This is a genomic window from Arthrobacter sp. K410C, assembly GCF_059090105.1.
Genome location: NZ_JBNHFJ010000008.1, coordinates 1 through 110,299 on the forward strand (window position 1 = coordinate 1; position 110,299 = coordinate 110,299).

General features: G+C 66.6%; 110 protein-coding genes, 1 tRNA gene and 1 pseudogene (1 of these 112 cut by a window edge). 73 read left to right on the top strand and 39 right to left on the bottom strand.

Annotated features, from left to right (window positions below):
• The first annotated feature begins 132 nt into the window (after positions 1 to 132).
• The 4 genes from AC5RU7_RS12635 to AC5RU7_RS12650 all read left to right on the top strand — a co-directional run bounded on the left by AC5RU7_RS12635 (position 133) and on the right by AC5RU7_RS12650 (position 3,096).
• Positions 133 to 813, top strand: coding sequence for a GntR family transcriptional regulator (locus AC5RU7_RS12635; RefSeq protein WP_494011918.1), 681 nt, complete (start codon positions 133 to 135; stop codon positions 811 to 813).
• Between the two features lie 170 nt (positions 814 to 983).
• Positions 984 to 1,250 carry a hypothetical protein gene (locus AC5RU7_RS12640; RefSeq protein ID WP_494011917.1) on the top strand — a complete coding sequence of 89 codons (267 nt, stop codon included), beginning with the start codon at positions 984 to 986 and terminating at the stop codon, positions 1,248 to 1,250.
• Positions 1,251 to 1,372: 122 nt separating this feature from the next.
• Positions 1,373 to 2,260: a GAF domain-containing protein gene (locus AC5RU7_RS12645; protein WP_494011916.1), complete on the top strand. Its 888-nt coding sequence runs from the start codon at positions 1,373 to 1,375 to the stop codon at positions 2,258 to 2,260.
• Positions 2,257 to 3,096: an SGNH/GDSL hydrolase family protein gene (locus tag AC5RU7_RS12650; protein WP_494052522.1), complete on the top strand. Its 840-nt coding sequence runs from the start codon at positions 2,257 to 2,259 to the stop codon at positions 3,094 to 3,096. The genes AC5RU7_RS12645 and AC5RU7_RS12650 overlap by 4 nt, the downstream gene beginning before the upstream one ends.
• Positions 3,097 to 3,099: 3 nt before the next feature.
• On the opposite strand, the gene AC5RU7_RS12655 is transcribed toward AC5RU7_RS12650, so the two are convergent.
• A complete protein-coding gene (locus AC5RU7_RS12655; protein WP_494052523.1) occupies positions 3,100 to 4,440 on the bottom strand; it encodes a uracil-xanthine permease family protein in 1,341 nt (446 codons plus the stop codon).
• Between the two features lie 195 nt (positions 4,441 to 4,635).
• Here AC5RU7_RS12655 and AC5RU7_RS12660 point away from each other — a divergent pair, with 195 nt between their 5' ends.
• On the top strand, positions 4,636 to 5,241 hold the full coding sequence (locus tag AC5RU7_RS12660; protein WP_494052524.1) for a malonic semialdehyde reductase: 606 nt from the start codon (positions 4,636 to 4,638) through the stop codon (positions 5,239 to 5,241).
• Between the two features lie 175 nt (positions 5,242 to 5,416).
• Positions 5,417 to 5,935, top strand: a complete 519-nt coding sequence (locus AC5RU7_RS12665; RefSeq protein WP_494052660.1) for a 2'-5' RNA ligase family protein — start codon at positions 5,417 to 5,419, stop codon at positions 5,933 to 5,935.
• Here AC5RU7_RS12665 and pgm read toward each other — a convergent pair.
• Positions 5,932 to 7,584, bottom strand: coding sequence for a phosphoglucomutase (alpha-D-glucose-1,6-bisphosphate-dependent) (gene pgm, locus AC5RU7_RS12670; protein ID WP_494052525.1), 1,653 nt, complete (start codon positions 7,582 to 7,584; stop codon positions 5,932 to 5,934). The two genes, AC5RU7_RS12665 and pgm, sit on opposite strands and share 4 nt — an antisense overlap.
• Before the next feature lie 247 nt (positions 7,585 to 7,831).
• On the opposite strand from pgm, the gene AC5RU7_RS12675 reads away from it, so the two are divergent.
• Positions 7,832 to 8,806: a nuclease-related domain-containing protein gene (locus AC5RU7_RS12675; RefSeq protein WP_494052526.1), complete on the top strand. Its 975-nt coding sequence runs from the start codon at positions 7,832 to 7,834 to the stop codon at positions 8,804 to 8,806.
• Here AC5RU7_RS12675 and AC5RU7_RS12680 read toward each other — a convergent pair.
• Positions 8,766 to 9,707 (bottom strand): LysR family transcriptional regulator ArgP, encoded by a 942-nt coding sequence (locus AC5RU7_RS12680; protein WP_494052527.1) that lies wholly within the window; start codon positions 9,705 to 9,707, stop codon positions 8,766 to 8,768. The two genes, AC5RU7_RS12675 and AC5RU7_RS12680, sit on opposite strands and share 41 nt — an antisense overlap.
• 69 nt (positions 9,708 to 9,776) lie before the next feature.
• Between AC5RU7_RS12680 and AC5RU7_RS12685 the strand changes: the two genes are divergently transcribed.
• Complete coding sequence (locus AC5RU7_RS12685) at positions 9,777 to 10,373, top strand: LysE/ArgO family amino acid transporter (protein ID WP_494052528.1); 597 nt, start codon at positions 9,777 to 9,779, stop codon at positions 10,371 to 10,373.
• 57 nt (positions 10,374 to 10,430) lie between these two features.
• Positions 10,431 to 10,997 (top strand): DUF4190 domain-containing protein, encoded by a 567-nt coding sequence (locus AC5RU7_RS12690; RefSeq protein WP_494052529.1) that lies wholly within the window; start codon positions 10,431 to 10,433, stop codon positions 10,995 to 10,997.
• 32 nt (positions 10,998 to 11,029) lie between these two features.
• Here the strand turns inward: AC5RU7_RS12690 and AC5RU7_RS12695 are convergent, their stop codons facing one another.
• From AC5RU7_RS12695 to AC5RU7_RS12715, 5 genes are all read right to left on the bottom strand, one after another.
• The gene (locus tag AC5RU7_RS12695) at positions 11,030 to 11,467 is read right to left on the bottom strand and encodes a lipopolysaccharide assembly protein LapA domain-containing protein (protein WP_494052530.1); all 438 of its coding nucleotides are present in this window, start codon (positions 11,465 to 11,467) and stop codon (positions 11,030 to 11,032) included.
• Positions 11,468 to 11,542: 75 nt separating this feature from the next.
• Entirely contained in the window at positions 11,543 to 11,902 is a 360-nt protein-coding gene (locus AC5RU7_RS12700) for a hypothetical protein (RefSeq protein ID WP_494052531.1), read from the bottom strand.
• A 110-nt stretch (positions 11,903 to 12,012) separates the two neighbouring features.
• On the bottom strand, positions 12,013 to 12,216 hold the full coding sequence (locus AC5RU7_RS12705) for a hypothetical protein (RefSeq protein ID WP_494011905.1): 204 nt from the start codon (positions 12,214 to 12,216) through the stop codon (positions 12,013 to 12,015).
• A gap of 100 nt (positions 12,217 to 12,316) precedes the next feature.
• Positions 12,317 to 12,544, bottom strand: coding sequence for a hypothetical protein (locus AC5RU7_RS12710; protein WP_494052532.1), 228 nt, complete (start codon positions 12,542 to 12,544; stop codon positions 12,317 to 12,319).
• A 128-nt stretch (positions 12,545 to 12,672) separates the two neighbouring features.
• Entirely contained in the window at positions 12,673 to 14,079 is a 1,407-nt protein-coding gene (locus AC5RU7_RS12715; RefSeq protein ID WP_494052533.1) for an amidase, read from the bottom strand.
• Between the two features lie 196 nt (positions 14,080 to 14,275).
• On the opposite strand from AC5RU7_RS12715, the gene AC5RU7_RS12720 reads away from it, so the two are divergent.
• From AC5RU7_RS12720 to AC5RU7_RS12730, 3 genes are all read left to right on the top strand, one after another.
• Positions 14,276 to 14,602, top strand: coding sequence for a rhodanese-like domain-containing protein (locus AC5RU7_RS12720; protein WP_407710365.1), 327 nt, complete (start codon positions 14,276 to 14,278; stop codon positions 14,600 to 14,602).
• A complete protein-coding gene (pheA, locus tag AC5RU7_RS12725) occupies positions 14,602 to 15,582 on the top strand; it encodes a prephenate dehydratase (protein ID WP_494052534.1) in 981 nt (326 codons plus the stop codon). Before AC5RU7_RS12720 ends, pheA begins: the two co-directional genes overlap by 1 nt.
• Before the next feature lie 91 nt (positions 15,583 to 15,673).
• A complete protein-coding gene (locus AC5RU7_RS12730; RefSeq protein WP_494052535.1) occupies positions 15,674 to 15,880 on the top strand; it encodes a hypothetical protein in 207 nt (68 codons plus the stop codon).
• 89 nt (positions 15,881 to 15,969) lie between these two features.
• Here AC5RU7_RS12730 and AC5RU7_RS12735 read toward each other — a convergent pair whose 3' ends face one another.
• Positions 15,970 to 17,025, bottom strand: a complete 1,056-nt coding sequence (locus AC5RU7_RS12735; RefSeq protein WP_494052536.1) for a diacylglycerol/lipid kinase family protein — start codon at positions 17,023 to 17,025, stop codon at positions 15,970 to 15,972.
• A 92-nt stretch (positions 17,026 to 17,117) separates the two neighbouring features.
• Here AC5RU7_RS12735 and serS point away from each other — a divergent pair, with 92 nt between their 5' ends.
• The 4 genes from serS (at position 17,118) to AC5RU7_RS12755 (ending at position 21,237) form a co-directional block, all read left to right on the top strand.
• The gene (serS, locus tag AC5RU7_RS12740) at positions 17,118 to 18,398 is read left to right on the top strand and encodes a serine--tRNA ligase (RefSeq protein ID WP_494052661.1); all 1,281 of its coding nucleotides are present in this window, start codon (positions 17,118 to 17,120) and stop codon (positions 18,396 to 18,398) included.
• Between the two features lie 174 nt (positions 18,399 to 18,572).
• Positions 18,573 to 19,586 (top strand): hypothetical protein, encoded by a 1,014-nt coding sequence (locus tag AC5RU7_RS12745; RefSeq protein ID WP_494052537.1) that lies wholly within the window; start codon positions 18,573 to 18,575, stop codon positions 19,584 to 19,586.
• 128 nt (positions 19,587 to 19,714) lie between these two features.
• Complete coding sequence (locus AC5RU7_RS12750; RefSeq protein WP_494052538.1) at positions 19,715 to 20,584, top strand: HAD family hydrolase; 870 nt, start codon at positions 19,715 to 19,717, stop codon at positions 20,582 to 20,584.
• A gap of 68 nt (positions 20,585 to 20,652) precedes the next feature.
• On the top strand, positions 20,653 to 21,237 hold the full coding sequence (locus tag AC5RU7_RS12755; protein ID WP_494052539.1) for a histidine phosphatase family protein: 585 nt from the start codon (positions 20,653 to 20,655) through the stop codon (positions 21,235 to 21,237).
• A gap of 35 nt (positions 21,238 to 21,272) precedes the next feature.
• Here the strand turns inward: AC5RU7_RS12755 and AC5RU7_RS12760 are convergent, their stop codons facing one another.
• A complete protein-coding gene (locus AC5RU7_RS12760) occupies positions 21,273 to 21,872 on the bottom strand; it encodes a hypothetical protein (protein ID WP_494052540.1) in 600 nt (199 codons plus the stop codon).
• A gap of 167 nt (positions 21,873 to 22,039) precedes the next feature.
• Between AC5RU7_RS12760 and AC5RU7_RS12765 the strand changes: the two genes are divergently transcribed.
• On the top strand, positions 22,040 to 24,466 hold the full coding sequence (locus AC5RU7_RS12765; protein ID WP_494052541.1) for a phosphoketolase family protein: 2,427 nt from the start codon (positions 22,040 to 22,042) through the stop codon (positions 24,464 to 24,466).
• Here the strand turns inward: AC5RU7_RS12765 and AC5RU7_RS12770 are convergent.
• From AC5RU7_RS12770 to AC5RU7_RS12780, 3 genes are all read right to left on the bottom strand, one after another.
• Complete coding sequence (locus tag AC5RU7_RS12770) at positions 24,463 to 25,215, bottom strand: DUF429 domain-containing protein (RefSeq protein WP_494052542.1); 753 nt, start codon at positions 25,213 to 25,215, stop codon at positions 24,463 to 24,465. The genes AC5RU7_RS12765 and AC5RU7_RS12770 overlap by 4 nt on opposite strands.
• 13 nt (positions 25,216 to 25,228) lie before the next feature.
• Positions 25,229 to 26,554 (bottom strand): carboxylesterase family protein, encoded by a 1,326-nt coding sequence (locus AC5RU7_RS12775; RefSeq protein ID WP_494052543.1) that lies wholly within the window; start codon positions 26,552 to 26,554, stop codon positions 25,229 to 25,231.
• Between the two features lie 113 nt (positions 26,555 to 26,667).
• Positions 26,668 to 27,156 carry an inorganic diphosphatase gene (locus AC5RU7_RS12780; protein ID WP_013599443.1) on the bottom strand — a complete coding sequence of 163 codons (489 nt, stop codon included), beginning with the start codon at positions 27,154 to 27,156 and terminating at the stop codon, positions 26,668 to 26,670.
• A gap of 155 nt (positions 27,157 to 27,311) precedes the next feature.
• Here AC5RU7_RS12780 and dacB point away from each other — a divergent pair, with 155 nt between their 5' ends.
• The 15 genes from dacB to AC5RU7_RS12855 all read left to right on the top strand — a co-directional run bounded on the left by dacB (position 27,312) and on the right by AC5RU7_RS12855 (position 41,594).
• Entirely contained in the window at positions 27,312 to 28,820 is a 1,509-nt protein-coding gene (gene dacB, locus AC5RU7_RS12785) for a D-alanyl-D-alanine carboxypeptidase/D-alanyl-D-alanine endopeptidase (RefSeq protein WP_494052544.1), read from the top strand.
• 126 nt (positions 28,821 to 28,946) lie between these two features.
• On the top strand, positions 28,947 to 30,149 hold the full coding sequence (locus tag AC5RU7_RS12790; RefSeq protein ID WP_494052545.1) for a zinc-dependent metalloprotease: 1,203 nt from the start codon (positions 28,947 to 28,949) through the stop codon (positions 30,147 to 30,149).
• 111 nt (positions 30,150 to 30,260) lie between these two features.
• Entirely contained in the window at positions 30,261 to 31,337 is a 1,077-nt protein-coding gene (tilS, locus tag AC5RU7_RS12795; RefSeq protein WP_494052662.1) for a tRNA lysidine(34) synthetase TilS, read from the top strand.
• 30 nt (positions 31,338 to 31,367) lie between these two features.
• Positions 31,368 to 31,919 (top strand): hypoxanthine phosphoribosyltransferase, encoded by a 552-nt coding sequence (gene hpt, locus AC5RU7_RS12800; RefSeq protein WP_009358389.1) that lies wholly within the window; start codon positions 31,368 to 31,370, stop codon positions 31,917 to 31,919.
• Positions 31,920 to 31,921: 2 nt separating this feature from the next.
• Positions 31,922 to 32,293 (top strand): VOC family protein, encoded by a 372-nt coding sequence (locus tag AC5RU7_RS12805; RefSeq protein ID WP_494052546.1) that lies wholly within the window; start codon positions 31,922 to 31,924, stop codon positions 32,291 to 32,293.
• A 188-nt stretch (positions 32,294 to 32,481) separates the two neighbouring features.
• Complete coding sequence (ftsH, locus tag AC5RU7_RS12810) at positions 32,482 to 34,545, top strand: ATP-dependent zinc metalloprotease FtsH (RefSeq protein ID WP_494052547.1); 2,064 nt, start codon at positions 32,482 to 32,484, stop codon at positions 34,543 to 34,545.
• Between the two features lie 9 nt (positions 34,546 to 34,554).
• Entirely contained in the window at positions 34,555 to 35,199 is a 645-nt protein-coding gene (gene folE, locus AC5RU7_RS12815) for a GTP cyclohydrolase I FolE (RefSeq protein WP_494052548.1), read from the top strand.
• An 11-nt stretch (positions 35,200 to 35,210) separates the two neighbouring features.
• A complete protein-coding gene (gene folP, locus AC5RU7_RS12820; protein WP_494052549.1) occupies positions 35,211 to 36,131 on the top strand; it encodes a dihydropteroate synthase in 921 nt (306 codons plus the stop codon).
• 14 nt (positions 36,132 to 36,145) lie between these two features.
• Positions 36,146 to 36,577, top strand: a complete 432-nt coding sequence (folB, locus tag AC5RU7_RS12825; RefSeq protein WP_494011884.1) for a dihydroneopterin aldolase — start codon at positions 36,146 to 36,148, stop codon at positions 36,575 to 36,577.
• Entirely contained in the window at positions 36,574 to 37,119 is a 546-nt protein-coding gene (folK, locus tag AC5RU7_RS12830) for a 2-amino-4-hydroxy-6-hydroxymethyldihydropteridine diphosphokinase (RefSeq protein ID WP_133349599.1), read from the top strand. Before folB ends, folK begins: the two co-directional genes overlap by 4 nt.
• On the top strand, positions 37,116 to 37,661 hold the full coding sequence (locus AC5RU7_RS12835) for a DUF3180 domain-containing protein (protein WP_494052550.1): 546 nt from the start codon (positions 37,116 to 37,118) through the stop codon (positions 37,659 to 37,661). The genes folK and AC5RU7_RS12835 overlap by 4 nt, the downstream gene beginning before the upstream one ends.
• A complete protein-coding gene (locus AC5RU7_RS12840; RefSeq protein WP_494052551.1) occupies positions 37,642 to 38,154 on the top strand; it encodes a PH domain-containing protein in 513 nt (170 codons plus the stop codon). The genes AC5RU7_RS12835 and AC5RU7_RS12840 overlap by 20 nt, the downstream gene beginning before the upstream one ends.
• A complete protein-coding gene (locus AC5RU7_RS12845; protein WP_494052552.1) occupies positions 38,151 to 39,773 on the top strand; it encodes a PH domain-containing protein in 1,623 nt (540 codons plus the stop codon). The genes AC5RU7_RS12840 and AC5RU7_RS12845 overlap by 4 nt, the downstream gene beginning before the upstream one ends.
• On the top strand, positions 39,766 to 40,659 hold the full coding sequence (locus AC5RU7_RS12850) for a Rossmann-like and DUF2520 domain-containing protein (RefSeq protein WP_494052553.1): 894 nt from the start codon (positions 39,766 to 39,768) through the stop codon (positions 40,657 to 40,659). Before AC5RU7_RS12845 ends, AC5RU7_RS12850 begins: the two co-directional genes overlap by 8 nt.
• Before the next feature lie 2 nt (positions 40,660 to 40,661).
• Complete coding sequence (locus tag AC5RU7_RS12855) at positions 40,662 to 41,594, top strand: 4-phosphopantoate--beta-alanine ligase (protein WP_494052554.1); 933 nt, start codon at positions 40,662 to 40,664, stop codon at positions 41,592 to 41,594.
• 46 nt (positions 41,595 to 41,640) lie between these two features.
• On the opposite strand, the gene AC5RU7_RS12860 is transcribed toward AC5RU7_RS12855, so the two are convergent.
• Positions 41,641 to 41,907, bottom strand: coding sequence for a hypothetical protein (locus tag AC5RU7_RS12860; RefSeq protein WP_494052555.1), 267 nt, complete (start codon positions 41,905 to 41,907; stop codon positions 41,641 to 41,643).
• A 129-nt stretch (positions 41,908 to 42,036) separates the two neighbouring features.
• Between AC5RU7_RS12860 and AC5RU7_RS12865 the strand changes: the two genes are divergently transcribed.
• Entirely contained in the window at positions 42,037 to 42,663 is a 627-nt protein-coding gene (locus AC5RU7_RS12865; RefSeq protein ID WP_494052556.1) for a TetR/AcrR family transcriptional regulator, read from the top strand.
• 63 nt (positions 42,664 to 42,726) lie between these two features.
• Here AC5RU7_RS12865 and AC5RU7_RS12870 read toward each other — a convergent pair whose 3' ends face one another.
• Positions 42,727 to 44,595, bottom strand: a complete 1,869-nt coding sequence (locus AC5RU7_RS12870) for an HNH endonuclease signature motif containing protein (protein ID WP_494052557.1) — start codon at positions 44,593 to 44,595, stop codon at positions 42,727 to 42,729.
• A gap of 231 nt (positions 44,596 to 44,826) precedes the next feature.
• On the opposite strand from AC5RU7_RS12870, the gene AC5RU7_RS12875 reads away from it, so the two are divergent.
• Together AC5RU7_RS12875 and AC5RU7_RS12880 are read left to right on the top strand one after the other, a co-directional pair.
• Entirely contained in the window at positions 44,827 to 45,393 is a 567-nt protein-coding gene (locus AC5RU7_RS12875) for a type 1 glutamine amidotransferase domain-containing protein (RefSeq protein ID WP_494052558.1), read from the top strand.
• A 127-nt stretch (positions 45,394 to 45,520) separates the two neighbouring features.
• The gene (locus AC5RU7_RS12880; protein WP_494052559.1) at positions 45,521 to 46,999 is read left to right on the top strand and encodes a DHA2 family efflux MFS transporter permease subunit; all 1,479 of its coding nucleotides are present in this window, start codon (positions 45,521 to 45,523) and stop codon (positions 46,997 to 46,999) included.
• A 56-nt stretch (positions 47,000 to 47,055) separates the two neighbouring features.
• Here the strand turns inward: AC5RU7_RS12880 and AC5RU7_RS12885 are convergent, their stop codons facing one another.
• Both AC5RU7_RS12885 and AC5RU7_RS12890 read right to left on the bottom strand, forming a co-directional pair.
• On the bottom strand, positions 47,056 to 47,892 hold the full coding sequence (locus AC5RU7_RS12885; protein WP_494052560.1) for an alpha/beta fold hydrolase: 837 nt from the start codon (positions 47,890 to 47,892) through the stop codon (positions 47,056 to 47,058).
• Positions 47,893 to 48,046: 154 nt separating this feature from the next.
• Positions 48,047 to 48,901, bottom strand: coding sequence for an alpha/beta fold hydrolase (locus AC5RU7_RS12890; protein ID WP_494052561.1), 855 nt, complete (start codon positions 48,899 to 48,901; stop codon positions 48,047 to 48,049).
• A gap of 48 nt (positions 48,902 to 48,949) precedes the next feature.
• Here AC5RU7_RS12890 and lysS point away from each other — a divergent pair, with 48 nt between their 5' ends.
• The 6 genes and pseudogenes from lysS to AC5RU7_RS12920 all read left to right on the top strand — a co-directional run bounded on the left by lysS (position 48,950) and on the right by AC5RU7_RS12920 (position 57,522).
• Positions 48,950 to 50,488 carry a lysine--tRNA ligase gene (gene lysS / locus AC5RU7_RS12895; protein WP_494011870.1) on the top strand — a complete coding sequence of 513 codons (1,539 nt, stop codon included), beginning with the start codon at positions 48,950 to 48,952 and terminating at the stop codon, positions 50,486 to 50,488.
• A gap of 2 nt (positions 50,489 to 50,490) precedes the next feature.
• Complete coding sequence (locus AC5RU7_RS12900; protein WP_494052562.1) at positions 50,491 to 50,697, top strand: hypothetical protein; 207 nt, start codon at positions 50,491 to 50,493, stop codon at positions 50,695 to 50,697.
• 134 nt (positions 50,698 to 50,831) lie between these two features.
• The gene (locus tag AC5RU7_RS12905; protein ID WP_494011868.1) at positions 50,832 to 51,167 is read left to right on the top strand and encodes a histone-like nucleoid-structuring protein Lsr2; all 336 of its coding nucleotides are present in this window, start codon (positions 50,832 to 50,834) and stop codon (positions 51,165 to 51,167) included.
• Positions 51,168 to 51,519: 352 nt separating this feature from the next.
• Positions 51,520 to 54,012 carry an ATP-dependent Clp protease ATP-binding subunit gene (locus AC5RU7_RS12910; RefSeq protein WP_494011867.1) on the top strand — a complete coding sequence of 831 codons (2,493 nt, stop codon included), beginning with the start codon at positions 51,520 to 51,522 and terminating at the stop codon, positions 54,010 to 54,012.
• Positions 54,013 to 54,185: 173 nt separating this feature from the next.
• A pseudogene (locus AC5RU7_RS12915) lies at positions 54,186 to 55,344 on the top strand (IS30 family transposase).
• Positions 55,345 to 55,401: 57 nt separating this feature from the next.
• Positions 55,402 to 57,522, top strand: a complete 2,121-nt coding sequence (locus AC5RU7_RS12920; RefSeq protein WP_494052563.1) for a S9 family peptidase — start codon at positions 55,402 to 55,404, stop codon at positions 57,520 to 57,522.
• A 151-nt stretch (positions 57,523 to 57,673) separates the two neighbouring features.
• On the opposite strand, the gene AC5RU7_RS12925 is transcribed toward AC5RU7_RS12920, so the two are convergent.
• Positions 57,674 to 59,107, bottom strand: coding sequence for an amino acid permease (locus AC5RU7_RS12925; RefSeq protein ID WP_494052564.1), 1,434 nt, complete (start codon positions 59,105 to 59,107; stop codon positions 57,674 to 57,676).
• Between the two features lie 270 nt (positions 59,108 to 59,377).
• On the opposite strand from AC5RU7_RS12925, the gene AC5RU7_RS12930 reads away from it, so the two are divergent.
• The 6 genes from AC5RU7_RS12930 (at position 59,378) to AC5RU7_RS12955 (ending at position 64,222) form a co-directional block, all read left to right on the top strand.
• Positions 59,378 to 59,887, top strand: coding sequence for an amino-acid N-acetyltransferase (locus AC5RU7_RS12930; RefSeq protein WP_494052565.1), 510 nt, complete (start codon positions 59,378 to 59,380; stop codon positions 59,885 to 59,887).
• A gap of 148 nt (positions 59,888 to 60,035) precedes the next feature.
• The gene (locus AC5RU7_RS12935) at positions 60,036 to 61,454 is read left to right on the top strand and encodes an FAD-binding oxidoreductase (protein WP_494052566.1); all 1,419 of its coding nucleotides are present in this window, start codon (positions 60,036 to 60,038) and stop codon (positions 61,452 to 61,454) included.
• Positions 61,455 to 61,654: 200 nt separating this feature from the next.
• The gene (gene dhaK, locus AC5RU7_RS12940) at positions 61,655 to 62,656 is read left to right on the top strand and encodes a dihydroxyacetone kinase subunit DhaK (RefSeq protein WP_494052567.1); all 1,002 of its coding nucleotides are present in this window, start codon (positions 61,655 to 61,657) and stop codon (positions 62,654 to 62,656) included.
• Between the two features lie 2 nt (positions 62,657 to 62,658).
• Entirely contained in the window at positions 62,659 to 63,291 is a 633-nt protein-coding gene (gene dhaL, locus AC5RU7_RS12945; RefSeq protein ID WP_494052663.1) for a dihydroxyacetone kinase subunit DhaL, read from the top strand.
• Complete coding sequence (gene dhaM, locus AC5RU7_RS12950) at positions 63,288 to 63,983, top strand: dihydroxyacetone kinase phosphoryl donor subunit DhaM (RefSeq protein WP_494052568.1); 696 nt, start codon at positions 63,288 to 63,290, stop codon at positions 63,981 to 63,983. The genes dhaL and dhaM overlap by 4 nt, the downstream gene beginning before the upstream one ends.
• A 77-nt stretch (positions 63,984 to 64,060) precedes the next feature.
• Complete coding sequence (locus AC5RU7_RS12955) at positions 64,061 to 64,222, top strand: hypothetical protein (RefSeq protein WP_494052569.1); 162 nt, start codon at positions 64,061 to 64,063, stop codon at positions 64,220 to 64,222.
• Positions 64,223 to 64,238: 16 nt separating this feature from the next.
• Here AC5RU7_RS12955 and AC5RU7_RS12960 read toward each other — a convergent pair whose 3' ends face one another.
• From AC5RU7_RS12960 to AC5RU7_RS12970, 3 genes are all read right to left on the bottom strand, one after another.
• Positions 64,239 to 64,724, bottom strand: coding sequence for a hypothetical protein (locus AC5RU7_RS12960; protein ID WP_494052570.1), 486 nt, complete (start codon positions 64,722 to 64,724; stop codon positions 64,239 to 64,241).
• Positions 64,725 to 64,834: 110 nt separating this feature from the next.
• Positions 64,835 to 65,266, bottom strand: coding sequence for a DUF3592 domain-containing protein (locus AC5RU7_RS12965; protein ID WP_494052571.1), 432 nt, complete (start codon positions 65,264 to 65,266; stop codon positions 64,835 to 64,837).
• Between the two features lie 73 nt (positions 65,267 to 65,339).
• Positions 65,340 to 66,158 carry an A/G-specific adenine glycosylase gene (locus AC5RU7_RS12970; protein ID WP_494052572.1) on the bottom strand — a complete coding sequence of 273 codons (819 nt, stop codon included), beginning with the start codon at positions 66,156 to 66,158 and terminating at the stop codon, positions 65,340 to 65,342.
• A 283-nt stretch (positions 66,159 to 66,441) separates the two neighbouring features.
• On the opposite strand from AC5RU7_RS12970, the gene AC5RU7_RS12975 reads away from it, so the two are divergent.
• On the top strand, positions 66,442 to 67,131 hold the full coding sequence (locus AC5RU7_RS12975; RefSeq protein ID WP_494052573.1) for a hypothetical protein: 690 nt from the start codon (positions 66,442 to 66,444) through the stop codon (positions 67,129 to 67,131).
• 15 nt (positions 67,132 to 67,146) lie between these two features.
• Here the strand turns inward: AC5RU7_RS12975 and disA are convergent, their stop codons facing one another.
• From disA to AC5RU7_RS12990, 3 genes are all read right to left on the bottom strand, one after another.
• Positions 67,147 to 68,223: a DNA integrity scanning diadenylate cyclase DisA gene (gene disA, locus AC5RU7_RS12980; protein ID WP_009357808.1), complete on the bottom strand. Its 1,077-nt coding sequence runs from the start codon at positions 68,221 to 68,223 to the stop codon at positions 67,147 to 67,149.
• A 220-nt stretch (positions 68,224 to 68,443) separates the two neighbouring features.
• Positions 68,444 to 68,974 (bottom strand): 2'-5' RNA ligase family protein, encoded by a 531-nt coding sequence (locus AC5RU7_RS12985; protein WP_494052574.1) that lies wholly within the window; start codon positions 68,972 to 68,974, stop codon positions 68,444 to 68,446.
• A gap of 26 nt (positions 68,975 to 69,000) precedes the next feature.
• Entirely contained in the window at positions 69,001 to 69,207 is a 207-nt protein-coding gene (locus AC5RU7_RS12990) for a hypothetical protein (protein WP_494052575.1), read from the bottom strand.
• 232 nt (positions 69,208 to 69,439) lie between these two features.
• Between AC5RU7_RS12990 and AC5RU7_RS12995 the strand changes: the two genes are divergently transcribed.
• Together AC5RU7_RS12995 and AC5RU7_RS13000 are read left to right on the top strand one after the other, a co-directional pair.
• Positions 69,440 to 71,053: a peptide chain release factor 3 gene (locus AC5RU7_RS12995; protein WP_494052664.1), complete on the top strand. Its 1,614-nt coding sequence runs from the start codon at positions 69,440 to 69,442 to the stop codon at positions 71,051 to 71,053.
• Positions 71,054 to 71,059: 6 nt separating this feature from the next.
• Positions 71,060 to 72,295 (top strand): beta-ketoacyl-[acyl-carrier-protein] synthase family protein, encoded by a 1,236-nt coding sequence (locus AC5RU7_RS13000; protein WP_494052576.1) that lies wholly within the window; start codon positions 71,060 to 71,062, stop codon positions 72,293 to 72,295.
• A 97-nt stretch (positions 72,296 to 72,392) separates the two neighbouring features.
• On the opposite strand, the gene AC5RU7_RS13005 is transcribed toward AC5RU7_RS13000, so the two are convergent.
• From AC5RU7_RS13005 to AC5RU7_RS13025, 5 genes are all read right to left on the bottom strand, one after another.
• A complete protein-coding gene (locus AC5RU7_RS13005) occupies positions 72,393 to 73,745 on the bottom strand; it encodes an MFS transporter (RefSeq protein WP_494052577.1) in 1,353 nt (450 codons plus the stop codon).
• A gap of 479 nt (positions 73,746 to 74,224) precedes the next feature.
• On the bottom strand, positions 74,225 to 75,553 hold the full coding sequence (locus AC5RU7_RS13010; protein WP_494052578.1) for an enolase C-terminal domain-like protein: 1,329 nt from the start codon (positions 75,551 to 75,553) through the stop codon (positions 74,225 to 74,227).
• A complete protein-coding gene (locus AC5RU7_RS13015; protein WP_494052579.1) occupies positions 75,550 to 77,154 on the bottom strand; it encodes an aldehyde dehydrogenase (NADP(+)) in 1,605 nt (534 codons plus the stop codon). The genes AC5RU7_RS13010 and AC5RU7_RS13015 overlap by 4 nt, the downstream gene beginning before the upstream one ends.
• Positions 77,155 to 77,190: 36 nt before the next feature.
• Positions 77,191 to 78,105 (bottom strand): 5-dehydro-4-deoxyglucarate dehydratase, encoded by a 915-nt coding sequence (gene kdgD, locus AC5RU7_RS13020; protein WP_494052580.1) that lies wholly within the window; start codon positions 78,103 to 78,105, stop codon positions 77,191 to 77,193.
• A 141-nt stretch (positions 78,106 to 78,246) separates the two neighbouring features.
• Positions 78,247 to 79,131: a LysR family transcriptional regulator gene (locus AC5RU7_RS13025; RefSeq protein WP_494052581.1), complete on the bottom strand. Its 885-nt coding sequence runs from the start codon at positions 79,129 to 79,131 to the stop codon at positions 78,247 to 78,249.
• A 139-nt stretch (positions 79,132 to 79,270) separates the two neighbouring features.
• Here AC5RU7_RS13025 and AC5RU7_RS13030 point away from each other — a divergent pair, with 139 nt between their 5' ends.
• The 5 genes from AC5RU7_RS13030 to AC5RU7_RS13050 are packed head-to-tail and all read left to right on the top strand — an operon-like array spanning position 79,271 to position 83,078.
• Entirely contained in the window at positions 79,271 to 80,275 is a 1,005-nt protein-coding gene (locus AC5RU7_RS13030; protein ID WP_494052582.1) for a Bug family tripartite tricarboxylate transporter substrate binding protein, read from the top strand.
• A gap of 5 nt (positions 80,276 to 80,280) precedes the next feature.
• Entirely contained in the window at positions 80,281 to 80,856 is a 576-nt protein-coding gene (locus AC5RU7_RS13035) for a tripartite tricarboxylate transporter TctB family protein (RefSeq protein WP_494052583.1), read from the top strand.
• A 9-nt stretch (positions 80,857 to 80,865) separates the two neighbouring features.
• Positions 80,866 to 82,395, top strand: coding sequence for a tripartite tricarboxylate transporter permease (locus AC5RU7_RS13040; RefSeq protein ID WP_494052584.1), 1,530 nt, complete (start codon positions 80,866 to 80,868; stop codon positions 82,393 to 82,395).
• Complete coding sequence (locus tag AC5RU7_RS13045) at positions 82,392 to 82,796, top strand: universal stress protein (protein ID WP_494052585.1); 405 nt, start codon at positions 82,392 to 82,394, stop codon at positions 82,794 to 82,796. The genes AC5RU7_RS13040 and AC5RU7_RS13045 overlap by 4 nt, the downstream gene beginning before the upstream one ends.
• A 21-nt stretch (positions 82,797 to 82,817) precedes the next feature.
• The gene (locus AC5RU7_RS13050; RefSeq protein ID WP_494052586.1) at positions 82,818 to 83,078 is read left to right on the top strand and encodes a hypothetical protein; all 261 of its coding nucleotides are present in this window, start codon (positions 82,818 to 82,820) and stop codon (positions 83,076 to 83,078) included.
• A gap of 50 nt (positions 83,079 to 83,128) precedes the next feature.
• Here the strand turns inward: AC5RU7_RS13050 and AC5RU7_RS13055 are convergent, their stop codons facing one another.
• Positions 83,129 to 83,608, bottom strand: coding sequence for an NUDIX hydrolase (locus tag AC5RU7_RS13055; RefSeq protein WP_494052587.1), 480 nt, complete (start codon positions 83,606 to 83,608; stop codon positions 83,129 to 83,131).
• A 126-nt stretch (positions 83,609 to 83,734) separates the two neighbouring features.
• Here AC5RU7_RS13055 and AC5RU7_RS13060 point away from each other — a divergent pair, with 126 nt between their 5' ends.
• Positions 83,735 to 84,001, top strand: coding sequence for a hypothetical protein (locus tag AC5RU7_RS13060; protein ID WP_494052588.1), 267 nt, complete (start codon positions 83,735 to 83,737; stop codon positions 83,999 to 84,001).
• A gap of 32 nt (positions 84,002 to 84,033) precedes the next feature.
• Here AC5RU7_RS13060 and AC5RU7_RS13065 read toward each other — a convergent pair whose 3' ends face one another.
• From AC5RU7_RS13065 to AC5RU7_RS13075, 3 genes are all read right to left on the bottom strand, one after another.
• The gene (locus AC5RU7_RS13065) at positions 84,034 to 85,710 is read right to left on the bottom strand and encodes an ATP-binding protein (RefSeq protein WP_494052589.1); all 1,677 of its coding nucleotides are present in this window, start codon (positions 85,708 to 85,710) and stop codon (positions 84,034 to 84,036) included.
• A gap of 182 nt (positions 85,711 to 85,892) precedes the next feature.
• Positions 85,893 to 87,266 carry a DNA repair protein RadA gene (gene radA, locus AC5RU7_RS13070; RefSeq protein WP_494011838.1) on the bottom strand — a complete coding sequence of 458 codons (1,374 nt, stop codon included), beginning with the start codon at positions 87,264 to 87,266 and terminating at the stop codon, positions 85,893 to 85,895.
• Between the two features lie 94 nt (positions 87,267 to 87,360).
• Positions 87,361 to 88,488, bottom strand: a complete 1,128-nt coding sequence (locus AC5RU7_RS13075) for an FUSC family protein (RefSeq protein WP_494011837.1) — start codon at positions 88,486 to 88,488, stop codon at positions 87,361 to 87,363.
• A 255-nt stretch (positions 88,489 to 88,743) separates the two neighbouring features.
• Between AC5RU7_RS13075 and pstS the strand changes: the two genes are divergently transcribed.
• The 5 genes from pstS (at position 88,744) to AC5RU7_RS13100 (ending at position 93,407) form a co-directional block, all read left to right on the top strand.
• A complete protein-coding gene (gene pstS / locus AC5RU7_RS13080) occupies positions 88,744 to 89,862 on the top strand; it encodes a phosphate ABC transporter substrate-binding protein PstS (protein ID WP_494011836.1) in 1,119 nt (372 codons plus the stop codon).
• 106 nt (positions 89,863 to 89,968) lie between these two features.
• Complete coding sequence (gene pstC, locus AC5RU7_RS13085) at positions 89,969 to 90,901, top strand: phosphate ABC transporter permease subunit PstC (protein ID WP_494011835.1); 933 nt, start codon at positions 89,969 to 89,971, stop codon at positions 90,899 to 90,901.
• Positions 90,902 to 92,014 (top strand): phosphate ABC transporter permease PstA, encoded by a 1,113-nt coding sequence (gene pstA / locus AC5RU7_RS13090; RefSeq protein ID WP_494011834.1) that lies wholly within the window; start codon positions 90,902 to 90,904, stop codon positions 92,012 to 92,014. It begins immediately after the preceding gene.
• An 82-nt stretch (positions 92,015 to 92,096) separates the two neighbouring features.
• Complete coding sequence (gene pstB, locus AC5RU7_RS13095; RefSeq protein ID WP_494011833.1) at positions 92,097 to 92,876, top strand: phosphate ABC transporter ATP-binding protein PstB; 780 nt, start codon at positions 92,097 to 92,099, stop codon at positions 92,874 to 92,876.
• A 135-nt stretch (positions 92,877 to 93,011) separates the two neighbouring features.
• Positions 93,012 to 93,407: a hypothetical protein gene (locus AC5RU7_RS13100; protein ID WP_494052590.1), complete on the top strand. Its 396-nt coding sequence runs from the start codon at positions 93,012 to 93,014 to the stop codon at positions 93,405 to 93,407.
• Positions 93,408 to 93,430: 23 nt separating this feature from the next.
• Here AC5RU7_RS13100 and AC5RU7_RS13105 read toward each other — a convergent pair whose 3' ends face one another.
• From AC5RU7_RS13105 to AC5RU7_RS13120, 4 genes are all read right to left on the bottom strand, one after another.
• The gene (locus AC5RU7_RS13105; protein WP_494011831.1) at positions 93,431 to 93,838 is read right to left on the bottom strand and encodes a hypothetical protein; all 408 of its coding nucleotides are present in this window, start codon (positions 93,836 to 93,838) and stop codon (positions 93,431 to 93,433) included.
• A gap of 188 nt (positions 93,839 to 94,026) precedes the next feature.
• Positions 94,027 to 95,040, bottom strand: coding sequence for an inorganic phosphate transporter (locus tag AC5RU7_RS13110; RefSeq protein WP_494052591.1), 1,014 nt, complete (start codon positions 95,038 to 95,040; stop codon positions 94,027 to 94,029).
• A 1-nt stretch (position 95,041) separates the two neighbouring features.
• The gene (locus AC5RU7_RS13115) at positions 95,042 to 95,659 is read right to left on the bottom strand and encodes a DUF47 domain-containing protein (protein ID WP_494011829.1); all 618 of its coding nucleotides are present in this window, start codon (positions 95,657 to 95,659) and stop codon (positions 95,042 to 95,044) included.
• Positions 95,660 to 95,990: 331 nt separating this feature from the next.
• A complete protein-coding gene (locus AC5RU7_RS13120; protein WP_494011828.1) occupies positions 95,991 to 96,650 on the bottom strand; it encodes a hypothetical protein in 660 nt (219 codons plus the stop codon).
• Between the two features lie 177 nt (positions 96,651 to 96,827).
• Between AC5RU7_RS13120 and AC5RU7_RS13125 the strand changes: the two genes are divergently transcribed.
• From AC5RU7_RS13125 to AC5RU7_RS13150, 6 genes are all read left to right on the top strand, one after another.
• Positions 96,828 to 96,900: transfer RNA gene (locus tag AC5RU7_RS13125), tRNA-Lys, on the top strand.
• A 67-nt stretch (positions 96,901 to 96,967) separates the two neighbouring features.
• Positions 96,968 to 97,990: a LacI family DNA-binding transcriptional regulator gene (locus AC5RU7_RS13130; RefSeq protein WP_494052592.1), complete on the top strand. Its 1,023-nt coding sequence runs from the start codon at positions 96,968 to 96,970 to the stop codon at positions 97,988 to 97,990.
• Positions 97,991 to 98,122: 132 nt separating this feature from the next.
• The gene (locus AC5RU7_RS13135) at positions 98,123 to 98,968 is read left to right on the top strand and encodes a DUF4397 domain-containing protein (protein WP_494052593.1); all 846 of its coding nucleotides are present in this window, start codon (positions 98,123 to 98,125) and stop codon (positions 98,966 to 98,968) included.
• A gap of 120 nt (positions 98,969 to 99,088) precedes the next feature.
• Complete coding sequence (locus tag AC5RU7_RS13140) at positions 99,089 to 99,820, top strand: class F sortase (protein WP_494052594.1); 732 nt, start codon at positions 99,089 to 99,091, stop codon at positions 99,818 to 99,820.
• Positions 99,817 to 100,449, top strand: coding sequence for an RNA polymerase sigma factor (locus AC5RU7_RS13145; protein WP_494052595.1), 633 nt, complete (start codon positions 99,817 to 99,819; stop codon positions 100,447 to 100,449). The genes AC5RU7_RS13140 and AC5RU7_RS13145 overlap by 4 nt, the downstream gene beginning before the upstream one ends.
• Positions 100,436 to 101,215 (top strand): anti-sigma factor, encoded by a 780-nt coding sequence (locus AC5RU7_RS13150; RefSeq protein WP_494052596.1) that lies wholly within the window; start codon positions 100,436 to 100,438, stop codon positions 101,213 to 101,215. The genes AC5RU7_RS13145 and AC5RU7_RS13150 overlap by 14 nt, the downstream gene beginning before the upstream one ends.
• On the opposite strand, the gene AC5RU7_RS13155 is transcribed toward AC5RU7_RS13150, so the two are convergent.
• On the bottom strand, positions 101,205 to 101,690 hold the full coding sequence (locus AC5RU7_RS13155) for a hypothetical protein (protein ID WP_494052597.1): 486 nt from the start codon (positions 101,688 to 101,690) through the stop codon (positions 101,205 to 101,207). The two genes, AC5RU7_RS13150 and AC5RU7_RS13155, sit on opposite strands and share 11 nt — an antisense overlap.
• A gap of 273 nt (positions 101,691 to 101,963) precedes the next feature.
• Here AC5RU7_RS13155 and araB point away from each other — a divergent pair, with 273 nt between their 5' ends.
• From araB to araA, 3 genes are read left to right on the top strand one after another with little or no spacing between them, the layout of a single operon-like run.
• Positions 101,964 to 103,691 carry a ribulokinase gene (gene araB, locus AC5RU7_RS13160; RefSeq protein ID WP_494052598.1) on the top strand — a complete coding sequence of 576 codons (1,728 nt, stop codon included), beginning with the start codon at positions 101,964 to 101,966 and terminating at the stop codon, positions 103,689 to 103,691.
• On the top strand, positions 103,688 to 104,383 hold the full coding sequence (locus AC5RU7_RS13165; protein WP_494052599.1) for an L-ribulose-5-phosphate 4-epimerase: 696 nt from the start codon (positions 103,688 to 103,690) through the stop codon (positions 104,381 to 104,383). Before araB ends, AC5RU7_RS13165 begins: the two co-directional genes overlap by 4 nt.
• Before the next feature lie 40 nt (positions 104,384 to 104,423).
• Positions 104,424 to 105,944 carry an L-arabinose isomerase gene (gene araA, locus AC5RU7_RS13170; protein WP_494052600.1) on the top strand — a complete coding sequence of 507 codons (1,521 nt, stop codon included), beginning with the start codon at positions 104,424 to 104,426 and terminating at the stop codon, positions 105,942 to 105,944.
• A gap of 104 nt (positions 105,945 to 106,048) precedes the next feature.
• On the opposite strand, the gene AC5RU7_RS13175 is transcribed toward araA, so the two are convergent.
• The gene (locus AC5RU7_RS13175) at positions 106,049 to 106,990 is read right to left on the bottom strand and encodes a GAF and ANTAR domain-containing protein (protein ID WP_494052601.1); all 942 of its coding nucleotides are present in this window, start codon (positions 106,988 to 106,990) and stop codon (positions 106,049 to 106,051) included.
• Positions 106,991 to 107,349: 359 nt separating this feature from the next.
• Between AC5RU7_RS13175 and arfA the strand changes: the two genes are divergently transcribed.
• From arfA to chvE, 3 genes are all read left to right on the top strand, one after another.
• Positions 107,350 to 108,876 (top strand): arabinosylfuranosidase ArfA, encoded by a 1,527-nt coding sequence (arfA, locus tag AC5RU7_RS13180; protein WP_494052602.1) that lies wholly within the window; start codon positions 107,350 to 107,352, stop codon positions 108,874 to 108,876.
• 80 nt (positions 108,877 to 108,956) lie between these two features.
• Complete coding sequence (locus AC5RU7_RS13185) at positions 108,957 to 109,541, top strand: HhH-GPD-type base excision DNA repair protein (RefSeq protein WP_494052603.1); 585 nt, start codon at positions 108,957 to 108,959, stop codon at positions 109,539 to 109,541.
• 254 nt (positions 109,542 to 109,795) lie between these two features.
• Positions 109,796 to 110,299 carry the beginning of a multiple monosaccharide ABC transporter substrate-binding protein gene (gene chvE / locus AC5RU7_RS13190; RefSeq protein WP_494052604.1) on the top strand. 621 nt of this gene lie beyond the right edge of the window, so the window shows 504 of its 1,125 coding nt (coding positions 1-504); it begins with the start codon at positions 109,796 to 109,798; its stop codon lies off the right edge, out of view.

A 110,299-nucleotide genomic window follows, 5' to 3' on the forward strand; every position in this document is an offset into this window, starting at 1 on the left:
AGGGTCATGTCCCCTCCTCCTTCTAGATATATTCAAAAGTAGCGAACTGATATATTAGATTGGACCCCAGCGTATACTCGACTGTGACACAGGTCAATAGTTATTTTTCAGCGAGGGGAAAGGGGTCCTGGCATGGCACTGGAAACTTTGGCGGCTGCGGAAGAGGGCAGCAGGAAGTCCCTCGCCGACGTCGCATATGAGAGCATCCGGGACCGGCTCCTGGTATTGGACATCAAGCCCGGCGAGCTGTTGAACGACGAGGTGCTGGCTAAGTCACTGGGCGTTGGCCGCACTCCCGTGCGCGAGGCGCTGAAGCGGCTGGAACTGGACCGGCTGGTCATCACGTACCCGCGGCGCGGCACCTTCGCCACCCGGGTGGACGTCACGGACCTGTCCTTCATCTCTGAGATCCGCGCGCAGCTTGAACCCCTTGCTGCCGCCCGCGCGGCGAGGGTTGCCACCGATGCTGTCAGGCGGCAGTTGCGGGCCATCCTCAAAGATGTTGAGGCGTTCGACGTCGGGGCCGCGTCCGTCACGGAGACGCTCCGCCTGGATGCCCGGGTGCACCAGGGCATCTACGCCGCCGCTGCCAACCCGCACCTTGAGGACATCTTGATCCGGTACGACAACCTGGCCACCCGGATCTGGTGCATGGTCATCGACCGCCTTCCCGACCTGTCCCTGCATGTGCATGAACACGTGAATCTGCTGAATGCCGTCATCGACGGGGACGAAGGCAAGGCTGCCGAACTTGCCAGGGTGCACGTCAGCGGCTTCGAGCGTGCGGTACGCGAAGCCCTGTTCGCCGCGTAAAGCGGCGTTGAGGGGGACCCGTGGTTCCTTAAGGCTGGCTGCCAGTTTTGATCCTCTTTTGACAAGGAATGTGACCTGGAACATACTGGGTTTCCCAACCTGATATATCAAAGAGATATCAGTCGAGTCCCCATGATGCGGCTCGACCCATGCCCGGTAATGGAGGAACCGTGAACCTGTGCGTACTGGCAGACCTGCCAGCAGCCGAAAGCAACCCCAGGGAAGAAGAGGCGGCACCTGGCGCAAGCCGCGGTCTGCGCAAGGATTGGGCGCGGCTGACTGGCCATACCGTGGAGGTCTGGCTGGGGGGTGAGCACGTTGCCAGCGGCCTGGTTGAGCAGGCTGCGGAGGACGGTTCAGTCCTGTGGATCGCCGGCGAGGGCATTACAACCCGCAGGCTCTTCGACAAGTCGACCGGATACCAGGTCTGGCTCTGACGTCTGGTATTGCTGCGGAAAGCCCCAAAGTTTCCCGGAGTTCCCTGCAACGTGGCTGCGGGACGTATTCTTAGAACAAGGTTTTGCAGTAGGCCGAGGCGCTTATAAGCAAGGCGTGGAGAATGGCCGCTGAACCCACGGGGCAGGTTGGCTGGGGACCTCTTCCAATGCCGCCAGAGCCTGTTTTCGACAGCAAGGACGTCGAGACATACCTCTGGGAAGTCACCCGCGACTTCATGACAGACATCGAGGGTGAACGCCGCGGTATCGCCTGGGCTGCCACCCTTTTCCGCCTTGGCAAGGCGCACACGCTTGCCGCCAGCACCGAGCAGGCCCGCGAGGCGGACCGGGAGCAGTGCTCCTTTGCGGACGGGCCGGTCATGGAAGCCCTGCGTACCAGTGAGTTCGTCCTGCTGTCCGATCTCAGCCGGGACCGGCGCTGGCCCGGCTATTCGAGCGCGGCCGCCAGCCACGGCGTGCAGTCACTGCTGTCCGCGCCCATCGTGTCCGAGGGCGGCACCAGTGCGGCCATCAACCTTTACGCTTCCGTATCCCACGCCTTCACCAGTGACGACCTGGTCCGGATCCGGAGCTACGTGCACCAGGTGGCGCGGGCCCTGCGCGTGGTGGTGCGCGTGGCCGAGCGGGCCGAGACCACGGCGGGAATCGCCGTCGTGCAAAGCTCGCTGGTTCTGGTGGACCTGGCGGTGCGCAGCCTCATGAACGAGTACGGCCTTAGCCGCGAGGGGGCCCTGCGGTTCCTGCAGACGCAGGCGCTGCATCACGAGCTGGACCTGCGGGATGCAGCGCTGAATGTGGTGGCGCCCAGTGCCGCGATGGAGCGGCCCGGCCCGGCGGTCTCCGGGCTCAGGCAGGAACCGCCCGACGGCGTCGAGGACTTCCGCCTGCTGGCGCCGGCCGATCTGGACCAACAGTCAGAGATGCCACCGGCGGCGGGCGCCGCAAAGAAGCAGCGCCCGCGTTCATCCGTGCGAAGGAGGACGGCATGACAACGGAAAAGCAGGACCTGCGGGCCGGCATGGAAACCGGGGGCAGGCACCCCTGGCACCGGTTCGTGGCACTGGGCGATTCATACACGGAGGGTGTGGGCGATCCCGAGCCGCGGAGCCTCGGCGGGCTCCGGGGCTGGGCCGACCGTGTGGCGGAGGAACTCAGCGCCGGCCAGCCCGGCTTCGCCTATGCCAACCTCGCGGTCCGGGGAATGCTGCTGCGGCAGATCCTGGACAGGCAACTTGCGCCGGCCCTGGCGCTGAAGCCGGACTTGGTTGCCATGTCCGGCGGCGGAAATGACATCATCTTCCGCCGCGGCGATCCGGACAAGCTCGCCCGGCATATGGACCAGGCAGTGGAAAAGCTGGCCGCCACGGGAGCGACCGTCCTCCTGTACGCAGGGCCGGACTGGGGCGGCACTCCCGTCTTCAGCCAGATCCGCGGGAGGGCGGCCATCTACAACGAGCACCTGCACAAGATAGCCCTCCGCCACCATGCCATCATGGTTGACCTGTGGTGCCTGCCCGAGCTCCAGGACGTCCGGATGTGGGATCCGGACCGGCTGCACCTGTCCCCGCTGGGCCACCATGCCGTTGCGGTGGCCACCCTCGACGCGCTGGCAGTGCCGCACACCCTTGAGCCGCTTGAGCCGCGGCCGGTGCCGGCCCACGGCTGGACGCAGGCGCGGGCCGAAGACCTGGTGTGGGCCCGGCAGTACTTCTTCCCCTGGGTGCTGCACCGCATCCTGCCGCACGGGTCCGACGAATCGCTGGCGGCAAAGCGCCCCAAGCCTGGGCCCGTCTACGGGCTCAACCGTCCGGACGAAGTGGCTTAGCTCCTAGCGCTTCCTGGGAGCCCGCTTCGCGGCGGCCTTGGCCGCAGGCGGCAGTCCCGCCTGCTCGGACTCCGGTTCCGCCACCGTTCCACGGGCCTTCGCGATGGCTTTCATGCCGTGGTAGATCACCAGTGCGGCCGCCGAACCAAGTGCGATGCCGGTAAAGGTCAGCTCGCCGACGGTCAGCGTATAGTCGGCGATGCCGATAATCAGCGCCACGGCCGCAGTGGTCAGGTTCACCGGGTTGGAGAAGTTCACCTTGTTCTGCACCCAGATCTTCACGCCAAGGATACCGATCATGCCGTAAAGCATGGTTGCCGCGCCGCCCAGCACGCCCGGGGGGACGGTGGCGATCAGCTCCCCGAACTTGGGGGAAAAGCTCAGCAGGATGGCGAAAATGCCGGCCACCCAGTAGGCCGCCGTCGAATACACCTTGGTGGCAGCCATGACGCCGATGTTTTCGGCGTAGGTGGTGGTTCCCGAACCGCCGCCGATGCCGGCGAGGACGGTGGCGGCGCCGTCGGCCATCAGCGCGCGCCCGGAGACGCCGTCGAGGTTCTGCCCGGTCATGGCGGCCACGGACTTCACGTGGCCGATGTTCTCCGCCACCAGGACCAGGACCACCGGCACGAACAGGCCCAGGACGCCGATGTGGAACTCGGGGGTCTGGAACTGGGGGAGCCCCACCCACGCGGCCGCGTTCATCTTTTCGTAGCTGACTTCGCCGCGGAGCATGGCTACGAAGTAACCCACCACCACGCCCACCAGGATGCTGAGCCGGCCGAGGATCCCGCGGAAGAGGACGCTGACCAGGATGATGGTGGCAAGTGTGACGACGGCGGTAACGGGCGCGGCGGCGAAGTTCTGTTTCGCGGCGGGGGCCAGGTTGAGGCCGATCAGCGCCACGATGGCGCCGGTGACGATGGGCGGCATAAGCCGGTTGATCCACTCCGCGCCGAACTTCTGCACGATGGCACCCACCAGGGCCAGGACGGCGCCGGCCAGGACCACGCCGCCCAGGGCGCCGGGCACGCCGAACTGCTGCTGCGATGCCATGATCGGCGCGATGAACGCAAAGCTCGAGCCCAGGTAGCTGGGCACCCTGCCCTTGGTGATCACCAGGAACAGCAGGGTGCCGACGCCGGAGAAGAAGAGCGTGGTTGCCGGTGGCATGCCGGTGATAATGGGCACCAGGAAGGTGGCACCGAACATGGCCACTACGTGCTGCATGCCCACGCCGATGGTCAGCGGCCAGGCCAGCCGCTCATCGGGGGCCACCACGTGGCCGGGCTTGATGGATTTGCCGGTGCCGTGCAGCTTCCACTTGATTCCGAGCATGCTCATGGGAGGGGCCTTTCAGGGGGTGCCGCCGATGGCGAAGATGAACTGCCACCAGAATACCGCCCGGTCCGTTGTTGCTGCCGTTGTGGCTAAGGTCACGTGCTGTTCCGGGAAGACCCAGGCAGAGGTTGAAGTTGCAACTACGGACAGCGAAGAGGCCGACCCGGCAGGCGGGGAGGCGCAGCGAAAGGTATGCCAATGACCATTGCCCATGAAGAAGCGGTTATCGATTCGGCCGCCGTCGACGCCATTTTCGCTGAGGCCCGAACGGCCAACACCTTCACCGGTGAAGTCACCGAGGAACAGGCTCGGGCCATCTACGAGCTCACCAAGTTCGGCCCCACCGCCTTCAACTCCCAGCCGCTGCGCATCACCTACGTCCGTTCGGACGAGGCCCGCGCCAAGCTCGTGGATGCGCTCATGGCCGGCAACCGCGCCAAGACCGCCTCCGCCCCGCTGGTGGCCATCCTCAGCTATGACACCGACTGGGCCGGCGAGTGGGACAACTTCCTCCCCGGCTACAACGCCCCCAAGGCGATGTACGACGCCAACCCCGAGCTGGCCGCGGCAACGGGCAACAACAACGCGCACCTGCAGGCCGGTTATTTCATCCTGGCCGTCCGGTCCCTTGGCTTCGCCGCAGGGCCCATGACCGGCGCCGACTTCGGTGCCATCGACGAGGCCTTCTTCCCGGAGGGAGACCAGAAGAGCTTCCTGGTGGTCAACATCGGCCAGCCCGGCGAGGACGCATGGGGCGAAGCCAAGCCCAAGTTCGCGTACCAGGACGTCGTCCGCACCGTCTAACCCTTTGCTTGTCCAACGCCCGTTCACATGAAGTGAGCGGGCGTTTGGATGTAAGCCGCCATAGGTGAGCGGGCGTTTGATGTTTTGGGACGCGCGCTCACTTGTGGCGGCTTTCCCGTCGACGCGTGCGCACTGCCGCGAGAAGGAAGCGCGGTGGGAGACTGGGGCCATGCCGATGCGCAACCTCATTTTCGTGGCGTTCGTCGAACCTGTGTTAGAAGGCGCCGTCTTCCTGCGCACCGACTGGCCGCTGCACATCACCCTGGTGAGGTTCGACGTCGGAGGTCCGGACAGTGCCGGCGCGGCGGAACGCGTCGCCGCCCTCGCCGATGGTCCGGCGCGGGCCGCGCTTGGCGCGAGCATGGCCGTAGGGGAGGATGCGGCCTTTGGCCGTAACGGATCCGTGGCCGTCAGCCTGGTGGAGCCACACCCGGCGCTCCAGGCCCTGCATGAGGCCCTGGTCCAGGCTGTGGCCGCGGTGGTCGGCAGGATCCTCACGCCGCGCCACACGCTCTCCGGCTACCGGCCGCACGTCTCGCACCACGGCTCAGGCCCTGACAAGAAACGGCTGAACCCGGGGGACGCAGTGGTGCTGGACCGGATCGCCCTGGTGGACATGGCGCCGGATGGTGACCACACCATCCGGCGCGTCCTCCGCCTGTGGAGCCTGGACTCAGGGAAGGGAACCGCCTAGGCGATGACGCCGTCCACCAGCGCCTTGGCCTCGGCCTGCACCTGCTTGAGGTGCTCCTCGCCCTTGAACGACTCGGCGTAGATTTTGTACACGTCCTCGGTGCCGGACGGGCGCGCAGCAAACCAGGCGTTCTCCGTGACCACCTTGAGACCGCCGATGGATGCACCGTTGCCCGGCGCCTCGGTGAGCTTCGCAGTGATCTCCTCGCCGGCCAGGGACGTCGCGGTGACATCCGCCGCGGAGAGCTTGCCCAGCTTCGCCTTCTGCTCGCGCGAGGCGGCGGCGTCGATCCGGGCATAAACCGGCGAACCGAACTGGTCCGTCAGGCCCTTGTACAGCTGGGACGGAGAGTTGCCCGTGACGGCGGTGATCTCGGACGCGAGCAGGGCCAGCAGGATGCCGTCCTTGTCCGTGGTCCAGACGCTGCCGTCCTTCTTGTTGAAAGAGGCGCCAGCCGATTCCTCGCCGCCGAATGCGCCCTCGCCGGACAGCAGGCCGGGCACGAACCACTTGAAGCCCACCGGCACCTCGACGAGCTTCCGGCCGAGGCTTTGTGCCACACGGTCGATGATGGAGGAAGACACCAGGGTCTTGCCCACCACGGAGGCAGGGTTCCAGCCGCTGCGGTTCCGGTAGAGGTAATCGATAGCGACGGCGAGGTAGTGGTTGGGGTTCATCAGACCGCCGTCGGGGGTGACGATGCCGTGCCGGTCGGCGTCGGCGTCGTTGCCTGTGGCCACGTCGAAGGCCGAGCCGCCGTCGGACATCCGTTGGATCAGGGAGGCCATGGCCGATGGCGACGAGCAGTCCATCCGGATCTTTTCGTCCCAGTCCAGCGTCATGAACGCCCACTGCGGGTCCACCGTGGGGTTGACGACGGTCAGGTTCAGCTGGTGGCGCTCGCCGATCTCGCCCCAGTAGTCCACGGACGCCCCGCCCATGGGGTCGGCGCCGATCCTGACGCCGGCCTCGCGGATGGCGTCAAGGTTGAGCACGGAGGGCAGGTCGTCAACATAGCTGCTGAGGAAGTCGAACTTGCCGGTGGTGTCAGCAGCCAGGGCATCGGCCACCGGGATCCGCTTCACCCCGCGCAGGTCGTTCTCGAGCAGTTCGTTGGCGCGGTTGGCAATCCATCCGGTGGCGTCGGAATCGGCGGGGCCACCGTGCGGCGGGTTGTACTTGAAGCCGCCGTCCGCGGGCGGGTTGTGGCTGGGGGTCACCACGATGCCGTCAGCCTGCGGTGCGCCGGGCCCGGCATTCCGGTTGTACGTGAGGATCGCATGGCTCAGCGCCGGGGTGGGGGTGTAGCCGTGCCGGGCATCGATGAGGACCTGCACGCCATTGGCGGCGAGGACCTCCAGGGCGCTGTTCTGCGCCGGTTCGCTCAGCGCATGCGTGTCCTTGGCCAGGAACAGGGGGCCGGTGACGCCCTGCGCTGCCCGGTACTCCACGATGGCCTGCGTGATGGCCACGATGTGCTTCTCGTTGAACGACGCCTTGAGGCTGGACCCCCGGTGCCCGGACGTGCCGAACACAACGCGCTGGCCCGGATCAGCGAGGTCTGGCGTGATGTCGTAGTACGCGTCGAGGAGCGCAGTGATGTCAACAAGGTCCTGGGGTTGGGCAAGTGTGCCCGCGCGGCTAGCCATGGCACCAGCATGCCAGAAGCTCGCGGCAGTCAAAATGAACCGCCCATATTCGGGTCCCTGTGACGAAGCCGTGTCATCAACCAAGGACCTGCAAACCAAGTAACCAACCTGAGTACTCCCGCGAAAAGTACTTATATACCGGCGTCCTGCCGCCCTGTTACTTTCGAAAAACCGGAAGAACAACCGCAGGCAAGGACGACGGCGGCCAGCCGCCCCCGTTGCGACGGCAGGGAAGCAGGGACCAACCATGGGGGCAGGAGACGGAGCGGCCGAGCAGTCCCGGCTGGCCGCTGAAAGGGTTGCCAGGCTAAAGCGCCAGCTCGACGAGGCCGAGCATGCCACAAAGGCGTGGGACGCAGGGGCCGCGGGCGAACGGGTGGTGGCGGACAAGCTGAGCGAGTTGGTGCCACGCGGCTGGTATGTCATGCACGACGTGCACTGGCCGGGGCGCCCGAAAGCCCATTTGGACCACGTGCTGGTTGGCCCCGGCGGCGTTGTGGTGGTGGACGCCAAGAACTGGACCGGCGAAGTGCGGGTGGCATCCGGGGTGCTCTGGCAGGGCCGCTACGCGCGGACCCAGGCGGTGGAGGGCGCGCTGGCCCGATGCGCCGCCGTCACGTCGGTCCTTGCACCGCCGCACCGCAGGTTTGTCCGCCCGCTCATCTGTATGGCCGCCCAGCCGGATCTGTTCGGCGTCACCAACTCCGACGTAGCCGTCGCCGGGGCACAGCGCGTGGTTGGGGCCATCGAATCATTGCCTGCTGTGCTGGACCAGCAGGCGGTGGTGGGGCTGTACGAGCACCTCGGCCAGCAGCTCACGCATGAACAGGAGCCCGGCATCACGGCCTTCCGGAATGTCCGGCCCGGAACTGTGGTCCGCCCTGCCGGAGGGCTGCCGCCCGGAGGCCCGCGCACGGACGGCCAGGGCGCGGAAGGCCCGCGCACGGAGGGCCCGCGGACGGAAGGCCCGCGCACGGAGGGCCCGCGGACGGAAGGCCCGCGCACGGAGGGCACCAATGCCGGCCGCAACCGGGCCCGCAGCGGCAGCATCGCACGGCACCCGGCCGGGCGCGGTCTTCCCGGCGGCGGCCAGCCGGGGACTGCCCGGCCCGGCCGCAACACCAGGGCACATCCGCACGGCGGAACAAGTGCCGGGAGACTGGCGCTCCTCGCTGCTTTCGTTATCTTCGCCGTGTACGTCCTGCCGTACTGGACCCGCTAGGTGGGTTGCCCTTCCCGCCCTCCGCCGCGGCGGGGAGCAGCCGGTGGCGGCCGGCGTCCCGGATGGTCGCGGTGATCCGGTGCAACCTCGCCGAGTCGAGCGTCCAGGACTGCCAGTAGAGGGGTACGTCCTCGTGGACGTCCTCTTCAAGCAGGACAAGTGACCCCTCAGCCAGCTCACTGCGGAGCTGCAGTTCGGGAATCATGCCCCAGCCCAGCCCGGCCTTAATGGCGGCGAGAAAGCCCTCGGACGAAGGGACGGTGTGCGTCGGCGGCGGGTGTTCCACGCCCTTGGCCGCCAGCAGCTGGCGCTGGAGGTTGTCCTTGGCATTGAACTTCAGCACCGGAATGTTTGCCCAGTCCACACCGTTGGAGCCGGCAAGCTGTTGGTGCAGTCCGGCGGCGGCCACGGGGATGTACCGCATGTGGCCCAGCAGCTCCACCCGGCAGCCGTTGACCGGGACGGGATCGGAGGTTACGGCGCCCATGACATCACCCTGGCGCAGGAGCTGGCTGCTGAACCCCTGGTCTTCGACGTGCAGGTCGAGCGTGGTGTCCTGCCAACCAGCGGCCTCGTGCAGGACCGGAACGAACCAAGTGGCCAGCGAGTCCGCGTTGACGGCGACCGGCAGTTGGGCGCGGGTAGCAACGCCGCTCCCGAGGGCTGCCGAAGCCTCTGCTTCCAGGACCTGCACCTGGCGCGCCATCCGAAGCAGCACCATCCCGGCGTCGGTGGCAGTGCACGGCACCCGGCGGCGCACCAGCACCTGGCCAGTCGAGGCCTCCAGCGCTTTGATGCGCTGGCTGACGGCCGACGGGGTGAGCCGCAGGAGGTCTGCCGCAGCTTCGAAGGTGCCTTCGTCGATGACAGCGGTGAGGGCGCGCAAGTGTTCGAAGTTCATGAAGTAATTCTAATGGTCACTAAAAATCTATTGTTTGTCTTCATTCAGCAATGTCCGTACCGTCGACACATGTGGACGACAGGAATCAGCGGGATGCTGACCGGCTTGGCGCTGATCGTAGCGATCGGCGCCCAGAACGCCTTCGTCCTGCGCCAGGGCATCCGCCGGGAACACATCGGCGCCGTGGTGGCCGTGTGCATGGCGGGCGACGCCGCCCTCATCCTTGGCGGCACTGCCGGGATCGGCGCCCTGGTCACGCGGTTCCCCGAAGCGCTGGAGGTGCTGCGCTGGGGCGGCGCCGCGTACTTGGTGTGGTTCGCGTTCCGCTCCTTTGCCGCTGCATTGAAGCCCTCCGGCCTCCACGAGGAGCCGCCACGGTCAAAGGGAACCGTGGTGGCCACAGCGGTGGCGCTGACCTTCCTGAACCCTCACGTGTACCTCGACACCGTGGTGCTGGTGGGCAGCCTTGCAAACCAGCAGGGACCGGACCTGCGGTGGGTCTATGCCGGCGGGGCAGTAGCGGGCAGTGTCCTGTGGTTCTCGGCGCTGGGCTACGGCGCCCGCGCGCTCGCGGGTGTCCTGGGCAGCCCCCGGACTTGGCGGGCGGTGGACGTGGTGATCGGTATCGTCATGCTTGCCCTGGCGGTGAAACTCGTCCTGCAGTGACGGTTCCGGGAAGCCGGGCAGGCGATAGGCTGGAACCAAAATCCCAGGGGGAAAACCATGACTGACCAGCCTTCCCAGCGCCCCGATTCCCGGTGGCCCCACTCCTCGCAGAACCCGGCCTCCCAGCCCGGCGTGCCGCCGTCGGACGCGGAAACCCCATCCGGCTACGAGCCGCCCCGCTTCGTGCCGCCTTACGGCTCCGACGCGCCGTCCCAGCCGGCCTACGGCCAGGGGCCGTACGCCCAGGGCAACCAGTACGGCGGACAATATGGCGGAAGCCAGTACGGCGGGGGCCAGTATGCGCCGGGAGCTGCACCTTACTCCCAGCCGGCAAGCCCCTACGGGCAGCCTTCCTATTACGGCGTGCCTGCCGAGCCCAAGACGCTGAGCATCGCCAGCATGGTGTGCGGCATCGCGTCCGTGATCATGGGGTGGCTGCTGCTCCCGCAGATTGCGGCGATCGTGACCGGGCACATGGCGCTCAAGCGAGAGCCGTCCGGCAGGGGCATGTCCATCACGGGGCTGGTCCTGGGCTACCTGTGCCTGCTTGGCTACGGTGCGTTCTGGCTGCTGCTCATCATCGGGCTTGCCTACGCCGGCTCCAGTGGATCGTATACCTACTAAATCCCGGGTTTACTGGAGGTTGGCTGCGCCGTCTACCTTCGCTGGGCGGTCCTTGCGCGGCGGGCGTTGGCGCGGAGCTGAAGGATGCGGGCGCCGCCGGCAGCGGCCACCAGGACCCCGCCGGTAACGCTGGCGATAAACAATGCCATGCCCAGCGGGAGGGTACCTTCGAAGCCAAGGAACCGGACCAGCACCAGGTCCTGGTTCTGGAGGATGAAGATGATGAGCAGGATCAGCAGGACCAGCGCCGCCACCACGGCCGCCCAGACGACGCCGGCGCGCGTCACCCGCGGTTCTGCCGCCGCGGGCTGCGAGGGTGCAGGGCCAGAGGGCGCAGGACTGGTGGGCGCCGGGCCTGTCTGCCCCTGGTTTGGCGCTGCGGTCCCGCCGGCGCGTTCAGCCTGGTAATTCCCGTCGGGCCCCGGCTCGGGCTGGTCTCCGGTCCCCGGTGTGTACTGTCCAGCACTCATTACCGTCCCCTTCCGTAATCATAAGCATGCTTACCATGACACCTTAGCCGGAGGGTTTCTGCCGGCACAACACCGCTACGTTCCGGCGATGCGCTCAGCGTGCTCGCGTTCCGCCGCCGTCAGTTCGCCTGGTCCAGCTCCCACCAGGGTCCACCGGGAGAGTCTTCCGTCCGGGCCGGCCATGGATCCGCGGGTGAGTGCCGCTTCAATCCGACGGCGGACTTCGCCTTCCTGGCCAGTGTCCGCTGCGAAGATGGTCCGCAGCATCAACCTGTCAGCGTCCCGCTCGGCTGACGTGTGGTGGGCTGCGAGCGGGCAGGGTGGAGGGTGCTCCCAGCTTCCGCACAAAGCCTCGGTGACTGCTGCCCCCGGCCCCGCGGGATCGGCGTCGGGGCCAATTCGGAGGGCTGCCGCGTGCACGAACTGTCCCTGCATGCGTCCATTCTCCTGTGTACCGGCCAGTCTCTTGCGCGCGTGCCGGCTAAAGGAGCGCCTTCCACCACAGAAGGGCCTCCGGCGGAGGCCCTTCTGTGGTCAGCGGCGCGTCACACCCGTTCCCTGCTCCGTTCAGCGGAGGGGGTGCGGGGAGTCGGCGTCCTGCGCCAGTTCGGGAAAGCCCAGAACGTGTAGTCCTGCGCCTTGATCCGCGGCTCCGGGGTTTCCGCCGGAGTGTCCTGCTTGGCTTCAGGCCGGCGGTTGGTTTCCTTCTTGTGTTCCCACCCGAAGTCCTTGTTGTATCCGTAGCACATCACAGACCTCCTTATAGTGACTGCCCTTTAATCGTCCTCCTGATAGGCGGGGGAGTCGATACGCTGCCGGGAACATTCGCCGTCTATAAAACGCGGACTGTCAGGAGGAAGCGCCGGCCACCGACTCGGCCTCCTGCGGGCCGTGGAATTCGCACGGCCCCTGATGGCGGAGCGGCAGGAGGCAGGTCCTGCCGGTCGGAAGATGCACCAGGGCGCAGCGGCCCGTCATGGCAAGGTCTTCCCGGACCGTGGCATTGCTCATGTCCGGCCGGGAGTTTCCGAAGGAGTCGGCTGTGCCGGTGGCGGGGGCGGGGTGTTCAGCGTTCATTGCGGGCAACTCCTCGTCGAGCATTGGCCAGGTGGAGGACGCAAAAGGTTTGACGCCCTTATGAGTCTGTACCTGCCGGGTAACGGAATGGTTAAAGCTGCGTTAGGTGCAGGTCAACAACCCGATGGCTAGAAGCCCAGCTGGCGCGCCACCTGCAGGAGCAGCAGCTCGGAACCCTGAGGGCCCACCAGCTGGATCCCCATTGGAAGGCCCTGGCCGGGGGCCGCGCCCGTCCAATGCACCGGGACGGTAATGGCCGGCAGCCCGCACACATTGACCATTGACGACCAGGGTGCGAATTCACACTGGCGCCGGTAGTCGCCGTCGGCGTCCCCCGGCCACTGGGCGGCAGGCCAGCGGTCACCGCCATGTGCCGTCCCGGTGAACCAGCCCACGGGACGCGGGGTCTGGGCCAACGCCGGCATCAGCATCAGGTCCCACTGCGCGTACTGCGTGATCGTGTCCTGCTCGAACTTCCGCAGGAACGCGAGTGCTTCGGCAAGCTTGGCCGGGCTGCGCTGCTGGGCCCGGCGGCGGAAGGTGTGTGTCAGCGGGGCCAGCAGGGCTTCGCGCTGCGGGCTGATCCGGGCCGTGCCCACTCCTGCGGTCCAGGCGGTGGTGAAGGCCTCCGGGTAGCGGTTGTCATATCGGACGGCGGCGTCGGCAACAACATGTCCGGCGTGGGCCAGGAGCTTTTCCCCGGCCTCAAGCGCGTCCAATGCTTCCCGCTCCGGCGTGAACGGGTACGTGCCGGACCAGGGGCTATCCAGGGTGACGCCGATCCGCAGCCGTGGCGGCTCCTGCCCGATCGCCTGCAGATACCCGCCGCCGGGCACCATGGCATCCAGCAACAGCGCTGCGTCCGCGGCGCTTCTGGCGAGGGGCCCTGGCACCACCAGCCGTGCAGGATCACCCTGGCTTTCCCCGGCGGGCACCAGGCCCCTGCCCGCTTTCAGTCCCACCAGTCCACAGGCGGCCGCAGGGATGCGGACGGAACCACCGCCGTCGGTCGCCGGAGCGAAGGGGAGCAAGCCTGCCGCCACGGCGGCGGCGCTGCCGCCCGAGGACCCGCCGGAGCTCCTGCTGGGAGCGTGGGGATTGCGCGACGGCGGCGCGATCCGGTTTTCGCTGTAGGCCGTCAGTCCGAACTCGGGAACCTGCGTCTTTCCCAGGCACACCACGCCGGATTCCTTCATCAGCGCCACCAGGGGCGCGTCCGCCGGCGCGGGCTTGTGCTCCAGGGCGGCGCTTCCGTGGGTGGTGACGACGCCCGCAACATCGGTGAGGTCCTTGAAGGCCAGCGGCATGCCATGCAGGACGGGCAGTTCCTCCCGTGCCGCGCCGGAACGCCGGGCATCCGCGGCACGCGCTTCCGCCATTGCCCGCTCCGCCGTGACGGTGATGAAGGCACCCAGCAGGGGGTTGCGCTGTTCTATCCGTGCCAGGAAATGGGCGGCAACGTCTGCTGCCGGAACGTCTCCACTTTGCAGGCTGTGGCGCAATTCGACGGCGGACAGTTCGTGGAGCTCAGCCACCGTGCCTGGGCCCGGTTCGCTGGTTGGTGGTGCCGGTCCCGAAGGCTGTGGAGCCGGCCGTGATGTTGGGCTGGTCTGCGGGCACGCGTCCTCCTTTGGATTCCCTAGAAGAGTAACTTGCCCGGTCCACCGGGCCCGGCGGCGGCCAAAGCACTAGGCTTTAAGCTGACTCCGATCCGCCACGACAGGACTTGCCATGAGTGATTTCGATACCGTTCCCGTCCACGACATCCCCGACGGCGCCGTGGTGCTGGATGTCCGGGAGGACTATGAATGGGTGGCTGGGCACGCCGAGGGGGCTGTCCACATCCCCATGGACCAGATCCCCGCCCGGCTCGACGAACTCGACCCGGACGAGGACCTCTACATCATCTGCCGCACAGGAGGCCGCTCGTTCCGGGTGGCCCAATGGCTCACCGGCCAGGGCTACACCGCCATCAACGTGGCCGGCGGCATGGACCAGTGGCTGGAGCTCGGAAAACCCCTGGTATCGGACAACGGGCTCAAGCCGATCGTCCTCTGATGCCCGCATCAGCCGCCACCTACGCCTTCCTCGGTCCCGAGGGAACCTTCACCGAGGCCGCCCTGTTGCAGGTTCCGGATGCCGCGGCGGCCACCCGGATCCCGGCGTCGAGCGTTAACGCTGCGCTGGACCTGGTCCGCGAAGGATCCGCCGGCGCCGCCATGGTTCCCATCGAGAACTCGGTGGAAGGGGGCGTGACGGCCACCTTGGACGCCATCGCCGGCGGCACCGAACTGCGGATCATCAGGGAGGTCCTGGTGCCCATCAGCTTCGTCCTGGTGGCCCGGCCCGGTATCCGGCTGGAGGACGTGCGGCGTGTATCTACCCACGGACATGCGTGGGCACAGTGCCGGCTGTGGATTGACAGGCACCTTCCGGCAGCGGAATACGTGCCCGGATCCTCAACCGCTGCTGCAGCAATGGGCCTGCTGGCCGAAGAGTGCCATTACGACGCCGCGATCTGCGCGCCACTCGTGGCCAGGGAACGGCGGGGGCTGTCCGTGCTGGCCGAGAACATCGGGGACAACCCGGGGGCCGTGACCCGCTTCGTGCTGGTCAGCCGGCCCGGCCTGCTCCCGGACCGGACGGGTGCTGACAAAACCACTGTGGTTGTTCCCCTTCCCGAAGACCGCCCGGGTGCCCTGATGGAGATCCTGGACCAGTTCGCGAGCCGCGGCGTGAACCTCAGCAGGATTGAGTCCCGCCCCACCGGGCAGTACCTGGGGCACTACTTCTTCAGCATCGACGCCGACGGCCACGTTGGTGACGCCCGGGTTGCGGATGCCCTCGCCGGCCTGCACCGGATCAGCCCCAATACCCGGTTCCTCGGCTCCTATCCGCGGGCCGACGGGCAGGAAACCGCAGAGGAAGCCCACACCTCCGATGCCGCGTTCGCTGCGGCGCAGGCATGGGTGGGGTCCCTCCTTGAGCCGTTGTCAGACGCGGCGGAAAACGCTTCCGCCGCTTCGCCCACAGCGTAGGCAATTGGCGTTCCGGGTACTTCCCGGGGCTGTGGACAGTGCGTATGCTTACTTGATCCACAGGGATGGCCCCTAATGAAGGGAGCGGGTCATGACTACCAGCAGCACCGAAAACGATGGCCAGGGAATGATCGTCAATCCCCGGCCCACCGCCGATAACCAGGACTGGGACGGTGACGATGCAGACCGTGCTGACCGCCTGCGCTTCGAAGAGGAACAGGCCATGATCCGCGAGCAGTCCGAAGCGCGTGCCGCAGCAAAGGCCGCCGCCGAAGCCGCGAGGGACTCAAGCGACTAGGGCTGAAGCCAGCCGTTTCCGCCATCTGGACAATCCAACACAAAACGTATCCGTCGCCCAGGCACCCGAACGGCCCTGCCGCCGTCGTCCTATATTTGGCCTTTGACCCTGATCAGCAGCGACCGTGGATCCACCTGCACGGTGAGCCGCGTGGCCTCACCCGACGTGTCGCCGTCGAGCTGGGTGGGCATGGGCTCGGGGCAATCGATGACCACCCGTCCGGAGCGGTAGACCGTCATGATCGGTAGCTTTCCGCTGTGCTTGAACATGATCTTCATATACATCAGCAGCCAGCCGAGGGCACTGCGCGGGCTCATCACCACCACGTCCAGCATGCCGTCGTCAATCATGGCCTGCGGGATGAAATCGATGCCGCCCGGCACCAGGCCGCAGTTGGCAAAGAGCACGCTGCGGATGTTCCGGACCTGTTCCGGGCCGCCGTCCAGCGAAATGGAGACCTTCTTCCGCCGGCCGGGAAGGTGCCGCATCCCGGCCTCTGTGTAGGCCAGCCAGCCCACGGCTTTTTTCAGCCCGTCATTCGTGTCGGCAAGGACCTCGGCGTCCATGCCGAGGCCGGCGATGACCAGGAAGACGTGCTCGGAGGAGTGCCCGGTGCGGGAATTGACGATTCCCATCCGGGCCGTGTCGATGAAGCGTTGCCGGCCGAAAAGCGCAGTCTGGACGTTGCCCTGCAGATCATTGATGTCCAGCTCCACGTTGCGTGCCAGCAGGTTTCCCGTTCCGAGCGGAACGATGCCCATCGCCACGCCGGTATGCGCCAGGGACTCGGCCACTACCCGGACCGTGCCGTCCCCGCCGCCCACCAGGACGACGTCGGGCTTGGCCGCCAGGGCGGCCCGCGTCTGGGAATAGCCGGGATCGTCCACGGTGGTCTCGAAAAAGGCCGGCTCCTCCCAGCCCGCGCTGAGGCAGGCGCGCCGAATGGCGTAGATCGCCTCGTCGGCCCGCGTCTTGATGGGGTTCAGGATCACGGCAACCCGCTGCTGGGTGAGCCCGGATTCGTGCGCGTCTTCACCCATCACGCTGCGCACGTGGAGGGCCTTGAGCTTGCGCACGCCCCACCAGCTGGAAATGGCGAAGGCAAGCGCCACCCCGATCAGTAGGTAGAGAATCCAGTCGCTCATGGTGGTTCAACAGTAGCCCGGCGGAAGGTGGCCCGGTCCGGCGCGCTCCGTAACCGCCCGACGTCATGCATTCTTTTGGATACCCTTGGATGGTGATCGACGTAAAAGACCTCAGCGAAAACCCGGACAAGTTCCGTGCCAGCCAGCGCGCCCGCGGCGCGGACGAATCGGTGGTGGACGCGATCATCGCCGCGGATTCCGCCCGCCGGGCAGCGCTGATCCGCTTCGAAAACCTGCGCGCCGAGCAGAACGCCTTCGGCAAGAAGGTGGCCCAGGCCAAGGGCGAGGAGAAGCAGGCCCTGCTGGCCGAGGTCAAGGAACTGGCTAATTCGGTCAAGGCGGCCTCCGCCGAAGCCGATGCCGCGCAGACCAAGCAGGAGGAACTCCTGCGCACCATCCCAAACCTCATCGAGGACGGCGTTCCCGAGGGCGGCGAGGACGACTACGTGGTGGTCAAGACCGTCGGCACGCCGCGCGAATTCCCCGACTTTGAGCCGCGCGACCACCTGGAGATCGGCGAGCTGATCGGTGCCATCGACATGGAGCGCGGCGCCAAGGTGTCCGGCGCACGCTTCTACTTCCTCCGCGGCGTGGGCGCCAGGCTGGAGATGGCGCTGCTTCAGATGGCCATGGACCAGGCCATCGAGAACGGCTTCATTCCGATGATCACCCCCACCCTGGTGCGCCCCGAAACCATGCAGGGCACCGGCTTCGATGTGAAGCACGACGCTGAGATCTACCGCCTCGCCGAAGACGACCTTTACCTGGTGGGCACCTCGGAGGTTTCCCTGGCCGGCTACCATGCCGACGAGATCCTGGACTTCTCGGCGGGCCCAATCCGCTACGCCGGCCAGAGTTCCTGCTACCGGCGCGAGGCGGGGTCCCACGGCAAGGACACCCGGGGCATCATCCGCGTGCACCAGTTCAACAAGGTGGAGATGTTCATCTACACCACGGTGGAGGAAGCCGCCGCCGAACACCAGCGGCTGCTGGCATGGGAAGAGGAAATGCTGGCCAAGTGCGAGCTGCCGTACCGGGTCATTGACACCGCCGCCGGCGACCTTGGCACCTCCGCCGCCCGCAAGTTCGACTGCGAAGCCTGGGTCCCCACCCAGGGCGCCTACCGCGAGCTGACCTCTACCTCCAACTGCACCACGTTCCAGGCGCGCCGCCTGAACATCCGCGAGCGGGCGGTAAATCCGGATGGTGTAGCCAAGGGCACCCGGGCAGTGGCCACGCTCAACGGCACCCTGGCCACCACCCGCTGGATTGTGGCGCTGCTGGAGCACCACCAGAACGCGGACGGCTCCGTGAACGTCCCCAAGGCAATGCAGAAGTACCTGGGCGGCCTCGAGGTGCTGCCGGTCCTGTAGCCCTCCGGGTTTCCTAAGCTTGTTCGTGGATCCGGACCTTCAAGGCGCGGTTTCGCGAACGAGCCTGGGATCCTGAGCCTGGTGGTGATCGCCGGGCGGCCTCCACTGCTCAGGTTGTCCACATGGATAACTCGGTCTACTGCTTCCCTCGGTTCTTCACGTCACCCTTGTGTGATGGAGATACCGCCTGGGCTAATCGATTCCGCGGCCATCCTGAGGACGCAGGGGACCACGGACGTAATCCACCGCGAGTTCAGGGCCGGCAAGCTGGTCCGGATCCGCCGGGGTTTCTACGTCCGGACGGCAGACTGGCTTCGTGCACAGCCGTCGGAGCGCTTTGCGTGGTCGACGGCGGCCGTGGCCAGATCCGTCAACGGTGCGGTTTTGTGCGGCGAGACCGCTGCCCTGGCCGTCGGATTGCCCACGTTGAGGACGCCCCCACACGTGGAACTTGCCACAGCACTTCCCGGGCGGAGCGGAGTACGTAAGTCGCCGCTGATGGTCCTTGGTGAAGAGACGGCTGCAAAGCAGGTTAGGGAAAAGCGCTCCTACCCCCTCCGGTACTGCGTAAAGACGCCGGTCGACACTGTCGTGCGCGGCGAATTCAGGTGCACTAGTCCCGTACAGACCACCCTTGATCTCATGGCTGGCGGCAAGTTGAGCGAGGCGCTGGTGGTCGCGGACGGACTGGCGCGAACCTTGCATGCGGAGGGCCTCTTGCCCGTTGCAGCCAACCTACTGGCCATACCCGAGATCGCCGAGGGCATTGCAGGTCATCCGCATGCCTCAGCGCGACGGCGGGCCGAACGGGTGGCAGCCTTGGCAAGTCCACTCGCTGAATCCGTGGGTGAGTCCTACAGCCGTGCGGCCTTTGAGTTCCTCGGATTCGACCAACCCGTGCTGCAGCAGGTGTTCAGCGACCGGAACGGCTTCATTGGCAGGAGCGACTTCTGGTGGCCGCAGCAGAGAGTTGTGGGCGAGTTCGATGGCAAGGGGAAGTATGTTGACCCAGCACTGCGGGGCGAAATCACAGCAGACGAAGCTGTGTACCAGGAGAAGGTCCGGGAGGACCGGATCCGCGCCCTGGGATATGCCTTCGTCCGGTGGGCGTGGAGTGACGTTCAAAACCCGGACCGCCTAAGGCGGAAGCTTCTGGCGGCCGGACTTCGGCCGCAGATCAGAAGCTAGTTCGCGAATCAGAACCTCGAAGGCGCGGATTCGCAAACGCGCTTGGGACCCGGAGTATTCACTAACCGTTCAATAAACCTGTGGCGCGCGTCCTACCGGGTGTCAGGGGTGTCTGTTCTACTAGATGGATGACAACGCTGACTGAAGCCTCAGTCGCCGGCAACGATGACCGGCGAGACAACCAGAACAACATTGAGGGCCAGAACGGCCGGAAGCTCATGGTGGCCCTGGACGTGGACGGCACGCTCGTGGACCACGACGGCCACATGTCGCCGGGTGTCCGGGAAGCGGCACAGGCCGTGGTGGGTGTGGGACACGAGGTGATGATTGCCACCGGCCGGTCCCTGAACGCCGCCCTGCCCATCATCGAGAAGATTGGCATCGAGCACGGGTACGCGGTCTGCTGCAATGGCGGCGTGACCCTGCGCCTCCACCCCGACCTCGAGAACGGCTACGAGGTCATCCACAAGGCCACCTTCGACCCCGCCCCCGCGCTCCGCGCCCTCCGCGAACGCCTTCCGTCCGCCAAATACGCGCTTGAGGATGCTGACGGCAACTTCCTCTCCACCGAGCGGTTCCAGGATGCCAGCTTCGGGGTGGAAGCCGTTGGCGTGGATTTCCACACCATGCTCGAAGCCACGGCAGTGCGCGTCGTCGTCTTCAGCACGGAAAACACGCCGGAGGAGTTCAACGAGGCGATTGAGCACATCGGCTTGGCCGGGGTGACGTACTCCGTCGGCTGGACGGCGTGGCTGGACATCGCCGCGGCCGGCGTGACCAAGGCCAGCGCCCTGGAGAACCTCCGTCTCCAGCTCGGCATCGACCCGGACCTCACCGTTGCCATTGGCGACGGCCGGAACGACATCGAGATGCTTACATGGGCCGGCAGGGGCGTGGCCATGGGCCAGGCACCCGAGGAGGTCATCGCCGTCGCAGACGAGGTCACCAAGTCCGTGTTCGACGACGGCGCCGCCCACGTGCTGCGCAGCCTCCTGTAGGGCGCCCCAAGACGCCCTCCACTGCCGCGATTCCGGTCCCGGCCTGCAGCCAAGGCAGAATAGGAACCATGACCCTTACGACGTTCGCCCTCGTCCGCCACGGCCAGACTGACTGGAACGCCGAACGCCGGCTGCAGGGAGCCACTGACATCCCCCTGAACGACGTCGGCCGCGGCCAGGCGCGTGACGCCGTCGCCGTCCTCGCCCCCTACCAGTGGGACGCCATCGTCTCCTCGCCGCTGAGCCGTGCAGCGGAAACGGCGGACCTGATCGCCGAAGGCCTGGGCCTGGCCGTGGCCCGGCGCGTTCCGGAACTGACCGAGCGCAGCTTCGGCCCGGCCGAGGGCATGCAGGCAGGGCCCGAACTTGAGGCCCTGCGCGTTCCGGGCGGCTTCAAGGGCGCCGAGAGCGAGGACGAGGCCGCAACCCGCGGCCTGGCCGCGCTGGAAGCCCTCGCCGAAGAGTTCCGCGGCCAGCGCCTCCTGGTGGTCACGCACGGCACCCTGCTGCGCGTCACCCTGAGCCGCGCCACCGGGCAGACCCTGGCGAGCGTCAACAACGCCGTGCTCAACCTGGCGCACCACCACGCCATCGAGGGCTGGCAGCTTGAATACTTCAACGGCGAGCCTGTGCTGGCGGCCACCCCAAGCTAGAAACAAGTTCGACGGCGGACGGCGGCTTCGCCGGGTCAGCGCACCTCGAGGATCAGTCCCAGCAGCCTGGCCGCCGCGGGCCGGGCTGCGTGCTCCTCGTTCCACTGCGCCCGTGCCACCGCCTTGCTGACGGCCTGGGTGGTGATTCCCAGCTCCTGCGCCACGGCCTTCTGCTGGCCCCGTACGCCGGGCGTGAGCAGGTCGAGCACCCGCCACTCGGCGCCGGACCTGTCGCGAACAATATGGCCGAGCAGCCGGAGTACCGCCTCGGCGTCGTGCGCCACGTCCGCCCACGGCCCCTCTACCGCCACGGGAACCCGCTCCTTGCTGCTGCGCAGCCGGTCCACCGCCCGGCGCGCATAGACGAGGCCGTGTCCCGAGGCGTCCTTGATCTGGTTGGGCAGCGGCTCGCTCACCGGTCCCACGCCGATCCCCACGTACCATAAGCCGCTGCGCAGGGCGATCAGTGCTGCATCCACCGCCTGGTGCGGGCACTCGACGATGCCCTGCACCTCATCCTCCACGGAACGGTCAAAGTCCAGGCGCGCCGGAATATGCCGCAGGTCCTTGAGGAGCTGCGGAACCCGGTCCCCATCGCGCCGGCTGTCCGTTTGATTGATAGTCAGCGTGAACATTCTGGGTACACACTACCCGGTGGTAGGAAGCCCGGAACTTCCGTGTTACGACTGGTCAAGCCGCATGACGGACCCGATCCTGCCACCAACAGTTGCCTCGGCCCGGCCCATCTGTTGCGATGGACTGACGGCTGCCGGAAGGCGGCGGACGCGACGTGAGGATGGCTATGACCGGCAGCATGGGGCAGGAAGAGACAGGGCAGGAAGAACTCGAACTCGTGGACCGGTGGTGGCGGGCCGCCAACTACCTTTCCGTTGGCCAGATCTACCTCCGCTCCAACCCGCTGCTGCGTGAACCGCTCACAGCGGAGCACACCAAGTCCAGGCTGCTGGGGCACTGGGGGACCACCCCGGGACTGAACTTCGTCTACGCACACCTGAACCGCGTGATCCGCCGCGACTCCACCGAGATGCTCTTCGTGGCCGGACCCGGCCACGGCGGCCCCGCCGTCGTCGCCAATGCCTGGCTGGAAGGCACGTACTCCGAGATCTACGCCCACGTGGGCAACGACGCCGAGGGCATGGCGGAGCTCTTCCGCCAGTTCTCCTACCCGGGCGGCATACCCAGCCACGCCGCCCCGGAGAGCCCCGGCTCCATTAGCGAGGGTGGTGAACTGGGCTACTCGCTGGCCCACGCCTACGGCTCGGTGTTCGACAACCCCCAGCTGGTAACCGCCGTCGTGATCGGCGACGGCGAGGCCGAAACCGGGCCGCTGGCCGCCAGCTGGCACTCCCACAACTTCCTGGACCCGGCAGCCGACGGCGCCGTGCTGCCCATCCTGCACCTCAACGGCTACAAGATCGCCAACCCCACCGTCCTGGCACGGATGCCGGAGCAGCAGCTGGAACAGCTGCTGCGCGGCTACGGTCACGAGCCGTACTTCGTCACTGTGGACGAGCCCGATGCCTTTGAAAAAGCGCACCGCGACTTCGCCGAAGCGCTCGACCGGTGCATGGTGGACATCCGCGCAATCCAGGACGCCTACCGGGTCCCCGCCGAAAATTCCGAAAACCGGGATGCCGCGGACCAGGGAGCGCCGCGCTGGCCCATGATCGTGCTGCGCTCGCCCAAGGGCTGGACCGGGCCGCGCAGCGTTGACGGGAAGCAGGTGGAGGGCACGTGGCGCAGCCACCAGGTCCCGCTCTCGGAGGTGCGCACCAACGGGGACCACCTGAGGCAGCTCGAGGAGTGGCTGAAGTCCTACCGCCCCGAAAAACTGTTCGACGGCGACGGGCGGCTCCGGCCCGATGTCGCCGAGGGGGCGCCAACCGGAAACTTCCGGATGAGCGCGACGCCGCACGCCAACGGCGGCCTGCTCCGGCGTGCACTGAAGTTGCCCCAGTACCGGGACCACGCCGTGGAGGTCGCAGCCCCCGGCACGGAACGGGTCAGTCCGATGATCACCCTGGGCTCATGGATGCGGGACGTCATTTCCCTGAACATGGAAAACTTCCGGCTCTTTGGCCCGGACGAGACGGCGTCGAACCGGCTGCAGAACGTCTACGAGGTCACGGACAAGGTGTGGCAGTACCGGATCGACGACGCCGACGAGCACCTTGCGCGGTCCGGCCGGGTCATGGAGGTCCTGAGTGAGCACCTGTGCCAGGGCTGGCTCGAGGGCTATCTGCTGACCGGCCGGCATGGGGTTTTCAGCTGCTACGAGGCGTTCATCCACATTGTGGACTCCATGTTCAACCAGCACGCCAAGTGGTTGAAGGTGCACCGCAAGCTGCCGTGGCGCCAGCCGGTGGCGTCGCTGAACTACCTGCTGTCCTCGCACGTCTGGCAGCAGGACCACAACGGGTTCTCGCACCAGGATCCCGGGTTCATCGACCACGCGGTGAACAAGAAGGCCGAGGTCATCCGGGTCTACCTGCCGGCCGACGCCAACACCTTGCTGTCCGTCATGGAGCACTGCCTGGCGTCCACGGACTACGTGAATATCGTGGTCAGCGGCAAGCAGCCCTCGCCCACCTGGCTGGGGCCGGCAGATGCGGCCAACCACTGCCGCCGTGGCCTGGGAATCTGGCGGTTCGCGGGGTCGGAGGTGCCGGGCGAGGAGCCCGACGTCGTCCTTGCCTGCGCCGGCGACGTCCCCACCGTGGAAACCGTGGCAGCGGCGGAACTCCTCCGCGAAGGTGCCCCCGGACTGAAGGTCCGCGTGGTCAACGTGATGGACCTGATGCGCCTGCAGGACTCGAGCGAGCACCCGCACGGGCTCCCGGCCCGCGACTTTGACGGGATCTTCACCGCTGACAAGCCGATCATCTTCGCGTACCACGGCTATCCGGCGCTGATTCACCGGCTCACGTACCGCCGCGCCAACCAGGAAGGCCTGCACGTGCGCGGCTACAAGGAGGAGGGGACCACCACCACGCCGTTCGACATGGCCATGCTCAACGGCATCGACCGGTTCCAGCTCGCCATCGACGCGATCGACCGCGTTCCGGGGCTGGCGGAGAAGCACTCGCTCCTCCGGCAGGACCTGCAGGACCGGCGCATGAGGGCGTGGGAGTACACCCGCACCCACGGCGAGGACCCGGAGGAGATCAGGAACTGGAAGCTTGGGAGCTTGGGAGCTGACCAGATTTAGTCCACCAGCTCTTCCAGAGCGCACGATGGCAGGTGGATCCACCCCTCACTGCGTGCGGCTGCTGTGTCTTCGCGGCTGGGCAGGAGCGTACGACGGCGGGCCACGGCGCGGGCTGTGAGGGAGGCGACGACGGCGTCAAACAGGTCGTCCGATCCGGCAAGTCTGTCCGCGTGCCCGGCCAGGTCCAGCCAGGGCGCCTGGCTTCGCAAGGCGTCCAGCAACACGCCGAGCCGTTCCGATTCGGGAACGCCGCGTCCTTTGTAGCCGCGCCCGTTGAGTCCCCAGATCTTCAGCGAAGCTGCGGGGTAGACCTCCGCCAGCCGGCCGGAGCCGTCCCTTGCCTGCGGCCCGTGGAGCGCCGCGATCTTTGCCTGGATCACGGCGCAGCGCATGGCGGGATGGGCCAGCCGGTCCGCGGAGACGCTCAGCGGGATGAGCCCTGTGCGGGCGGTGACGAACCGGTCCGTATCGCGGTAGGCAAGGAGGCGCCGGCCCGCTATGCCGTCGTGCGCAAGGACCGGACCGGCGTCGAAGGCTGCGTGCCCGGTGAGGAACGGTACCAGCGCCTCCGGCCAGCCCACGGGACAGTCGATGCCGGCCATGTCGGAGCCGCCGAACAGGTCCACGATCCCCTGGTCGTCCACATCGAGCGCCAGGTGCACCAGCTTTGCTGCACCACCGACCCACTCGATGACTGCCACCGCAGTCTTCTTGGTGGCCGCAGCCAGGTCCACGCCGAGCGTCTTCACGTGAACTCCTGGGTCAGGCCGCGTGGTAGGTGAGGGCCCCCGGAATGCCGCCCGCTTCACCCAGCGCATCGCCGCGGGCGAAGCCTGCCCAGAGGGCCCGCAACTGCCTGCCCACCGCGTCCACCTCGTCCCAGCCAGCACCGGCGATCAGGCCCACGCCGTCCCACGTGGTGCGCGTGCCGAAAAGCAGCGGAAGGTCAATGGTGTGGGCAGCACCGAAGATGTTGCCCGGGGCGTGCCAGTGCAGGATGTAGCGGTGCGCCCGTCCGCCTGCGCGTGCATGGCGGCGGGCGAACTTGCGCGCCGCCCTGCCGTACACGGTTTCGGTGACCACCCGGTCCACAGCGCGCACCGCCGCAGCTCCCACCACGGGAACGCCTTCCACCCGCATCAGCAGCGGGTTCCGTGGCAGGAACAGCCGTGCTTCCTCCGAGGTATGTCCAATCAGCACGTCGATTCCCGGGGCTGAACGGTTCCACGCGGCCTCGATGTCCTTTTCTTCGGGCAGCGGCTCGTGCCCGTACTGGGTTCCGAAGGGCATCGCCGCCAGCATCCCGAACCTGCGGGCCACCTGGGCAACGTGCGCTTCCCGCTCCACCACTTCCATGGCTGAAGTGTCCTCAGTGACAGCGTCGGCCGCGATGCCCATGGCGTGGTTCATCTTCGCCCGGCCCCGGGCGATGCCCAGCGGTGCGCTCTGGATGATGGCCCGTTGAAAGAGGGACGGCGCTTCCGGCGTGGCCATGAGGTGGGCGATCGCATCACCGCCGGCGGACTGGCCGAACGCGGTCACCCGGCCGGGGTCGCCGCCGAAGGCGGCGATATTCCGCCGCACCCACCTGAGCGCTTCCAGCTGGTCCAGCAAACCAAGGTTTCCGGGCCGGCCGCTGTGCGTGGCCAGGAACCCGAACAGTCCCAGCCGGTAGGTGACGGAAACCACCACCACGCGGTTCTCGGCCACCAGCACGGCAGGATCGAAGATCGCCAGGTCGCCCGAACCGGTGGTGTAGGAGCCGCCGTGGATCCACACCATGACGGGCAGGCGCTCATCGGCGGCAACATTCCCGGGCATGGTGATGGACAGGTTCTGGCAGTCCTCGCTGCCGGGAAGTTCACCGTAGCGGGTGCCCAGTACGTCGTCGAGGAAGGGGACCGGGCCCTGCGGGCACGCCGGTGCCAGTGAGGTGGCGGAGAAGGTTTCCGTCCAGTCCGGGGCCGGGACGGGCGGCTGGAACCTGGCGGCGGTGGCATAGGGGATGCCGGTTGCGCGGAGGACGTTTCCATCCCGCCAACCGAGCACCGGGCCGCACGGGGGATGGAAGGTAGCCTCGGAAATCACAGGTCCACGATTCCACATGTTCAAGATGGCGGGGCAACAGAAATCCCCGCCTCCTGGACTATTCCCCCTTGCACGATGCGGGGATCTGTCCAGCAGACGGGGATTTGTGGGGATTAGTGGCCGGTGGGCACGTAGCGCTTGATGGAGGCTTCCAGCTCTGCCTCGGCGGCGGCGCGGTCGCCCCAGCCCTCGGCCTTGACCCACTTGCCCGGCTCCAGGTCCTTGTAGCGGGTGAAGAAGTGCTCGATTTCCTTGATCAGGAACTCGTTGACGTCGCTGACTTCCTGGATGTGGTCGAAGCGGGCGTCCACGGGGACGCACAGGATCTTGGCATCTCCGCCGCCGTCGTCGGTCATGTTGAAGACGCCGATGGGGCGGGACTCGACGATGACGCCCGGGTGCAGGTCGAAGTCCTGCAGGAGCACCAGTGCGTCCAGGGGATCGCCGTCCTCGCCGAGGGTGTTTTCGAAGTACCCGTAGTGGGTGGGGTACTGCATGGCGGTGAAGAGGACGCGGTCCAGGCGGACGCGGCCGGTCTCGTGGTCAACTTCGTACTTGACGCGCGATCCCTTGGGGATCTCGATGGTCACGTCGTGCTTCATGGAATGCTCCTCGGCGATTGCAGGGGGTGCGCGGCACACTTGACGGGCCCACAAAAAGGAGTGTCCGTGCCGCCGACTACAATTGAGGATATAGCGAGAGGCCCTGGAATCAGGAACTTGTGGGGAAATTTCAGGACTTGAGGACCAGCACCAGCATGACCAAAACAACCGGCACGGATCCGTGGCCTGACCGCATCCGCCGGAATGTCAAAAGCGGCGGGGAGGGTGTCCGCCGCACCTGGCCGCTGGCCGTGCTCACCGCGCTCCTGGCGGTCCTGGCCATCCCCGCCGTAATGCTCGTGGCCCCCGGATTCCTTGGCCCGGAACCGCCCGCCCCGGCGCCCGCCGCGCCGGAATGGCAGCAGGCCCCGTCAACTCTTTCCCCGCGCCAAGGACTTGCCGCTTTGGACGCATCCGCAGCGGTTCCGTCCCGGGAAGCGCTCACCGCCCAGGTGGATCCCCTGTTGAAGGCCGACGGCGGCGGCACTTTCACGGGCATCGTCCAGGATGCGCTCACGGGCCAGGTCCTCTTCGACAGGGGCGGCTCCGAAGGCCGCGTGCCGGCGTCGAACATGAAGCTCCTGACGGCGATGGCCGCGCTGCGCACCCTGGGCCCGGACCATCGATTCAGCACAACCGTTACTGCCGGTCCGGCCGCGGGCCAGGTAGTTCTCACGGGCGGCGGGGACGTCCTGCTGGGCCCGGGGGAATCCGACGTCGAAGGGGTGCTGGGCCATGCCGGCCTGGCCACCCTGGCGGCCCGGACGGTCGAAGGGCTGCAGGCACGTGGAACAATCGGCGAGGTCAAGGTCCTGGTGGACGATTCCCTCTTTACCGGGCCAGCCCTCAACCCTGCCTGGCAAGAGGGCGATGTTGCCGCCGGCGAGGTGGCGCCGCTCTACCCGCTGGCGCTCAATTCGGCACGCTTCGATCCTGCCGTCACCACCGGGCCGCGCCCGCAGGACTCGGCCATCACGGCCGCGGAGGTGTTTGCGGCCCGGCTGCGGGAAGCGGGTGCGGCCGCGGGACTCACTGTGGCGGCCGGCGTCGAACGTTCACCGGGGGCAGGCCAAGGTGGGGCTGGTGCGGACCCTGCGGTCCTGGCGGAAGTGGAATCAGCCACGGTGGCCCAGCAGGTTGACCTGATGCTGCAGGAATCGGACAACTACCTGGCGGAGGCACTGGGCCGGCTTGCTGCCCTTGCCGCCGGCCTGCCCGGCAGCAACGACGGCGCCACGGCGGCTGTCCGCGCGCAGGTGGCAGAGGCCGGAATCCCCGCGGAATCCATGAAGCTCGTTGATGTGTGCGGGCTCGCGATGGGCAACCAGGTCTCCGCCCGCCAGTTCGCCGAGGTGGTGCGCACCATGACGGCCGGCACTGACGGCAGGCTCCGGGAAGCGCTGGACGGGTTCCCCGTGGCGGGGCTGACCGGCACCCTGGACACGCGGTACGGGGAAGGCACCACGGCGGGCGGCGCGGGGCTGGTGCGGGCCAAGACCGGCACCCTGAACACGGTCCTGGCGCTGAGCGGCTATGTAGTGGATGCGGACGGCCGGCTGCTGGTGTTCTCCTTCATCGGCAACGGGCTCACCCCCGGAGCCGCCGGCAATAAAGTAGCGCTGGACAGGGCGGCCACGGCCCTCGCCGCCTGCGGCTGCCGCTAGGATTCGCGGCGCGCCCGTTCTGTGGCCGCAAGCCGTGGTAAGGCTGTGTAAGTTACCGGACCCCTCTGGTTCGCCGGTCAGCGAACTTAAGGACGATCCCCGGCCTGCTGTGTTCTGATGGGACCTATGGAGTCCATTGCACGCGAGTCCGCATCGACCTTGCCCTCATCGGACGGCTCAGAAGCCCTGTCCACGAACGGGCAGTCCACTAGTGCGCAGCCCAACGCTGCCCAGCCAGTCACTGCCCAATCCCTGATCAACTGGGATCTCGCGGCCTCGGCTGCGGCGCGGCTTGCTCCCGCCGGGCCGGTCCTGGACCAGGCGGAAATCGGGGAAGCCGTGGACAGCCTGCGCCGGCTTGCCGACGCTTCGGTGTCCCACGTCCACGAAATCACCGGGCTCGAAGCGGCCAGGGACCTGCGGGACTCCACGGTGCTGGTGGTGGACAGGGCATCCTGGGCGAAGGCAAACACCCAGAGCTTCGCGGTGATGCTGAAGCCCGCCATGGAGAAGATGCTTGAAAACCGCCGCGGCTCCCTGAGCCCTGCGGCCGCCAGCGTCAGCGGTGCCATCACCGGAAGCCAGTTGGGCGCCGTCCTGGCCTTCCTGTCCAGCAAGGTGCTGGGCCAGTACGATCCCTTCGCCGCCATGGCCGAAGGGTCGGTTGCGCCATCGGGCGGCAGGCTCCTGCTGGTTGCGCCCAATATCGTGTCCGTGGAGCGCGAACTTAATGTCACGCCGGAGGATTTCCGCCTGTGGGTGTGCCTGCACGAGCAGACCCACCGCGTGCAGTTCGCCGCTGCCCCGTGGCTGCGGCACCACATGCTGCAGCAGATCGACGAACTCAGCGGGCACCTGCTCGGCAACGTCGACTCGCTGATGGAGCGGGCCACCGCGGCCGCCCGGTCGCTGAAGGACCGCTCGGCCAACGGTAATACGCCGGGCCGCGGCGCCATCCTGGACCTGCTGCAGGACCCGGAGGAAAAGGCCGCCATCTCGCACCTCACTGCCGTGATGAGCCTGCTGGAGGGGCATGCGAATGTGGTGATGGACGCCGTCGACGCCAGCATCGTGCCGTCCGTGAAGACCATCCGGCAGCGGTTCAACGACCGCGGCAAGGACCGCGGCGTGATCGAGAAGTTCATCCGCAACCTCCTGGGCCTCGATGCCAAGATGCGCCAGTACTCCGACGGCGCCCGGTTTGTCCGCGCCGTGGTGGATGTTGCCGGGATGGAAGGGTTCAACCGGGTCTGGGAGTCTGTGGACCACCTGCCCACCGAGCCTGAAATCCACGACGCCAAGCTGTGGCTTGAGCGGATGGGACTGTAATTGCCTGACGCTGCGCCTGACGTTGTACCTGCAGCCGCCGCTGCTGCAAACGTCCCCAGCGGACGACGCCGGCCAGGCAGGCTCGCGCCCGTCGTCGGCACTGCGCGCAAAATGTTGGGCGACGCTCTTGCCCAGGCCGGCTACCCCGGGCACCTCCTGGTGGCCTGCAGCGGCGGGCCGGACTCCCTGGCGCTCGCCGCCGTCGCAGCCTATTTCGCCCGCCGCGGGCATGTTGACGGCCACCCCGTGACGGTAGGTGCGGTGGTGGTTGACCACCAGCTGCAGGAGGGTTCGGACCACGTGGCCGCACGCACCGCGGCGGCGCTCAAGGACCTGGGGCTGTCGCCGGTGGAGATCCGCACCGTGACGGTGGCAGGCGCGGGCATGGGCCCGGAGGCTGCAGCCCGGGAAGCGCGGCACGAGGCTTTGGAAGCGGCGGCTGCCGGCCAGGGCGCGGACGCGATCCTGCTCGGGCACACGCTCGATGACCAGGCCGAACAGGTCCTGCTGGGGCTTGCCCGCGGCTCCGGAACCCGTTCCCTTGCCGGCATGCGGCCGGCCCGCCAGGGCCAGGGAAACAGCATCCTGCTCCGGCCTTTCCTGAACGTCCGGCGGGCGGACACCGAAGAAATCTGCGCCGTGGAGGAACTGGAGCCGTGGCACGATCCCACCAACACCGACCCGTCCTTCGCCAGGTCCCGCACCCGGGTTGAAGTCCTCCCGCACCTTGAGGAGAAGCTGGGCCCCGGCGTCGCCGAATCCCTCGCCCGTACGGCCGCCATCCTGCAGCTCGACGCCGACTACCTCGAGAACGTGGCGGAAAGCACTTACCTTTCCCTGGCGGAACGGAACGGACAGGACGTGGCTTTGCCGGAGGAGTCGTTGCGTGCTTTGGCCCCCGCCATCCGCTTCCGCGTGATCGCCAAGGCAGCGGCCGACGTCGGCGGGCAGCAGCCCAGCTACCAGCGGCTCGTTGCGGCGGAGGCGCTGCTGCGGCGGCAGGGTTCCGCGGGTCCCGTCCAGCTTCCGGGCGGGGTGGGCGTGTACCGGTTGTCGCTCGCTGAACTCGAAAGCGCAACGGATGCTGCACCTGCACTGCCGGACGGTGCGGAGCCCGGATCCGTTCCCCGTGGAGGGCCGCGCTGTGGGAAGCTAGTGTTCCGGCATCAAAAACCGCCCACAAAATAGTCGCACCCCGCATCTACACAGGAGCCATTGGTGGATTCTAACGACGTCCAGGCAGACCTCAAGCACGTTCTCTACACCAAGGAACAGATCCAGCAGCGGATCACCGAACTCGCAGCCCAGATCGACAAGGATTACGAGGGACGCGAAATCCTCATCGTGGGTGTGCTCAAGGGCGCCGTCATGGTCATGGCTGACCTGGCCCGGGCGCTGCACAGCCACATCTCCATGGACTGGATGGCTGTCTCCTCCTACGGCTCCGGGACGCAGTCCTCAGGTGTGGTGCGCATCCTCAAAGACCTCGATACGGACCTGATGGGCAAGGACGTGCTGATCGTCGAGGACATCATCGACTCCGGCCTGACCCTCTCCTGGCTGAAGACGAACCTGGAATCGCGCGGCACCGCGTCCGTGGAAATCTGCACCGCATTCCGCAAGCCCACCGCCGCCAAGGTGGAAATCGACGTCAAGTACGTGGGCTTCGACATCCCCAACGAGTTCGTGGTGGGCTACGGCCTGGACTATGCCGAGAAGTACCGCAACCTGGACTTCGTGGGCACGCTGGCCCCGCACGTTTACGAGTAACCATGGAACTCGGCGCGTTCTCGGTAGGCCTCGCCGTGGAGGACCTTGCGGCGTCCATGGAGTTCTACGCGAAACTGGGCTTTGCGCAGTACGCCGGGGATTTGGCCCAGAACTGGGTGATCATGAAGAACGGCCACGCCAACATCGGGCTGTTCCAGGGGATGCTCGAGAAAAACGTGCTGATCTTCAACCCGGGCTGGAACCAGGACGCCGAAGCGCTCGGCTCGTTCACGGATGTCCGTGAACTCCAGCGGCAGCTGAAGGCCCAAGGCGTCAGGTTCGACGCCGAGGCGGACGAGGCAACGGCGGGCCCCGCAAGCGCGATCCTGGCAGACCCGGACGGCAACCCCGTTTACCTGGACCAGCACGTGTAGGTGCCGGTGTGCACCCGGCAGTCCCCGGGCCGGCCCTTGTGCCCGTACGCCCATAGGGAACTTTTGCTTTTCACCATGCGTGATCTACTCCGGACGGTGTATAGCTAGAAGCTGACGCAGCACCATCACGCGCGCAGACTACTCGCCGTGCAGCACTACCAGAAGGGACGGGGCCAGCCCCCGAACAGATGAAAGCTAAGAACTTTTTCAAGGGCCCGGGCATCTGGATCGTCGTCGTGGTCGGTCTGCTCCTGGTGGCTTTTGCGACGCTGGCTCCCGGCGGTGCGGCACGGATCGACACCGACAAGGGCCTTGAACTGCTGGCCGGCGACCAGGTGGAGCAGGCAAAGATCTTCGACGGCGAAAACCGCGTTGACCTGACCCTCAGGGACAACCTGAACCTGGACGGCCAGGACAAGGGCAAGAGCGTCCAGTTCTTCTTCGTGGACGCCCGCGCCGAGGACGTAGTCAAGGCTGTCACCGATGCCCGTCCGGCCCAGGGCTACACGGACCAGCCCATCGAGAGCAACTGGTTCTCCGGCCTGCTGTCCCTCCTGATCCCCGTCATCCTCCTTGGCGCGCTCTTCTGGTTCCTTATGACCCGCATGCAGGGCGGCGGCTCCAAGATCATGCAGTTCGGCAAGTCCAAGGCCAAGATGGTCAGCAAGGACATGCCGCAGGTGACCTTCGCGGACGTCGCCGGCTCGGACGAGGCAGTCGAGGAACTGCAGGAAATCAAGGAATTCCTGCAGGAACCCGCCAAGTTCCAGGCCGTCGGCGCCAAGATCCCCAAGGGCGTGCTGCTGTACGGCCCTCCGGGTACCGGTAAGACCCTCCTGGCCCGCGCCGTCGCCGGCGAGGCAGGCGTTCCCTTCTTCTCCATCTCCGGTTCCGACTTCGTGGAAATGTTCGTCGGTGTTGGTGCCTCCCGCGTCCGCGACCTCTTCGAGCAGGCTAAGGCCAACTCCCCGGCGATCATCTTCGTCGACGAGATCGACGCCGTGGGCCGCCACCGCGGTGCCGGCATCGGCGGCGGCAACGATGAACGCGAACAGACCCTTAACCAGCTGCTGGTTGAGATGGACGGCTTCGACGTCAAGACCAACGTGATCCTGATCGCTGCCACCAACCGTCCCGACGTGCTGGACCCCGCCCTGCTCCGCCCGGGCCGCTTCGACCGCCAGATAGGCGTTGAGGCCCCGGACCTGATCGGCCGCGACCAGATCCTGCAGGTGCATTCCAAGGGCAAGCCGATGGCCCCTGGTGTCGACCTCAAGGCAGTTGCCAAGAAGACCCCCGGCTACACGGGTGCGGACCTGGCCAACGTGCTCAATGAGGCCGCCCTGCTCACGGCCCGCTCCAACGCCAACCTGATCGATGACCGTGCGCTGGACGAGGCTATCGACCGCGTCATGGCCGGTCCGCAGAAGCGCAGCCGCGTGATGAAGGAACACGAGCGCAAGATCACCGCCTACCACGAAGGTGGCCACGCGCTGGTGGCGGCCGCGCTGCGCAACTCCGCACCGGTCACCAAGATCACCATCCTTCCCCGCGGACGAGCATTGGGCTACACCATGGTGGTGCCGGAGAACGACAAGTACTCCATAACCCGCAACGAACTCCTGGACCAGATGGCCTACGCCATGGGCGGCCGTGTTGCCGAGGAGATCGTGTTCCACGATCCGTCCACCGGCGCATCGAACGACATTGAAAAAGCCACCGGCACTGCCCGCAAGATGGTCACCGAATACGGCATGAGCGAGCGCGTGGGTGCCGTCCGCCTGGGACAGGGCGGCGGCGAGCCGTTCCTGGGCCGCGACGCTGGGCACGAGCGCAATTACTCGGACCAGATTGCGTACGTGGTGGACGAGGAAGTGCGCCGCCTGATCGACCAGGCCCATGACGAGGCTTACGCCATCCTCACCGAGAACCGCGACGTCCTTGACCGCCTTGCCCTCGAGCTGCTGGAACGCGAAACGCTGAACCAGGCCGAGATCGCAGACATCTTCCGCGATGTCCGCAAGCGCGACTTCCGCGAGGTGTGGCTCTCCAAGGAGACGCGGCCGGTGCAGATGGCCGGTCCCGTGGAATCGCCACGTGAACGGGCCGAACGCGAGGCGCAGGAGGAAGCCAAGCAGGCCCGCCTGGATGAGCCGCTGGACGCCCAGCCCCCGCATCCGCAGGGCGTTCCGGAAGACGCTCCGTTTCGGGGCGGCGTCCCCGAATCGGGGCCTGACGCCCTTCGCGGCTAAGCTTTCTTCGTGACTTCCTTCGACGACGACGACGTTCCCACCTCCGCCGGCACCCTGGCGGAGGACCGTTCCTCCCATTCCAAGCACCAGAAAGTGGACCGGCCAAGGATTGAGGCGGCTGTCCGCGAAATCCTGCTGGCCATCGGCGAGGACCCCGACCGCGGCGGCCTGATTGACACCCCGAAACGGGTGGCCAAGGCCTACGCGGAAGTGTTCGCGGGGCTGCACCACGACCCCGCGGACGTCCTGTCCACCACCTTCGACCTGGACCACGAGGAACTGGTCCTGGTCAAGGACATCCCCTTCTACTCCACCTGCGAGCACCACCTGGTGCCGTTCCACGGGACGGCCCACGTGGGTTACATCCCCTCGCATGACGGAAAAGTCACCGGGTTGAGCAAGCTGGCCCGGCTCGTGGATATCTACGCCCGCCGCCCCCAGGTTCAGGAGCGGCTCACTACTGAGATCGTCGAAGCGCTGGTCCGCCACCTCAATCCGCGTGGTGCCATCGTTGTTGTCGAATGCGAACACATGTGCATGTCAATGCGCGGTATCCGCAAGCCCGGAGCGAAGACCGTCACCAGCGCGGTCCGCGGGCAGCTTCATGACCCGGCCACCCGTGCCGAGGCCATGAGCCTCATCCTCGGAAGGTAACCAAACAGACCATGGACTCACTAGCTGCAGCCCCGGGAACCGGGCCCGCAACATCACCGCTGCCCATCCTGCGTAAACCGCGCCCGGCAGCGCGCTTCGAAGACCTCCCCACCGGCCGCACCCTGGTCATGGGAATTCTGAATGTCACGCCCGATTCCTTCAGCGACGGCGGCAAGCATGCCAGCGCGGACAGTGCCATCGCAGCTGGCCTGCGCATGTTCTACGCCGGAGCGGACATCATCGACGTCGGGGGCGAATCCACCCGCCCGGGCGCTGAGGACGTCAGCCCGGAAGAAGAGCAGCGCCGTGTCATTCCCGTCGTTGAGTCCCTGGTCAAGGCGGGGGCGCTGGTCAGCATCGACACCACCCACGCCTCCACTGCCGCTGCCGCAGTTGCCGCCGGAGCAGCGATCATCAACGACATCTCCGGCCTCAGCATTGAACCGGAAATGGCCGAACTCGTGGCCGCTTCCAAGGTCCCGTACATCCTCACGCACCGCCGCGGCGACGCCCGCACCATGAATTCCCTTGCGGAATATGCGGATGTGGCCGGTGAAGTGGTGGCCGAACTCGCCGGCGTTCGGGACAAGCTTTATGCCGCGGGTGTCAGCCAGGACCAGATCATCATCGATCCCGGCCTGGGCTTCGCGAAGAACGATGCCCAGAACTGGGAACTCCTGCAGAACCTGGACCAGCTGGACAGCCTGGGCCACAAGGTCCTGGTGGGTGCGTCCCGCAAGCGGTTCCTGGGAACCCTGCTGACCGTGGCCGGCAAGTCCGCTTCTCCTGAGGAGCGCGACGCCGCCACCGCCGCGATCACGGCGATCTGCGCCTACCGCGGTGCCTGGGCGGTCCGCGTGCACGACGTCGGCGCCAGCCTGGACGCCGTCAAGGTCGCCGCCCGCGTGGCGGCAGCATCCACAACGACGTAAGGGCCGGGGGACCCATGGACAGGATTACGCTGACCGGTGTGACCGCCGTCGGCCATCACGGCGTTTTCGATTTTGAACGCCGCGAGGGCCAGCCCTTTGTGGTGGACGCGGTGCTGTACCTGGACTTCGCGAAGGCGGCGGAATCCGACGACGTCAGCGACACCGCGCACTACGGCGAGGTTGCGCAGCGTATTACCGAATGGGTCTCAGGTGAACCGCTGAACCTGATCGAAGCCCTGGCTGTAAGGATTGCCGACAGCCTGCTGGAGGAATTCCCGCTCCGGGCGGTGGACATCACCGTGCACAAGCCGCAGGCGCCCATCGAGGTGCCCTTCGGCGATGTGGCAGTCTCTGTCCACCGCGAAAAGCCCGTGCACCGGGAACAGCCGGCCCGGAGGGAACGGCCCCTGCACGGGGAGAGGCCCGTGGAGGGGGATACGGCGTGAATGCCGGCTATGCCAAGGTGGTGCTGGCCCTTGGCAGCAACCTGGGGGAGCGGAACGACACCCTGTCAGAAGCGGTGGGTGACCTCGTTGACCCGCCGGAAGTGCGGCTCCTGGACGTGTCCCCGATCGTCCAGACCAAGGCAGTGGGCGGCCCGCCCGGCCAGCCCGACTTCCTGAACATGGTCATTACGGTGGAAACCAGCCTTTCCCCGCTCGAACTGCTGGCACACTGCCATGCCGTGGAGAACAAGCACCACCGGGTACGGGAGGTGCGCTGGGGGCCGCGGACGCTCGACGTCGACATCATCACCTACGGGGACCTCCGCAGCGACGACCCCGTGCTCACGCTGCCGCATCCCCGCGCCGCCAGCCGGGCCTTCGTCCTCTACCCCTGGTCCCTGATTGAACCCGCCGCAACACTGGAGGGTGAACGCATCAGTGCGTTGGCTGCCCGGGCTGACGACTTCGAGGACCTGGCGCCGTTCGACGGCTTCGGGGATTTCGACGGGATGCCCACGGCCGGGGCGGTGGAGGAACGATGAAGCCCATCAGCCCGCTGCGCCTCCTGGTCATCGGCGTCATCCTGGCCGTTGCGGGCTGGTCTGCCACGGTGGTCACCAGCCGGTACAGCATGGCCACTCCGGTCCTGCCCGCTACAGCTCTCGCCACCATGGGCGTGATCGTGGCCATCACCCTCATCCTGGGCATTCGAGTTTTGCGGTGGCGCAACAGCCTCAAGGACAGCACCAAGAAGAAGACCGTGCTGGATCCGCTCCTGGCCGCCCGCACCCTGGTCCTCGCCCAGGCCTGCGCCTACGCCGGCACCGTGCTCCTGGGCTGGCACGTGGGTATTTTCCTGGACCAGCTGCGCATCTGGAGCCTCCGCAGCGACCAGGGCATCACCTGGCTGGCCCTGGCCATGGCCGGTGGCGGGCTGGTGATGATCGTGGTAGGGCTGCTGGTGGAGCGCTTCTGCCGGATCCCGCCGGAGGACGGCGACACCAAGGGCGTGGACGGGAAGCCCGGCCGCGCGGTCCGCGGGGAAGCCACGGGGGAAGGCGAATATGCATACCGAGGCGATTGATCCGCCGGGCATCGTCTGGCAGCGGGTATCGCCCAGGTACGTCACAGTCCGCCTGGTGGAGTGGGCCCTGGGCAATGTGGTGGCGGTGTTGCTGCTGTCCCTGCCCCTGGTGTTCGTTCTCCTGGGCTGGTGGATCTGGCCGCCGCTGTGGCTGGCCGTTGCCGTTCCGGCCGTGATGCTGGTGGTGGCCATCTGGCGGCTGGTGCTGATTCCGCGCCAGGTCCGGGTCATTGGCTATGCCGAACGGGATGACGACCTCCTGATCCGCACCGGGATCTTCTTCCAGCGCACCCTGGCCGTTCCGTATGGCCGGATGCAGTACGTGGATATCGGGGTGGGGCCGGTGGAACGCGGGCTTGGCCTGTGCACGCTCAAGCTGCACACCGCTTCGCCCGGAACCAACGCCAGGATCCCGGGCCTGCCGGCAGCTGAAGGTGCCCGGCTCCGTGAACAGCTGGCAGCCCGGGGCGAAGCCAGGCTGGCAGGGCTGTGACCGCTGACGGGCGGATCCCAGGCCCGGGTGAGCCGGCAAACGCGCCCCTGCCCGCCGCGTTTCCGCCGCCCGTTCCAGGCCAGCCGGCGTCCGACGGCGAGTGGCTGCGTGTGCACCCTGCCTCGCCGTTCGTCCGCGGCTGGGTGGCGCTGGCCGCGATTGGTTTCTTCTTCGGCCGCGACATTTTCGAGCGGTCCCTCCAGGGCCGGCCCGTGTTCGAGGAAGAGCTGGCGGGCCGGGCGCCCTTCCTGCTGGCCGGTGGCGGGACCTTGCTGCTGCTCACCGTGCTGGGTTTCGTCCTGACCTGGTACTTCACCAAGTACCAGATATCGGCCGGCTACGTCAGGGTCAACACCGGCTTCCTGTTCCGCCAGCAGCGGCAGGCGAGGCTGGACCGGGTGCAGGCCATCGATATCGTCCAGCCGCTGCTTGCCCGGATCTTCGGGCTGGCCGAACTCAGGTTCGAGGTGGCGGACGCCGGGGAGTCCGCGGTACGCCTGGCCTACCTGAAGATCGACGATGCCCGGCAGCTCCGCGCCACCATCCTCGCCCGGGCTGCCGGTTTGGACCCCGGCCCGGAAGGGACTGGCGAGGCCGCGCCCGAGGCACCGGAACTCCCGGTACTTGCGGTGCCGCCGTCGCGCCTTGCCGGTTCGCTGCTGCTCAGCGAGCAGAGCTTTTTCGTGGCCTTGGGCGCTGTGGCGTCCGCGGTCCTGTCCGCCGTCACGGACAACCAGGGGTTCTACCTGTACCTGATCCCGGCGGCTCTGGGCCTCGCGGCGAGCTACTGGAACCTGTTCAACAAGGGCTACAACTTCACTGCCGCCATCTCACCGGACGGCATCCGGCTGCGATACGGGCTGCTGGACACGCAGGCGCAGACGCTCCCGCCCGGCCGGATCCAGGCCCTCAAGATCACCCAGCCACCGCTGTGGCGCCCCTTCGGCTGGTACCGGATGCAGGTCAACGTTGCCGGCTACGGCCTGATGGAGAACGCGGGGGAGGGCACTTCCCGCACCACGCTGCTGCCCGTGGGAAAGCTCGACGATGTCATGAGCATGCTCGCACTGGTGCTGCCGGATCCCGGAACGGACCAGCCGGCTGCAGTCTTTGGAGCCGGCCTCACCGGACTGGATTCCGACGGCGGCTTCGTCACCACTCCGCGGCGCGCCCAACTCCTTGCCCCTTTGGGCTGGCGCCGGAACGGGTTCACGGCCACCGGCACTGCCCTGCTCATCCGGTCCGGACGGTGGTGGCGGGAACTTGTGGTGGTGCCGCACCAGCGGACCCAGTCCATGGCGCTGCACCAGGGACCGCTGGCCCGCCGGTTCCGTGTTGCCGACCTGGTCCTGCACACCACGGCCGGTCCGGTCACGCCCCGGCTTGCCCAGGCGGACAGCCACGAAGCGCTCGCGCTGTTCGACGCCCAGTCAGCCCGGGCCAGGCTCGCCAGGAAGCGGCAGACCACAGAACAATGGCTTCGGCAGGTGGCCCCGGCGGGGATGGAGCCGGCACCGGCTTTAGTTGATCCAGCACCGGCGGCAGTTGAGCCGCCGCCGCTGGTTCAGCCTGCGGAAGCCCCTGCCCACGATCAACAGGAAGGCCGCCAGCATGGCTAAGCCCGGACGCCTGGGCGTCGGAATTATTGGTGCAGGGAAAGTAGGGGCGGTCCTTGGCGCCGCCTTGCGCGCTGCGGAACACGCGGTCGTCGGGGTGTCTGCGGTGTCTGACGCAAGCCGTGAGCGGGCCGAATCGCTGCTTCCCGGTGTCCCGGTCCTGCAGGTGCAGGAAATAGTGGAGCGCGCCGAACTGGTCCTGCTCGCGGTGCCGGATGATGCCCTGCCGGATCTCGTGGACGGGCTGGCCACCCTGGGTGCATGGCAGCCGGGCCAACTGGTGGCACACACGTCGGGCCGGTTCGGCGTGGGCGTCCTGCATCCCGTGCGCGCCGCGGGTGCGGTTCCGCTGGCGCTCCATCCGGCCATGACCTTCACCGGGATGAGCCTTGACCTCACCCGGCTGCTTGACTGCACCTTCGGGGTCACGGCGGACGCCGCCATGCTACCGATCGCCCAGGCGCTGGTGGTTGAGATGGGGGCAGAGCCGGTGGCCATCGCCGAGGCAGACCGCACCCTCTACCATGCAGCCCTGGCGCACGGGTCAAACCACCTGGTTACCCTGGTGGCGCAGGCTTCCCAGCTGCTGGGCGAGGTGGGCGTGGAGCAGCCTGAGCGCATGCTCGGCCCGCTGCTGCGCGCCACCCTGGAGAACGCACTGGCCTCGGGTGAGTCAGCCCTGACCGGACCGGTGGCGCGGGGCGACGTCGGAACGGTGCGGGCGCACGCGGAGGCTCTTCGGGAGTACGACGGCGGCGGGCAGGGTGATGTGCTGGAGGCCTACCTTGCGATGGCCCGGGCCACGGCGCGGCGGTCCGAAGGGCGTGGACTGTTGAAGCCTGATCAGCTGGACGGGCTGCGACGTGCCCTGGAACAGGGGGAGGACTGACCTTGCCCATCAAGCTCGTGACCACAGTGGCGGAACTGCACGCGGAAAGCGCCCGGCTCCTGGCCGCCAAGCAGGGAGTATCCCAGGCTTTGGTGCCCACCATGGGTGCGCTTCACGAGGGCCACGCCGCATTGGCGCGTGCCGCCGTCGCGCAGAACGACGTGGTGGTTGCCACCATCTTCGTCAACCCGCTGCAATTTGGCGATGCAGTGGACCTGGACCGTTACCCGCGGACGCTGGACGCTGATCTTGCACTGCTTGACGCCGAGGGTGTGGACCTGGCTTTCGCGCCTTCGGTGGAGGAGGTTTATCCCGGCGGGGAGCCGCTGGTGCGGATCACGTCCGGACGGCTGGGGGAGAAGTGGGAGGGCGCCTCCCGTCCCGGGCACTTCGACGGCGCCCTCACCGTGGTGGCCAAGCTGCTGCACTACGGCATCCCTGCCGCGGGGCTGCCCGCTTCCGGTATGGCAGTAGCCGATGCTGCCGGGAACCGGCTGCCGGCCTACCGCGCCTACTTCGGGCAGAAGGATGCCCAGCAGCTGGCACTGGTGCGGCGCATGGTGTCTGACCTCAACTTCCCCGTGGAGATTGTGGGGGTTCCCACCGTCCGATCCGCCGACGGACTCGCGCTGTCCAGCCGTAACCGTTTCCTGTCCGACGACGAGCGGGAGGCAGCGCTAGTGCTGTCCCGGGCGCTGCGGCTGCTGGAGGAACGGGCCGCCGCACGGGAACCGCTGGACCTGGAGTCGGCCGTGGACCTGGTGAAGTCCCAGCCGCTGGTGGAGCTGGACTACTTCGACGTGGTGGATCCTGCCACCCTTGAGCCTCTTGCCGAGAACTGCCGCGAGACCCCGTTCCGTGGCGAGGGGCTGGCACTCATCGCCGCCAGGGTGGGTCCGGTACGGCTGATCGACAACGTGCCGCTGAATTCGTGACCGGCACCCCTGAACTCATGACCCGGCGCAGGGGCCATTCCGCCGGCTACAGTCCCGGGTGCTCGCGGTTGGTCATGAGCTGTTCGAGGAGTGCACGCTCAGGGCGGCCAGGGTTCCGGGCCACGCACCGTCGGAGCCTCGCGCGCGAGAGCTCTTCCCCGGGGTCCTTGCTGCAGAGCAGTTCATCAATGATTTCCTGTGCCTGCCACCGGAGGGAGTCGATGGCGAACTGCCTGATCTCGGCAGGGGTATCACTGGCCATCCAGGGGTCGGGGTCCGAAGGCACGCTCTGGAACAACCGCTCTGCTGACATCGGGGCCTCCTTGCACCAATCCGAAGTGGCCGGTGAGCTGGCCCCTGCGGTGTCCTCTGATCTGCGCGTAGGAACGACACTACCGCGGGAAAGACCGGTCTGTCTTCCCCGCGATAGACTGGAATTGCGATGAATCCCGAAGCAGAGTTCACACCGCCTGCCGCTCCTTTGGCGGCAGATGCGGCTATCACTCCTGCCGGTTCTGTGGAGAGGATCCTGGCCGTCGCGTATGAGCTCTTCTCCAGGCGGGGTGTCCGGGATGTGGGGGTCAACGAGCTGATCGACAAGTCCGGCGTGGCCAAGGCGACGTTTTACCGGCACTTCCCGTCAAAGGATTCCCTGGTCCTGGCCTTCCTTGAGCAGCGTGACAAACAGTGGACCGTCAACGCCATCGTTTTGGAGGCCCGCCGCCGCGGCAGCACTCCCGAAGAGCAGTTGCTGGCCATCTTCGACGTGTTTGGGGACTGGTTCCTCCGGGAAGATTTTGAGGCCTGCTCCTTCATCAACGTCCTGCTGGAGATGGGTCCCGCCCATCCGCTGGGCCAGGCCAGTATCGACTACCTGGCCAAGATCCGGGGCCATGTGCAGGTGCTCGCGGAGGAGGCCGGGCTGGTCCGTCCGGAGGAATTCGCCCGGTCCTGGCACATCCTCATGAAGGGCTCCATCATTTCCGCCACCGAGGGCGACATGCAGGCCAACAAGCGTGCGCAGCAGATGGCGGGCTGGCTGATTGAGCACCACCGGCCCGGCTCCTGATTCGCTGTCCGTCGTTCCGCAGGTTTGCGTGGCTTCAGCCGTAGCTGGGTTCTTCGGGCGCGGTCAGGTGTGAAGCAAGGTTGGGACGCCCGAAGCCCGATCGGTTAGGGTCCAGCCGCTGAGGGTTAGATCCTTTTCTGGGTCCGGTGGGAGGACGACGGGCATGGCGTAGAAGTCGTCCCACACGGGGTCGTAGGGTGCGATGTCGTCGGGATCGATGAGGTTGTCGTCATCTGGCTCTTCACCTGGGGGATCCAGCAGGTGCGGCGCGGTGTTCAGTTCCTGAACCAGGACGTTGTGTGGCCAGATGGTTGGTTCCCGGTCGGGTTGTTCGGCGGGGTAGTGGCGGCCGGTGGGTGAGGTCCAGCCGGGTGGTGCAGTTTCTGTTGCTTGGGTGGGTGTCCAGCCGCTGTTGTGTTTGAGCCGGTGGTGTTTTGGGCAGAGTTGTGCCAGGTTGCTGATGCCGGTGGTTCCGCCGTGTTGCCAGGCGGTGAGGTGGTCGGCTTCGTTGTCCAGGGCGTTGTTGTTGCAGCCGGGGAAGGTGCATTTGCCGTCCCGGAGCCGGAGGGCGTGTCTCATTGCTTTGGTGATGCGGTAGCTGGTGCGGCCTATTTCCAGCGGGGCTCCGTCGCGCGGGTCGATGAAAACGCGGGTGAAGGAATTCGCTCCGTCGGCGAGGAGTTGGCGGGCTATGGACGCGGGGATGGGGCCGTAGCCGTCGAGGATGGCTGGTTCGTCCGTTTGGCCGAACAGGGCGAACACGGGGACGGTGACCCGGACGTCGGCGCGGGGTGTGGGGACTTTCCCGGCTTCGGGGCTGGCTGCGCCAGGGACCGCGGTGTTGGTGCTAGTTCCCGCTTGGCCGGTGCTGTTGTCCTGGGCGCCGGGGTTATTGGTTGCGTCGATGTGATCGTTGGTTCCGAAGCGAGTGTCGTCGGGGATGCCGAGGTCCGCAGTGGGTTCGTCGGACCCGACGAGGGTGGCGAGCCCGAGGAATTCATCAGGGAACTGTCCACCGGCGCCCTCCGTGTCCCCGCTGCGCGCGAGGGTGCTGCCGATGGGCGTGCTGCCGGCTACGGCGTCTGTGGTGGTAGTTATGGCTTGGGCGGGGGTGAGGAGGTGGCGAGTGAACTCGTCAGCTCTGATCTGGGTGAGGGTCCGGGTTTCGTTGGGGCCTTGCAGGCCGCGGGCGATGGCCGTGGTTTTGTTCCAGGCCGCCAACGCGGTGTCGGCGGGGAGGTAGGCGGAGATCCAGGCCATGCCGTCCCGGTCAGGGGTGAATTCGACCCGCCGGTCAACCGCGGATTTGGCGTGGCGTTTTTCGATGGAGTTGGGGTGGTGGCGTTCGCGCCAGGCCCGCACCTTCGACCTCAACCGTGAAGGAACCAGCTGCCCAGCCGGACAGCCCCGGGCAGGATTCGGCGCATCAGGGTCCAGGAAGTGGTCCGCTAACGCCACAGCGCTGGCGTGGTCCAGGTTCTCGGTTTCGTCGGCGATGATCCTGGCGCCCTGCCAAGACAACGCCCCGGAAGACAGATTGCCGTAGACCGAGGGGAGGGAGCAGACCCGCCGGGCCTGGGTGAGGAACGCCCCGGCGGCCCCGGAGCTGATGGTCAGGATCCCGGCGATTTCTTCCACTGCCGATATTTCCGTGTAGGTGCGGTCGTGGGTGGAGGCGTCGGGTGGGGTCGTGGCCTGCTGCAAGTCGAGGCACTGGGCGGCGTCGCGGGCCTTGAGCGCGGCAACCTGCGCCTCGAGCTTGGATTCCAGGCCCAGTCGTTCCAGGCGGAGCTCATAGGCGCGCTGCAAGACGTCTGTCTCTTCATCTACGGAATTTTGCAGCTGCGCGTCTTCAAGGAACAAGGCGTCGAGGGCTGTGACAGAGGCATGAATGGCCGCCATCACCGCTGCCGTGCCTGCGCCGTTTCCCATACCTGAATCATCGCGGGAGGGTACGACATTCTCTGTGCACGCCCGCCCCAGGAGGGAGGCCAAGCCCAGCCAGCCCACCGCCGTAGTTCCCGCTACCCCAGCCGAAGCGTAATAGTCAGCTTGCTTATTACTTTCGGGCTTCCTAGGCTGGTAGCTGTCAGGCAAACAACTCTCGTGGCGGAACTTGGCGCGCCAAAAGCGGGCCTGGGCCGCCTCAGATGAGGAGGAACAATGTCAGAACACAACATTGCAGGCAAGAAGGTTGCATTCCTGCTGGCGGACGGCGTGGAGCAGGTTGAACTGACCAGCCCCTGGCAGGCCGTGAAGGACGCCGGCGGACAGCCAACGCTCGTGGCCCTCAAGAGCGGCAAGCTGCAGGGCTTCAAGGGCACGGAAAAGGGCGACACCTTTGACGTAGACCTCACTGTTGCCGAGGCTAACGCCTCCGACTTCGACGCCCTGGTCCTGCCGGGCGGCGTGGTCAATGCGGACCACCTCCGCGTGGACAAGGATGCGCAGAGCTTCACCCGGAGCTTCTTTGAGCAGCACAAGCCCGTTGCCTCCATCTGCCACGGGCCATGGGTGCTCATCGAGGCCGGCGTGGTGCGCGGCCGGAACGTCACGTCCTACCACACGCTGGAAACAGACCTGAAGAACGCCGGGGCAAACTGGACGGACCAGGAAGTGGTGGTTGACCAGGGCCTGGTGACGAGCCGCAACCCCGGCGACCTTCCCGCATTCAACAGCAAGCTGGTGGAGGAAATCTCCGAAGGCCAGCACGCAGGCCAGACCGCCTGACACCTTCTGTTCCCTCAGGGTTTGAAAAAGATCCCGCGCGGAGGAATTACTCCAACCGGTAGAGTGTTGGCATCTGCAGCGGCCAGGTCCGCGCATCACACTCATTACTCTCCCTGAGGGAACACTCATGTCTACCGAAGTCTCGCCGAACGCCAGCGGCCAGTCCGTCCAATCCGAAGGAATACAGCCCGCCGCGCCGGAGAAGATGTCCCGGGAGTCCGTGACCATCATCAGCACGCTGCTGGTGGCCACGTTCGTGGTCATCCTCAACGAGACCATCATGAACGTCGCCCTCCAGCGGCTCATGGTCGACCTGCAGGTGGATGCCCCCACCGTCCAGTGGCTCTCCACCGGGTTCATGCTGACCATGGCAGTGGTCATTCCCACCACCGGCTTCATCCTCCAGAGCCTGTCCACCCGCAAGGTTTTCATGCTGGCCATGGGGCTCTTCGCCGGCGGCACCGCCCTCGCGGCCGTGGCACCCGGATTCGAGGTCCTGCTGCTCGCCCGCATCATCCAGGCAGGCGGCACCGCGATCATGCTGCCCCTGCTGATGACCACCATCCTCACGCTGGTGCCGCTGGCCAAGCGCGGTGCCGTGATGGGCAACGTCAGCATCGCCATCTCGGTGGCGCCGGCCATGGGGCCGACGGTTTCAGGCCTGATCCTGGAGCACTTCACCTGGCGCTTCATGTTCGTGTTCGTCCTGCCCGTGGCCCTGGCCGCGCTGGCAATCGGTGCCAAATACCTCACCAACGTTGGCGAAGCCGAGCGGACCAAGCTGGACTTCCTTTCCGTCCTGCTGACCGTTCCCGCGTTCGGCGGGCTGGTCTACGGCCTGAGCCAGATCGGCGGCGGCCACGGCGGGCAGGCCGGTCCGGGAGCGGGTGCCATCGCGGCACTGGTGATTGGCGTCTCCAGCCTGGCAGTCTTCGTCCTGCGGCAGGTCCGACTGCAAAAGGCCGAGGCCCCGCTGCTGGACCTCCGTGCGTTCAACTTCAGGATGTTCACCGTCTCGGTGCTGCTGATGGTGGTGGCCATGATGGCGCTGTTCGGCGGCGTCATCCTGCTGCCGCTCTACCTCCAGGAAATCCGCGGCCTGGGATCCCTCGAAACGGGCCTCGCGCTGCTCCCGGGCGGCCTCGCGATGGGCCTGCTGGGCCCAGTCATCGGTCGGCTCTTCGACAAGGTGGGCCCGCTGCCGCTCACCGTCACCGGTTCCATCCTGATGGTTCTCACCTTGTGGCAGTTTTCAATGCTCGACGCCGGCACGGCAGTCTGGTGGATTGTCACCCTGCATGTGGGGCTGAGTTTCGGGCTGGCGCTGCTGTTCACTCCCGCGTTCACCACCGGCCTGAACCCGCTCCCGCCGCACCTGTACTCGCACGGTTCCGCGATCATGAGCACCACGCAGCAGGTGGCGGGTGCGGCCGGGACGGCGCTGCTGGTATCCATCTTCGCGGTGGTGTCCGCGACGTCGGGCCTCGTCGCCGGGATGAGCGCCGCCTTCCTGACGGCAACCGTCATAGCCTTTGCCGCCGTCGTGCTTTCGGCGATGATGCGCAAGACGGAAGGCGTAACCGCAGGACACGGCGCGGGGCACTGACTGGCAAGCAAAGAAGCCCTTGCACCCCTCCGGGATGCAAGGGCTTCTTTGCTTTGTTACCCGGCGTAGAACTCCGCCAGCTCCTTGATGAGGACGTCCGGTGCCTTAATGGCGCCGTCGTGCCCATACCCGGGAAGGATGGTGTAGCTGGAACCGGAGAGGACGTCGTGGATCTGGCCGCACGCCACTCCGAAGTAGGCCGGGCTCTTCTCGCCCACCACGATCAGGGTTTCCAGCGGCAACGCCAGGAAGGGTTCGGCCGGCATGTCCGCGGCGATGATCGCCTTGATTTCGCGGACGCCGGTGCGCATCAGTTCGCGTTGCTGCTTGCCCTCGGACGTGCCGGCGGTCAGTTTGTTGGCCAGGGTCAGCATGGACAGCGGCATCCGGGACGAGAATGGCCCGCCTTCTTCGAGCCCCCGCTGGATCACGGCGAGGGCGCGGTCGTCATCACCGGCGGCAGCCGCGGCCTCATACTCGGCGATCCACTCCGCCTTGACGGAATGGTTGACGGAGACGGCGGGGTCGTACACGGCGAGCCGCTCCACCGGCAGGGTCCGCGCCGCGTGCAGGGCCACGGCGCCGCCGAAGCTGTGGCCGAAGACATCCGTGCTGGACGTGTGTTTCATGACGGTGTCCAGGTCGCGGATGTCCACATCCAGCGTGTAATCCTCCGGCTGGGGCGACGACGATCCCCGGCCCCGGCGGTTGAATGTGTGCACCGGGCGGCCCAGGGCTGCGCTGAGCTTCTGTGCGAACTTGGTGTAGTCGGCCGCGGTGACCATGGAGGGCGGGATGATCACTACGCCCGAACCGGCGGAAGCAAGTTCCGCGCCGGTGGAGAAGAGCTCCAGAGTGCCGCCGTCGGGGGTCCTGATGTTCTCACGCGTCATGGTCCGAGCCTAGCGGAGCAAGCTGGGCGTCAGCATCACGCCGCCCGGATGCGGTTCAGGAGAAACGCGCGGTGCCTTCTGAGTTTTTGTCCAGATACGGTGAGTCCCAAGCCGTCGAGGTAGCCATTTCTGGACAAAAACTACGGGGGTGGGCTCACCCTTTGAAGTACTCCGAGATGTCCGTCACCAGTTCGTTGACCGCCGCCGGGATCGAGCCGTGGAAACCCTTGGGGGAGAGCTCGTAGGTGCTCCCCGGAACGGCGGCGTGCAGCCGCTCCGCCGTGACCTTGTAGTAGCTGGGGCTCTTGCCGCCGGCCATGAAATGGGTATTGGCGGGCAGCACGCTGAAGTCCCTGGCATGGTCGGCCTCCTTGTAGGCGGCCCGCAGTTCGCCCACGCCGCTGGGCATCACCTCGCGGAACATCCTGTTGACCTTGGTCCGTGAGAGCAACGCCATCAGCCCGGCAAGGACGGGCTCCGGGATACGGGCCAGGGCCGACCCCGGTGATGTCGCCTTCTTCATGTGCGCCAGGGCGTGGCCCACCCTGCCGTTGTTGACCGCGTCCTCAAACCCGTCCAGCCAGGCGGTATCGATGCTGCCGTCGATGTTCACGGCTGCGTCGTACACGGCGAGCTTGTCCGGGACATGCGGGCTTCCGGTGAACTCCTGGACCGCGTTCAATGCCACGGAGCCACCCAGGCTGTGGCCCAGAATGTTCCTGGCACCCGTGGCGTCCAGGACCGAGCGGACGTCGGCGATCTCGGTGCCCATGCTGTAATCGGCCGGCTGTTCGGAGGAACGGCCGCGTCCCCGGCGGTCGTACACGTCCACTGCCCAGCCCTCCCCCAGGCCCTTGGCGAGGGCGATGGAGAACGGCCGGTAGATCAGGGCCGTCAGGAACGCTCCACCGATCAGCACCACCCGGCGTTCCCCCGGGGCATCCACCGTGCCGTAGCTGTACAAGGCCAGGCGGCCGCCGTCGTGGGTTGGAAGGAACCGTTCTTTCACCCGCCCCATCCTAGGCGGGGGCGGCCGCGCGAAGTCCCGGTAAACTTGATGACTGTGACTTCCCAAAACACCCCCGCCCCCAAGAACGCCCCCGAGCCCCTCGACGCCAGCGAGCAGATGCGGATCCGCATGGAGAAGCGCGCCAAACTGATCGAGCGCGGTACGGAGGCCTATCCGGTGGGAGTGGAGCGGACGCATTCGCTCGCCGAGATCCGTGAAAAGTACGCCCACCTCGAGGCGGACGACACCACCGGAGACATCGTTGGCGTCACCGGCCGGGTTGTGTTCATCCGCAACACCGGAAAGCTTTGCTTCGCAACCCTCCAGGAGGGCGGCACCGACGGCAAGGGAACCCGCCTCCAGGCCATGCTCAGCCTGGCCAGCATCGGGGAGGAAGCGCTCGCCGACTGGAAGGCCCTGGTGGACCTTGGTGACCACGTGTTCATCAAGGGCGAGGTCATCTCCTCCCGCCGCGGCGAGCTCTCCATCATGGCCGACTCCTGGGCCATGGCCTCCAAGGCGCTGCGCCCGCTGCCGGTGCTGCACGCCGAACTCAATGAGGAAACCCGTGTCCGGCAGCGCTACGTGGACTTGATGGTCCGCGACGAAGCGCGCGAGATGGTGTACACCCGCGCTGCCATCACCCGCTCCATCCGCGAAACGCTGTTCCGCCACAACTACGTGGAAGTCGAAACCCCCATCCTTAACCTGGTCCACGGCGGCGCACTGGCCCGTCCGTTCGAGACGCACATGAACGCGTTCGACCAGAAGATGACCCTGCGCATCGCCACCGAGCTGTACCTGAAGCGGGCTGTGGTGGGCGGCATCGACCGCGTCTACGACATGGGCCGCGTGTTCCGGAACGAAGGCGTTGACTCCACCCACAGCCCCGAATTCACCACCCTTGAGTGCTACGAGGCGTGGGCTGACCAGTTCGTCATGGCGGAGCGCATCAAGGAGATCATCCTGGACGCCGCTGACGCCGTGGGCGCCGGCCGCACCATCCAGACCGAGGCCGGCGAGATCAACCTCGACGGCGAGTGGGCCTGGCTTGCCGTTTACCCGGGGCTGTCCGACGCCGTCGGGCAGGAAATCACTCCGGACACCCCGCTTGAGGTGCTTCGCGAAGTGGCGGAAAAGCACGAGGTCAAGGTGGACCCCAAGTGGGACGCCGAAAAGCTGGCCGTGGAGCTCTTCGGCGAAATCGTGGAACCCACCCTGCTGAACCCCACGTTTGTCTACGACTACCCGCCCTCCGCCCAGCCGCTGGCACGCCCGCACCGCAAGGACGGCCGGCTCATCGAAGCCTGGGACCTGATCATCGGCGGCATGGAACGCGGCACGGCCTTCTCCGAACTGATCGACCCCGTCATCCAGCGCGAGCGGCTCACGGAGCAGTCCCGCCACGCCGCCGCCGGCGATGACGAGGCCATGCAGCTGGACGAGGACTTCCTGCGGGCGCTGGAGTACGGCGCGCCGCCCATGGGCGGCATCGGGCTGGGCATCGACCGCCTGGTGATGCTGTTCACCGGCGCAGGCATCCGGGAGACAATCCTCTTCCCCCTGCTGAAGCCCGAAGGCCAGTAGGAATGGAATATGTAGCAGTCCTCTTGCCCTCCGTAGTGGTGGGCCTCCTTTTCTGGTTTGCCATGAAGGCGATTTTCAACGCCGACAAATCAGAGCGGCAGGCGGAAGCCCGTGCCCAGGCCGAGGCCGACGCGCGGGCGGCAGAGTCCGCCGAACGCCGGCAGGCCGACGAGCCGCCGTCCGGCCAGCCGGGCCCCGAAGCCAAATAAAAACCCCTAATCTTCTGCGGTTATCCCCATGGAACCATTAGGCGCTTTGACGCGTTGCCATAAAGAGAGTCATACTTTTTAGGGAAACATCCTGCTTTTCTGAAAAACCACCCTTTCCAAGAGGAAGACGTTAAATGGCACAGAAAGTAAACATCATCCTCGTTGATGATCTGGATGGGGGATCCGCAGACGAGAATGTGAAGTTCGGCCTTGACGGGACGAACTACGAGATTGACCTTTCGGCGGCGAATGCTGCTGAACTCCGGTCTTCCCTGGAGCGCTTTATAGCCGCTGCACGGAAGGCATCGGGAGGCCGCACCGCCGCCCGCACGCCCAAGGCTCCGGCCGGCGGCCGCAGCAATGATTCAGCCCAGATTAGGCAGTGGGCCCGGGATAACGGGTACACCGTAAACAGCCGGGGCCGAATTCAGGCGGAAATCCAGGAAGCCTACCAAAAGGCAAATTCCTAGCAGCAGCCAGGATCTGGTTAAACCCTGCTTCCCCTCACCGGGAAGCAGGGTTTTTCTGTTTCCGCGCACAAAAAAGAGGAGGGGTCCGGTGGCGAGCTCGGTGCAATTTACCGGCGCAGCCTGCATAGGGATGCTGCAGTACTTTTGAAAGCCGGCACCACCTTCGCCAACGGGCTCTTTAACAGGAGGCGGAGGCCGTTTTCCGCCCTGTCCCCGGTGGCCGGGACGGGCCGGGAGGGAACGCCTGCGGGATATTCCCGAACTGTGCGGGTTTCCCCTGTGGCGAACACGCTCCACAAGTCCGGGCCCGCCACGTAGCATCAAAGTACGTCGTAGCTAGGAGTGTGGCGAAATGTTTGAGCGATTTACGGACCGTGCCCGTCGCGTAGTTGTGCTTGCCCAAGAAGAGGCACGCATGCTGAACCACAATTACATTGGTACCGAACACATCCTCTTGGGTCTGATCCATGAGGGTGAGGGCGTTGCCGCCAAAGCTCTTGAGTCCTTGAGCATTTCGCTCGACGGCGTCCGCGAGCAGGTGCAGGAGATCATCGGGCAGGGCCAGCAGGCGCCGTCCGGGCACATCCCCTTCACTCCCCGTGCCAAGAAGGTACTGGAGCTCTCGCTGCGCGAGGCACTCCAGCTGGGCCATAACTACATCGGCACCGAGCACATCCTGCTCGGCCTCATCCGCGAGGGTGAGGGCGTTGCCGCCCAGGTGCTGGTGAAGCTGGGTGCCGACCTGAACCGCGTGCGCCAGCAGGTCATCCAGCTCCTCTCCGGCTACCAGGGCAAGGAAAGCACCGGCGCCGGCGTCGGGTCGGGCCAGCCCGAAGGCGCTCCCGCCGGTTCCGTTGTCCTGGACCAGTTCGGCCGCAACCTGACCCAGGCTGCCCGTGAGAACAAGCTGGACCCGGTCATCGGGCGCGAGCAGGAGATGGAACGCGTCATGCAGGTCCTCTCCCGCCGCACCAAGAACAACCCGGTGCTCATCGGCGAACCCGGGGTCGGCAAGACCGCCGTCGTCGAAGGCCTTGCCCAGGCGATCGTCCGCGGCGACGTCCCGGAGACCATCAAGGACAAGCAGCTGTACACCTTGGACCTCGGTTCCCTGGTGGCAGGCTCCCGTTACCGTGGTGACTTCGAAGAGCGCCTGAAGAAGGTCCTCAAGGAGATCCGCACCCGCGGCGACATCATCCTGTTCATCGATGAAATCCACACCCTGGTTGGTGCCGGTGCCGCCGAAGGCGCCATCGATGCTGCGTCGATCCTGAAGCCCATGCTGGCCCGCGGTGAGCTGCAGACCATCGGTGCCACCACGCTGGACGAGTACCGCAAGCACATCGAGAAGGACGCCGCGCTGGAGCGCCGCTTCCAGCCGATCCAGGTCAAGGAACCCTCCGTGGCGCACGCCATCGAGATCCTCAAGGGCCTGCGTGACCGCTACGAGGCACACCACCGCGTCACCATCACCGACGGCGCCCTGGCCTCTGCCGCCAGCCTCGCCGAACGCTACATCTCGGACCGCTTCCTGCCGGACAAGGCGATCGACCTGATCGACGAAGCGGGCGCACGGCTGCGCATCCGCCGCATGACCGCTCCGCCGGAGCTCAAGGCCATGGACGAGCGCATCGCCAAGCTGAAGATGGAGAAGGAATCCGCCATCGACGCGCAGGACTTCGAAGGCGCAGCTTCGCTCCGCGACAAGGAGCAGAAGATGATCGCCGAGCGTTCCGAGAAGGAACGCCACTGGAAGTCCGGCGGCATGGATGACATCTCCGAGGTGGACGAGGACCTCATCGCAGAGGTGCTGGCCAACTCCACGGGTATCCCCGTCTTCAAGCTGACCGAGGAAGAGTCCTCGCGCCTGCTGAAGATGGAAGAGGAACTGCACAAGCGCGTCGTCGGCCAGGACGAGGCCATCAAGGCACTGTCCCAGGCCATCCGCCGCACCCGTGCAGGGCTCAAGGATCCCAAGCGCCCCGGCGGCTCGTTCATCTTCGCCGGCCCCACCGGCGTCGGCAAGACCGAGCTGGCCAAGGCACTCGCGGAGTTCCTGTTCGGTGAAGAGGACGCCCTCATCACGCTGGACATGTCCGAGTACTCGGAGAAGCACACCGTCTCGCGGCTGTTCGGTGCCCCTCCGGGCTACGTCGGCTACGAAGAGGGCGGGCAGCTGACCGAGAAGGTCCGCCGCCGTCCGTTCTCCGTGGTGCTGTTCGACGAAGTTGAGAAGGCCCACGCTGACCTCTTCAACTCGCTCCTGCAGATCCTGGAAGACGGCCGCCTGACCGACTCCCAGGGCCGCGTGGTGGACTTCAAGAACACCGTGATCATCATGACCACCAACCTGGGTACCCGGGACATCTCCAAGAGCGTTGCCACCGGCTTCCAGTCCGGCACCGACACGCAGACCGGCTACAACCGGATGCGTGCCCGCGTGACCGAGGAACTCAAGCAGCACTTCCGCCCCGAGTTCCTGAACCGCGTGGATGACGTAGTGGTGTTCCCGCAGCTCACCCAGGACGAGATCATCGAGATCGTGGACATGTTCGTCACCCGCCTGGAGAAGCGCCTCAAGGACAAGGACATGGGCATCGAGCTCACCAAGGCCGCCAAGGTGCTCCTGGCAACCCGTGGCTACGACCCCGCAATGGGTGCCCGGCCGCTGCGCCGCACCATCCAGCGCGAGATCGAGGACCAGCTCTCCGAGAAGATCCTCTTCGGCGACATCCACGCCGGCGACATCGTGGTGGTGGACGTGGAAGGCGAAGGCGACGACGCCAAGTTCACGTTCGCCGGCAACGCCAAGCCGCGCATCCCGGAGATCGCTCCGAGCGTCTAACTCCATCTCCACAAAAGCCCCGCCGCTCCGAAAGGAGCCGGCGGGGCTTTTGCATCCCTGCCGCACGGCATGGCGAAACGGCCGCAGGTGCTGTGATGCGGGGGGCGGGTTCAAGGGGTTGTTGCAACACCTGAGTGATTGGTGGTGTTGTGGGACGTTTTGGTCGGCCTGAGATGTTGCGTGAGGTGGTCCGGGTTTTCTGGGAGGCGAGGTCTTCTGGATCATCTGATGAGATGGCGGCAGAGGCGGCCGGTCTTTCCCTGTCAGCGGCCCGGCTGATCGTCCGTCAGCATGGTGGAGTGAATCCTGGAATTAGGCCTGCCTGCCGACGGTTCTTGTCCTTTGATGAACGCGAGTTGATTGCCGTCTGGCGGGCGGCCGGGTGCGGGGTGCGTGAGATCGGCCGGCGTTTGGGTCGGAGCCCGTCCACGATCAGCAGGGAACTGGGCCGGGAACATCCGTAATGAAGGCAAGCGCCCTTGTCTGGCGTCCTCGGCCCAAAACCGGGCGCAGAAGCTGGCACGCAGGCCTAAGATCCGGAAACTGGCTTCCAACGAGGCCTTGGCACTCTACGTCGCCGGGATGCTGACGGCCCGGGAACGGTTGTCCCCGGAACAGATCAGTGTCCGGCTGCGGATCGATTTCCCCGATGATGAGAGCATGCGCATCAGCCCCGAGACGATCTATCAGTGCATCTATATCCAGGGCCGCGGCGGGCTGAAGGCCGAGCTCGCCGCGGCCCTGCGCACCGGCCGGGCCGTGCGGCAGCCAAACCGGCGTGCGGGAGTGCGCCGGCCCCGGGTCCCGAAGGAACTGCTGATCAGCGAACGCCCGGCGGAGGCCGATGACCGGGCCGTGCCCGGACACTGGGAGGGCGATCTGATCATCGGTACCCCCGGCACCGGGGCGATCGGAACACTCGTGGAACGCAGCAGCCGCTTCGTGATGCTCTTGCACCTGCCCAACGGGCACACCGGCGAGCAGGTACTGGCCGCCATCCAGGACACCTTGCCCACGCTCCCGGCCCAGCTGCGCCGGTCCCTGACCTGGGACCAGGGCGCGGAGATGGTCGGCATTCACGAACGCGTGAAGATCGCCACCGGAGCGGACGTCTACTTCTGCGACCCTCACTCACCCTGGCAGCGCGGCAGCAACGAGAACACCAACGGACTCCTGCGCCAGTACTTCCCCAAAGGCATGGATCTCACCAAAGTCACCCCCGAGGACCTCGACTACGCCGCCGCCGGACTCAATGGACGCCTACGCAAAACCCTCGGCTGGAAAACACCCGCTCAAGCCCTCCAGCAAATACTGGAAGAATCAGCCGCATAGAACGTGTTGCAACCACCACTTGAATCCGCCGGGCACAAAACGTGTTGAATCTGAGGCATGGCTATTTCGAACCCGGCGATCCCGGGCGATCAACCACAGACCCCTTTCCATGACCTCGACCACTACCTGTCCATCCCCCGGGTCAGCGGGCTTACCCTGAGCCCCGACGGATCCCGCCTTGTCACAACCGTCAGCACCCTGAACGGCAAAGGCACCGAGTTCGCCACTGCGCTGTGGGAGCTGGATCCGGCCGGCCACCGGCACGCGCGGCGCATCACCCGCAGCGCCAAGGGCGAGGCCGGCGCCGCCTTCGCCGCGAACGGCGACGTCTACTTCACCTCCGCCCGGCCCGACCCGGACAGCCCGGATGAGGATCCTGTCAATGCCCTCTGGCTGCTTCCTGCCGACGGCGGTGAAGCGCGGGTGGTCCTCAACCGGCCCGGCGGCGTCGCCGGGGTGTTGACGGCCAGGGACGCGGACGCCGCCTTCGTGACCGCCGAGGTCCTGGCCGGCTCCGCCGACGAGGAAGACGACGCCCGGCGCCGCAAAGCCCGCAAGGACAACAAGGTCTCGGCGATCCTGCACAGTGAATATCCCGTGAGGTTCTGGGACGCCGACCTTGGGCCCGGGCAGCCGCGGATCTTCGCCGTCGAACCGGGAGAGGACAGGGGGCCGGGCAAGCCGACTACGGTGGATGCGTCCGCACCGCTGGCCCTGCGGAACCTGACGCCCGGCGCCGGGCCCCGGCTGCGGGAGGCGGAGACCGTTGCCAGCCCGGACGGCAGGACAATCTACACGAGCCTCACCAAACCACTCGCCCGCGCGGACAGCCGGTCCGTCCTCGTGGCCGTGGACGTGGCGTCCGGCGGCATGAGGGTGCTTCTGGATCACGAAGGCGTGAGCTACTTTCCCGGCCCCGTCAGCCCCGACGGCACGACGCTGGTGGTTGTCAGCGAGAGCGACTCCACGCCCCGCCAGGCGCCGGAGGTCAAGCTTCACCTGCTGGACGTCTCCAACCCCGCCGATAGGGCCGCAGGCCTGCAGCCCCTGGCCCACGACTGGGACCGCTGGGCCAAGCCGGCTGCCTGGCTGCCGGACGGTTCAGCCATCCTGGCCACGGCAGACGACGACGGCGCGTCGCCCCTTTTCCGGATCAGCCTTCCGGCGTCTGCCGCTGAAGTGAGCGTCTCCCGGGTGACGCAGGACGCGGCGGCCTACTCCGACGTCGTGGTTTCACCGGACGGGCGCGTTGCCTACGCGTTGCGCAGCTCCTATGCCTTTCCTCCCGAAGCGGTACGCATCGACCTGGCAACAGGGGAAACCACGCGGCTGCCGGCACCCGCGGAAAGGCCCGCGTGTCCGGGAAGCCTGCAGCGCATCGCGGCCACGGCCCGGGACGGGTCGCGGGTCCCGGCCTACCTTGCCCTGCCGGAGGAAGCGTCGCCCGGCAGCCCGGCCCCGCTGCTCCTCTGGATCCATGGCGGACCGCTGGCATCCTGGAACGCGTGGACCTGGCGCTGGAATCCCTGGCTTCTCACTGCCCGCGGCTATGCGGTGCTGCTGCCGGACCCCGCGCTTTCCACCGGCTACGGCCAGGCCTACATCCAGCGGGGATGGGGCGCCTGGGGGAAAGCACCCTTTACTGATCTCATGGCCGTGACGGACGTTGCCGTTGAGCGGCCGGACATTGACGCCTCACGGACGGCTGCCATGGGCGGCTCCTTCGGCGGCTACATGGCCAACTGGGTGGCCGGCCAAACGGACAGGTTCGACGCCATCGTCACCCATGCCAGCCTGTGGGCCCTGGACCAGTTCGGCCCCACCACGGACGCCTCCCAGTACTGGCTGAAGGAAATGACGGAAGAGATGGCCCTGGAGAACTCTCCGCACCTCCATGTAGAGAAGATCAGCACCCCCATGCTGGTCATCCACGGGGACAAGGACTACCGGGTGCCCATCGGGGAAGGCCTGAGGCTTTGGTACGAGCTGCTCTCCAAATCCCAGCTGGCCGCCGACGCCGACGGCCAGACCGCCCACCGGTTCCTGTATTTCCCTGATGAGAACCACTGGGTCCTCCAGCCGCAGCACGCCAAAGTCTGGTACCAGGTTGTGGAATCGTTCCTGGCCAAAAACGTCCTGGGCAAGGAGGTTGCGCTGCCGCCTGAGCTGGGACTTTAGCCACCTCCGGTTTGTTTCGTGGCTAGGTACGGTGGCGGCCATCAGAGATTTCCCGGCGTCTGCTCCTTCGTCGCTTTGACGGCGCCTACGTAAATCCCTGATGCCCGCCACCTCGTGCCGCGCTCGGCGGTCAGGCAGGAGTTCCTTCCCGTTACCGCACCGCTTCCTGGCCGGGGCGCTTTCGGCCGTATTTGATGTGGAAGTAGGCGTAGCAGGCCGCTACGAATGGGATTCCGAAGTAGAGCGCCGTGGCCTGGGTGGGGTCGAAACCGATGCCGATCAGCGAGATCACACACAGCAGGAACGCGGTGATGGGCAGCAGCGGGAACAGCGGCGCCTTGTAGCCCAGGTCAGCGTGACGGCCTCCTGCGCGCAGGAATGCCCGGCGGTGGAAAAAGTGTGACGCCGTGATGGACATCCACACGCCCACGGTCGCGAAACCGGCGATGGACACCAGGACCAGGTACACCGTGGTGGGTGCCACGACGCTGCTGACCAGCGAGGCAAGGCCGCCCAGCATGCTGACGCACAGGGCGAGCATCGGGATGCCCCTCTTGGTCAGCCTGCCCAGCGCTTTCGGTGCATGTCCCTCGTCAGCGAGTGAGAAAAGCATGCGGGCGCAGGAAAACAGGCCACAGTTGCCCGCCGACAGAAGCGCCGTGATGATGACGAAGTTCATGATGTCGGCGGCGAAGGGGATGCCCAGCTGCGAGAAGACGACGACGAATGGGCTGGCCTCGAGCGACGTCTCCTCGTACGGGACGGTGCAGGCGATCACGGCGATCGCGCCAACGAAGAAGATCAGGAGCCGGATCACGGTGGTCCGCATCGCCTTTGGGATGTTGACGGCGGGATTGACTGTTTCTCCGGCGGCCACGCCAATAAGCTCCGAGCCGGAAAAAGCGTAGAAGACCGCAAGTGTGGTTATCAATACGCCGGTAACTCCGTTGGGGAACAGGCCCTGGGGTGTGTTGAGGTTCTCGCCCAGCGACGGGTAGCCGTCCTCGGCCAGCGGATGGAAGCCGAGCAGAGCCGCGCCGCCCAGGACGATCAGTCCGATCACTGCGGCGACCTTGATCAGGGCAAACCAGAACTCAGATTCGCCAAAGACGCGGGAGGAAACGGCGTTCAACGTGAACAGGACGGCGGCGAAAACCAGGCACCATACCCAGACATCAACCTGCGGAAACCAGCGCTGCATCAACAACCCGGCGGCGGTGAACTCCGAGCCAAGTGCTACCGCCCAGCACAACCAGTAAAGCCATGCCGTAGCAAACCCGGTGGCCGGGCCGATGGCCCTGGCGGCGTAGATATGGAAGGCGCCGGACACCGGGTAGGCCACGGCGAGTTCACCCAGGCACGCCATCACCATGTAAACGACTGCGGCCCCGATGAGATAAGCGATAATCGCGCCGAGCGGGCCGGCCTGGGCGATGGTGTAGCCGGAGCTGAGGAAAAGCCCGGAGCCGATGACACCTCCCATCGCAATCATCACGAGGTGCCGGGCCTCCATGGAGCGCCGAAGTCCCCGCTGTCCTTCTTCCTCGGTAATGCTGCCTGACAGGGTTGGGGAGCCTAAAGCCATTTTTCCTCCGGGACGGGCGACGTTGCCCATAGGGTGACGGGGGTAACAGTCGAAACACTGCTGGGTGGCCCTTCACCTGCGCAAACACAGCCGGCCCGCATCTTGGAAGTCTGCGGAGTCGCCCCGGTTTTGCCCGTCCGAGCATAAGCATTGCTGTTACTACCCCTCATTATGAAGCGCCCTGGTCTGTGGCTCTGGCGTGAGGGCAGGTTCCAGGCTCCGGGACGGACTTAGCGCCGCCCTTGAGCGCGGGCGAACTAGGATTGGCCTGTGACCGACTCCTTCCGTATCCGCCCTGCCCGTACGAGTGATGTGTCCGCCATCAAGAAGCTGGTGGCGCCGCTGGCAGACCAGCGGATCCTGATGGCAAAGGAAACGGTGGCCTACTACGAAAGCCTCCAGGAGTTCAGGATCGCGGAGTCCAGTGAGGGCGAGGTCATCGGCTGCGGGGCTTTGCATGTCATGTGGGAGGACCTGGCTGAAGTGCGCACGCTGGCCGCCTCCGAGGACTGGCGAGGCAGGGGAGTGGGTCACGTGCTCGTGGAGAGCCTGCTCGACGAAGCGCGCGCCCTGGGCGTGGCCCGGGTCTTCTGCCTCACCTTTGAGGTGGACTTCTTCAAGCGGCACGGTTTCGAAGTCATGGCGGACCAGTCCGCCGTGGATCCCGAGGTCTACTCGGAGCTCCTGCGATCCCACGACGAGGGCGTCGCCGAGTTCCTGGACCTGGCGCGGGTGAAGCCCAACACCCTCGGTAACACCCGCATGATCCGCTTCCTTTAGGAGGCATGTCCCGGCCGTTTCCGCGTTGGCCCTCCGAAGCATTGGGGCTTGGCATTATGGATGATTTTTCACCCCTTCTCTTCCATCCATTCGATGGATAAACTGATCGAGGCTTGCTGGGGAGCAGCCCAACTAGTGAAAGCCAGACATGCAGATCCTCCCTACCCATACGGCCAAAACCGAACTGCAACTCCTTGTCCGCGGGCTGGTTTATTCCCCCGGCGACGCTTCCTTTGAATCGGAAACCGCCGCCTTCAATCTGGCCACCCGGCATACGCCGGACCTGGTCCTGGCCGCAGTCGACGCCGATGACGTCGCGGCTGCGGTCAAGTGGGCTTCCGCCCGTGACATGTCCATTTCCGTGCAGTCCACCGGACACGGCGCCGCCAATGCCATCACGGGAGGGCTCCTGATCAGCACCCGCCACATGCTTGAGTTGTCCATCGACCCCGATGAGCAGACGGCCCGAGTTGGTGCAGGCGTGCGCTGGCGCGATGTCCTCCGTGCTGCTGCCCCGTTCGGCCTCACGGGCCTGCGCGGCTCCACCACCGACGTTGGGGTGGTGGGCTACACCCTCGGCGGCGGACTGCCGCTTCTGGGCCGGAAGTACGGCTTTGCGTCCGACCATGCCATCGCCTTCGACCTGGTCACCCCTGACGGTAGGCTGCGGCGCGTTGATGCCCGCAGCGAGCCGCGGCTGTTCTCGCTTCTCCGGGGCGGCAAGGGCAACTTCGGCATAGTGACCGCCATGGAGTTCTCCCTCTTCCCGGCCGGAGAACTTTATGCGGGCGGCATTTTCTACGACGGCGCCCACGCCAGGGAAGTCCTGGCCGGTTTCCGCGGCTGGACCCAGGGCCTGCCTCCGGAGGCGTCCGCCTCGCTGGCATTCCTGCGGTTGCCCGAGCTGGAAGAAGTGCCGGGCTTCCTGCGCGGACAGTTCGTTATGCACCTGCGGTTCGCCTGGCAGGGGGATGAGGAAGAGGGAGCGGCCGTCCTTGCGCCGATGCGGGCCGCGGCTCCGTTTTTGGTGGATACGGTCGGGTTGCTTTCGCAGGACCGCGTTGATGAGATCCACGCGGACCCACAGCATCCTGTGCCGGTGCGGGAGGGCGGGATGCTCCTGAAGGGCTTCGGGCCCGGGCTGGAGGACGTGCTGCTGGAGCTTGCCGGCCCGGAAAGCCAGGCGCCGCTGCTGCTGACCGAGATCCGGCTGATGGGCGGCGCGCTTTCGGCTCCGCGGGATGGATCCGCCGGCGCTGACTGTGTTGGCGGCCGGGGCGCCGCCTTATCCTTCTTCACCGTGGGAGTCCTGGCCCCTCCCATTGCGCAACTGGTACCCGCGGCCGTCGACACCGCCTTGGCTGCCCTCAAGCCTTACGGGACCGGAGGCAGCCTGGTGAACCTCCATGGCCACCTGGCTGCCCCGGAGCTCGCCGCAACCGCGTGGCCGGAGGGGATGCATGAGGAGCTGGGTGCAGCCAAGGCGGAGTTTGACCCGAAGAACCTCTTCCGCCACGGCCATGCCGTCCTTCCTGTCCCGCCAGGGATGCCAGTGACCGCCGCTTGATGTACTGCCGCCCCCGGCCTTGGTTTTAGTCGATTTGATGGATAAACTGAGCGGGCCGGGATGTGGGCCCGGCAAAGGGACAGTCATTGGGGGCTGTCCCTTTGCCGCATTCGCCTCCCACCAGCGGAAACCTACCGTTCCGGCGTGCCCCGGTAGTAGGGTCGAAAAGACACCCTTCAGCAGCACAGCCGGGAGCCGCCGTGAAGAAACTCATCAACGACCCCAAGTCTGTGGTTGACGAATCCGTCCAGGGCTTTGGCCTGGCCCACGCAGACCTTGTCGCGGTTAGCACGGATCCCACGTTCATCAGGCGCCTGGACGCTCCGGTCAGCGGAAAAGTGGCCATCGTGTCCGGCGGGGGAAGCGGCCACGAGCCCCTGCATGCCGGGTTCGTGGGGAAAGGGATGCTCGACGCCGCCGTACCGGGAGCGGTGTTCACCTCGCCCACGCCGGACCAGATCCTGCCCGCAACCCTCGCTGTGGACTCGGGCGCCGGCGTCGTGCATATCGTAAAGAACTACACCGGGGACGTCCTCAACTTCGAGACGGCGGCGGAACTTGCGGAGGCGGAAGGCATCAGCATCCGCACCGTCCTGGTCAACGACGACGTTGCTGTTGAGGACTCCCTGTACACCGCAGGACGACGCGGTGTGGGCGGGACTGTGCTGGTGGAAAAAATCGCCGGTGCGGCCGCCGAACGCGGCTACGGCCTGGACGCGGTGGCAGACATAGCCTCGCGCGTCAATGCCAATGTCCGCAGCATGGGGGTTGCCCTCTCCGCCTGCACTGTCCCCCACGCCGGTACGTCCAGCTTCGACCTGGGCGAGGACGAGGTGGAAATCGGCATTGGAATCCATGGCGAGCCGGGCCGCCACCGCATCCCGCTGGAAAGCGCGGACGGCATTACGGACAGGCTGCTGGAGCCAATCCTTTCGGACCTCGGTATCAGTGGGGGCGACAGGGTGCTGCTCTTTGTCAACGGAATGGGCGGCACCCCGCTGAGTGAGCTGTACATCGTCTACCGCCGTGCCGCGCAGGTCCTCGCGGACAGGGGTGCCCGGGTTGAGCGCTCGCTGGTGGGCAACTACATCACGGCCCTGGAGATGCAGGGCTGTTCCATCTCCGTCCTCCGGCTGGACGACGAACTGACGGAACTGTGGGATGCGCCCGTCCATACCGCAGCCCTCCGGTGGGGTGCGTAGCCGTGGTGCTGGACGTCAACTGGGCAGTGAAATGGCTGACCCTGTGCGCGCAGGCGATGGCCGAACACCGGGTTGAGCTGATCGAACTGGACCGGGCGATCGGTGATTCCGATCATGGCGAGAACATGGACCGTGGCTTCCAGGCGGTCCTGGACAAGTTGGCGGAAGCACCGCCGGAGACTCCGGGTGCGGCGCTGAAGCTCGCGGCAATGACGCTCATGTCCAAGGTGGGCGGGGCCGCCGGACCGCTTTACGGCACCGCTTTCCTTAGGGCCGCCGGAACCATGGGGGATGCCGCGGAAATCGACCCCGCCGGCTGGGCCGCGGCGGTCAGCGCCGCTCGGGACGGGATCGTGGTCCGCGGGAAGGCGGAGCCCGGGGACAAGACCATGGTGGATGCCTGGGCGCCCGCCGCCGCGGCCGCGAAGGCTGCCGCGGACACCGGCAGCCCGGACGTCCTGAGCGTGCTGGTCGCCGCCGCCGAGGCAGCCGAGGCCGGGGCCGTGGCTACTGATCCGCTGGTGGCGCGCAAGGGCCGCGCCAGTTACCTGGGCGAGCGGAGCGCGGGCCACCGTGACCCCGGAGCGGCATCCAGCGCGCTGATCTTCCGGGCTGCGGTGGGGGCTGCTGCGTGACGGTCAGCATTGTGGTGGTGTCCCATAGCGAAAAGATTGCCGACGGCGCCGCGGAGCTGGCCGCCCAGATGGCACCCGACGTGCTGGTTTTGACAGCCGGGGGCACCGCCGACGGCAGGATCGGCACCAGCTTGGAAAAAGTGCTTGCCGCCCTGGACAACGCCGCCGGAGGTGACGGTACCGTGATCCTCACGGATCTTGGGTCGGCGGTGATGACAGCGGAATCCGCCCTGGAGTTCGCCGAGGATCCGGTCGGCGTGCTGCTGGCCGATGCCCCGCTGGTGGAGGGCCTGGTGGCCGCGTCCGTGGCCGCGCAGGGCGGGGCGGACGTGCAGGCGGTGAAGCGTGCGGCGGAAGCTGTCCGTGGACCCTCCCAAAATTCCGGCCCGCCGCCCCAGCGGGAGATCTTGGAAGGGTCTGTCACCGGGCAGGGCCCGGACTTCACCGGCGACTTCGAACTCATCAACCAGGCAGGCATGCATGCCCGGCCCGCGGCCAAGATCGCCGGCGGGCTGTCCGCCCTGGACGCCGAAGTCACCGTCAACGGCGTAGACGGCGCATCCATGACGGCGCTCATGACGCTGGCAGCAGGCAAGGGATCCGTCCTGCATGTGGAGGCCCGCGGAGCGGATGCCGAACGGGCGGTGAACTACGTGGGCGGGCTGGTGCAGGCGGGCTTTGGCGAGCCGTAAGGCCCTTCCGGCCGAAATCCCTGCCACGCGGTGTGTTCCGAAAGGCTTCACCTGCTCGTGCGAATAAGCTCGATGGCATGGAACGGCAGGATCCCGAAGGCAGCTACCCGGCAATCGAAGTGCTGGACGGGCAGACGTCGGTGGAGGAACTGCTCGCGGACCTGGGTTTCGAATGGCGCGTCGAGTCTTCGGATCGGGGAAGGGCAGGGGAGCCCTTCAGCCAGCCGGCGCTTTTCTAGTCAAGGGCACGCTACCTCAGCTGCGCTCGCGAAGGCCTGTTCCGTCCAGGATCACGGAGGCGGAAATGAATTTTCCGCACTGCACTCCGAACGGATAGTCGGCCTTCGGCCGGAACTCCAGGGTATGCACGGGCAACGGTGCCCCGTCAGCCGCGTGGCCGGAGGACGTCACCGTCATCAATGCTTCCGTCAGGGTGTCCAGCATGAGCATCCCCACCTTGGTCCCGTCCGGCGAGGCAGTGGCCGAACAGACGCCTTCCGGAGTGCAGCCCTGGTCGATAGAGGCGCTGCCAGGCTGGAGTTCGACGTCGGCCTCCTTGCAGCTGCCGTCCTGGCAGGCTTTCAGATGGAGGGCGTCGACGTGGCGTGCGTAGTCCGCGGTGACCGTAACCGAGACCACCGTGGCCTGGGCTATTGCCGGGCACGCAACTGCGCCGGGTCCGCAGCCGGAGGCGAGCCCCGCCGTCGTCACCAAAGCCAAAAGCAGTCCCTGCCTGCGCATACTTCAGGGTAGGACGGCGCGGGGGCGGGTGGGGCCCGGAGACGGCAAGTGGTACCGCCATTGTTATGGCCCGGATGCTGCTGACACCCAAAAGGTGACTGAGGAAGGCGTCAGTCGAGCGGGAAGATGCCGATGAACCAGAACAGCGCCAGTGCAAAGACGGCGAAGAACGGGATAAGGCAGCCGAGCGTGGTCCGGGGCGCCGAGGAGACCTGCAAGGATTCATGCGGATTGTCCGGGTTGTAGGCCACTTCGATAAGGGATCCGGGCACGGGCTCCGCCGCCCGGGAAATCTCTGACTTGCCCATGTACAGCGTGCCGGAGGAATCGCTGAACTGGTAGGTGGGGAAGAACCGCCGGCTGCGGCTTGAGCCGCCCCCGCCGCTGGTCCAGCCGGGAACGCTGCCGGTAACAGTTGCCTGGGCCTTGGGCCAGCGTGCCATGAGCTGCTCCTGCCGACGGGTTTTCCGTGCGGCGTGGACCATGGCAAAGACAGCTGCGGCGACGAAGAGCGCCCAGACAACGTACAAGATGATTCGCAAGGCATCCCCCGGTTCCGGTCACCAGAAAGTATGCCATCCCGTGCATAGTTCGGCCGAGCGCCGCCGGCGGGGGTCAGACAGGCAGCCGGTATCCGCCGTCATGCAGTTCAGCCAGCCCGTCCGCCAGCAGCCCCGCCAGTGACCGCTCCAGCTGTTCCGGGGGCGGGTTCAGCCGGTGCAGCGCGGCCAGCGGCACGCCGATACCGTCCGGTGCGTAACCCAGGTCCGCCGGGGCATGGTGGAACATCTCGGCCGGCACGGGCGCATCGGCCAGGCGCAGCACCGCCACCACGGCTCCCCGGACCTGGCGGTCGGTGCCGTGCCATGCCTGGCCCTTGGGAACATATGACGGTGGGGGCTCGCCGGCCGCGAGCCAGGCACAGGAGTCCTTCACCGGGCACACCGGACATTTGGGCACCCGGGCAGTGCAGACCAGGGCTCCCAGTTCCATGACTGCCGCGTTCCAGCGCACGGACGTGGCGTCGTCGTGGGGCAGGAGCGAGGCGGCCAGGCGCATCTCCGCAGCGGTCAGGGCGGGGGCAGGCAGCGCGGACCCCGTCACCAGGCGTGCGTGTACCCGGCGGATGTTGGTGTCCACCACGGTTTCGCGGCGGCCGTAGGCGAAAGCCGCGACGGCGGCGGCCGTGTAGCTTCCCACCCCGGGGAGTGCGAGCAGTTCCGGGTAGGTGTCCGGGACCTTGCCGGCATGCTCCCGGACTATTGCCGCGGCGGCGGCGTGCAGCCGCAGTGCACGGCGGGGATATCCGAGCCTGCCCCACGCGCGTACGGCTTCACCGGCTGGTTCGCCCGCCAGCCCGGCGGGATTGGGCCAGCGTTCAAGCCACTCGTGCCAGACAGGCAAAACCCGGACCACTGGCGTTTGCTGCAGCATGATTTCACTGACCAGGACGCCCCAGGGGGAGCAGGAGGGGCTGCGCCAGGGAAGGTCGCGTGCGGTTTCGGCGAACCAGCCGGTGATGCTGGCGTGAAGCTGCTGGAGCCCGCCCGCGGTGCCTGGCGCGGCGTCGGGGGCTGCTGGAGCGGAAGTCTTGGTGTCGATTCCAACACTGTAGTGGATGGGTTTTGCAGGCCCGAAACCGGATGTGACCGACAGCGTTGGCTGCCCGGCGGCGTGGTGGCGGGGCAGAACCCGGGCGGTTCCCTAGCCTAGAAGAATGGGCAAGCAGGGCACTACATCAGCACGCGGCAAGGCATCAGCATCCGGATCCAGCAGCGTCCGGAAGCCCAGCCCTGCCGTGTACCGCCGGCGGCGGCTCGTGGTTGGCGGTGCGCTGCTGATGGTCCTGGCTCTCGTGGTGGGCGGGTTGGCCCTGGCCGGAGCCTTCCGCGGGGCTTCTGAGCAGGCGTCGTCCACGGATCCGGCAAGCGGTTCCGCTTCCGCCGCTCCCTCCGCCTCGCCGTCCGTGTCTGCGTCAGCCTCTGCCGCCCCCACGCCGACCCCCTCCGCAACGCCAACCTGCAACCAGAACCTCGTAACGGTCTCCGCGTCCACGGACAAGGCTGCCTACGGGCCCGACGAAAACCCGCTGCTCACCCTAAAGGTGACGAATGGGGGAGAGGTGCCGTGCCAGGTGAATATCGGAACCTCGCAGATGGAGTTCCTGGTGACCAGCGGCCCGGACAGGGTCTTCTCTTCCAGGGACTGCCAGGCGGCCAGCGAGGACCTGGTGAAGGTGATCGCTCCGGGAGCCAGCGAAACCGCCAACTTCCCATGGCCCCGGAACCGGAGCGTTGAGGGGTGCCAGGCGGTGGACGCCAAGCCCGGTGCCGGCGGGGCGTACTACATCTTCACCGCCAAGCTGGGTTCCAAGGCAAGCCCGAAAGCCGTCTTCCAGCTGAACTGACTTTCCGCGGGGTCTTTACAGGAAGCGGTCCAGCAGGCTGGCCTCTGCCATCCGGCTGAGGCCTTCCCGGACCGTGCGCGCACGCTGGTCGCCGATGCCGTCAACGGTCATGAGGTCGTCAATGGTGGCCGCCATCAGGAACTGCAGCCCGCCGAAGTGGTCCACCAGGCGGTCGGCAACAGCCTTGGGAACCGCCTTCAGGCCGGACAACAGCCGGTAGCCGCGGGGCTGGACCACGGCGTCGAGGTTCGCCTCCCCGCCGGCGAACCCCACGATGCCCGAAATCTTGCCGAGGTCAATCAGTTCGGTGGGACCGAGATTAACCAGCGCGCTGACGGCCTTTTCGATGTCCTCGGGCGAGGCGTCCGGGCTGGCGTAGTCGCGGATGATGACGTCGCTGCCCGGGCCCCGGCCCACTGTCAGCTCATCGAGCTGGAGTGACAAGAGCCGGCCGTCTTCGCCCAGCTCCAGGACGTACTGGGAAATTTCTTCGGAGATCCGGCGGACCATTTCCTGCCGCTGCAGGGTGACCGCCACGTCCCTGACAGTTACCATCGCTTCAATCTCCAGAGCCGACAGCGAACTGGTCACCTGGTCAAGGCGGGACCGGTAGCGTTCAAGGGTTGCAAGGGCCTGGTTGGCGCGGGCCAGGACCTTCTCCGAGCCCTCGAGCACATGCCGCAGGCCGTTCACGTACAGCGCGATGATCTGCATGGACTGGCTGACGGAGATGACCGGGACTCCGGTCTGGATGGCAACACGTTCGGCGGTGCGGTGCCGGGTGCCGGACTCCTGGGTCTCAATGCTGGAATCGGGCACCAGCTGGACGGCCGCACGCAGGATGTTCCCGGCGTCCCGGTCACAGATGATGGCGCCGTCCATCTTGGCGAGCTCACGGAGCCGGGTGGGGGAAAACTCGATGCCAATATCGAATCCGCCGGAGCAAATGGAGTCGACCGTCCGGTCCGAGCCCAGGACAATCAGCGCCCCGGTCCGGCCGCGGAGGATGCGCTCCAGTCCGTCACGAAGGGGAGTTCCGGGTGCCACTCTGCCCAGAGTCGCCCTAAGTGATTCCTCGGGGCTCCGCGCCATAGATATTCCCTTCAAAGGTGCGGACCGCCGCCCGCAAGATGCCGGCTTTTCACACTTGCCGGCAGGATAAAAAGTGCTCATTTTCCCGCAAGCTCAATGATAGGGGCAAGAACTCCAACTTCCGCACGGGCAAGCCCCAAAGTGCCCCATTAAGGGGGTTCCTGAAAGTACCGCCGAACCGGTCTGTCCTGCAGCCCGGTGATGGCCACTTTGCCCCTGGTTAGCCCGGGACCCGGGGAAGCGCCTGGCCGCCAGGTCCCAGGGAAGTGATGGTCCTGGTGGTGCTGTCCCAGTGCCTGGCGGCGGTGCACTGGGCCTCCATTCGCAGCTCAAGCAGGTCCAGCGCCGTCGCTACGAGATGCCCGGGAACCCGGCGGGCGAGGGTGACATGCGGCGTCCAGGCATCTGGCCGGGTGAGCGGCAATGCGCCTGCCGCCCGATCATGGAGGGCCCGGTGCAGGTCAAGAAGTGCCGCCGTTACCGCAACCGAGCGGGCAAGGACATACCTGCCGGCCCCCGAAGCGAAAACCTGGACTCCGGAGAACCCGATGCCCAGCGGCAGTCCCTGCCAGAGGTCATCGGCGTTGTCCGGCACCGTCAGGTCCTGGCCGGCGGCAAGGGTGATATGCGGGCTGTTGCTGGCGGACGTATGGCCCGCCTGGCTGGGAACGCCGGCAGCGGCGAGCCTTGCCCAGTCGGCCCTGATGAGGGAATCGGAAGAGGCGTCCAGGACCAGCTCGATGCTGCGCATGAACACATCATGCCGTTACCGCAGCTTCATCGGGGAAAGGGCTGGCGTGCGCGCTCCCGGAGCATGCGCTCCAGATCCCTGCTGACGGCGGCCAGCGACGCCGCCCGCAGCGCCTTCAGCTCCACCGCCGTCTGGGTGCCGCGGCCCGCCGAGCCTGCATTACGGTCCTGGTCCCGCGCGGAGTCCGGACCGGTGGTGATGGGATCGAAAAACAGCTTGCCCTGCGTCGTCATGGTGCCAACCTAACCGCCTGCCGTTTCCCGGTCTTGAACGGTTGGTTTCACGGGCGTTAAGCGGGCACGGAGCCGGTTTGCGGTGCTGCGATAAACTTGTACCTTGGCTGTCCGCCGGCCCGCCTACCGGCCCCGCGGCCCGCCGTTCCGTGAAGTGCAGTGCCCTGGAGTGCAGTGCTTCGAAAGGCGCCGCCAGCGCCTGGGCAATCCCAACCGCAGCGAAAGTAGCACCGTGTCCCAAGATGTCCTGACCCCCGCCCGGATCTCCGCGATTCACACAGAGGCCGGCCGCCGCAGGACCTTTGCTGTCATCTCGCACCCCGACGCCGGCAAGTCCACGCTCACGGAAGCGCTCGCCCTGCACGCCAAGGTCATCGGGACCGCCGGCGCCTCCAGCGGCAAGGCGAACCGCAAGGAAACGGTCTCCGACTGGATGCAGATGGAAAAGGACCGCGGCATCTCCATCAGTTCCGCCGCCCTGCAGTTCTCCTACCGGGACACGGTCATCAACCTGCTGGACACCCCCGGCCACGCCGACTTCTCGGAGGACACCTACCGCGTGCTCGCCGCCGTCGACTGCGCCGTGATGCTCGTGGACGCAGCCAAGGGCCTGGAAACCCAGACCATGAAGCTGTTCGAAGTCTGCAAGCAGCGCAACCTGCCCATCATCACGGTCATCAACAAGTGGGACAGGCCCGGCCTGGATGCGCTGGCCCTGATGGACGAGATCACCGAACGCACCGGCCTACAGCCCATGCCCCTGACCTGGGCCGTCGGCATCTCGGGCGACTTCCGCGGTGTCTGGGACCTCCGCAACGACCGCTTCGCCCGCTTCCAGCGCAACAACGCCGGCGCGCAGATCGCCATCACCGAATACTTCACCCCGGAGGAAGCCGCGGAAAGCCAGGGCAGCAACTGGTCCGACGCCGTGGACGAGGCCGGCCTGGTGATCGAATCGAACCTGGAATTCGACGTCGAGGCCTTCCACGCCGGCAAGGCAACCCCCATCCTGTTCAGCTCCGCCGCCCTCAACTTCGGCGTCAAGGAACTGCTGGACGCACTGGTGGACTTCGCCCCGCCGGCGGCGCCGCGCCCCGATGTGGACGGCAGCCCCCGCCCCGTCGAATCGCCGTTCTCCGGGTTTGTGTTCAAGGTGCAGGCCGGCATGAACAAGGCCCACCGCGACCACGTTGCCTTCATCCGCGTCTGCTCCGGTGTCTTCGAGCGCGGCATGGTGGTCACCCAGACCCGCACCGGCAAGTCCTTTGCCACCAAGTACGCCCAGCAGGTGTTCGGGCGGGAACGCGAAGTCATTGACGAGGCGTACCCGGGCGACGTGGTGGGACTGGTAAACGCTTCATCCCTGCGCGTTGGCGACAGCTTGTTCCTCGAGGAGCCGGTGGAGTATCCGGCCATCCCGCTGTTCGCCCCGGAACACTTCCAGGTGGCGCGTTCGAAGGACCCCAGCAAGTTCAAGCAGTTCCGCCGCGGCATCGAGCAGCTCGAGCACGAGGGCGTCATCCAGGTGCTCCGTTCCGACGTCCGTGGCGACCAGGCGCCGGTGCTTGCCGCCGTGGGACCCATGCAGTTCGAGGTGGTGGAGGACCGCATGGCGCACGACTTCAGTGCCCCCATGCGCCTGGAACGCCTGCCCTACTCGCTGGCCAGGATTTCAACGGCGGAGGCCATGCCCGCGCTGGCGAACGTGCCGGGCGCCGAGGTGCTGCTGCGGTCCGACGGCGAATACCTCGCCCTGTTCAACGACGTCTGGGCGCTGCGGCGGATCGAAAAGAACCTCCCGGACCTCACCCTGGTGCCCATCGGCACGCACAACCCCGCGAAGTAAGGCACCATGACACTGAATCCATCACCTGTCCGCGCCGTGGTGACCGGCGCCGGTACCGTCAACCCGCTCGGCTCCTCGGTTGCCGAAACCTGGGCCGCCCTGGTAGCCGGAAAATCGGGCATTGCCGCGCTGGACGCAGAGTGGGCGGAGCAGCTTCCGGTGAAGATCGCCGGCCAGGCCCCAGCTGACCTTTCCGGCCACCTCAGCACCCGCGAGATCAAGCGGATGGACCGTTGCGGCCAGCTGGCGCTCATCGCAGCGCGCGAAGCGTGGGCCCAGGCCGGCGCCCCTGAGGTGGACCCCGAACGCTTCGCCGTGGTGATCGGCTCCGCTTACGGCGGCCTGGGGTCCACCCTTGAACAGGACCGGACCCTGGCCGAGTCCGGCCCCCGCAAGGTGTCGCCCCACACACTGACCCGGCTCATGGTGAACGGCCCGGCGGCCTGGGTGTCCATCGACCTCGGCGCCCGCGGCGGCGCCCGCACGCCGGTCAGCGCCTGTGCCTCCGGGGCTGAGGCGATTGTGCAGGCGGCGGAGATGATCCGCTCCGGTGCGGCCGACGTCGTGATTGCCGGCGGCGTGGACGCGTCCGTCAACGACCTCGTGATCACCGGTTTTTCGCAGATCCGCGCTTTGTCCACCCGCTCCGATGAGCCGGCGCGCGCCTCCCGCCCGTTCGACGGCGGCCGGGACGGTTTTGTGCTGGCCGAGGGCGCCGGTGTGGTGGTGCTGGAGAGCGAGGACCACGCGCGAGCCCGCGGAGCGGCGGTGCTGGGTGCGGTGGCCGGCGGAGCCGTCACCTCCGACGCCAACGACATTGTGGCAGCGGACCCTGCCATGCAGCGGCGCGTGATGCAGAAGGCCCTGGAATCGGCCGGAATGCAGCCCGCCGACATCGGCTTCGTCCACGCCCACGCAACATCCACCCCTGTGGGGGACCGGCTGGAAGGCCAGGCCATCAACGCGATCTTTGGCGCGGACGTGCCGGTGACCTCCACCAAGGGGCACACGGGCCACCTGCTGGGCGGCGCCGGCGCGCTGGCCGCCGTCGTGGTCCTGGAGGCGCTGCGCACGGGCCAGCTTCCGGGGACCCTCAACGTCGAAGAGCTGGACCCCGAAGTGGACCTTAACGTCGTCACCGAAGACGTCCACACCCTCCGGGCAGGATATTCCCCGGCCGGTCTGGTGAACGCCTTCGGCTTTGGCGGGCACAGCGTCGCCCTGGTCATCACCGGCCGGTAGGCGCCGGAAACCTCCGCTGGAAATGCTGGAGCGGTGCCGGGACGCCGTATCGCTACAGCGCTCCGGCACCGCTCGGGCAATCCGGATGTAAAGGGGCTCAGGCCCGGCTGGGAACCGGAGCCGCCAGCACAGGCTCCTCGTCCGGGGCAGCCTCCCCGCCGTCAGTGCACCTTTCCTTGAGGAAATAGACCAGGCCGGCGGCGATGGTGGATGCGGCGGCCAGGGCGAACAGGCCGGGGATGACGCTGCCGGTCTGTTCCTTGATGATGCCGAAGCCGAAGGGGGCAACGAAGCCGCCCAGGTTGCCCAGCGAGTTGATGATGGCGATCGCGGGGGCAAGCACCAGCGGGTGCAGCCCCGACTGCGGGATGGTCCAGAACAGGGGCGAAGCGCTCTTGAAGCCCATGGCCGCGATGGCGAGGAACACCAGGGCCATGACCGGCGAAGCGACGGCGGCCGCGAAGGTGCCAACGGCCGCCACCAGGAGCGCCACCACCAGCAGAGGACGCTTGGACTTCGCCTTGTCCTGCAGCTTGGCGGCAAAGTACATGGCAAACACGGCGCAGACCCACGGGATGGAGGAAAGGAATCCGACGGTGAGGTCCGTGGTCCCGGGAATCTGCTTGATGATGCTGGGAAGCCAGAAGGTGTTGGCGTAGATGGAAAGCTGCACCGAGAAGTAGATGCCGCACAGCAGCAGGATCTGCGGGTTCAGGAGCATCTTCCAGCGGTTGGCCTTGCCGGCGCCGGCCTTGGAGTGCTGTGCATCCTCAGCGGCGATTGCCTCTGACAGTGCATCCTTCTCGGCTGCGGACAGCCACTTGGCGTCCTTGATTTTGGCATCCAGGACAAAGAACACTGCGAAGCCCACCACGACGGACAGAGCGCCTTCGAAGCCGAAAAGCCACTGCCAGCCCCGCAGGCCAAGAGCCCCATGGAGGCTCAGCAGCATCCCGGCGATGGGGCCCGAAATTGCCGCGGCGATGGAGGACCCGGCGATAAAGATGGCCGTGGCCTTGCCGCGCTGGCCGGCCGGCACCCAGCGGGCCAAGTAGAAGATGACGGCGGGGAAGAACCCGGCCTCGGCGGCGCCCAGCAGGAAGCGCAGGACGTAGAACATGGTTTCGTTCTGCACGAAAGCCATGAGGAAAGAAACAGTGCCCCAGCTGATCATGATCCGGGTCAGCCACACTTTGGCGCCGTACTTTTCCATCATGACGTTGCTGGGGAGTTCGAAGATGGCATAGGCGATGAAGAACAGCCCGGCGCCGAAGCCGTAGGCGGCAGCGCCGATTCCAACATCAGCCTGGAGGTGGTCCTGAGCGTAGCCGATGTTGGAGCGGTTCAGCTGGTTGCAGACCAGCATGACCAGCATGATGGGCAGCACGCGCTTGAAGAATTTTTTCGTGGCCGAGGCCACGTCCGTGACGGCATTGTCCACAGACATCATCGAATGTTTCCTTTGGGGGTTGGTAACGCAGGGCGGCTGCGGGGCGATGGGATGTGCGGCCCGCCACAGCGACTCCACTACTTTAGGTTGCCAGTCTGATGCGCGTCCAACACGCAATCCGCATCGCTTCATGCCCTGTCGGTATGGTCGCCCCGGAAGGGGCGACACCGCGACGCCCCTCCCGCGGCGGCGCGGGGAGGGGAGCGCCAAGTGCGGGTCAGTCTGTTTCTGGTCCTTGGCAAAAGTGGCACTCGTCATCGCAGTCGGCGCCGACGGGTGCCGGGTTGTTGCCGGCGAGGGGACGCGGCTGTGTGGGAAATGCAGCCGCGCTTGCATATGTGCGTTCGAGGAGGGCCGTTTGGGCATTCATGGGGGCTCCAAGGTGGAATTCCGCACGGCCGGCCTCTGTTGCGGGGAGGTTCCGGCCGTGCGGAAGTTGATCCCGGCGTACTGCCGGGAAGGGCGCAGTGGATTGCGGCTTACCTGACCAGGCAGGGTCGCTTCGGGTCGAAGGACCAGCCTTCGATGTAGTACTGCATGCCGATGCTGTCATCGCGGGCGTCCAGGCCGTGCGCGAGGTACAGCTGGTGCGCCTTGTCCAGGGCATCCCGGTCCAGCTCAATGCCCAGCCCCGGGGCGTCAGGCACCTCGATGGCGCCGCCCTTGATCTGCAGCGGTTCCCTGGTGAGGCCCTGGCCGTCCTGCCAGATCCAGTGCGTGTCCAGAGCGGTGATTTCGCCCGGGGCAGCAGCGCCGGTGTGCGTGAACATCGCCAGCGAGATGTCGAAGTGGTTGTTCGAGTGCGAGCCCCAGGTGAGTCCGAACTCGTTGCACAGCTGTGCCACCCGGACCGAGCCATGCATGGTCCAGAAGTGCGGGTCCGCCAGCGGGATGTCCACGGCGTTGCTGCGGATGGCATGGGACATTTCCCGCCAGTCGGTGGCGATCATGTTGGTGGCCGTCTTCAGGCCTGTGGCCCGGCGGAACTCCGCCATCACCTCGCGGCCGGAGAACCGGCCTTCGGCGCCGCAGGGGTCCTCGGCGTAGGCCACGACGCCCTGCATGCGCTTGCCCAGGCGGATGGCGTCCTCGAGGAGCCAGCCGCCGTTCGGGTCCAGGGTGACCCGGGCCTCCGGGAAGCGCTTTGCGAGGGCCGTGACCACGTCCACTTCTTCGTCGCCGGACAGCACGCCGCCCTTGAGCTTGAAGTCGCTGAAGCCGTAACGCTCCTGCGCGGCCTCGGCCAGGGCGACGACGGCGTCCGGAGTCATGGCCTCCTGGCGGCGGAGCTTTTCCCACCGGTCGGCGGGCGCGTCCTCCATCAGGTAGGGCAGGTCCGTGCGTGCGTGGTCGCCGACGAAGAACAGGTAGCCGAGCATCGGCACGGACGCGCGCTGCTGGCCATCGCCGAGCAGTTCCGCCACCGGCACGCCGAGGTACTGGCCGTGCAGGTCCAGCAGGGCTGATTCGACGGCGGTGACGGCGTGGACCGTGGTACGCAGGTCGAAGGTTTGCAGGCCGCGCCCGCCGGCGTCCCGGTCTGCGAACTCAGCCGCCACCTCACGCAGGAGCGAGCGGTAGCGTGCCACCGGCTTCCCGTTGATGAGGGCACCGGCTTCCTCGATGGTGGTGCGGATTTTCTCGCCGCCGGGAACCTCGCCCAGGCCGGTGCGCCCGTCCGAATCGGTGATGATCACAACGTTGCGTGTGAAGAAAGGGCCGTGCGCGCCGCTGAGGTTCATCAGCATGCTGTCGTAGCCGGCAACCGGTACTACCTCGACTCCGGCGATGGTGGGCTGGCGGCTCATGCGCTGACCTCTGCTTTCTCTGCGGCGGGGACCACGTCGCCGTTGATGCGGCGGTTGAGGTGCCAGGGGTTGGCGTCCCGGAGGGCCTCGGGGAGCAGTTCCTGGGGGATGTTCTGGTAGGCGACCGGGCGGAGGAACCGGTTGATGGCGAGGGTGCCCACGGAGGTGGTGCGGGTGTCGGAGGTGGCGGGGAACGGGCCGCCATGGACCATCGCGTGGCCTACTTCCACGCCGGTGGGCCAGCCGTTGACGATGATGCGGCCCACCTTCTGTTCCAGGACGGGGATCAGGGGTGCCGCCGTCGGGTAGTCCGCTTCGGTGAGGTGCAGGGATGCGGTGAGCTGGCCCTCGATGCGGCCGGCGGCCTGCAACAGGTCCTGGACGTTCTTGTACCGGATGACCAGGGACGCGGCGCCGAAGATTTCCTCATGCAGGACGTGGTTGCTGATGAACTGGTCCACGCCGGTGCCGAAGATGGCGGGTGCGGGCGCGTTCTGCGTGGGGCCAGGGGTGCCCTGGCCAAGGAGTTCGACGCCGTCGGCCTTGCCAAGCGCTTCGGTTCCGGCGTTCCAGGACCCGGCGATGCCCTCGGTGAGCATGGTCTGTCCGGCGCAGGCTGCCACGGCACGGGCAACGGCGGCGGCGAGTTTGTCGCCTGCCTCCCCTTCGGGGGCGAACAGCAGGCCGGGGGAGGTGCAGAGCTGGCCGGAGCTGCCGGTGACGGCGGTGACGTAGGCGGCAGCGAGGGCGTCGACGTCACCTGCGAGGGCGCCGTCGAACACGAAGACCGGGTTCAGGGAGGACATCTCGGCGTAGACCGGAATGGGCTCGGACCGGGCGGCGGCGGTCTTCATGAGCGCGACGCCGGCAGCCTGGGAGCCGGTAAACCCGACGGCCTTGATGGCGGGATCAGCAACGAGGGCCTGGCCGATGCTGGCGCCGGGGCCGTAGATCAGGGAGAACACGCCCGGGTGCAGGCCGAAGTCCTTGGCGGCCTTCGTGACTGCCTGGCCGACAAGTTCGCTGGTGCCGGGGTGGGCGTTGTGCGCTTTGAAGACCACCGGGCAGCCTGCGGCCAGCGCTGACGCGGTGTCACCGCCGGCGGTGGAGAAGGCGAGCGGGAAGTTGCTGGCACCGAAAACGGCGACCGGCCCGAGCGGGATCTGGCGCTGGCGGATGTCGGGGCGGGGGAGAGGGGTGCGGTCCGGGATGGCGGGGTCAATGCGGACGCCGCGGAAGTCGCCCTGGCGGACGACGTTCGCGAACAGGCGCAGCTGGCCGGTAGTGCGGGCGCGTTCGCCCTGGAGCCGGGCCACGGGCAGCCCGGTTTCCTGGCCGGCGCGGATGATCAGTTCGTCGCCGATGGCCTCGATGTTGTCAGCGATGGCGTCTAGGAACGCGGCGTGCGTTTCCGGGTCAAGGGTGCTGAAGGACGGGTAGGCCTCCTTCGCGGCGGTGGTGGCGGACTTGAGCTGCTCTTCGGTCAACAGCGTGTACGCGGGCTCCAGCGCCTCGTTGTTGGCGGGGTTGAAGCCGAAGGTTGTCTTGCCGTCGCCGACGACGGTCTGTCCGGCGATCAGGGAGTGTCCGGTGAGGGTCACGTGGGTTCCTCCTGTGTAGCGGTGTAGCGGGGACGGTCAGGAAACGCGGGCGATGAGGGCTTTGAGGTCCGCCAGGTCCTTCTCGGCCATGTTCTGCAGCGGGGGACGGACGGGGCCTGCGGAGCGGCCGATGGCGTCCAGGCCGCCCTTGACGATGGAGACGGCGTAACCCTTCACGCGGTCACGGATGTCCAGGTAGGGGATCACGAAGTCGTTGAGCTTCTGGTTGACGGCCGCACGGTCGTTATTGCGGACATCCTGGTAAAAGTCCAGTGCGAACTGCGGGACGAAGTTGTACATGGCGCTGGAGTAGGTGCTCATGCCCAGCTGCAGCAGCGGAAGGGCGAAGGTCTCTGCGGTGGGAAGGCCGCCGAGGTAGAACAGCCGGTCGCCGAGCTTGGCGTAGACGCGGGCGTCGTGTTCCAGGTCACCCACGCCGTCCTTGAAGCCGATCAGGTTCTCGTGGCGGTCCGCCAGGGTGGCCACGGTGGTGTCCTTGTAGATGGCGTTGGCGCGGTTGTAGATGATGACGCCAAGGGAGGTGGAGCTGCAGACGGCGCTGACGTGGTCGATGAGTCCGCCCTGGTCCGCTTCGGTCAGGTATGGCGGGAGCAGCAGGATGCCCACGGCGCCCGCAGCTTCGGCAGCCTGTGCGTTCTCGATGGCCTGGGCGGTGGAGCCGCCTGCGGAGGCCAGCACGGGAACCTGGCCGCCCACCTCGTCGACGGCGGCACGGACCACGCGGGCGGATTCCGCCGGGGTCAGGGAGAACCCTTCGCCAGTGCCGCCTGCTGCGAAGAGGCCCGCAACGGGGAAGCTGGCCTGCCAGGCGAGGTGCTTGCGGTAGTTCTCCTCATCGAACTGCAGTGCGGCGTCAAAGGACGTTACCGGGAACGACAGCAGGCCGTCTTTCAGGGTGTTTGCCAGTTCCTGGGGGGTGTACTTTGCCACGATCTTGTCCTCTGGTTCGAGCGCCTATTGGCCGCTGGTGATGAATTCCTGTTCAGGTTAGGCAGAGGATGTAATGCCTGTCTAAGTGCACTTTTGAATGCATTGATACCTTTAGCGCATTGCGGCTGATTCTTCGGGTGCTCACTCCATCGCAAACTCGAAGTCCCGCAGGAGGCGGGACAGCGCGGGGTTGGTGATCCTGCGGTTCCAGATGGCGTGCAGTTCCACCTGTCCGCCGTGGTTGTCTGGCAACCGCAGGAACTCCACGCCTTTGATGCCCAGCAGGGTGGCGGAATGCGGCACGAAAGCGACGCCGCGTTTGGCTGCAACCAGCGAGACCATGGTCAGCACCTGGCTCACCGTGTGGACAACGTTGGCGTGGTGGATGGGAAGGGTCTTCACCACGAGGTCGTAGAAGTAGCGGGCCTGGATGGGGGAATGCATGATGAGCGGCTCGTCCTTGAAGTCCTCAGCCGTGATCTCCCGCGCCAGAAGCGTCAGGGGGTGTCCGGCGGGAACCGCAAGGACCAGCGACTCCTGGTACAGCAGGTGGGAGTCGAACGTTTCCCGGTCGAATGGCGGCCGGGCGAGTCCGAGATCCAGTTCCCCGGATATCAGCCGGCTGATCTGCTCCCCGGTGACAAGTTCCTGCAAATCCACATCCACGTCCGGGATGATGGCCGCAATCTCTTCCAGCATCGGGCCAAGGATACTGAAGCCGCTGGCAGCGGTGAATCCGATGCGCAGGACGCCGGACCTTCCCGAAGCTATCCGGCGCGCCGAGACCGGGGCGCGTTCGGCCAGCGCCATGAGGCGGCGGGCTTCCTCAAGGAAGGTCTTGCCTGCGTTTGTCAGTTCGACTTTCCGGTTGTCCCGCTCCAGTAGTTCGGCCCCGATGATCTTTTCCAGCTTTTGGATCTGCCGGCTGAGCGGGGGCTGTGTCATGTTGAGGCGTTCGGCCGCCCGGCCGAAATGCAATTCCTCAGCAACGGCGATGAACCCTGCCAGTTGGTCGAATGTGAACATGATGCCTTCCCGGTATCACTTGATGCAGTTTTGGGCTTAGACAGGCATCATAACTGCTCCCTACACTCGACAAAGCGAACGGGGTGACCCGGTTCACAGATTGTCCGGACCCCGCCCGGAGACTTATCGAGGAGTTCCAATGAAGCACTTCCCCACACGCCGCGCCGTCCTTGGCGCGGCATCAGCCGTTACCCTCCTGGCCATGACCGCCTGCGGCAACGTCGCCGGCGGCAGTGCCGCCAACACGTCCAAATACCCCAGCGGCCCTGTGACACTCACGGTCGGCCAGGCTGCGGGCGGCAGCACCGACCTCATCGCCCGGGCCCTCGCCGAAGGAGCCACCAAGACCCTCGGCGCCCCGATGCCGGTCGTGAACAAGCCCGGTGCCAACGGCGCCCTGGCCACCAAGGAAGTCGCAGGGAAGCCCGCCGACGGCCAGGAACTCGTCCTGCTGACAGCCTCCCTGGTCACCATCACCCCCCTTGCCGTCAGCGCGGACGAGGCCGTCAACATTGACGAGCTGGATGTCATCGCCGGGCTTTCGCAGGACGACTACGTGCTCGTCGCCAGCACGGACTCCGGCTTCAAGAGCTTCAAGGACGTCACCGACGCCGGGCGCAACGTCACGTTCGGCACCACCGGCGTCGGCACGGGCAGCCAGCTGGCCCAGACCGTTCTCTTCAAGCAGGCCAACGTCCAGGGCACCGACGTCCCGTTCGACAGCGGCAAGCCTGCCTTGACCGCCGTCATGGGCAACCAGGTTGAGCTGGCGACCATCCAGCTCGGCGAGGCAATGCCGCAGATCGAAGCGGGCAAGGTTTCACCGCTGCTCGTCTTCTCGGAAGGGCGCAACAGCTTCCTTCCCGATGTTCCCTCCGCCAAGGAGGCCGGATACGACGTTCCCGTGGCCCAGTACCGGGCAGTGGCAGCGCCTAAGGGTACCCCGCAGGACGTGAAGGACAAGCTGCTCGCCGCGTTCCAGGAAACCTTCAAGTCGGACGCCTACAAGGAGTTCAACGAGAAGAACATGCTGACCCCCAAGGAAATTTCCGGTGAAGAAGTTGTCAGCGAGTGGAAGGGCTATGCAGCGAAGTACAAGGAACTGGTGGAGAAGTACGACATCAGCCTGAGCGGAAACAAGTAGCAGCAATGGAGACCACTCCAGTAGTGTCCGCCGGACGGGACGGCAGCTCAGCCGTCCCGTCCGGCGGGGACGCCCGCAACGACCTGCCCGAAGCGCTGACCCCGGAACAGCTGGCCGCCCAGTGGGAGGCGGAAAAGCCCCCCGCGGCAGGCGCCCTCGCCAACGCCGGCTCATCCCTGGTGGTGCTCGGCGTCGGAACCGGCGCGCTCGTCCTGTCGGTAGCCATGGGCCTGGGCACCCCCGCAAGCCCGCAACCGGGCCTCTGGCCGTTCATGATCAGCTGCGTCATGGTGGCGCTGGGGCTTTTCCAGCTGATCCTGGGCCGGCACAACCGGGACGCGGAAAAGTTCACCCGGATGTCTGCCGCCCCGCTCACCGGACTGCTGACGCTCGCAGCCATGGTGGCGCTGATGCCGCTTATCGGATTCGAGATCCCCGCCCTGATCCTCTGCATCATCTGGATGCGGTTCCTCGGCGGTGAGACCTGGCGGTCCACGCTCCTGGTCAGTGCGCTCGTCGTCGCCGCGTTCTACGGGATTTTCGTCCTGGCGCTCGGCACCTCCATTCCCCACCTCTTCTAGGAGACCACCATGGATTTCCTGAATCCTGTGATCAACGGATTTTCAGTCGTCCTGGAGCCGACGAACCTCCTCTACTGCGTGGTCGGCGTCGTCATCGGCATGCTGATCGGCGTGCTGCCCGGATTGGGGCCGGCGGCAACCATCGCCATCCTGCTTCCGCTGACCTACGGCGTGGAACCTGTCACCGCCATCATCATGCTTGCCGGCATCTTCTACGGCGCCCAGTACGGTGGCACCATCACCTCGGTCCTGCTGCGCCTTCCCGGCGAGGCGTCCTCCGTGGTCACCGTTTTCGACGGCTATCAGATGGCCCGGCAGGGCCGTGCCGGCACTGCTCTTGGCCTCGCCGCCATCGGGTCCTTCGTAGGCGGTACGGCAGCGATCGTCGGCCTGACCTTCCTGGCCCCCCTCGTTGCCAGCTTCGCGCTGGACTTTGGCCCGCCCGAGTACTCCGCGCTGGCCTTGCTGGGCATCCTGCTGGTTGCCACCATCAGCAGCGGCGCAAAGGCTAAGGCGCTGATCGCCGCAGCCGTCGGCCTCCTGCTCGCCACGGTAGGCCGTGACATGTTCACCGGCGAAAGCCGCTTCACCTTCGGCAGCCTCCAGCTTGCCGACGGCATCGACTTCGTTCCGATCGCCATGGGCATCTTTGGCCTCGGCGAGATCCTCTACAACCTGGAGGAACGGCACCGCGTTGCCAAAGCGCCGTCGAAGGTCTCCAATGTCTGGCCGTCGAGGGGGGACCTGAAGCAGGCCTCCGGAGCAATCGGACGCGGTTCAGTGCTGGGGTTTTTCCTGGGCATCCTGCCCGGCGGCGGCGCCACCATCGCCTCCATGGCCTCCTACGCCATGGAGAAGAAGCGCGCCAAGCAGCCGGAGCGATTCGGCAAGGGCGCGCCCGAGGGTGTCGCCGGACCGGAAACCGCAAACAACGCGGCAGCGACGTCGTCGTTCATTCCGCTCCTGACCCTCGGTATTCCCGCAAACGCCACCATGGCCTTGATGTTCGGCGCACTGCTGATCCAGGGCGTCACGCCCGGTCCGCAGCTCGTAGAGCAGAACCCGGAGCTGTTCTGGGGCGTGGTGAACTCGATGTACATCGGCAACATCCTGCTCCTGATCATGAGCCTGCCGCTGGTGGGAATCTTCGTGCGGATCCTTCGGGTCAGGGCGGCCATCCTGGCTCCGATCACCGCGCTGATCACGCTGCTGGGCGCGTACACGATCAACAACAGCATGTTCGATGTCACGCTGGTGGTGTTCTTCGGGGTCGTGGGCTACCTGATGAAGAAGTTTGGCTTTGAGCCCGGACCGCTGGTCCTGGCCTTCGTTCTTGGCGAACTGCTGGAAAACTCGCTGCGGCGCTCGCTGCTCGTCTTCGGCGGTGACCCCACCGGATTCCTCACCCGCCCCATCTCGGCAACCTTGCTGATGGTCTTCGTCCTGGTGGCCGTGCTGCCGGGAATTCGGAGCCTGATCGCCAAGCGCAAGGGCACCGTGGCTTCGGCCGCCACCAACAAGATCAAGGAGAAGGTATGAGCATCATCGTTGGATTCGTTCCCACGCCGGCAGGTGAAGCAGCTCTCGCCGCAGGCATTTCCGAGGCGAAGCTCCGCAACCAGGAGCTCATCATCGTGAACTCGGCCCGCCAGGGCGCGCTCATGGACAAGTCCGTGGCCGCTGAGGGCGTTTTGGCCGATGCCGCGAAGCGCGCAGCGGACGCGGGCGTGGCGGCGAGGGTTATCCAGCCGCCCTATCAGCACGACCTCGCCGACGAGTTCCTTGACGTTGCCAGGCAGGAGGACGCCTCGCTGATCGTCATCGGCCTGCGGCACCGCACCCAGGTGGGCAAGTTCATCCTGGGCAGCCACGCGCAGCAAATCCTGATGCAGGCGGACCGGCCGGTGCTCGCTGTCAAGGCCGACGGCGGAAACTTCTAGCAGCGGGAGGACGGAAGCAGCATGTACAGGCACAACCCGGTCCGGCGGGCAGCACTTCCCCAGGCGCCGGTGCCCGACTGGTCAAAACTCGCCAGGGACGATTACGTGGAGGTGCGCACCTCCCGCGGGGAGGTGATCGCTGGAACCATTGACATGATCGCCGCAAACCGGAGTGTCTTCTGGGTGGTCCGCAGCGACGGTGCCGGCCGGACCATGGTGTATTCGGGCGACGACGTCTCAGTCACCAAGGTGGCCAGGCAGCGGGAGTTTGCCGCTGCCTAGCTGCGCCTGTGGAGGAAAAGCCGGTGTTCCCAGCAGGGGCCGCCGGCTTTTTACGTTCGACGGCGGACCTGTTCCGCAAGTGCGTCGAGGGCCGGGACCTGCCCCTTGACGAGCTTCAGCCGGGCCTCGTGCTCGGGGAACCAGCGGGCGTCGTCGATTTCAGGGTACTGCTGGATCCGGCCGGAGCCCTTGGGCCATTCCAGCGGAAAGGTGTTGCTGGTGATGAGTCCAGGCTGGAAGTCCTGCTCAGCCGTGAACACGGTGATGATCTTGCCGGAGGGCTGCCTGAAGTCACCAAGATGGTGGTAGTCAGCGTCCGGCGCCGCGGTGCCCATCTCCTCGGCAAATTCGCGCTGGGCGGCCACCAGCGGGTCCTCATCATCCGTGTACTCGCCCTTGGGGATGGACCAGGCATGAGTGTCCTTGCGGGCCCAGAACGGCCCGCCCATGTGCGCGATCCACACCTCCAGTCCCGCGGGCCCGCCGTGCGCCCTTCTGTACAACAGGATTCCTGCGCTTCGTACCGGCATATCTCCTCCAGTGGTGCGGCCTGGTGTGGCCAAAAACGTCCCGAATCCGCCGTCCGGTGTTAACCCGCAGTTCACGGTGCTGTTTTAGGTTATTCCTTCAAGCACTCTGCTCGAAGGGGACCCGTCATGGCCAATATTGCTGAAGTGTTGGGTCGGCTGACGCCGGAAGAACTTGATGAGCTCCGCGGCCTGGGCCCGCAGGGCCACTTGCCGCGGCATCTCCAGGACGCTTTGGACCGGGCTGCGGGCGGCCCCGGTTCAGGACGGGGGTATTACGTCCCCACCGGCAACGTCAGCGCCACGGGCGGTCCGCTGCTGGCGCTGCGCAGCGACGTGTCCGGCTGGCTTTTCAATTCCCACCGCGACGATACGGACCAGCTTCCACAGCACTAGGCGGTAGGCAGCGCCCCTCCTGTTGTCCGTGGTCAGGATGCCGCCGGCAGGGTGAACGTAACGGTGGTGCCTTTCCCGGGTTCGCTGGCAAGGGTGATGGAGCCGCCATGCCCTTCCACAATGGTCTTGCTCACCGGCAGTCCCAGGCCGGCCCCGGGGATGGCCGTTGCCCGCGACCGGGCGGAACGGAAGAACTTGGTGAAGGCCTGCTCCTGCTCGTCGGCATCCATCCCCACGCCGGAATCGGAGATGGAACAGGTGAGCTGACCGCCGCTTTTACGTGCACAAACGGTGATGCGGCCTCCGCCCGGCGAGTACTTGACCGCATTGGAGAGCAGGTTCCGGACAACCTGCCGGATCCGTCCCGGGTCAACGCGGGCCGGCAGCGGCTGTTCGACGTCAAGGTCGAGCTGGAGTCCGTTCAGGGACGCCTTGGGAACCGCCGCGCCGACCACTTCGGTCACCAATTGCGCAAGGTCTGCCTCTTCCAGTGAAAGGTCCACCCGTCCCGACGCAACGGCTATCAGGTCATCGACCAGGGCCAGCAGGTGCCCGGCGTTCCGGTGGACCACCAGGAGTTCCTCCCGGATGTCCTCGTGGCCGGGCTCTTCCAGCACCAGCTCAAGGTAGCCCAGGATCGACGTCAGCGGTGTCCGCAGCTCATGGGAAACAGTCGAAACAAAGTCGTCCTTGGCGGCCAGGGCGCGGATCAGGGTTGTCACATCCACAAACGTGACAACTGCGCCGCCGTCCTTCCCATTGTGGGCAGGTATGCCGTGCGCGCTGACGGAGTAGGCGTGCTGTTCCTGCGGGCCGCCCGCCCAGTACAGCTCGTCCCGGAACTCGTCGCCGGCGGCGGCGCGGGCAATGGGCGACGCGTCAGCGGGTACGGCAGAAGCGCGGTCCGGCAGAAGAAGGCCGTGGCCGGCATTTTTGCGGAGGGTGGCCAGCGCCGGGTCCGCCTGAAGTGCCTTGTTGGTCAGGACGGTGCAACCGTTCCGGTCCACCACCCAGACGCCGACGCCAACGGCCCCCAGCACTGCGTCCAACAGCCGCTGCTTCCGGACACTTTCGGCGAGTGTCACTTCCAGTACATGCTCTTTGTCCACCAGCTTTTGGCGCTGGTGGCGGATGGTCCGTGACACCACATGTGCAGTCACCGCGACGGCGGACAGGATAAGGGGCAGGACGAGGGTGCGGATCATGGAAGCTGACGTGGGGGGTGAACCGGCGACGGCGGAAGGCACCAGAGTGCTGAGTACCGTGCCAAGGATGGCCAAGAAGAGCATGTACCGGCGCGGTTGGGCGGCCAGCCAGACCACTGGGAAGACCAGCATCAGGCTCAGGACGTTGAACGGCGGTCCCCCGGCCTCCCTGGTGAACCCGATGGCCAGGCAGTCCAGGACCGGTATCGCTGCAAACGCGCCGGCTGGCAGCCGGCTCCACGGCAGGACTAGACAGGCGGCGAAGAGCAATGTATGGGCCAGAAGGGCCAGTTGGAACTGGTTGGTGGCCAAGGTTGCGGGGCTGAAGACCGCTGCGGCCACTGCCACAAGGACAACCGTCACCGTCAGGGGAAGTTGGCCCAGCACAATGCGGCTGCGGATTCCGAGGCCGTCGAACAGCCCGTCGAGATGGCCGATCACGGGCATATCCGCCGGCAGAGCCCCGGCACTGCCGGCACGGGCCGCGTCGATAGTGGATTCCACGGCTTGTTTCATTTCCGCCCCCAGCGCAAATACAGAAACCCCCGTCTGCATGAAGGCGCTTTTCCTCAGGCTACCGGTGAACCGGGGCGCGGTGAACAAGGAATTGCTTTTGTGCCCTGGACCGCCCACCGGCCGCCACCGCCAGGCACAGTGGGAGAGCTGGCTCGGACGGACGGGAGCGCTTACCCGATCAGGAGACTGAGTGCCTCCGTCAGATGGGATACCTCGCGCACCGAGAAGCCCGCAGGCACCGGACCCGGACCTGTATGGCTGGCGGGGACCACCGCGTGGGTGAACCCCAGCCGGTGCGCCTCCTGGATGCGCTGGTTGATCCCGGGCACGGGCCGGACCTCGCCCGCGAGCCCCACTTCGCCAAACGCGATCAGGCGGACCGGCAGGGGCTTGCGTGCCTTCGCTGATGCGACGGCCAGGGCAACCGCAAGGTCGGTGGCCGGCTCGCTGAGTTTCACCCCGCCCACGGTGGCCACGTAGGAGTCGTCCTTGTGCAGCAGGGTGCCGGCGCGCTGCTGCAGCACGGCCAGCAGCATGGAAACGCGCGAACTGTCCAGCCCGCTGGTGGCCCGGCGCGGCTGCGAGTTGGGGCTTTCGGCGAGCAGCGACTGCACCTCCGCGAGCAGCGGACGGCGGCCTTCCATGGTGACCGTGATGCACGTGCCGGAGACCGGGTCCTTGGTGCGGCTGACGAAGAGCCCGCTGGGATCGGCAAGGCCTTCAATGCCGTTCTCATTCAGGTCGAAGCATCCGACGTCGTCGGTGGGCCCGTACCGGTTCTTGACCGCGCGGAGCAGCCGCAGGCGGGAGTGCCGTTCGCCTTCGAACTGGCACACCACATCCACCAGGTGCTCCAGCAGCCGGGGCCCGGCGATGGAACCGTCCTTGGTCACGTGGCCCACCAGCAGCGTGGTCATGTTGCGGCGCTTGGCGGCGGCGATAATGGACGCCGCAACTTCCCGGACCTGAGACACACCGCCCGCGCTGCCATCCACGTCCGCGCTGCTGAGGGTCTGCACCGAGTCCACGATCAGAAGCCGCGGTTCGATCTTCTCCACCTGGCCCAGTGCCTGGCCAAGGTCCGTTTCCGCGGAGAGGTACAGGGATTCCGCCACGGCGTCGATCCGTTCGGCGCGAAGCTTCACCTGCGCAGCGGATTCCTCGCCGGTGACATAGAGGACGTCCTGGGCTGTCCGGGCGAACTTGGCCGCGACGTCGAGCAACAGGGTTGACTTGCCCACGCCGGGTTCACCGGCCAGCAGGATGACGGCGCCGGGAACCAGTCCGCCACCCAGTACCCGGTCCAGTTCATCCATTCCGGTGGGCATGAAGGCAGCGGTGGTGGCGTCCACCTCGGCAATGGGGCGGGCCGGGTCAACAACCGTTGTGGCCGCCGTCGTACGCGCCACCGCTGTCCCGGTTTCCTCGACGCTGCCCCACGCCTGGCACTCGCCGCAGCGTCCCACCCATTTGACGGTGGTCCAGCCGCACTCAGCGCATTTGTAGCCGGGCGCCTTGGACGCCCGGGAAGTCTTTGTTGCCATGCGTTCAACCCTAAAGGCGGCCACCGACATTACCCGCCAGACCGCCCCGGACGCGACTGGCAGAACATAGGGAGGCTGGGCTGATCATGGAGCGCTAGAGCGCCGGAAGGATGTCCCTGGCCTCGCGGGCATCCATTCCGGTCGCCTCCAGCAGGTCCACCATCAGCGGCCGGTACAGCATCACCACGGTTTCGCCCTCCAGGCGCTGGACTTCCAGGAGCTTCGGATGCAGCCGCAGCGCAATTTCGCTGAGGTCCCGGCGGGCCGTGCGTAGGTGGGCGCGGCGGACGCCGTCGTGCGTTTCCGCCAGCCCCAGCGACAGCTCGTCAATCGCGGCAGCGGTCTCCTGGAGCACCTCCGCGATGTTTTCGGTGGCCTCGTCCGACAACGCCGCGTGGTTGATGGCGCTGGTGAGCCGCCGCGCGAACACCCTGCTGTTGCGGAGGGCGAGGTCAATGAAGTCCAGCGACTGCTTCAGCTGGTCAAGTTCATCCCGGTGCCGGCGGTACGCTGGCGCCAGCCTCGCCACCTCGCCCGAAGCCCGTAGGGAATGCCGCATGCCGTCCACCAGCGGCTGGCAGTTCCGGCCCCGGACCAGCGCGTGCCATGCCCGGGTGGAATCACTGTCCGACAGCGCCTCAGCGCATTCACGCAGCACCTCCGCAAGCTCGTGCAGCAGGTTCCGGACGTCCTTGCGCGGCTCCCGGCGCGGGTCCTTGGGCGCCACGATGGTTACCAGCAGGGCAAACAGGCCGCCGATGACGGCGTCGATGCTCCGGGTGAACGGCCCGCCGGACGGCGCCGGCAGCAGCACCACCAGCAGGGACTGCAGCGCCAGCTGCGTGGTAAAGATATTGCCGCTGTCCAGGAAGCGGGCCAGCAGGATGGAGAACAAAAGGACGACGGCGGCCTGCCAGATCCCGCCGCCCAGCCAGTGCAGGAGCAGGTCGCCCACCGCGATCCCGATCGTGCAGCCCAGGCCCACCTCCAGCACCCGCCGCAGCCGCGGCTCACGGGAGAAGCCCAGGGCAATCAGTGAGGAGGTGGCGGCGAACAGGGGGCCCGAGTGCCCCAGCACATACTCGGCGAAGGCATAGGCGCCAACCGCACATACGGTCATCTGGATGGCCGGAACCAATGAATTGCGGCTGCGGATCAGCCCGGTGCGGACCCTGCCGCGCAGGAACCGCCTGCCTGCTGAGAGTCCTGCTGCGGGGGCCATGCCGTCCAGTCTATTTGCTGCCCGTGGCCTTCTAGTTTGCAGTTTGCCCCTACGACTGCAGATGTGATCTGCGCAATGGGAACCCGGCAGTTTTAAGTGAATATCCCGTCGTCGTTAATCTTCCGTTTACCTTGGGCAGGGCATCCCTTTACCTGCGGCCCTTAACTTCGTTGAAGGTACAAAACGTATGCATCGCGCTGCAGGGTTCTCCGTCCCTGCCCCGCACCTGAATAACCCTGGAAGGGGTACATCTAAGTGAAGGCACTCCGCATCGGCCGCCACGCGGCTATCGCTGTTATCGCAGCGGGCGCACTCGCGCTCACCTCCTGCGGTTCAGACAACGCCACTGGCACCGCTCCTGCCGGTGGCCAGACCTCGGGCACCAAGGTCACCGGCACGCTGACCGGCATCGGCGCTTCCTCTACCGGCGCAGCCATGGACGCCTGGAAGGCAGGCTTCGCCGCCGCAAACTCCGGCGCCACCGTGCAGTACTCCCCCGACGGTTCCGGAGCCGGACGCAAGGCCATCATCGACGGCTCAGCCCAGTTCGCCGGGTCCGACGCGTACCTCAAGGACGAGGAGCTTGAAAGCTCCAAGGCCGTCTGTGGCCCCGACGGTGCCATCAACATCCCGGTGTACATCTCCCCGATCGCCGTGGCCTTCAACCTGCCGGGCATCGAAGAGCTGAAGCTCGATGCCGCCACGGTGGCCAAGATCTTCCGCGGCGAAATCGCCAACTGGAACGATCCCGCGATCGCTGCCCTGAACGAGGGCGTCACCCTGCCCGACCTGAAGGTCACCCCGGTGAACCGTTCTGACGACTCCGGCACCACCACCAACTTCACTGACTACCTGGCCTCCGCAGCCCCTGATGTCTGGACGGACAAGTCCTCCGGCGTCTGGCCGGCGAGCCTGCAGGGCGAGAACGCCAAGGGCACCTCCGGCGTGGTCAAGACCGTCACCGACACCCCCGGCGCCGTGACCTACGCTGACGAGTCCGCAGTGGGCGGTTCGCTGGGCACCGCCTCCATCAAGGTGGGCGAGGAATTCGTCGAGATCTCCGCCGAGGCAGCAGCCAAGGCCGTCGAGGCCGGCTCGCCTGTTGAAGGCCGCTCCGCCAACGACATCGCGATCAAGCTGGACCGCAAGACCACCGCTTCCGGGGCCTACCCGATCGTGCTGGTTTCCTACCACGTGGTTTGCAGCGCCTACGACAGCCAGGAAACCGTCGACCTGGTCAAGGCCTTCGAAAGCTACGTAGTTTCCGAGGACGGCCAGCAGACCGCCGCGGATTCCGCCAAGTCGGCACCGCTGTCCCCGGCCCTGGCCGAGAAGGCCGCCAAGGCCATCGAGTCCATCAAGGTCAAGTCCTAACCAGCGCGCCAATAACCGGGTTCCCCGCCTGCCGAAAGGCAGCGCGGGGAACTTGGGTTTGGACGCACCAACTTTCAGTGTCAGTTAACGATCGAAGGGCCGTCGAATGACCGCCACCTCCCTGACCAGCACCCAGGGCGCCGGCCGTGCCGGTGACAAAGTCTTCTCCACCGCCGCGCTGGCCGCCGGCTGCTTCATCCTTGCCGTGCTGTTCGGCGTCGCGCTGTTCCTGGTAGTGCAGGCCATCCCGGCACTGACGGCTCCCGCCGCGGAAATCCAGGGTGGCGAAGGGTTCTTCGCCTACATCTGGCCCATCGTGGTGGGAACGCTCATCGCCGCCGTCATCGCCCTGGTCATCGCCACGCCGATCTCCATTGGCGTTGCCCTGTTCATTTCGCACTTCGCGCCGCGCCGCCTCGCGTCCGGCCTGGGCTACGTGGTGGACCTTCTCGCCGCCATCCCGTCAGTCGTCTACGGCGCCTGGGGCGCGGCGTTCCTGGCAAAGGAAATCTCACCGGCTTACAACTGGCTGGCGGCGAACATGGGCTGGCTGCCCATCTTCCAGGGACCGGCCTCCGCCACCGGCAAGACCATCCTCACCGCCGGCATTGTCCTCGCGGTCATGGTGCTGCCCATCATCACCTCGCTGTCCCGCGAAATCTTCCTGCAGACCCCCAAACTGCACGAGGAAGCCGCGCTGGCGCTCGGCGCCACCCGCTGGGAAATGATCAAAATGTCCGTATTCCCCTTCGCCCGTCCGGGCATCATCAGCGCCGTCATGCTGGGCCTCGGACGCGCACTCGGCGAGACCATGGCAGTGGCCTTGGTGCTCTCCTCCGGCGCCCTGACCGCCAGCCTGATCCAATCCGGCAACCAGACCATCGCCGCGGAGATCGCCCTGAACTTCCCCGAGGCAAGCGGCCTCAAGGTCAGCACGCTGATCGCCGCCGGCCTGGTCCTGTTCATCATCACCCTGGCCGTGAACATGATCGCCCGCTGGATCATCAGCCGGCACAAAGAATTCTCGGGAGCCAACTAAATGACCTCCACGCTTACCCCGGTGCGCAGCAAGCGCTCGGCACTCACCAAGGGCCAACTGCCCAAGTACGCCCCCTACGTGGTCCTGGCCGGCGCGCTCATCATCGGTGCGGCCATCCTGGCCCTGCTGGGCTTCAATGCCTTCGGCTGGGGCATCGTTTCGGCGTTGCTGTTCGCCGTCGGGCTGGTGTCCTGGAGCGCCGCGGTGGAGGGATCCCGCAAAGCCAAGGACAAGCTGGCCACCTGCCTGGTGGTCGGGTCCTTCCTGGTGGCCCTGCTTCCGCTGGTTTCGGTGATCTGGACCGTTTTGGTCAACGGCGTACCCGGACTGCTGACCCCCGGCTTCCTCAGCACGTCCATGAACGGCGTCACCGGCGTCTACGACAACCGGGCCGTGGAGGAAGGCGCGCCTGTCCTGGGCGGTATTTACCACGCCCTCCTGGGGACTATCCAGATCACCCTGCTGGCAACGCTCATCTCCGTTCCGGTCGGCCTGCTCACCGCCATCTACCTGGTGGAGTACGGCAACGACGGCCGCCTGGCCCGTGCCATCACCTTCTTCGTGGATGTCATGACCGGCATCCCGTCCATCGTGGCCGGCCTTTTTGCCGCGGCCTTCTTCTTTGCCGTGGTGGGACCGGGCACCAAGACAGGTGCCGTGGCCGCCGTCGCGCTTTCCGTCCTGATGATTCCTGTCGTGGTGCGCTCCAGTGAGGAAATGTTGAAGATCGTTCCCAACGAACTCCGCGAAGCGGCCTACGCCCTGGGCGTGCGCAAGTGGCGCACCATCCTCAAGGTGGTCATCCCGACGGCGATCTCCGGCATTGCATCCGGCGTCACCCTGGCCATCGCCCGGGTCATCGGCGAGACGGCCCCCATCCTGGTCACCGCCGGCTTCGCCACCAGCATCAACTCGAACGTCTTCGGCGGCTGGATGGCTTCGCTGCCGACGTTCATCTACACACAGATCCTGAACCCCACCTCGCCGGCCAACCCGGATCCGTCCTCCCAGCGCGCCTGGGGCGCAGCCCTGGTGCTGATCATCCTGGTGATGATCCTCAACCTGGCCGCACGGCTCATCGCACGCTTCTTCGCGCCCAAGACCGGCCGCTGACGCACGCTTCCCGGCGCTGTCCCTACCGCCCTGCCGGGCGGAAACCTAGACTCAATACATACCCAGCAAGTGAAGGAACACCATGTCTAAGCGCATCGACGTCAAGGACCTGAACGTGTACTACGGCGACTTCCTCGCCGTGGAGGACGTCACCATCAACATCGAGGCCAAGTCCGTCACCGCTTTTATCGGCCCGTCCGGCTGCGGCAAGTCCACCTTCCTGCGGACCCTGAACCGCATGCACGAGGTCCTTCCCGGCGCCCGCGTTGAAGGCGAGGTCCTGCTCGACGGCGACAACCTGTACGGCCCCGGTGTTGACCCGGTCACCGTCCGTTCGCAGATCGGCATGGTGTTCCAGCGCCCCAACCCGTTCCCCACCATGTCCATCCGGGACAACGTGCTGGCCGGCGTCAAGCTGAACAACAAGAAGATCTCCAAGGGTGAGGCCGACGTCCTGGTGGAACGTTCCCTGAAGGGCGCCAACCTGTGGAACGAGGTCAAGGACCGCCTCGAAAAGCCCGGCTCCGGCCTGTCCGGCGGCCAGCAGCAGCGTCTCTGCATCGCCCGTGCCATCGCCGTGGAGCCGCAGGTGATCCTCATGGACGAGCCGTGCTCCGCCCTGGACCCCATCTCCACCCTGGCCATTGAGGACCTCATCAACGAGCTCAAGGACCAGTACACCGTTGTGATCGTGACCCACAACATGCAGCAGGCAGCACGTGTTTCGGACAGGACGGCGTTCTTCAACATCGCCGGCACCGGCAAGCCCGGCAAGCTGATTGAGTATGGTGACACGCACACCATCTTCAGCAACCCCGTCCAGAAGGCTACTGAAGACTACGTCTCCGGCCGCTTCGGATAAGCCCCAGCTACTGCTGCGCACGCCGGCGACGTTATCCACCGGGTCTTCAACCCTGAAGCTAGCCAGCACCGAAAGTATTTAGTACGCTGAACTAGATACTTTTCGAGCTAGTAATAAGACGCCTAGGAATTTGCCTTGACACAGATCGCCAGCAATCCCCGGAGCCATCAGCTTTACGGCTCAGCCCACGCTCCGGCCTTCAACTCCCAGCCCGTAGACCCCTTCGCCCTTGGTTTTCCCATGCTGCAGGACGTGGCCGCCGAGCCTTTTGCAGCGGCGGGGCAGGCCGTCCCGGGCTCCGGAGACAGTGGAGACGGTGATCTGCTGGCGGCCGTCTGGCGGACCAGCTCTCATCTCGAAAGCATGCAGTGGGAGCTCGATGCGGCGCAAGGAGCCCTGATGCAGGCACTGCGGCAGGCCGCGGGCGCCGGTGTGGGGCAGGACCAGCTGTGCAAGGCGGCGAACCTGACAACCGAGGAGCTGGCGGAGGTCCTCAAGGAACTGCCGCCTGCCTTTCCGGCAGCGCTATAGCGCATGCGGCGGAAGCCCCGGGGCTATTCCGGAACTTCCAGCTGGAAGCCGCAGCGGCAGCGCAGGACCCGGGTGGGCAGGCATACGGCGCTGAGGCCGCTTCCGCTGTTGCTGCTGCGGTAGCAAAGCCGTTCAATTTCGAACTCGGCCTCTTCCATGGGGAAGCCGCAATGGATGTAGTCGTCGCCGAACATGATCACCTGCGCCATCCATCGCACCTGATGCAGGGCAGCGGCTACGTCGGACGCATAGGCGAGGTGCTCCTGGAACAGGCTGCAGTCGTTGCAGGTGTAGGAGACCGTGACGAGGTCGCCGCCCCCGGCCCCGAGGGCCGTGATGGCGTGGATGGTGAGCTGGTGTTCGGTTCCGCAGGTCTCGCATCGGAGCTGCCGCGGCTGGGGCGCAGGGCGGCGCGAATCCGGGATGGACATGGTGCCTGCTCTTTTCCGCAATGTGCATCCAAGCCGCCGATTGGCTGCAGCGGCGAACGCCCGCGGGGCCTGCACACGGCGGCGGGCGGCTGTCCCCGGCATTGCCAGGGGACGTACTTTTGAATCTACGTCACCAGCGGCGGGCTGTACAGGGCTGCAAGGTACCGTCCGGGACCGCTGGCCGCCGCTCAGCCGGCCAGCGGCGACATGGCCAGTGCCAGCACGAAGGCAGTGGCGGCCGTGGCAGCGGGGGTCAGGGCCCAGAGCCCCAGGATCCGGATGACCAGCTTCCGGTTGGTCACCGAAAAGTGCTGGTTCTCGCCCGCGCCAAGGACCGCCGATGTGACGGTGTGGGTGGTGGACAGTGGCCAATGCAGGGCGATGGCGCCCACGAACAGCATGATCGAACTCCAAATCTGGGCCGTTGAGCCCCGCAACGGATCAACGCGCGTTACCTTGTAGCCGATGGTGTGCGAGATCCGCCACCCGCCGCCCAAGGTCCCGGCCGTAATCATCACCGCGGACACCAGTGCAACCCACAGGGGGATGGTCCCGCCGTCGGTATAGCCGGCGGCCAGCAAGGCAAGCAGCAGCACCGCGCTGACCCGCTGGCCGTCCTGCAGGCCGTGGCCGAATGCCACAGCCCCCGCAGCGATGGCCTGGCTGCGGCGGAACCGCTGGTTCACCACATTGGGCTGGGTGTACCGCGCCGCCCAGGTGGCCGGAAAAACCATCAGGAACGCCCCGCTGTAGGCCACCAGCGGGGACAGGACCAGGGGGAGGACCACCTGGAACAGCAGCGACTGGTCCACGCCGCCCACGCCTGCCCCGCCCACGGCAAGGCTGGCCAGCCCGGCACCCGCAAGGCCGCCCACCAGGGCATGGGTGGAGGAAGCGGGAATGCCACGCCACCACATCAGCAGCCCCCAGGCGGAAGCGCTGATTAGCCCGGCAACCAGGATGCTCAGGCCATCCGTTCCCGGCGGCAGCGTGATCCAGTGCTGGCTCACCGCGACAGCCAGGGTGGCGCTCAGCAGGGCGCCAATAAAGTTGAAGAAGGCGGCCAGCAGTACTGCCACACTGGGGGTCAGCGCCCGGGTGCGCGTAGCCAGTGCCACGGCATTCGAGACATCCCGGAAGCCGTTGAGGAAGGCAAACCCGGCGGTCAGCAGGACCACCACGCCGAAGATGGCTGCCACCACCTCAGGATTCCTTGACGATGATGCTGCCCACTTGCGTGGCGATCCGCCGCATATCCTTGGTGACCTCCACCAGCTGGTTGGCCACGTCCCGGTTGCGGGAGTACTGCGCCCATTTCATGTCGGTGATCATGTCCGCCACCCATAGGCGGTGGGTCCTTTCGGCCCGCTTCGCCAGGCGGAGGATCTCGATCCAGTAGTCCTCGAGGTCGTCCAGGTTGTCCAGCCGGCGCATGGCATCCACGGTCAGCTCGGCCTGCCTGCTGATGATCTCCAGCTGGTCCGCTGCGCGCCGGGGCAGCCGGTCAAGCTTGTACAGGGCCACCAGTTCCGCGGCGGCGTCCATCTTTTCCATCGCTTCATTGAGGTAGCGGGAGAGTGCGTACATGTCCTCGCGGGGGAGGGGGTTCACGAAGCTGGTACGCATGTGGGTCAGGAGGGCGAACTGCAGTTCGGAGCATTTGGCCTCGTGGTTGTGCATGTCCTCGACCAGCTTGGAATGATCGGCTGCGGGAACGCCGAGGATCTCGGCCAGCGTGCCCCCGGCCAGCACAATCTGCTGCGCCATCTGCGAGAGAAGGTTCAGCCCGGCGGGCTCCTGGGGAAAAAGGCGCAGCTTCACGTGGTTCCGTCTCCGGGGAAAGTACAGGGCGGGGATTGCTGCCGTGTGACTTGACCCCGGCAGGCAACTGACGCTAACTCTACCGGGCCGTAACTGCACCCTTGAAATGGGAAAACAGGAAAAGGGCAGAAAAATGGTGCCGAACCGGATACGCCTCTCGGCGGTAGGCCGCTCTAGGCGGCTGAGTTTTGAAGCCCGGGGGTTTCGCGGTCCGACACCAGTTTCAGTGTTCTACGATGCCGCTCCCAAGTCAATCTTGACAGTTGGGCCGTGATGGGCCCACGGGCCCAAATGGCAGGCCCGTGGGCCCGCAGGGTGCGACATGACGGAATCAGTCCAGCTCGCCCAGCCGCCACGCGTTGGCGGCGTGCTCCAGGTCCTCCGCGGTCTTGACCAGCTGGTGCGAATTGCGGGTCAGCTTGCTGGCGTGGGCCTCGTTGGCGTGCTCGGCGCCGTCGGCGATGGTCGCCTGGCCCAGTGCCACTACGCGGCAGAAGGCGGCGGAACGTTCCAGTGCGACGTCGAACTCGCCGTCGAACGCTCCGGAGAGGATGGCGTCGGCCATGGCGGTCATCTCGTCCGCGCCGGGAGGCTCGGCTGCTCCGGCCACCACGTTGGAGACCTGCGCCGTGTCCCTGCCCGCCCGGAAGTACACGGAAATGCGCTCGGGGTCCTGGACCGTGGCCGCCCGCAGCGCGTACAAGCGCCAAAGCGCGCCGGGAAGTGAACGTGCCGGGCTTTCGGCCCACATCTCTGCAATGGCCTCCAGGCCCTGTTCATCGGCGAGCTTGACCAGGCGCTGGGTGACTACGGGGTCGTCGCTGTCCCGGCCGTGGCGGACCAGCGCCTGGGCGGCAAGGTGTGCGGCCTCGGAAACCCGGGCGGGATCGGCACCGCCGGCGAAGGGCTCAAAGTCGATGGGAGCGAAGGGTTTGGGCTTGTGGTGCCGGTGCGCGCCACCGTAGGGACTTGATCCTGCTTGCTCACTCATGCCCCCACGCTACTCCTGTGCCGTGCCGGATACGAGCGTCCCCGGCCCTTCCGGAAAAAGCCCGACGGCGGTGCCCGGCAGGCGTGCGAAGGCGCCGGAACCATGCGTTAGAGTATTAACGTCCAGAAATGGATTGGGCCGGGCGGCACGACACAGACATGTTGAACCGGCCGGCAGGGGCCTTTAGCTCAGTTGGTAGAGCATCGGACTTTTAATCCGTGGGTCGTGGGTTCGAGCCCCACAGGGCCCACCCGCACGGCAGGCCGGAGGCGATTCGCCTCCGGCCTGCTGTTTTGTATTGCAGGGACAATAGGCTCATGGCAAAAAGCAGCAAAGGCAGGATGCCGCGTCTGGAAGATGTGGCGGACGTGGCGGGTGTCTCCCACCAGACAGTTTCGCGCGTGGTCAACAACCACCCCAACGTCAGCAAGGCCACCCGCGAAAAAGTGGAGGCGGCCATCGCGGAACTGGGCTACCGGCGGAATACTGCGGCCCGGAGCCTGGTGACCCGGCGCTCGCAGACCATCGGGGTCCTGGCCAACGAGCTGTCCCAGTACGGTCCGGCCAATACCCTCCTCGGCGTGGAGCACGCCGCCCGCGACGCCGGCTACTTTGTCAGCATCGCCGCGCTGCGCGAGATCAGCCGGGAGGCGATCGCGGATGCCATCAGCCACTTCATGGACCAGGCAGTGGACGGGATCGCGGTGCTGGTCCCGCACTCGGACACCTTGAAGGCCCTCGATGAGATGACGCTTTCCGTGCCCGTGGTGGCCGTCGGATCCCTCGGCAACAGCAACGTCAGCGGCGCCATGGTGGACCAGCGGCGGGGCGCCCAGCTCGCCGTCGAACACCTCATCGGGCAGGGGCACCGGCAGATCGGCCACCTATCCGGGCCGCCGGACTGGACGGACGGCGCCGAACGGGCCGAGGGCTGGCGCAACGCGCTCCGCACCGCCGGCCTGCCGGACGCGCTCCTGGTGGAAGGCGACTGGAGCGCGGGCAGCGGCTATCAGATCGGCCGGAGACTGGCGGAAACGCGCAGCGCCACGGCAATCTTCGTGGGCAATGACCAGATGGCCCTGGGCCTGCTGCGGGCGTTCGCAGAGGCGGGCGTCCGCGTGCCCGACGACGTCTCCGTGGTGGGTTTCGATGACCAGCCGGAATCGGGGTACTTCACCCCGCCCCTCACTACCGTGCGGCAGGACTTCGAGGAGCTGGGCCGGCGCTGCATGGACATCATGCTGAAAGAAATCGAGGCGGGGGCGGCCGTCAGCTCCACCATCGTCACCCCGGAGCTGGTGCTGCGGGCCAGCACGGCGCCGCCGGCAGCGGCGGGGTAGAGCCGGCGCACCCCGTCCGAAAAAATTGCCCGAAGATTTTTCCATGAATCTGCATCCAACTCCCGGCCTGCACCAGTACTAGGGGTGTAAGCAAAAAACGCCCGCAAACGCGGGCCGATGAAGGAGAAGGACATGCGCAACAGGATCTTCACAGCAGGTGCCGGTGCAGCGGCAATTGCGGCAGCAATCGCTCTCGCCAGCCCCGCCCAGGCAGCCGAAGGGGACGCCCAGCTCTCCGTGCTGCACGGCGTTCCCGAACTCACCGTAGACGTCTGGGTCAACGGCGAACGGACCCTGGATGATTTCACCCCCGGCACCCTGGCCGGACCCCTGGCGCTTCCGGCCGGCGCCTACGAGCTCGCCATCACTGCCTCGGATGCCGCCGATGCCAGCGCAGCAGTGATCGGGCCCGTCAGCGTCAACCTGGCGGCCAACGGCAACTACACCGCCGTGGCCAACCTCGACGCCGGCGGCAACCCCACCGCCAACCTCTACACCAACGACGTTTCGCAGATCGCGGCAGGCAAGGGCAAACTCACCGTCCGGCACGCAGCGGCAGCACCCGCCGTCGACGTCCTGGCCGGCGGTACCGCGGTCATCTCCAACCTGGCCAACCCGAACGAGCAGACCCTGACCCTTGACCCCGGCACCATCCCGGCAGCCGTCGCGGCCGCCGGCACCACAACCCCGGTCATCGGACCTGCGGACGTCACCGTCGCAGAGGGCACGCACACCATCGTCTACGCATGGGGCAGCCTGGCCAACAACAACCTGCAGCTGGCCGTCCAGACCATCGAAGGCATGCACTCCTCGCCGGGTTCGGTCCCGGGTGCACTTGACGGCTCCGCCAATGCTGCTTCAGCAGCACCGGCAGAACCTGCCGCACTCGCCCTGGGCTTCGGCGCAGCAGCCCTGGCCCTCGTGTTCGCCGGCATGGGCGCGGCCCGGGCCATCGGGGCAGCCCGCGCACAGCGGTAACCAGGAGCAACAACCAGTCACACAACATTGCAGCAGGAAGCAGGCCGCCCGGTTCCAGCCGGGCGGCCGGCGCCTGATTCAACAGCGGCAATCCTTCGGCGGCCGCGGGAAGGCGAAGAAATGAACAGCACCACGACGACGGCAGGGGAGTCCCGCCGTCGTTCCTCCGGTTTCGCCGGCGCTGCCTTCCTCGCTGCGGCTTTGCTTCTCCCGGCCTGCGCGCCGGCGGGGCCGGCGCAGGATCCGGCGCCGGCCGCTGTCAGCCAGGCAGCCGCGCCGGCAGCAGCCTCGGCCCCGCCGGTCACCGCCGCGGCCGATCCCACTGTCGCCCCGGCTTCCCCCTCACCTCAGACTCCTGCAATGGACGTCCCGGTCCGTGCCGCCACCCTGGGGCCGGCCGCCCCGGCGCAGCCGGCCCCCACGGCACTCACCGTTGCCGGGACCGCCATCAACATGCCCGTGATTCCGGGGGGTGTGTCAGCTGAGGGGGCCATGGAAATCCCCGACGCCTTCGACCAGGCCGCCTGGTACCGGTTCGGTCCGGCGCCGGGGGCCGCTGAGGGAACCGCCGTCATAGCGGGGCACATCGACACCACCTCGGATCGCGCACCGTTTTCGCAGCTGAAATCCGTGCCGGCGGGAACGGCCATCCAGGTGGGGCGGGAGGGCGCTCCGGCGCTGACCTACCGGGTGGTTCGGGTGGAACTGATGGCCAAGGACAAATTCGACGGTGAAGCCCTCTTCCGCAGGTCCGGGCCACATGAGCTCAAGGTTGTCACCTGCGGCGGGAGATGGCTGGACGAGCGGATGGACTACAGCGACAATGTGATTGTCACCGCGGTCCTTGAATGAGCGGTGATCCAGCCGTGATTCTCGCCACCGCAGCCGGGAAGGAGTCCACTGTGGCACTTCCTGGGCAGGCCACCGACCGGTGGGAAGACGGGTTGACCGCGTCCTTCCTGGCCGGTGATGAGCAGGCGCTGGCCACGGCCTACCGCGAGTTCGCCCCGCTGGTGCACACCCTGGCCCTGCGCTCGCTGGGTGACCGTGCAGCGGCGGACGACGTCACCCAGGAAGTCTTCATCAGGGTGTGGCGGTCCCGGAGTACGTTCAACCCGCACACCGCCAGGCTTCCGGCCTGGATTGTTGGCATCACCCGGAACGCCATTGCCGACGCCCGGTCCGCGTCCGCGCGCGAAGCCCGAAAGGCAATGGCGGCAGCAGGCGCCGGGATGGCCGACGAACCGGGCTCCGGTACCGAGGCGGCGGAGGTCCTGGCGGACCGGCTGCTGCTGGACGGGGAACTGGAACGGCTGGGCGAACCCCAGGGCTCCATCATGAAGCTCGCCTTCTACGAAGACCTGACGCACGAGCAGATTTCGCGGAAACTTGACCTTCCGCTTGGTACGGTCAAGAGCCACATCCGCCGCAGCCTGACGCATTTGAGGAAAAGATTGGAGGTAGACCATGCCGCATCTTGATCCGGAAGAGTTGAGCCTCCTTGCCCTGTATGACGACTGGGACGACGGCAGCAGGGAGCACCTGGAGGTGTGCCCGGCCTGCGCCTCCGAGTTTGCCGCGCTGCGCCGAGCCGTGGATGCAGTGAAATCGACGCCGGACAGCAGCCGGCTCTCCGTTCCCGGGCCCCAGGTGTGGGACGGCATCCACCGGGAACTCGGGCTGTCGGCGTCAGTGCGGGAGGATCCCCTGGCCTCCGCCGGGCACCAGGGCCGCGTTCCGCCGTCGGACATTGCGCCGTCGTCGGTCCTTGCCCCGCCGGCGGACATATCCCAAGCCCGGGCCGCAAGGAAAGGCCGTGCGTGGTGGCAGCGCAGCGGAACCTGGTTGGTGGCTGCGGCCGCTGCAGTGGTGGTGGCCCTCGGCGGGATCTGGGCACTCAACCGGCCGCCCCAGCCACTGGCGCTGGCCGAGGCCCAGCTGACCCCGCTGGCATCGTTCTCGGCAACGGGCTCGGCCCGGGTGGTGGAGACGCAGGACGGTGCCCGCACCCTGGAAGTCGAGCTCAGCAAGGACGAGGCGCAGGGCTACCAGGAGGTGTGGCTGATCGCGCCCGACCTGTCGAAGCTGGTCAGCCTGGGCGTGATGAACGCGGACACCGGGACGTTCCAGGTGCCGGCGGGGCTGGAGCTTTCCGAGTACCCCATTGTTGATGTCTCGGACGAACCGGTGGACGGGAATCCCGCACACTCAAGCGTCAGCATCGTCCGGGGCACACTCACTTCCTGACGCCCGTTTTGTCTCCTGCTGCCGGTTCCTGCCTGCGCCACTGTTTGATTCTTTCCCACTGGGTCACTGCAAGCGCAGTCAGCAGTGCGGCCGCGGCGTGCAGGTACAGCAGCAGGTGCAGGTCCTGGGCGGCGGCCTGGCCTGGCTCCTCCTCCGCCTCCGGGGACGGCGCATTCCCATGGCCGTGCCCGGGCAGGGCGAAACCGCTGGCGAAGGAGAGCGCGCTGAAGGCAAGGTGCAGGAGTTGCTGCGCCAGCCCGGCAGAAACAAGGACCGCCCAGGGCGGAAGGCGCCGCCGCCCCGCCATGGCCGCTGCCATCCCAAGCAAGGCTGCCAACGCCACGACGATGAGGAGGGCGGGGGAGCGGCCTCCGCCGAGCATATGTGCGGTCCAGCCCAGGCCCGTGGCGAGGGGGCCGGCCAGCCAGGCCAGGGAGCGGCTGCCGGCGGACGGCGGTGGCTCGGGGTCGGTCATGGGCTCTCCCCGTTGATGGAAGTTTCGGTCCCTGCTTCCCTTACCCATTGGCGCCGCCCTGACGCACTTTTCAAGAAGCCGGTTCCCCTGCCCTTCCTTCGTTGGAGCTTTTGGGCAGATATGGCGACTTCAGCACCCTGGATGTCTCCATATCTGGACAAAAACTCCAAGTGGGGGAGGGGGAGCAGGGGAAGGCTTGTTGACTTCACTCTTGTTAGCGCTCACAATTGACACCAGGCCGCAGTGCTGCGGCAGCTATCTGGAGGATTTTCAATGGACGCATTTGACGGCTCGGACGTCTTTGTTATCGGCGTGGATTACGGAACGCTGTCCGGCCGTGCCGTTGTGGTGCGGGTCCGGGACGGCAAGGAGCTCGGCAGCGGGGTGCATGACTACCCGCATGCCGTGGTCACCCATGCCCTGCCCGCGGACACAGCGGGCGACGGCGCCGCACGGCTTCCCGGCGAATGGGCCCTGCAGGTGCCCAACGACTACCGGGACGTCCTGCGGAACGCCGTTCCTGCGGCCATCGCTGACGCGGGGATCAACCCCGCCGCCGTCGTAGGCATCGCCACGGACTTCACCGCCTGCACCATGGTGCCGGTCAAGGCTGACGGAACGCCGCTGAATGAGGTGCCCGGGTTTGCGAACCGCCCGCACGCCTATGTGAAGCTGTGGCGCCACCATGCCGCGCAGCCGCAGGCGGACCGGATCAACCGGCTCGCCGCGGAGCGCGGCGAGGACTGGCTGCCCCGCTACGGTGGACTGATCTCCTCGGAGTGGGAATTCGCCAAGGGCCTGCAGCTGCTGGAGGAGGACCCGGAAGCGTACGCGGCGATGGACCACTGGGTGGAAGCGGCCGACTGGATCGTCTGGCAACTCAGCGGCATCTATGTCCGGAACGCCTGCACCGCCGGCTACAAGGGAATCTACCAGGACGGACGGTACCCGTCAGAGGACTTCCTGGCCGCGCTGAACCCGCAGTTCAAGGACTTCGTCAGCAGCAAACTGGAACACGCCATCGGCCGCCTTGGTGACGCCGCCGGGTACCTCACTGCCGAAGCAGCCGCCTGGACCGGTTTGCCGGAGGGCATCGCCGTGGCGGTAGGCAACGTGGACGCGCACGTCACCGCTCCCGCCGCTCGGGCGGTGGACCCGGGCCAGCTGGTGGCCATTATGGGCACGTCCACCTGCCACGTCATGAGCGGCACCGAACTCCGGGAAGTACCGGGAATGTGCGGTGTGGTGGACGGCGGCATCGTGGACGGGCTGTGGGGCTACGAGGCTGGCCAGTCCGGCGTCGGCGATATCTTCGGCTGGTTCACCAAGTACGGCGTTCCGCCCGAGTACCATGAGGCTGCCGATGCCGCGGGAATGGGAATCCACGAATACCTCACTGAACTGGCCTCGTCGCAGGCCATCGGTGAACACGGGCTGATCGCGCTCGACTGGCACTCCGGCAACCGGTCGGTGCTGGTGGACCACGAGCTCTCGGGCATCGTGGTGGGCCAGACCCTCGCCACTAAACCCGAGGACACCTACCGGGCGCTGCTCGAGGCCACCGCGTTCGGCACCCGCACCATCGTTGATGCCTTCCGGGAGGCCGGCGTCCCGGTCAAGGAATTCATTGTGGCCGGCGGGCTGCTCAAGAACCGGCTCCTCATGCAGATCTACGCCGACGCCACCGGGCTGCAGCTCTCCACCATCGGTTCCGCCCAGGGGCCGGCGCTGGGCTCCGCCATCCACGCCGCCGTGGCCGCCGGGAAGTATGCGGACATCCGGGAGGCCGCCGCCGCCATGGGCGCGGAACCCGGCGAGGTGTACACGCCCATTCCGGAGAACGTGGCAGCCTACGAGGAACTCTTCCAGGAGTACAAGGCGCTGCACGATTACTTCGGGCGGGGCGGCAACGACGTGATGCACCGGCTCAAGGCCATCCAGCGAAGGGCCTCCGGCTCACTCCTGGCTTCCGGCCCGGCCGCCGTGGAGGTGCCGGCATGAGCAGCCCGATCCTCGAGGCAATCGGCCGTATCCGGGAGGAAGTCTGCGCCCTGCACGCCGAGCTGACCCGCTATGAACTGGTGGTGTGGACGGCCGGCAATGTCTCCGCCCGGGTGCCCGGTCACGAGCTGATGGTGATCAAGCCCTCCGGTGTGTCCTACCAGGACCTGACCCCGGAGCAGATGGTGGTCACCGATCTCTACGGGGTGCCCGTGGCGGGGAACGACGACGGCGAGTGGGGCAACCCGCCATTGTCGCCGTCGTCGGACACGGCAGCGCACGCCTACGTGTACCGGCATATGCCCGAGGTGGGCGGGGTGGTGCACACCCATTCCACCTACGCCACCGCCTGGGCAGCCCGCGGGGAGGCAATCCCCTGCGTGCTCACCATGATGAGCGACGAATTCGGCGGCGAAATTCCGGTGGGGCCGTTCGCGCTGATCGGTGACGACTCGATCGGCCACGGCATCGTGGAGACGCTCAAGAACTCGAACTCGCCAGCGGTGCTGATGCAGAACCACGGACCGTTCACCATCGGCAAGGACGCCCGCTCCGCGGTGAAGGCAGCGGTGATGTGTGAGGAAGTGGCCCGGACGGTGCACATCTCCCGGCAGCTGGGCGAGCCGAAGCCCATCGACCAGGGCAACATCGATTCGCTCTATGCCCGCTACCAGAACGTCTACGGCCAATAGCCATCAGGCCCCTTTTCAGGCTTACATCCCAGGAGAACCCATGAGCACCGCAGCATCCACCTCCCTTGACGGCTATGAGGTCTGGTTCCTCACCGGCAGCCAGCACCTCTACGGCGAGGACGTCCTGAAGCAGGTGGCAGCGCAGTCGCAGGAAATCGCCAACCAGCTCAACGCCAGCTCCGACGTCCCGGTCCGGCTGGTCTGGAAACCGGTCCTGACCGATTCGGACGCAATCCGCCGGACGGCGCTGGAAGCAAACTCAGACGATTCCGTCATCGGCGTCACCGCCTGGATGCACACATTCAGCCCGGCAAAGATGTGGATCCAGGGCCTGGACCTGCTCCGCAAGCCACTGCTGCACCTGCACACACAGGCCAACCGGGACCTGCCCTGGGCAGACATCGACTTCGACTTCATGAACCTGAACCAAGCCGCCCACGGCGACCGCGAATTCGGGTACATCCAGTCCCGCCTCGGCATCGCACGCAAGACCGTCGTCGGGCATGTGTCCAACCCCGAGGTGGCCCGGCAAGTGGGCTCCTGGCAGCGCGCTGCCGCCGGCTGGGCCGCCGTGCGCACCCTCAAGCTGACCCGCTTTGGCGACAACATGCGCAACGTCGCCGTCACCGAAGGCGACAAGACCGAGGCGGAGCTGCGTTTTGGCGTCGCGGTCAACACCTGGTCCGTGAACGAGCTCGCGGACGCCGTTCACGCGGCCGCCGAGTCCGACGTCGACGCCCTGGTGGCCGAGTATGAGGACCTCTACGACGTTGTTCCGGAGCTCCGCCCAGGCGCGGCCCGGCACGAGTCGCTGCGATACGGTGCCCGGATCGAGCTGGGCCTGCGGAGCTTCCTGGAGGCCAACGGTTCGGCAGCGTTCACCACGTCCTTCGAGGACCTTGGTGCGCTCCGCCAGCTTCCCGGCCTGGCGGTGCAGCGGCTCATGGCTGCCGGCTACGGCTTCGGTGCCGAAGGCGACTGGAAGACCGCCATCCTGGTCCGGGCTGCGAAAGTGATGGGTGGGGACCTGCCGGGCGGCGCGTCCCTGATGGAGGACTACACCTACCACCTGGAACCGGGCTCGGAGAAGATCCTGGGCGCCCACATGTTGGAGGTCTGCCCGTCCCTGACCGCCGGCAAGCCGCGGCTGGAGATCCATCCGCTGGGCATCGGCGGCAAGGAGGACCCGGTCCGGCTGGTGTTCGACGCCGATGCCTCCCCGGGTGTCGTCGTCGCGCTGTCCGACATGCGGGACCGTTTCCGCCTGGTGGCCAACGCCGTCGACGTCGTTCCCCTGGACCAGCCGCTGCCCAACCTGCCGGTCGCACGCGCCCTGTGGCAGCCCAAGCCGGACTTCGCCACGTCCGCCGCCGCCTGGCTGACCGCCGGCGCCGCGCACCACACCGTGCTGTCCACCCAGGTGGGCATGGACGTGTTCGAGGACTTCGCCGAGATTGCCAAGACCGAGCTGCTCACCATCGACGAAGGCACCACCATCCGCCAGTTCAAGAAGGACCTGAACTGGAACGCCGCCTACTACAAGCTGGCTGGCGGCATCTAGCGAACCCTGCGAGTTTTTGTCCAGATATGTCGAGCTAACTTCATCTGAAGCCTCCATATCTGGACAAAAACCCTAAGGAGGTGGGCGGTGGCCGAGGTGTACGCTCAATGCCCGAAGTGGGCGCGCGGGGGACCCTCCGGCAGCCGCTCCAGGATGTCCTCGGCGATCCTGCGCACCTTGATGTTCCGGTGGCTGGACGCCTTCGCCAGGATGGAAAAGGCCTCGTGGTAGGAGCACCTGTTCTGCGCCATGATGACGCCGCAGGCAACGTTGATCGACGTGCGGCTGTCCAGGGCGGAGCGCAGGTCGGTGGCCATGGAGCGGGCGGTATGCAGGTCGATGGCCATCTGCAGGCTTTTGGCTGCAAGACCCGCGAACGAGCGTGCCTCCGCGATGACCTGTAGTGGGAAGGCCTTGGCGTCCTGGGCGAAGAATGCCAGGGCGGCCGGCCTTTCTTCCCGGTGCTGGGTGCCGGCGGTCCCGTCCGGGCCCTTTGTGGTAGCGCCGCCTGCAGCGCCGCCCTCCCTGGTGCCATTGGCGGGGGTCTCGCTGCTCAGCGGCAGCCGCACGCCAAGGACGCTGCCGAAGCCGGCCTGCTGCAGCTGGTCACAGTAATGCGGCCAGCGGAAGTCGCCGTTGCGCTGGAGAACTGCCACTGGCTGGCCGCCGGCGAGGACCTCGCGCACCGGTCCCTCAGCCGCCCGGTGCTCCCATTCGAGCAGCCGGACGACTTCTTCCGAGGTGCCGGTGACAGCGGGCGGCTTCTTGGGCTGGTGGACTATGACCCCACATTCGATGCGGAGTCCTGCCTGGCGGACAACGGCCTGCGCGGAAGCGGTCACCAGGCGGGCGAGGGATTCTCCCAACGAGTCAGTGCCGGTCACCAGATCCAGCAGCACGTCCTGGCCGCCGGTACCGGGCGTGGCCACTCCGGCAATGCCGGCTGCCGCGCGGGGGCCCGGGTTCCGCGGCGGAACAGGGGGGCCGACGACGGCTGGGGGAGAGGCCTTGGTCTCGTAGGCCTCCTCGTCGCCGGCCCCGCTCAATACCCGTGTCCGTTGGACCGGGAAGGCCGAACTTATATGTCGTGCATGCATTGCCAGTCTCACACCCCCTCGTGAGCCATGTACCGCGAGCCGCGTCACTTTTGTGTCTGGTAAGAAACCTAGTTGCGGGGCTGTGGGGGATGAACGCGTAGGAGGTACTCGTTTTTGAGATTAGGTAGTACTTGGGTTCGCTGGCCACGCCCCGCCGGTTCCCATTGCCGCAGGTGGGTGGCTTGAGGGCTCGACGTCCCCCACCGGGACACTTCCTAAAGTACTTTCTTTTATTTGCTTGACTCCTGCTGCGGGAGTCTCAACAATGGTCCTCTATAACGTTGTAAAATAGGAGTGAGGATATTTTCGTGACCACAGCAGAATCAGCCGCGGCGAAGATCACCGTGGATCCCGCATTTGTGGTGGGGCCTGTCCGGCGGCGCACTTTCGGCGCCTTCGTGGAGCACCTTGGCCGCTGCGTGTACACCGGCATTTTTGAGCCGGAGCACACTTCGGCGGACCAGGACGGCTTCCGCGGGGACGTCCTGGAACTCACCCGTGAACTGGGGGTTTCCACGGTGCGGTACCCCGGCGGCAACTTCGTGTCCGGCTACCGCTGGGAGGATGGTGTGGGCCCGGTGGAGCAGCGCCCGGTGCGCCTGGACCTTGCCTGGCACTCCAGTGACCCCAACCTGGTGGGCGTGGACGAATTCGCCAAGTGGTCCGCCAAGGCTGGGGTGGAGACCATGATGGCCGTCAATCTCGGCACCCGTGGAACGCAGGAAGCGCTGGACCTGCTGGAGTACTGCAACATCGACGGCGGGACGGCCTTCTCGGACCAGCGCCGGGCCAATGGTGCGGAAAAGGGCTACGGCATCAAAATGTGGTGCCTGGGCAACGAGATGGACGGCCCGTGGCAGATCGGCCATAAGAGTGCCCATGAGTACGGCCGGCTCGCGGCGGACACCGCCCGGGGCATGCGAATGATCGATCCGGACCTTGAGCTCGTGGCCTGCGGCAGCTCCGGGCCCACCATGCCCACGTTCGGCGAGTGGGAACACGTGGTGCTCAGCGAGACCTACGACCTGGTGGACCTGGTCTCTGCCCACCAGTATTTCGAGGACTTCGGCGACCTGCAGGAACACCTGTCCGCCGGGCACCGGATGGACGCCTTCATCCGCGACATCGTGGCCCACATCGACCACGTGAAGTCGGTCAAGAAGTCCGACAAGCAGGTCAACATCTCCTTCGACGAGTGGAATGTCTGGCACATGAGCCGCGGTGAATCCACGGCGCCGAGCGGCAAGGACTGGCCGGTGGCCCCCGTGCTGCTGGAAGACATCTACACGGTGGCGGACGCCGTCGTGGTCGGGGACCTGCTGATCACGCTGCTCCGCAACACCGACCGGGTGCACTCAGCGAGCCTGGCGCAGCTGGTGAACGTCATCGCCCCCATCATGACCGAGCCGGGCGGACGTGCCTGGAAGCAGACCACCTTCCACCCGTTCGCCCTGACCTCCCGCCACGCATCGGGCACTGTGCTGCAGCTCGCCGTCGAATCCCCGCTGGTCAGCGGGGGCAAGACGACGGACTTTGCCGCCGTGTCCGCGGTCGCAACCTACGACGCCGACAAGGGCGAAGCGGTGGTGTTCGCCGTCAACCGCTCGGCCACGGACGCGCTGCGGCTGGACGCCGCGGTGTCCGCACTCGGCAACGTAGGCGTGGTGGAGGCCCTCACTTACGCCAACAAGGACCCCTACTGGCAGGCCACCGCAGACGATTCCACCTCCGTCCTGCCCGCGGAGAATGTCACGGCACAGGCCGACGGCGGCCGCCTCACCGCGGAGCTTCCGGCCGTGTCCTGGTCGATGATCCGGCTCGCCGTCGGCAAGTAGCAGCGGGAATGGGTGTTTCAGCGGGGCGCGGATTGCAACAATTAAGCGCCCCGCTGGCCTGGGCGGCAACCTCTGGGAGGATGGACGGCATGGAACTGCACATCACGGGTGATCCCGCCGCCGATAAGTTGTTGAGCGAGGATGACTTTGCGCTCTTGACCGGAATGCTGCTGGACCAGCAGGTGACCATGGAATCGGCGTTCGCCGGGCCGGAAAAGATCAGGACCCGGATCGGATCCCTGAAGCCGGAGGCCGTCGCGGCGCATGATCCGCAGGCGTTCGTGGAGATGTTCAAGGAGCGGCCGGCGGTCCACCGGTTCCCGGGTTCCATGGCTGCCCGGGTCCAGGCACTGGCCGAGGCGGTCCAGACCAACTGGGGTGGTGACGCCGCCGCGATCTGGACCCAGGGCAATCCGGACGGTGCTGAGGTGCTGCGCAGGCTGAAGGCGCTGCCCGGCTTTGGTGACCAGAAAGCCAAAATTTTCCTTGCCCTGCTCGGCAAGCAGCGCGGCCTCCAGGCGCCCGGCTGGCGGGAAGCGGCAGGCCACTACGGCGAGGAGGGTGCCTTCCTGTCCGTCGCGGACATCGTGGATCCCGAGTCGCTCGTCAAGGTGCGTGCCAGCAAGCAGGCTGCCAAGGCTGCGGCGAAGGCCGCAAAGGCCTGACCGCATTCCGGGGGCCGGTTCGCGGGCCGTAGCACAATTGTGACTTGATCCATAGACTTGGCCGGGTTAAGCTCATGCTCTGTTAGCGCTAACAGGGTCGAAGCTACCGGGCCTCCTGTGTTCGGATTCGACGGCGCCAGGCCCTGCTTGGAGCACCCCGGGAACGCTGCAAAAGTCCCGGCTCGGCGGGAGGCATCGATGCCTTCCGCTCCAGCACAGATGCGTGGCTGAAGTAGCCGCGGGAGGAGAATAGCGTGAAATTTAGGAAACTCGTGGGCGCCATAGCCGTCGCCCTGGCACTAACGGTGGGCGCCACCGGCTGTGGGACCCGCGGAGGGGCGGCCGAAACCGGCGGCACGGCCAATCCCAGCGAATCACTCGTCGGCATCTCCATGCCGACCCAGACGTCCGAGCGGTGGATAGCCGACGGGAACAACGTGGAGAAGTCGCTGAAGGAGCTCGGCTACAAAACCGACCTTCAATTCGCCAACGACGACATCCCGACCCAGGTGTCGCAGATTGAGAACATGCTGACCAAGGGCGCCAAGGCCTTGATCATCGCCGCTATCGACGGCACCACCCTGACCGACGTCCTCGCCAAAGCCAAAGAGCAGAATGTCAAAGTGATCGCCTATGACCGGCTGATCAACGGCACGCCGAACGTCGACTACTACACGACCTTCGACAACTACACTGTAGGCGTTCAGCAGGCCACTTCGCTTTTGACCGGCCTCGGGCTCCTTGATGGCCAGGGCAAG

What these genes read in the sequence shown, in the direction of transcription:
- AC5RU7_RS13145 (WP_494052595.1), top strand. Translation starts at nt 99,817, where the DNA reads ATGAGCGGTGATCCAGCCGTGATTCTCGCCACCGCAGCCGGGAAGGAG.
- AC5RU7_RS13050 (WP_494052586.1), top strand. Translation starts at nt 82,818, where the DNA reads ATGTACAGGCACAACCCGGTCCGGCGGGCAGCACTTCCCCAGGCGCCG.
- AC5RU7_RS12975 (WP_494052573.1), top strand. Translation starts at nt 66,442, where the DNA reads ATGGGCAAGCAGGGCACTACATCAGCACGCGGCAAGGCATCAGCATCC.
- AC5RU7_RS12750 (WP_494052538.1), top strand. Translation starts at nt 19,715, where the DNA reads ATGACAACGCTGACTGAAGCCTCAGTCGCCGGCAACGATGACCGGCGA.
- AC5RU7_RS12700 (WP_494052531.1), bottom strand. Translation starts at nt 11,902, where the DNA reads ATGCAGGGACAGTTCGTGCACGCGGCAGCCCTCCGAATTGGCCCCGAC.
- AC5RU7_RS12850 (WP_494052553.1), top strand. Translation starts at nt 39,766, where the DNA reads ATGGCTAAGCCCGGACGCCTGGGCGTCGGAATTATTGGTGCAGGGAAA.
- AC5RU7_RS12755 (WP_494052539.1), top strand. Translation starts at nt 20,653, where the DNA reads ATGACCCTTACGACGTTCGCCCTCGTCCGCCACGGCCAGACTGACTGG.
- pstA (WP_494011834.1), top strand. Translation starts at nt 90,902, where the DNA reads ATGACCTCCACGCTTACCCCGGTGCGCAGCAAGCGCTCGGCACTCACC.
- AC5RU7_RS12680 (WP_494052527.1), bottom strand. Translation starts at nt 9,707, where the DNA reads ATGAACTTCGAACACTTGCGCGCCCTCACCGCTGTCATCGACGAAGGC.
- AC5RU7_RS13040 (WP_494052584.1), top strand. Translation starts at nt 80,866, where the DNA reads ATGGATTTCCTGAATCCTGTGATCAACGGATTTTCAGTCGTCCTGGAG.
- AC5RU7_RS13105 (WP_494011831.1), bottom strand. Translation starts at nt 93,838, where the DNA reads ATGTCCATCCCGGATTCGCGCCGCCCTGCGCCCCAGCCGCGGCAGCTC.
- AC5RU7_RS13120 (WP_494011828.1), bottom strand. Translation starts at nt 96,650, where the DNA reads ATGAGTGAGCAAGCAGGATCAAGTCCCTACGGTGGCGCGCACCGGCAC.
- AC5RU7_RS13150 (WP_494052596.1), top strand. Translation starts at nt 100,436, where the DNA reads ATGCCGCATCTTGATCCGGAAGAGTTGAGCCTCCTTGCCCTGTATGAC.
- AC5RU7_RS13130 (WP_494052592.1), top strand. Translation starts at nt 96,968, where the DNA reads ATGGCAAAAAGCAGCAAAGGCAGGATGCCGCGTCTGGAAGATGTGGCG.
- AC5RU7_RS12905 (WP_494011868.1), top strand. Translation starts at nt 50,832, where the DNA reads ATGGCACAGAAAGTAAACATCATCCTCGTTGATGATCTGGATGGGGGA.
- AC5RU7_RS12695 (WP_494052530.1), bottom strand. Translation starts at nt 11,467, where the DNA reads ATGAGTGCTGGACAGTACACACCGGGGACCGGAGACCAGCCCGAGCCG.
- AC5RU7_RS12960 (WP_494052570.1), bottom strand. Translation starts at nt 64,724, where the DNA reads ATGCGCAGGCAGGGACTGCTTTTGGCTTTGGTGACGACGGCGGGGCTC.
- AC5RU7_RS12655 (WP_494052523.1), bottom strand. Translation starts at nt 4,440, where the DNA reads ATGAGCATGCTCGGAATCAAGTGGAAGCTGCACGGCACCGGCAAATCC.
- AC5RU7_RS12955 (WP_494052569.1), top strand. Translation starts at nt 64,061, where the DNA reads ATGGAACGGCAGGATCCCGAAGGCAGCTACCCGGCAATCGAAGTGCTG.
- AC5RU7_RS12635 (WP_494011918.1), top strand. Translation starts at nt 133, where the DNA reads ATGGCACTGGAAACTTTGGCGGCTGCGGAAGAGGGCAGCAGGAAGTCC.
- AC5RU7_RS13140 (WP_494052594.1), top strand. Translation starts at nt 99,089, where the DNA reads ATGAACAGCACCACGACGACGGCAGGGGAGTCCCGCCGTCGTTCCTCC.
- AC5RU7_RS12920 (WP_494052563.1), top strand. Translation starts at nt 55,402, where the DNA reads ATGGCTATTTCGAACCCGGCGATCCCGGGCGATCAACCACAGACCCCT.
- AC5RU7_RS12910 (WP_494011867.1), top strand. Translation starts at nt 51,520, where the DNA reads ATGTTTGAGCGATTTACGGACCGTGCCCGTCGCGTAGTTGTGCTTGCC.
- AC5RU7_RS12705 (WP_494011905.1), bottom strand. Translation starts at nt 12,216, where the DNA reads ATGTGCTACGGATACAACAAGGACTTCGGGTGGGAACACAAGAAGGAA.
- AC5RU7_RS12780 (WP_013599443.1), bottom strand. Translation starts at nt 27,156, where the DNA reads ATGAAGCACGACGTGACCATCGAGATCCCCAAGGGATCGCGCGTCAAG.
- AC5RU7_RS13045 (WP_494052585.1), top strand. Translation starts at nt 82,392, where the DNA reads ATGAGCATCATCGTTGGATTCGTTCCCACGCCGGCAGGTGAAGCAGCT.
- pstC (WP_494011835.1), top strand. Translation starts at nt 89,969, where the DNA reads ATGACCGCCACCTCCCTGACCAGCACCCAGGGCGCCGGCCGTGCCGGT.
- folB (WP_494011884.1), top strand. Translation starts at nt 36,146, where the DNA reads ATGGACAGGATTACGCTGACCGGTGTGACCGCCGTCGGCCATCACGGC.
- AC5RU7_RS12665 (WP_494052660.1), top strand. Translation starts at nt 5,417, where the DNA reads ATGCGCAACCTCATTTTCGTGGCGTTCGTCGAACCTGTGTTAGAAGGC.
- radA (WP_494011838.1), bottom strand. Translation starts at nt 87,266, where the DNA reads ATGGCAACAAAGACTTCCCGGGCGTCCAAGGCGCCCGGCTACAAATGC.
- AC5RU7_RS13055 (WP_494052587.1), bottom strand. Translation starts at nt 83,608, where the DNA reads ATGCCGGTACGAAGCGCAGGAATCCTGTTGTACAGAAGGGCGCACGGC.
- folP (WP_494052549.1), top strand. Translation starts at nt 35,211, where the DNA reads ATGGACTCACTAGCTGCAGCCCCGGGAACCGGGCCCGCAACATCACCG.
- AC5RU7_RS12710 (WP_494052532.1), bottom strand. Translation starts at nt 12,544, where the DNA reads ATGAACGCTGAACACCCCGCCCCCGCCACCGGCACAGCCGACTCCTTC.
- AC5RU7_RS13165 (WP_494052599.1), top strand. Translation starts at nt 103,688, where the DNA reads ATGAGCAGCCCGATCCTCGAGGCAATCGGCCGTATCCGGGAGGAAGTC.
- AC5RU7_RS13185 (WP_494052603.1), top strand. Translation starts at nt 108,957, where the DNA reads ATGGACGGCATGGAACTGCACATCACGGGTGATCCCGCCGCCGATAAG.
- AC5RU7_RS12870 (WP_494052557.1), bottom strand. Translation starts at nt 44,595, where the DNA reads ATGGGAAACGGCGCAGGCACGGCAGCGGTGATGGCGGCCATTCATGCC.
- AC5RU7_RS12880 (WP_494052559.1), top strand. Translation starts at nt 45,521, where the DNA reads ATGTCTACCGAAGTCTCGCCGAACGCCAGCGGCCAGTCCGTCCAATCC.
- araB (WP_494052598.1), top strand. Translation starts at nt 101,964, where the DNA reads ATGGACGCATTTGACGGCTCGGACGTCTTTGTTATCGGCGTGGATTAC.
- AC5RU7_RS12925 (WP_494052564.1), bottom strand. Translation starts at nt 59,107, where the DNA reads ATGGCTTTAGGCTCCCCAACCCTGTCAGGCAGCATTACCGAGGAAGAA.
- AC5RU7_RS12730 (WP_494052535.1), top strand. Translation starts at nt 15,674, where the DNA reads ATGACTACCAGCAGCACCGAAAACGATGGCCAGGGAATGATCGTCAAT.
- AC5RU7_RS12840 (WP_494052551.1), top strand. Translation starts at nt 37,642, where the DNA reads ATGCATACCGAGGCGATTGATCCGCCGGGCATCGTCTGGCAGCGGGTA.
- pheA (WP_494052534.1), top strand. Translation starts at nt 14,602, where the DNA reads ATGCCCGCATCAGCCGCCACCTACGCCTTCCTCGGTCCCGAGGGAACC.
- AC5RU7_RS12735 (WP_494052536.1), bottom strand. Translation starts at nt 17,025, where the DNA reads ATGAGCGACTGGATTCTCTACCTACTGATCGGGGTGGCGCTTGCCTTC.
- AC5RU7_RS13075 (WP_494011837.1), bottom strand. Translation starts at nt 88,488, where the DNA reads ATGGCCCCCGCAGCAGGACTCTCAGCAGGCAGGCGGTTCCTGCGCGGC.
- AC5RU7_RS12690 (WP_494052529.1), top strand. Translation starts at nt 10,431, where the DNA reads ATGACTGACCAGCCTTCCCAGCGCCCCGATTCCCGGTGGCCCCACTCC.
- AC5RU7_RS13010 (WP_494052578.1), bottom strand. Translation starts at nt 75,553, where the DNA reads ATGAGCCGCCAGCCCACCATCGCCGGAGTCGAGGTAGTACCGGTTGCC.
- AC5RU7_RS13005 (WP_494052577.1), bottom strand. Translation starts at nt 73,745, where the DNA reads ATGATGTCTGTGGACAATGCCGTCACGGACGTGGCCTCGGCCACGAAA.
- dacB (WP_494052544.1), top strand. Translation starts at nt 27,312, where the DNA reads ATGACCAAAACAACCGGCACGGATCCGTGGCCTGACCGCATCCGCCGG.
- AC5RU7_RS13025 (WP_494052581.1), bottom strand. Translation starts at nt 79,131, where the DNA reads ATGTTCACATTCGACCAACTGGCAGGGTTCATCGCCGTTGCTGAGGAA.
- AC5RU7_RS13135 (WP_494052593.1), top strand. Translation starts at nt 98,123, where the DNA reads ATGCGCAACAGGATCTTCACAGCAGGTGCCGGTGCAGCGGCAATTGCG.
- pgm (WP_494052525.1), bottom strand. Translation starts at nt 7,584, where the DNA reads ATGGCTAGCCGCGCGGGCACACTTGCCCAACCCCAGGACCTTGTTGAC.
- AC5RU7_RS13060 (WP_494052588.1), top strand. Translation starts at nt 83,735, where the DNA reads ATGGCCAATATTGCTGAAGTGTTGGGTCGGCTGACGCCGGAAGAACTT.
- pstB (WP_494011833.1), top strand. Translation starts at nt 92,097, where the DNA reads ATGTCTAAGCGCATCGACGTCAAGGACCTGAACGTGTACTACGGCGAC.
- AC5RU7_RS12990 (WP_494052575.1), bottom strand. Translation starts at nt 69,207, where the DNA reads ATGACGACGCAGGGCAAGCTGTTTTTCGATCCCATCACCACCGGTCCG.
- AC5RU7_RS12935 (WP_494052566.1), top strand. Translation starts at nt 60,036, where the DNA reads ATGCAGATCCTCCCTACCCATACGGCCAAAACCGAACTGCAACTCCTT.
- AC5RU7_RS12685 (WP_494052528.1), top strand. Translation starts at nt 9,777, where the DNA reads ATGTGGACGACAGGAATCAGCGGGATGCTGACCGGCTTGGCGCTGATC.
- tilS (WP_494052662.1), top strand. Translation starts at nt 30,261, where the DNA reads ATGTTGGGCGACGCTCTTGCCCAGGCCGGCTACCCCGGGCACCTCCTG.
- AC5RU7_RS12805 (WP_494052546.1), top strand. Translation starts at nt 31,922, where the DNA reads ATGGAACTCGGCGCGTTCTCGGTAGGCCTCGCCGTGGAGGACCTTGCG.
- AC5RU7_RS12765 (WP_494052541.1), top strand. Translation starts at nt 22,040, where the DNA reads ATGACCGGCAGCATGGGGCAGGAAGAGACAGGGCAGGAAGAACTCGAA.
- AC5RU7_RS12760 (WP_494052540.1), bottom strand. Translation starts at nt 21,872, where the DNA reads ATGTTCACGCTGACTATCAATCAAACGGACAGCCGGCGCGATGGGGAC.
- AC5RU7_RS13035 (WP_494052583.1), top strand. Translation starts at nt 80,281, where the DNA reads ATGGAGACCACTCCAGTAGTGTCCGCCGGACGGGACGGCAGCTCAGCC.
- AC5RU7_RS13000 (WP_494052576.1), top strand. Translation starts at nt 71,060, where the DNA reads ATGACACTGAATCCATCACCTGTCCGCGCCGTGGTGACCGGCGCCGGT.
- AC5RU7_RS12675 (WP_494052526.1), top strand. Translation starts at nt 7,832, where the DNA reads ATGGGGGCAGGAGACGGAGCGGCCGAGCAGTCCCGGCTGGCCGCTGAA.
- AC5RU7_RS12790 (WP_494052545.1), top strand. Translation starts at nt 28,947, where the DNA reads ATGGAGTCCATTGCACGCGAGTCCGCATCGACCTTGCCCTCATCGGAC.
- araA (WP_494052600.1), top strand. Translation starts at nt 104,424, where the DNA reads ATGAGCACCGCAGCATCCACCTCCCTTGACGGCTATGAGGTCTGGTTC.
- AC5RU7_RS12985 (WP_494052574.1), bottom strand. Translation starts at nt 68,974, where the DNA reads ATGCGCAGCATCGAGCTGGTCCTGGACGCCTCTTCCGATTCCCTCATC.
- AC5RU7_RS12745 (WP_494052537.1), top strand. Translation starts at nt 18,573, where the DNA reads ATGGAGATACCGCCTGGGCTAATCGATTCCGCGGCCATCCTGAGGACG.
- disA (WP_009357808.1), bottom strand. Translation starts at nt 68,223, where the DNA reads ATGGCGCGGAGCCCCGAGGAATCACTTAGGGCGACTCTGGGCAGAGTG.
- AC5RU7_RS12970 (WP_494052572.1), bottom strand. Translation starts at nt 66,158, where the DNA reads ATGCTGCAGCAAACGCCAGTGGTCCGGGTTTTGCCTGTCTGGCACGAG.
- AC5RU7_RS12650 (WP_494052522.1), top strand. Translation starts at nt 2,257, where the DNA reads ATGACAACGGAAAAGCAGGACCTGCGGGCCGGCATGGAAACCGGGGGC.
- AC5RU7_RS12885 (WP_494052560.1), bottom strand. Translation starts at nt 47,892, where the DNA reads ATGACGCGTGAGAACATCAGGACCCCCGACGGCGGCACTCTGGAGCTC.
- AC5RU7_RS12660 (WP_494052524.1), top strand. Translation starts at nt 4,636, where the DNA reads ATGACCATTGCCCATGAAGAAGCGGTTATCGATTCGGCCGCCGTCGAC.
- AC5RU7_RS12900 (WP_494052562.1), top strand. Translation starts at nt 50,491, where the DNA reads ATGGAATATGTAGCAGTCCTCTTGCCCTCCGTAGTGGTGGGCCTCCTT.
- AC5RU7_RS12645 (WP_494011916.1), top strand. Translation starts at nt 1,373, where the DNA reads ATGGCCGCTGAACCCACGGGGCAGGTTGGCTGGGGACCTCTTCCAATG.
- AC5RU7_RS12865 (WP_494052556.1), top strand. Translation starts at nt 42,037, where the DNA reads ATGAATCCCGAAGCAGAGTTCACACCGCCTGCCGCTCCTTTGGCGGCA.
- ftsH (WP_494052547.1), top strand. Translation starts at nt 32,482, where the DNA reads ATGAAAGCTAAGAACTTTTTCAAGGGCCCGGGCATCTGGATCGTCGTC.
- AC5RU7_RS12720 (WP_407710365.1), top strand. Translation starts at nt 14,276, where the DNA reads ATGAGTGATTTCGATACCGTTCCCGTCCACGACATCCCCGACGGCGCC.
- AC5RU7_RS12835 (WP_494052550.1), top strand. Translation starts at nt 37,116, where the DNA reads ATGAAGCCCATCAGCCCGCTGCGCCTCCTGGTCATCGGCGTCATCCTG.
- AC5RU7_RS13155 (WP_494052597.1), bottom strand. Translation starts at nt 101,690, where the DNA reads ATGACCGACCCCGAGCCACCGCCGTCCGCCGGCAGCCGCTCCCTGGCC.
- AC5RU7_RS12875 (WP_494052558.1), top strand. Translation starts at nt 44,827, where the DNA reads ATGTCAGAACACAACATTGCAGGCAAGAAGGTTGCATTCCTGCTGGCG.
- AC5RU7_RS13030 (WP_494052582.1), top strand. Translation starts at nt 79,271, where the DNA reads ATGAAGCACTTCCCCACACGCCGCGCCGTCCTTGGCGCGGCATCAGCC.
- AC5RU7_RS12860 (WP_494052555.1), bottom strand. Translation starts at nt 41,907, where the DNA reads ATGTCAGCAGAGCGGTTGTTCCAGAGCGTGCCTTCGGACCCCGACCCC.
- lysS (WP_494011870.1), top strand. Translation starts at nt 48,950, where the DNA reads ATGACTGTGACTTCCCAAAACACCCCCGCCCCCAAGAACGCCCCCGAG.